96 protein-coding genes, 1 other RNA gene and 1 pseudogene (2 of these 98 cut by a window edge) are annotated in these 114,659 nt (G+C 73.5%); 54 read left to right on the top strand and 44 right to left on the bottom strand.

Going from position 1 to position 114,659, the window contains the following annotated elements:
* A protein-coding gene (locus tag ACZ6W9_RS26290) for an AfsR/SARP family transcriptional regulator (RefSeq protein ID WP_470120150.1) crosses the window boundary here: on the bottom strand, nt 1-1,853 show its 5' portion. It extends 1,633 nt beyond the left edge of the window; the window shows 1,853 of its 3,486 coding nt (coding positions 1-1,853); it begins with the start codon at nt 1,851-1,853; the stop codon falls past the left edge of the window.
* Nucleotides 1,854-1,973: 120 nt separating this feature from the next.
* On the opposite strand from ACZ6W9_RS26290, the gene ACZ6W9_RS26285 reads away from it, so the two are divergent.
* From ACZ6W9_RS26285 to ACZ6W9_RS26240, 10 genes are all read left to right on the top strand, one after another.
* Nucleotides 1,974-2,540: a YbhB/YbcL family Raf kinase inhibitor-like protein gene (locus tag ACZ6W9_RS26285; protein ID WP_389960368.1), complete on the top strand. Its 567-nt coding sequence runs from the start codon at nt 1,974-1,976 to the stop codon at nt 2,538-2,540.
* 183 nt (nt 2,541-2,723) lie between these two features.
* Complete coding sequence (locus tag ACZ6W9_RS26280) at nt 2,724-4,238, top strand: hypothetical protein (protein ID WP_389960366.1); 1,515 nt, start codon at nt 2,724-2,726, stop codon at nt 4,236-4,238.
* A 72-nt stretch (nt 4,239-4,310) separates the two neighbouring features.
* On the top strand, nt 4,311-6,701 hold the full coding sequence (locus ACZ6W9_RS26275) for a SulP family inorganic anion transporter (RefSeq protein ID WP_470120148.1): 2,391 nt from the start codon (nt 4,311-4,313) through the stop codon (nt 6,699-6,701).
* A gap of 140 nt (nt 6,702-6,841) precedes the next feature.
* A complete protein-coding gene (locus tag ACZ6W9_RS26270) occupies nt 6,842-7,834 on the top strand; it encodes an NAD-dependent epimerase/dehydratase family protein (RefSeq protein ID WP_470120146.1) in 993 nt (330 codons plus the stop codon).
* A gap of 8 nt (nt 7,835-7,842) precedes the next feature.
* Nucleotides 7,843-8,271 carry a VOC family protein gene (locus tag ACZ6W9_RS26265; protein WP_389960360.1) on the top strand — a complete coding sequence of 143 codons (429 nt, stop codon included), beginning with the start codon at nt 7,843-7,845 and terminating at the stop codon, nt 8,269-8,271.
* Nucleotides 8,272-8,312: 41 nt separating this feature from the next.
* Entirely contained in the window at nt 8,313-8,456 is a 144-nt protein-coding gene (locus ACZ6W9_RS26260; protein ID WP_470120144.1) for a hypothetical protein, read from the top strand.
* Between the two features lie 192 nt (nt 8,457-8,648).
* The gene (locus ACZ6W9_RS26255) at nt 8,649-9,551 is read left to right on the top strand and encodes an aminoglycoside phosphotransferase family protein (protein ID WP_470120142.1); all 903 of its coding nucleotides are present in this window, start codon (nt 8,649-8,651) and stop codon (nt 9,549-9,551) included.
* A 224-nt stretch (nt 9,552-9,775) separates the two neighbouring features.
* Entirely contained in the window at nt 9,776-10,240 is a 465-nt protein-coding gene (locus tag ACZ6W9_RS26250; RefSeq protein ID WP_470120140.1) for a hypothetical protein, read from the top strand.
* Nucleotides 10,241-10,609: 369 nt separating this feature from the next.
* A complete protein-coding gene (locus tag ACZ6W9_RS26245; RefSeq protein ID WP_389960352.1) occupies nt 10,610-11,887 on the top strand; it encodes a cytochrome P450 family protein in 1,278 nt (425 codons plus the stop codon).
* Between the two features lie 14 nt (nt 11,888-11,901).
* A complete protein-coding gene (locus ACZ6W9_RS26240) occupies nt 11,902-12,861 on the top strand; it encodes a DUF2332 domain-containing protein (RefSeq protein WP_470120138.1) in 960 nt (319 codons plus the stop codon).
* A 22-nt stretch (nt 12,862-12,883) separates the two neighbouring features.
* Here ACZ6W9_RS26240 and lepB read toward each other — a convergent pair whose 3' ends face one another.
* The 3 genes from lepB to ACZ6W9_RS26225 all read right to left on the bottom strand — a co-directional run bounded on the left by lepB (nt 12,884) and on the right by ACZ6W9_RS26225 (nt 14,751).
* Nucleotides 12,884-13,384, bottom strand: coding sequence for a signal peptidase I (gene lepB / locus ACZ6W9_RS26235; protein WP_470120136.1), 501 nt, complete (start codon nt 13,382-13,384; stop codon nt 12,884-12,886).
* A 54-nt stretch (nt 13,385-13,438) separates the two neighbouring features.
* Nucleotides 13,439-13,960, bottom strand: coding sequence for a pyridoxamine 5'-phosphate oxidase family protein (locus ACZ6W9_RS26230; protein WP_389960347.1), 522 nt, complete (start codon nt 13,958-13,960; stop codon nt 13,439-13,441).
* Between the two features lie 107 nt (nt 13,961-14,067).
* Nucleotides 14,068-14,751, bottom strand: coding sequence for a DUF899 domain-containing protein (locus ACZ6W9_RS26225; protein WP_470120134.1), 684 nt, complete (start codon nt 14,749-14,751; stop codon nt 14,068-14,070).
* A 99-nt stretch (nt 14,752-14,850) separates the two neighbouring features.
* Here ACZ6W9_RS26225 and ACZ6W9_RS26220 point away from each other — a divergent pair, with 99 nt between their 5' ends.
* The 4 genes from ACZ6W9_RS26220 to ACZ6W9_RS26205 all read left to right on the top strand — a co-directional run bounded on the left by ACZ6W9_RS26220 (nt 14,851) and on the right by ACZ6W9_RS26205 (nt 17,415).
* Nucleotides 14,851-15,306 carry a winged helix-turn-helix transcriptional regulator gene (locus ACZ6W9_RS26220; RefSeq protein ID WP_389960343.1) on the top strand — a complete coding sequence of 152 codons (456 nt, stop codon included), beginning with the start codon at nt 14,851-14,853 and terminating at the stop codon, nt 15,304-15,306.
* Between the two features lie 167 nt (nt 15,307-15,473).
* Complete coding sequence (locus ACZ6W9_RS26215; RefSeq protein ID WP_470120131.1) at nt 15,474-15,926, top strand: ASCH domain-containing protein; 453 nt, start codon at nt 15,474-15,476, stop codon at nt 15,924-15,926.
* Nucleotides 15,926-16,606 carry a nucleotidyltransferase domain-containing protein gene (locus tag ACZ6W9_RS26210; protein ID WP_389960339.1) on the top strand — a complete coding sequence of 227 codons (681 nt, stop codon included), beginning with the start codon at nt 15,926-15,928 and terminating at the stop codon, nt 16,604-16,606. Before ACZ6W9_RS26215 ends, ACZ6W9_RS26210 begins: the two co-directional genes overlap by 1 nt.
* Complete coding sequence (locus tag ACZ6W9_RS26205) at nt 16,603-17,415, top strand: nucleotidyltransferase domain-containing protein (RefSeq protein WP_389960336.1); 813 nt, start codon at nt 16,603-16,605, stop codon at nt 17,413-17,415. The genes ACZ6W9_RS26210 and ACZ6W9_RS26205 overlap by 4 nt, the downstream gene beginning before the upstream one ends.
* Here the strand turns inward: ACZ6W9_RS26205 and ACZ6W9_RS26200 are convergent.
* Entirely contained in the window at nt 17,386-17,742 is a 357-nt protein-coding gene (locus ACZ6W9_RS26200) for a hypothetical protein (protein ID WP_389960334.1), read from the bottom strand. The genes ACZ6W9_RS26205 and ACZ6W9_RS26200 overlap by 30 nt on opposite strands.
* Before the next feature lie 261 nt (nt 17,743-18,003).
* Between ACZ6W9_RS26200 and ACZ6W9_RS26195 the strand changes: the two genes are divergently transcribed.
* A complete protein-coding gene (locus ACZ6W9_RS26195) occupies nt 18,004-18,717 on the top strand; it encodes an HAD family hydrolase (protein ID WP_389960332.1) in 714 nt (237 codons plus the stop codon).
* A gap of 173 nt (nt 18,718-18,890) precedes the next feature.
* Here ACZ6W9_RS26195 and ACZ6W9_RS26190 read toward each other — a convergent pair whose 3' ends face one another.
* Nucleotides 18,891-19,361 carry a MarR family winged helix-turn-helix transcriptional regulator gene (locus tag ACZ6W9_RS26190; RefSeq protein WP_389960330.1) on the bottom strand — a complete coding sequence of 157 codons (471 nt, stop codon included), beginning with the start codon at nt 19,359-19,361 and terminating at the stop codon, nt 18,891-18,893.
* Between the two features lie 75 nt (nt 19,362-19,436).
* On the opposite strand from ACZ6W9_RS26190, the gene ACZ6W9_RS26185 reads away from it, so the two are divergent.
* From ACZ6W9_RS26185 to ACZ6W9_RS26165, 5 genes are all read left to right on the top strand, one after another.
* Nucleotides 19,437-21,530: an MMPL family transporter gene (locus ACZ6W9_RS26185; protein ID WP_470120128.1), complete on the top strand. Its 2,094-nt coding sequence runs from the start codon at nt 19,437-19,439 to the stop codon at nt 21,528-21,530.
* 207 nt (nt 21,531-21,737) lie between these two features.
* Nucleotides 21,738-22,664, top strand: coding sequence for an RpnC/YadD family protein (locus tag ACZ6W9_RS26180; protein ID WP_470120126.1), 927 nt, complete (start codon nt 21,738-21,740; stop codon nt 22,662-22,664).
* 105 nt (nt 22,665-22,769) lie between these two features.
* Complete coding sequence (locus ACZ6W9_RS26175) at nt 22,770-23,564, top strand: MOSC domain-containing protein (RefSeq protein ID WP_389965879.1); 795 nt, start codon at nt 22,770-22,772, stop codon at nt 23,562-23,564.
* Nucleotides 23,565-23,748: 184 nt separating this feature from the next.
* Nucleotides 23,749-24,108: a DoxX family protein gene (locus ACZ6W9_RS26170; RefSeq protein WP_389965876.1), complete on the top strand. Its 360-nt coding sequence runs from the start codon at nt 23,749-23,751 to the stop codon at nt 24,106-24,108.
* A gap of 58 nt (nt 24,109-24,166) precedes the next feature.
* Nucleotides 24,167-24,733 carry a TetR family transcriptional regulator gene (locus ACZ6W9_RS26165; protein ID WP_389965873.1) on the top strand — a complete coding sequence of 189 codons (567 nt, stop codon included), beginning with the start codon at nt 24,167-24,169 and terminating at the stop codon, nt 24,731-24,733.
* On the opposite strand, the gene ACZ6W9_RS26160 is transcribed toward ACZ6W9_RS26165, so the two are convergent.
* Complete coding sequence (locus tag ACZ6W9_RS26160) at nt 24,688-25,527, bottom strand: CPBP family glutamic-type intramembrane protease (protein WP_389965870.1); 840 nt, start codon at nt 25,525-25,527, stop codon at nt 24,688-24,690. The genes ACZ6W9_RS26165 and ACZ6W9_RS26160 overlap by 46 nt on opposite strands.
* Before the next feature lie 122 nt (nt 25,528-25,649).
* Here ACZ6W9_RS26160 and ACZ6W9_RS26155 point away from each other — a divergent pair, with 122 nt between their 5' ends.
* Nucleotides 25,650-26,840, top strand: coding sequence for a sensor histidine kinase (locus tag ACZ6W9_RS26155; RefSeq protein WP_389965867.1), 1,191 nt, complete (start codon nt 25,650-25,652; stop codon nt 26,838-26,840).
* Entirely contained in the window at nt 26,837-27,484 is a 648-nt protein-coding gene (locus tag ACZ6W9_RS26150; protein WP_389965864.1) for a response regulator, read from the top strand. Before ACZ6W9_RS26155 ends, ACZ6W9_RS26150 begins: the two co-directional genes overlap by 4 nt.
* Before the next feature lie 47 nt (nt 27,485-27,531).
* Here the strand turns inward: ACZ6W9_RS26150 and ACZ6W9_RS26145 are convergent, their stop codons facing one another.
* Nucleotides 27,532-27,924 (bottom strand): DUF2809 domain-containing protein, encoded by a 393-nt coding sequence (locus tag ACZ6W9_RS26145; protein WP_470120122.1) that lies wholly within the window; start codon nt 27,922-27,924, stop codon nt 27,532-27,534.
* Between the two features lie 787 nt (nt 27,925-28,711).
* On the opposite strand from ACZ6W9_RS26145, the gene ACZ6W9_RS26140 reads away from it, so the two are divergent.
* The gene (locus tag ACZ6W9_RS26140; RefSeq protein WP_389965859.1) at nt 28,712-29,143 is read left to right on the top strand and encodes a hypothetical protein; all 432 of its coding nucleotides are present in this window, start codon (nt 28,712-28,714) and stop codon (nt 29,141-29,143) included.
* A gap of 198 nt (nt 29,144-29,341) precedes the next feature.
* Here ACZ6W9_RS26140 and ACZ6W9_RS26135 read toward each other — a convergent pair whose 3' ends face one another.
* The 10 genes from ACZ6W9_RS26135 to ACZ6W9_RS26090 form a co-directional block, all read right to left on the bottom strand.
* Complete coding sequence (locus ACZ6W9_RS26135; RefSeq protein WP_470120120.1) at nt 29,342-31,846, bottom strand: S8 family serine peptidase; 2,505 nt, start codon at nt 31,844-31,846, stop codon at nt 29,342-29,344.
* 1 nt (nt 31,847) lies between these two features.
* Nucleotides 31,848-33,071, bottom strand: coding sequence for a hypothetical protein (locus ACZ6W9_RS26130; RefSeq protein ID WP_389965853.1), 1,224 nt, complete (start codon nt 33,069-33,071; stop codon nt 31,848-31,850).
* Nucleotides 33,072-33,081: 10 nt separating this feature from the next.
* Entirely contained in the window at nt 33,082-34,275 is a 1,194-nt protein-coding gene (locus tag ACZ6W9_RS26125) for a S8/S53 family peptidase (RefSeq protein ID WP_470120118.1), read from the bottom strand.
* Between the two features lie 14 nt (nt 34,276-34,289).
* A complete protein-coding gene (locus ACZ6W9_RS26120) occupies nt 34,290-36,707 on the bottom strand; it encodes a hypothetical protein (protein WP_470120116.1) in 2,418 nt (805 codons plus the stop codon).
* Nucleotides 36,708-36,759: 52 nt separating this feature from the next.
* Nucleotides 36,760-36,906, bottom strand: a complete 147-nt coding sequence (locus tag ACZ6W9_RS26115) for a hypothetical protein (protein ID WP_389965844.1) — start codon at nt 36,904-36,906, stop codon at nt 36,760-36,762.
* A 72-nt stretch (nt 36,907-36,978) separates the two neighbouring features.
* Nucleotides 36,979-39,882, bottom strand: a complete 2,904-nt coding sequence (locus ACZ6W9_RS26110) for an AAA family ATPase (protein ID WP_470120114.1) — start codon at nt 39,880-39,882, stop codon at nt 36,979-36,981.
* Between the two features lie 190 nt (nt 39,883-40,072).
* Nucleotides 40,073-40,468: RNase P RNA component class A (rnpB, locus tag ACZ6W9_RS26105), an RNA gene on the bottom strand.
* A gap of 323 nt (nt 40,469-40,791) precedes the next feature.
* The gene (locus ACZ6W9_RS26100) at nt 40,792-42,171 is read right to left on the bottom strand and encodes a bifunctional RNase H/acid phosphatase (protein WP_470120112.1); all 1,380 of its coding nucleotides are present in this window, start codon (nt 42,169-42,171) and stop codon (nt 40,792-40,794) included.
* The gene (locus ACZ6W9_RS26095; protein WP_362944927.1) at nt 42,168-42,908 is read right to left on the bottom strand and encodes a zinc ribbon domain-containing protein; all 741 of its coding nucleotides are present in this window, start codon (nt 42,906-42,908) and stop codon (nt 42,168-42,170) included. The genes ACZ6W9_RS26100 and ACZ6W9_RS26095 overlap by 4 nt, the downstream gene beginning before the upstream one ends.
* The gene (locus ACZ6W9_RS26090; RefSeq protein ID WP_470120110.1) at nt 42,905-43,741 is read right to left on the bottom strand and encodes a Nif3-like dinuclear metal center hexameric protein; all 837 of its coding nucleotides are present in this window, start codon (nt 43,739-43,741) and stop codon (nt 42,905-42,907) included. Before ACZ6W9_RS26090 ends, ACZ6W9_RS26095 begins: the two co-directional genes overlap by 4 nt.
* Nucleotides 43,742-43,999: 258 nt before the next feature.
* On the opposite strand from ACZ6W9_RS26090, the gene ACZ6W9_RS26085 reads away from it, so the two are divergent.
* The gene (locus ACZ6W9_RS26085; protein ID WP_470120108.1) at nt 44,000-45,439 is read left to right on the top strand and encodes a flavin-containing monooxygenase; all 1,440 of its coding nucleotides are present in this window, start codon (nt 44,000-44,002) and stop codon (nt 45,437-45,439) included.
* 184 nt (nt 45,440-45,623) lie between these two features.
* Nucleotides 45,624-46,661 (top strand): dipeptidase, encoded by a 1,038-nt coding sequence (locus ACZ6W9_RS26080; protein ID WP_389965743.1) that lies wholly within the window; start codon nt 45,624-45,626, stop codon nt 46,659-46,661.
* A 118-nt stretch (nt 46,662-46,779) separates the two neighbouring features.
* Here the strand turns inward: ACZ6W9_RS26080 and ACZ6W9_RS26075 are convergent, their stop codons facing one another.
* Nucleotides 46,780-48,285 (bottom strand): AMP-binding protein, encoded by a 1,506-nt coding sequence (locus tag ACZ6W9_RS26075; RefSeq protein WP_389965739.1) that lies wholly within the window; start codon nt 48,283-48,285, stop codon nt 46,780-46,782.
* 149 nt (nt 48,286-48,434) lie between these two features.
* Between ACZ6W9_RS26075 and ACZ6W9_RS26070 the strand changes: the two genes are divergently transcribed.
* On the top strand, nt 48,435-49,037 hold the full coding sequence (locus ACZ6W9_RS26070; RefSeq protein ID WP_470120107.1) for a TetR/AcrR family transcriptional regulator: 603 nt from the start codon (nt 48,435-48,437) through the stop codon (nt 49,035-49,037).
* Nucleotides 49,038-49,209: 172 nt separating this feature from the next.
* Here ACZ6W9_RS26070 and ACZ6W9_RS26065 read toward each other — a convergent pair.
* Nucleotides 49,210-50,061 (bottom strand): annotated as a pseudogene (locus ACZ6W9_RS26065) (DMT family transporter); the annotation flags it as partial.
* 397 nt (nt 50,062-50,458) lie between these two features.
* Here ACZ6W9_RS26065 and ACZ6W9_RS26060 point away from each other — a divergent pair.
* Entirely contained in the window at nt 50,459-51,256 is a 798-nt protein-coding gene (locus ACZ6W9_RS26060) for an SDR family NAD(P)-dependent oxidoreductase (RefSeq protein ID WP_389965733.1), read from the top strand.
* A gap of 177 nt (nt 51,257-51,433) precedes the next feature.
* On the opposite strand, the gene ACZ6W9_RS26055 is transcribed toward ACZ6W9_RS26060, so the two are convergent.
* Together ACZ6W9_RS26055 and ACZ6W9_RS26050 are read right to left on the bottom strand one after the other, a co-directional pair.
* Nucleotides 51,434-53,119 (bottom strand): glycoside hydrolase family 43 protein, encoded by a 1,686-nt coding sequence (locus tag ACZ6W9_RS26055; protein ID WP_470120104.1) that lies wholly within the window; start codon nt 53,117-53,119, stop codon nt 51,434-51,436.
* A complete protein-coding gene (locus ACZ6W9_RS26050; protein ID WP_389965727.1) occupies nt 53,116-54,489 on the bottom strand; it encodes a glycoside hydrolase family 5 protein in 1,374 nt (457 codons plus the stop codon). Before ACZ6W9_RS26050 ends, ACZ6W9_RS26055 begins: the two co-directional genes overlap by 4 nt.
* A 201-nt stretch (nt 54,490-54,690) precedes the next feature.
* Between ACZ6W9_RS26050 and ACZ6W9_RS26045 the strand changes: the two genes are divergently transcribed.
* Nucleotides 54,691-55,713: a LacI family DNA-binding transcriptional regulator gene (locus ACZ6W9_RS26045; RefSeq protein ID WP_389965724.1), complete on the top strand. Its 1,023-nt coding sequence runs from the start codon at nt 54,691-54,693 to the stop codon at nt 55,711-55,713.
* Between the two features lie 135 nt (nt 55,714-55,848).
* Here ACZ6W9_RS26045 and ACZ6W9_RS26040 read toward each other — a convergent pair whose 3' ends face one another.
* The 3 genes from ACZ6W9_RS26040 to ACZ6W9_RS26030 are packed head-to-tail and all read right to left on the bottom strand — an operon-like array spanning nt 55,849 to nt 58,991.
* A complete protein-coding gene (locus ACZ6W9_RS26040) occupies nt 55,849-56,700 on the bottom strand; it encodes a carbohydrate ABC transporter permease (protein WP_389965721.1) in 852 nt (283 codons plus the stop codon).
* On the bottom strand, nt 56,697-57,710 hold the full coding sequence (locus ACZ6W9_RS26035) for a carbohydrate ABC transporter permease (protein ID WP_389965718.1): 1,014 nt from the start codon (nt 57,708-57,710) through the stop codon (nt 56,697-56,699). The genes ACZ6W9_RS26040 and ACZ6W9_RS26035 overlap by 4 nt, the downstream gene beginning before the upstream one ends.
* Nucleotides 57,711-58,991 carry an extracellular solute-binding protein gene (locus tag ACZ6W9_RS26030; RefSeq protein WP_470120101.1) on the bottom strand — a complete coding sequence of 427 codons (1,281 nt, stop codon included), beginning with the start codon at nt 58,989-58,991 and terminating at the stop codon, nt 57,711-57,713. It lies immediately after the preceding gene.
* 614 nt (nt 58,992-59,605) lie between these two features.
* Between ACZ6W9_RS26030 and ACZ6W9_RS26025 the strand changes: the two genes are divergently transcribed.
* Nucleotides 59,606-60,058: an iron chaperone gene (locus tag ACZ6W9_RS26025; protein WP_389965712.1), complete on the top strand. Its 453-nt coding sequence runs from the start codon at nt 59,606-59,608 to the stop codon at nt 60,056-60,058.
* Between the two features lie 169 nt (nt 60,059-60,227).
* On the opposite strand, the gene ACZ6W9_RS26020 is transcribed toward ACZ6W9_RS26025, so the two are convergent.
* Nucleotides 60,228-61,964: a hypothetical protein gene (locus ACZ6W9_RS26020; RefSeq protein WP_470120099.1), complete on the bottom strand. Its 1,737-nt coding sequence runs from the start codon at nt 61,962-61,964 to the stop codon at nt 60,228-60,230.
* A 62-nt stretch (nt 61,965-62,026) separates the two neighbouring features.
* On the opposite strand from ACZ6W9_RS26020, the gene ACZ6W9_RS26015 reads away from it, so the two are divergent.
* Complete coding sequence (locus tag ACZ6W9_RS26015) at nt 62,027-62,599, top strand: pyridoxamine 5'-phosphate oxidase family protein (RefSeq protein WP_389965706.1); 573 nt, start codon at nt 62,027-62,029, stop codon at nt 62,597-62,599.
* A gap of 118 nt (nt 62,600-62,717) precedes the next feature.
* On the opposite strand, the gene ACZ6W9_RS26010 is transcribed toward ACZ6W9_RS26015, so the two are convergent.
* From ACZ6W9_RS26010 to ACZ6W9_RS25960, 11 genes are all read right to left on the bottom strand, one after another.
* Complete coding sequence (locus tag ACZ6W9_RS26010; RefSeq protein WP_389965703.1) at nt 62,718-63,989, bottom strand: MFS transporter; 1,272 nt, start codon at nt 63,987-63,989, stop codon at nt 62,718-62,720.
* 202 nt (nt 63,990-64,191) lie between these two features.
* On the bottom strand, nt 64,192-65,859 hold the full coding sequence (locus tag ACZ6W9_RS26005; RefSeq protein WP_389965700.1) for a right-handed parallel beta-helix repeat-containing protein: 1,668 nt from the start codon (nt 65,857-65,859) through the stop codon (nt 64,192-64,194).
* Between the two features lie 164 nt (nt 65,860-66,023).
* Nucleotides 66,024-69,113: an amino acid adenylation domain-containing protein gene (locus tag ACZ6W9_RS26000; RefSeq protein ID WP_389965697.1), complete on the bottom strand. Its 3,090-nt coding sequence runs from the start codon at nt 69,111-69,113 to the stop codon at nt 66,024-66,026.
* Entirely contained in the window at nt 69,110-71,194 is a 2,085-nt protein-coding gene (locus ACZ6W9_RS25995) for a non-ribosomal peptide synthetase (protein ID WP_470120095.1), read from the bottom strand. The genes ACZ6W9_RS26000 and ACZ6W9_RS25995 overlap by 4 nt, the downstream gene beginning before the upstream one ends.
* Before the next feature lie 71 nt (nt 71,195-71,265).
* Nucleotides 71,266-72,762: a condensation domain-containing protein gene (locus tag ACZ6W9_RS25990; RefSeq protein ID WP_470120093.1), complete on the bottom strand. Its 1,497-nt coding sequence runs from the start codon at nt 72,760-72,762 to the stop codon at nt 71,266-71,268.
* On the bottom strand, nt 72,759-74,372 hold the full coding sequence (locus ACZ6W9_RS25985; protein ID WP_470120091.1) for a condensation domain-containing protein: 1,614 nt from the start codon (nt 74,370-74,372) through the stop codon (nt 72,759-72,761). Before ACZ6W9_RS25985 ends, ACZ6W9_RS25990 begins: the two co-directional genes overlap by 4 nt.
* Nucleotides 74,369-76,162 carry a condensation domain-containing protein gene (locus tag ACZ6W9_RS25980; RefSeq protein WP_389965684.1) on the bottom strand — a complete coding sequence of 598 codons (1,794 nt, stop codon included), beginning with the start codon at nt 76,160-76,162 and terminating at the stop codon, nt 74,369-74,371. The genes ACZ6W9_RS25985 and ACZ6W9_RS25980 overlap by 4 nt, the downstream gene beginning before the upstream one ends.
* Nucleotides 76,159-77,703, bottom strand: coding sequence for a class I adenylate-forming enzyme family protein (locus ACZ6W9_RS25975; RefSeq protein ID WP_470120088.1), 1,545 nt, complete (start codon nt 77,701-77,703; stop codon nt 76,159-76,161). Before ACZ6W9_RS25975 ends, ACZ6W9_RS25980 begins: the two co-directional genes overlap by 4 nt.
* The gene (locus ACZ6W9_RS25970; RefSeq protein WP_389965678.1) at nt 77,700-78,047 is read right to left on the bottom strand and encodes an acyl carrier protein; all 348 of its coding nucleotides are present in this window, start codon (nt 78,045-78,047) and stop codon (nt 77,700-77,702) included. The genes ACZ6W9_RS25975 and ACZ6W9_RS25970 overlap by 4 nt, the downstream gene beginning before the upstream one ends.
* Complete coding sequence (locus tag ACZ6W9_RS25965; RefSeq protein ID WP_389965675.1) at nt 78,044-78,223, bottom strand: MbtH family protein; 180 nt, start codon at nt 78,221-78,223, stop codon at nt 78,044-78,046. Before ACZ6W9_RS25965 ends, ACZ6W9_RS25970 begins: the two co-directional genes overlap by 4 nt.
* Entirely contained in the window at nt 78,220-84,213 is a 5,994-nt protein-coding gene (locus ACZ6W9_RS25960) for a non-ribosomal peptide synthetase/MFS transporter (protein ID WP_470120085.1), read from the bottom strand. Before ACZ6W9_RS25960 ends, ACZ6W9_RS25965 begins: the two co-directional genes overlap by 4 nt.
* Nucleotides 84,214-84,722: 509 nt before the next feature.
* Here ACZ6W9_RS25960 and ACZ6W9_RS25955 point away from each other — a divergent pair.
* From ACZ6W9_RS25955 to ACZ6W9_RS25930, 6 genes are all read left to right on the top strand, one after another.
* Nucleotides 84,723-85,667, top strand: coding sequence for a thiamine pyrophosphate-dependent dehydrogenase E1 component subunit alpha (locus ACZ6W9_RS25955; protein WP_470120083.1), 945 nt, complete (start codon nt 84,723-84,725; stop codon nt 85,665-85,667).
* Nucleotides 85,664-86,650, top strand: a complete 987-nt coding sequence (locus ACZ6W9_RS25950) for an alpha-ketoacid dehydrogenase subunit beta (RefSeq protein WP_389965666.1) — start codon at nt 85,664-85,666, stop codon at nt 86,648-86,650. Before ACZ6W9_RS25955 ends, ACZ6W9_RS25950 begins: the two co-directional genes overlap by 4 nt.
* Nucleotides 86,647-88,107 (top strand): 2-oxo acid dehydrogenase subunit E2, encoded by a 1,461-nt coding sequence (locus tag ACZ6W9_RS25945; RefSeq protein ID WP_470120081.1) that lies wholly within the window; start codon nt 86,647-86,649, stop codon nt 88,105-88,107. Before ACZ6W9_RS25950 ends, ACZ6W9_RS25945 begins: the two co-directional genes overlap by 4 nt.
* A 395-nt stretch (nt 88,108-88,502) precedes the next feature.
* The gene (locus ACZ6W9_RS25940) at nt 88,503-91,103 is read left to right on the top strand and encodes a chitinase C-terminal domain-containing protein (protein WP_470120079.1); all 2,601 of its coding nucleotides are present in this window, start codon (nt 88,503-88,505) and stop codon (nt 91,101-91,103) included.
* Between the two features lie 268 nt (nt 91,104-91,371).
* Nucleotides 91,372-91,983: a copper resistance CopC family protein gene (locus ACZ6W9_RS25935; protein ID WP_389965657.1), complete on the top strand. Its 612-nt coding sequence runs from the start codon at nt 91,372-91,374 to the stop codon at nt 91,981-91,983.
* A complete protein-coding gene (locus ACZ6W9_RS25930) occupies nt 91,980-93,047 on the top strand; it encodes a copper resistance D family protein (RefSeq protein ID WP_470120077.1) in 1,068 nt (355 codons plus the stop codon). The genes ACZ6W9_RS25935 and ACZ6W9_RS25930 overlap by 4 nt, the downstream gene beginning before the upstream one ends.
* A 45-nt stretch (nt 93,048-93,092) precedes the next feature.
* Here the strand turns inward: ACZ6W9_RS25930 and ACZ6W9_RS25925 are convergent, their stop codons facing one another.
* Together ACZ6W9_RS25925 and ACZ6W9_RS25920 are read right to left on the bottom strand one after the other, a co-directional pair.
* Complete coding sequence (locus ACZ6W9_RS25925) at nt 93,093-94,214, bottom strand: hypothetical protein (RefSeq protein ID WP_389965650.1); 1,122 nt, start codon at nt 94,212-94,214, stop codon at nt 93,093-93,095.
* Nucleotides 94,215-94,328: 114 nt separating this feature from the next.
* Nucleotides 94,329-94,802 (bottom strand): RrF2 family transcriptional regulator, encoded by a 474-nt coding sequence (locus ACZ6W9_RS25920; protein ID WP_389965647.1) that lies wholly within the window; start codon nt 94,800-94,802, stop codon nt 94,329-94,331.
* A 103-nt stretch (nt 94,803-94,905) separates the two neighbouring features.
* Here ACZ6W9_RS25920 and ACZ6W9_RS25915 point away from each other — a divergent pair, with 103 nt between their 5' ends.
* The 13 genes from ACZ6W9_RS25915 to ACZ6W9_RS25855 all read left to right on the top strand — a co-directional run bounded on the left by ACZ6W9_RS25915 (nt 94,906) and on the right by ACZ6W9_RS25855 (nt 106,073).
* On the top strand, nt 94,906-95,649 hold the full coding sequence (locus ACZ6W9_RS25915; RefSeq protein WP_470120186.1) for an SDR family oxidoreductase: 744 nt from the start codon (nt 94,906-94,908) through the stop codon (nt 95,647-95,649).
* Nucleotides 95,650-95,781: 132 nt separating this feature from the next.
* Entirely contained in the window at nt 95,782-98,529 is a 2,748-nt protein-coding gene (locus ACZ6W9_RS25910; RefSeq protein WP_470120075.1) for a CocE/NonD family hydrolase, read from the top strand.
* Nucleotides 98,526-99,488: an ABC transporter permease gene (locus ACZ6W9_RS25905; RefSeq protein ID WP_470120074.1), complete on the top strand. Its 963-nt coding sequence runs from the start codon at nt 98,526-98,528 to the stop codon at nt 99,486-99,488. The genes ACZ6W9_RS25910 and ACZ6W9_RS25905 overlap by 4 nt, the downstream gene beginning before the upstream one ends.
* A 345-nt stretch (nt 99,489-99,833) precedes the next feature.
* The gene (locus ACZ6W9_RS25900) at nt 99,834-100,541 is read left to right on the top strand and encodes a hypothetical protein (RefSeq protein ID WP_470120072.1); all 708 of its coding nucleotides are present in this window, start codon (nt 99,834-99,836) and stop codon (nt 100,539-100,541) included.
* Nucleotides 100,542-100,547: 6 nt separating this feature from the next.
* Nucleotides 100,548-101,714 carry an SRPBCC family protein gene (locus tag ACZ6W9_RS25895; protein ID WP_470120070.1) on the top strand — a complete coding sequence of 389 codons (1,167 nt, stop codon included), beginning with the start codon at nt 100,548-100,550 and terminating at the stop codon, nt 101,712-101,714.
* Nucleotides 101,715-101,848: 134 nt separating this feature from the next.
* The gene (gene gvpJ / locus ACZ6W9_RS25890; RefSeq protein ID WP_362935280.1) at nt 101,849-102,259 is read left to right on the top strand and encodes a gas vesicle protein GvpJ; all 411 of its coding nucleotides are present in this window, start codon (nt 101,849-101,851) and stop codon (nt 102,257-102,259) included.
* Nucleotide 102,260: 1 nt separating this feature from the next.
* Nucleotides 102,261-103,283 carry a GvpL/GvpF family gas vesicle protein gene (locus ACZ6W9_RS25885; RefSeq protein ID WP_470120068.1) on the top strand — a complete coding sequence of 341 codons (1,023 nt, stop codon included), beginning with the start codon at nt 102,261-102,263 and terminating at the stop codon, nt 103,281-103,283.
* A 4-nt stretch (nt 103,284-103,287) separates the two neighbouring features.
* Nucleotides 103,288-103,560, top strand: coding sequence for a gas vesicle protein GvpG (locus ACZ6W9_RS25880; RefSeq protein WP_389965628.1), 273 nt, complete (start codon nt 103,288-103,290; stop codon nt 103,558-103,560).
* A gap of 5 nt (nt 103,561-103,565) precedes the next feature.
* The gene (locus ACZ6W9_RS25875) at nt 103,566-104,048 is read left to right on the top strand and encodes a gas vesicle protein GvpO (RefSeq protein ID WP_470120066.1); all 483 of its coding nucleotides are present in this window, start codon (nt 103,566-103,568) and stop codon (nt 104,046-104,048) included.
* 13 nt (nt 104,049-104,061) lie between these two features.
* Nucleotides 104,062-104,553 (top strand): gas vesicle protein, encoded by a 492-nt coding sequence (locus tag ACZ6W9_RS25870; RefSeq protein WP_389965622.1) that lies wholly within the window; start codon nt 104,062-104,064, stop codon nt 104,551-104,553.
* A 107-nt stretch (nt 104,554-104,660) separates the two neighbouring features.
* Nucleotides 104,661-105,527: a GvpL/GvpF family gas vesicle protein gene (locus ACZ6W9_RS25865; protein WP_470120064.1), complete on the top strand. Its 867-nt coding sequence runs from the start codon at nt 104,661-104,663 to the stop codon at nt 105,525-105,527.
* A complete protein-coding gene (locus tag ACZ6W9_RS25860; protein ID WP_389965616.1) occupies nt 105,524-105,778 on the top strand; it encodes a gas vesicle protein in 255 nt (84 codons plus the stop codon). Before ACZ6W9_RS25865 ends, ACZ6W9_RS25860 begins: the two co-directional genes overlap by 4 nt.
* Nucleotides 105,765-106,073, top strand: coding sequence for a gas vesicle protein K (locus tag ACZ6W9_RS25855; protein ID WP_362935297.1), 309 nt, complete (start codon nt 105,765-105,767; stop codon nt 106,071-106,073). The genes ACZ6W9_RS25860 and ACZ6W9_RS25855 overlap by 14 nt, the downstream gene beginning before the upstream one ends.
* 109 nt (nt 106,074-106,182) lie before the next feature.
* On the opposite strand, the gene ACZ6W9_RS25850 is transcribed toward ACZ6W9_RS25855, so the two are convergent.
* A complete protein-coding gene (locus ACZ6W9_RS25850; protein WP_362935300.1) occupies nt 106,183-106,350 on the bottom strand; it encodes a hypothetical protein in 168 nt (55 codons plus the stop codon).
* 188 nt (nt 106,351-106,538) lie between these two features.
* Here ACZ6W9_RS25850 and ACZ6W9_RS25845 point away from each other — a divergent pair, with 188 nt between their 5' ends.
* Entirely contained in the window at nt 106,539-108,653 is a 2,115-nt protein-coding gene (locus ACZ6W9_RS25845; RefSeq protein ID WP_470120061.1) for an ATP-binding protein, read from the top strand.
* Between the two features lie 102 nt (nt 108,654-108,755).
* Here ACZ6W9_RS25845 and ACZ6W9_RS25840 read toward each other — a convergent pair whose 3' ends face one another.
* Nucleotides 108,756-109,745, bottom strand: coding sequence for a 4-epi-cubebol synthase (locus tag ACZ6W9_RS25840; RefSeq protein WP_389965609.1), 990 nt, complete (start codon nt 109,743-109,745; stop codon nt 108,756-108,758).
* Between the two features lie 55 nt (nt 109,746-109,800).
* A complete protein-coding gene (locus ACZ6W9_RS25835) occupies nt 109,801-110,211 on the bottom strand; it encodes an ankyrin repeat domain-containing protein (protein WP_470120059.1) in 411 nt (136 codons plus the stop codon).
* Between the two features lie 101 nt (nt 110,212-110,312).
* On the opposite strand from ACZ6W9_RS25835, the gene ACZ6W9_RS25830 reads away from it, so the two are divergent.
* Genes ACZ6W9_RS25830 through ACZ6W9_RS25820 form a run of 3 tightly spaced genes read left to right on the top strand, consistent with a single transcriptional unit; the run spans nt 110,313 to nt 112,382 of the window.
* Nucleotides 110,313-111,221, top strand: coding sequence for a proteasome assembly chaperone family protein (locus ACZ6W9_RS25830; protein ID WP_362935312.1), 909 nt, complete (start codon nt 110,313-110,315; stop codon nt 111,219-111,221).
* The gene (locus tag ACZ6W9_RS25825) at nt 111,214-111,336 is read left to right on the top strand and encodes a hypothetical protein (RefSeq protein WP_470120057.1); all 123 of its coding nucleotides are present in this window, start codon (nt 111,214-111,216) and stop codon (nt 111,334-111,336) included. The genes ACZ6W9_RS25830 and ACZ6W9_RS25825 overlap by 8 nt, the downstream gene beginning before the upstream one ends.
* On the top strand, nt 111,333-112,382 hold the full coding sequence (locus ACZ6W9_RS25820) for a Gfo/Idh/MocA family protein (RefSeq protein WP_389965599.1): 1,050 nt from the start codon (nt 111,333-111,335) through the stop codon (nt 112,380-112,382). The genes ACZ6W9_RS25825 and ACZ6W9_RS25820 overlap by 4 nt, the downstream gene beginning before the upstream one ends.
* Nucleotides 112,383-112,446: 64 nt before the next feature.
* On the opposite strand, the gene ACZ6W9_RS25815 is transcribed toward ACZ6W9_RS25820, so the two are convergent.
* Complete coding sequence (locus tag ACZ6W9_RS25815; protein WP_362935321.1) at nt 112,447-113,247, bottom strand: tyrosine-protein phosphatase; 801 nt, start codon at nt 113,245-113,247, stop codon at nt 112,447-112,449.
* Between the two features lie 119 nt (nt 113,248-113,366).
* Here ACZ6W9_RS25815 and ACZ6W9_RS25810 point away from each other — a divergent pair, with 119 nt between their 5' ends.
* A complete protein-coding gene (locus ACZ6W9_RS25810) occupies nt 113,367-113,762 on the top strand; it encodes a hypothetical protein (RefSeq protein ID WP_362935324.1) in 396 nt (131 codons plus the stop codon).
* A 203-nt stretch (nt 113,763-113,965) separates the two neighbouring features.
* On the opposite strand, the gene ACZ6W9_RS25805 is transcribed toward ACZ6W9_RS25810, so the two are convergent.
* Nucleotides 113,966-114,659: the final stretch of a tetratricopeptide repeat protein gene (locus ACZ6W9_RS25805; RefSeq protein ID WP_389965595.1), read on the bottom strand. Its footprint extends 1,919 nt past the window's final position; only the last 694 of its 2,613 coding nucleotides appear in the window; the start codon falls outside the window, past its right edge — the gene reads right to left on this strand; the stop codon is at nt 113,966-113,968.

Below are 114,659 nucleotides of genomic sequence, written 5' to 3'. Positions count from 1 at the left end.
CAGCTCCACTCGACCACCGCGCGGAGCGTACGGTGCCGCGGCAGCGCCGTACGGCTGCCGCCGGTCAGCAGGCGGAAGCGGTCGTCGAGCCGCTGGGCGATCTGCGCGGCGGACAGCACGCGCAGCCGGGCCGCCGCGAGCTCGATGGCGAGCGGCATGCCGTCGAGCTCGCGGCAGATCCGCACGATCGCGGCGGTCTCACGCTCGGGGCGGTAGCCGGGGCGGGCGGTCTCGGCGCGTTCGGCGAACAGGCGGACGGCCGGGTAGGCGAGGGCCTCACGGGGGTCCGCGCCGTCCGGCGGCAGGCCCAGCGACGGCACCGGCCAGGCCAGCTCGCCGGCGATGCCCAGCGGCTCGCGGCCGGTGGCGAGGATCCGCACCCCGGGGCAGGAGGCGAGCAGCCGTTCGGCGAGCGCCGCGGCCGCCTCGACCACGTGCTCGCAGTTGTCCAGGACGATCAGCAGCCGCCTCCCGGTCAGGGCCGCGACGAGCCGGGTGACCGGGTCGCGCCGGGCGGGCGCGGCGATCCCGGCGGGCGCGGAGGCGGGGACGGGTGCGGCGATCCCGGCGGAGACGGGGGCGTCGCGCAGCTCCAGCTCCGCGAGCGCCGAGAGCACGGCCTGCGGGACCTCCGACGGCTCGGCCACCGGGGCGAGCTCGACCAGCCACGCCCCGTCGGGCGCCCGGCCCGCCGCCTCCTCCGCCGTCCCGGTCGCCGTGGTCCCGGCCGCCGTCCCGGCCGTCGTCCCGGTCATCATCGCCTCGGCCGTCTCGATCGCCAGCCGGGTCTTGCCCGCGCCGCCGGGGCCCGTCAGGGTGACGAGGCGGTGGCGGGCGAGGAACCCGGCCGTGCGCGCCACGTCGCGTTCCCGGCCCACGAAGCTGGTGAGCCTGGCCCGCAGGTTGCCCCGCCGCGCGTCCCCGGCGGGCGCCGGATCCGCCGCGGACGCCGCGCCGGTGGACCGCGGCTCCCCGGCGACCGGCTCCCCCTGGGACGGTGGGATCTCCCGGCCTCGCGTCCCGGCCGGCGGGGAGCCGGCCCCGGCGGGCGGGGAGATCCGCGCCGGGCGGGGTTCCGCGTGCTTCTCGGCCCACTCCCCCCGCAGCATGGCCAGGTGCAGCCCGGCCAGGCCGGGTGAGGGGTCGGCTCCCAGTTCGCGGGCGAACGCCTCCCTGGCCGCCTCGTAGGCGGCCAGCGCCTCCACCCGACGGCCCGAGCCGTACAGGGCGCGCATGAGCTGGCCGTGGAACCGCTCGCGCAGCGGATGGGCGGTGATCAGGCCGGGCAGTTCGGCGACGGCCTCCGCCCGCCGCCCGAGCAGCAGGTCGGCCTCGACGCGGTCCTCGACGACGGCCAGGCGGAGCGCCTCCAGCCGGGCGGCCGCGGCGGCCGCTGAACCTGCGAAGCCCGTGGCGTCGTCGTCCGCCGGGTCCACCAGGTCCGCCAGGGCGGGACCGCGCCAGAGCCCGAGCGCGGCGCGCAGGACGTCCGCGGCCTCGGCCGGGGCACCCGCGGAGAGAGCCGCGCGGCCCTCGGCCGCCAGCCGGGCGAAGCGGTGGGCGTCCACCCGGTCGCGTTCGACGGCCAGCCGGTAGCCGGAGGCGGTCGCCTCGACGACCCCGCGTTCGGCGGCGAGCGCGGCGCGCAGCCGGGAGACCAGCGCCTGCAAGGCGTTGCCCGCCGCACCCGGCGGGCGGTCGTCCCAGATCCCGGTGATCAGGCGGCTCGCCGGGACCGTACGGCCCGCGTCGAGCAGCAGCAGGACGAGGAGCGCGCGCAGGCGACGGCCGGAGATCTCCACCGGCTCGTCCCCCCTGTGGACCTCCAGGGCCCCGAGGACGGCGAAGGTCATTTTCCCTTCCGCCCGCACCCCCTCCATGCTCTGATTCTGTCCGATTCCCGGGTGTTTCCGCGCCATGGAACCTCGCGATCCGGTCTGCGCATCTTCCAGTTCCGCGTAGCATCATCGGGCATGGGGCAGCCGCACACGTCTACGCGCCGCCCGCGGCGAGCCGTACCGACGGCACTCGCCGCGGCGCTCGTCGTCGTCTCCTCCGGCTGCGGGATGGTGGGCAGCATCGCGTCCGCCGATCGGCTCCAGCTGGAGCCGATCAGCGTCTCCAGTCCCCGCCTCCGGGACGGCGCGGTCCTGCCGTCCGGATACTCGTGCAAGGGATCGTCCGGCAACCCGCCGCTGCGCTGGTCACGGGTTCCGGACGGGACGAAGTCGGTCGCGATCGTGGCCGACAACAACGCGCGTGCCGGTGGTGAGGTGAACTGGGTGGTGTTCGACATCGATCCGCGCACCAACGAGGTCGCCGAGAAGAGCGTCCCGGTGGGCGCGGTGGAGGGAAGCACGACGAGCGGCAAGGTGGGCTACGCCCCGCCGTGCCGGCGCGGGCAGAGCTATCGTTTCACCGTCTACGCGCTCAACGGGAAGATCCACCTCGGCAAGGGGGCCCCACTCAGCAAGACGCTGAAGGCGATCGCGGAGAAGACGATCGCCTGGGGCAGGCTGACCGCGGGGCACATCCAGTGATGCGCCGAACACCGGAGGTATTGATGGTTACCGATTCTTCACGTTGGGTGTGACAACGCTCATAGTGGTCCGACACAATCAGAACCGATGTCCGTGCGCAGGTGATGCAAGGGGGCAGGTCGCGTCGATGGCCGCGCGACCTCACCGGCGCCGCTGGAAGGCCATGGCCTTGAGGGTGGTGCAATGACCGCGGTCGTAATAATCCTGGTCGCCGTCGTGCTCCTCGTGCTCGTTGTCGTGGCACTGGGCATGCGGTCGATGAGCCGCAGGGAGAGCGCGCTCCCTGCGGAGCGTCTTCGCGAGATGGCGGAGAAGGAGGCGCAGACACCGTCGGTGTCCATCGACGACTTCGCCTCACGCGAGCCGAAGATGACGCATTACTCCCCCGATCTGACGCCGTTCGACGAGCCCAAGCCGTCGCGCCCGCGGCCGTCCGGCGCGCGCGGCAAGCGCGGCATGAACGACTTCGGCGGGGCCGACGACTACGACGACGACTACTGGACGCGCCTGCAGGCCGACGTCGGCGGCTTCGGCGGTTCGCTGGAGAATCCGGCGGGTGCGGGCCGCGCCGCCTCCGGTGACCGGGCCTCCTCCGGCGCGGACCCGGACGCGACGACCGTCCAGGTGCCGCTGCCGCACCGCAAGCCCCAGCCCCAGCCCCGGGTCCCGGCCCCGGCCCCGGTCTCCGCCGAGTCCGCCGCCGCCTCGCTGCCCTCCGGCCTCTCCGACCTGACCGGGCCGGTCAAGCCCGAGCCCGCTCCGACGTCCGCCGCGCTGGCCGAGCAGAAGACGGTCACCTTCGCCGCACCCACCGCGGGTGCGGCGCCCGAGGGACGCCGGACCGGCTCCCGGCGCGGATCCGGCCGCTCCCGTACCGCCGGCAACGGCGGATCCGGCCGCCCCGACCCGCTGGACGACCCGCTGAACGGTCCCACCCCCCGGCGCGGCTCGCGCGGCGCCGCGGGTCAGCCGCCCGCCACCGGGCCGGTGCCCGCGGCGAGCCCGGCCGGAGACCAGCTCGCCGGACCGCTGCCGCCGATGCGCCCGATGGGGCCGACCACCAGCGGCGGCTTCCCCGTCATGTCCCCGAACCCGTCGGCCGGGTCCGCCCCGGACCCGCTGGCCGCGCCGCACGCCCCCGCGCCCCGTCCCGCCCCCGAGGCCCGGCCGGCCCCGGCTCAGGGTCCCGCCGCGGCGGGCACGTCCAAGGACGTCGCCGACAATCCCTGGGCGAGGGCCACCTCCCCGGTCTCCGGAGGCTGGCCCGCCGTGAACACCGCCGACATCCTCGACGACCCCGCCCCGTCGTACTCCTCGTACCAGTCACCGGTGTACGGCGCGCCGACCGCGGGTTCCTACGAGGTGAGTCCCGGCTGGGCCGCCATCGAGGACGACGCGCTGACCGGTCCGACCCCCGCGCTGTCGACCCCGACGGCCCCCTCCCGGAGCGTCTCCCCCGGCGACCGCGCCGCCGGCCCGCGGCAGGGCCCGGCGACCGGCGGCTACGGCTACGACGCCGTCCGCCCGGCGAGCCCGGAGTCGCCCGTCGCCTGGCCCGAGCCGGCCCCGGGCCAGTCCGTCACCAGAGACGGTTACGGCACCGGCCCGGTCGCGACCCCCGAGGGTCAGGGACGGCCGGGTTCCCGGCGGAGCCGACGGGCGGCCCAGCCGCCGGACCACCCCGACTATTACCGCTGATTTCCTCCCGGCTGCGTAAAGGCCTCGGGTAACCGCCCGACCGGCGGGGACCCGCGTCATAGGGTCTGTCCCATGGGGACGGACACGAAGAGTAACGAAACGATCGCACGGGGTGGCTTCTCCTCCGTGCTGCGGTACGACCTGCCCGCCTCCCTGGTGGTGTTCCTGGTGGCGGTGCCCCTTTCGCTGGGCATCGCCGTCGCCTCGGGGGCGCCGCTGGCGGCCGGGCTCATCGCGGGCGTCGTGGGCGGCGTGGTCGCCGGCCTTCTGGGAGGTTCGGTCGTCCAGGTCAGCGGCCCCGCCGCGGGCCTGTCACTGGTGGTCGCCGAGCTGGTCTCGACGTACGGCTGGCGCGCCACCTGCATGATCACCCTGTTCGCGGGCGCCCTGCAGCTTCTGCTGGGGGTGTTCCGGGTCGCCCGGGCCGCGCTGGCGGTCTCCCCCGCCGTGGTGCACGGCATGCTCGCCGGGGTGGGCGCGGTGATCGCCCTCTCCCAGCTGCACGTCGTGCTCGGCGGCAGCCCGCAGCGTTCCGCGATCGAGAACATCGCCGAGCTGCCCCGGCAGATCCTGGACATACACGATCACGCCGTCTACGCCGGTCTGATCACCATCGCGGTCCTGGTCGGCTGGGGCCGCCTGCCGCAGCGACTGCGGCTCGTCCCGGCGCCGCTGGCCGCCCTGGTCGTCGCCTCGGCGGCCGCCGCGGTGTCCGGGTGGGACGTCACCCGGGTCGACCTGTCGAAGAGCCTGGACACATGGGTCATGCCGGCCTGGCCGCGCGGCGACTGGCACGGGATCGTCGCCGCGGTGCTGCTCGTGGCGCTGCTGGCCGGGGTGGAGTCGCTGCTGTGCTCGGTGGCGACGGACAAGCTGCACGACGGCCCGCGCACCGACCTGGACCGGGAGCTCACCGCACAGGGCGTGGCCAACATGGTGACCGGCGCGCTGGGCGGGCTGCCGGTGGCCGGGGTCATCGTGCGCAGCAGCACCAACGCCCGTGCCGGAGCGCGCAGCCGCTGGTCCACGGTCATGCACGGCGTGTGGATCCTGGTGTTCGCGCTCTGCCTGGGCTGGACGATCACGCTGATCCCGATGGAGGCGCTGGCGGCCCTGCTGGTCTTCATCGGCGTCCAGATGGTCAACATGGGGCACCTGCGCAATCTTCGGGGGCACGGCGAGATCCCGGTGTACGTGACCACCATGCTGGGGGTCGTGCTCGTCGGCCTGGCCGAGGGCGTGTTGCTCGGGCTCGGGCTCGCCGCGCTGCTGGCGCTGCGCCGGCTGACCCGGGTCACCGTACGGGTCACCCCCGAGCCGGGCGGGCACTGGCACGTGTCGATCGCGGGGTCGCTGACCTTCCTCGGCGTCCCGCGGATCACCTCCGAGCTGCGCGCCATCCCGGCCGGGGTCCCGGTCGACCTGGACCTCAACATCGACTTCATGGACAACGCCGCGTTCGAGGCGGTCCACGCCTGGCGCACCGACCACGAGCGGGGCGGCGGGAGCGTGGACATCGACGAGATCCACGACGAGTGGTACGCGATGGCGGTCAGCGGCGCCCGGGTGCTCCCCGCCAAGCCCCCACCACCGGCCCCGGACCGCTGGTGGCTGCCCTGGGCCCACAGGCGGCGCGGCCGGTCGTCGGCGGCGGCGGCGGATCTCGCGGTCGCGTCCACGCGGGCGGCGGACGCCGTCGCCGGTGGTGCCGGTGGGGCCGCGGCCGATCCGGCGGCGGCGGGCGGCGCGGCCATGACAGGCGGGGACGGCTCGGGACAGCCTGACCTGCTGGCCGGAGCGCGGGAGTTCCACCGCCGCACGGCCCCGCTGATCCGCCCGTTCATGATGGGGATGGCCCGCAAGCAGGAGCCGTCGCACCTGTTCATCACCTGCGCCGACTCCCGAATCGTGCCGAACCTGATCACCGCGAGCGGGCCCGGTGACCTGTTCACCGTCCGCAACCTCGGCAACCTGGTTCCCCGCCGCGGCGCGCCGCCTCCGGACGACTCGGTGGCCGCGGCGATCGAGTACGCCACGGAGGCGCTCGGCGTCCGCACCATCACGGTGTGCGGGCATTCCGGCTGCGGCGCCATGGCCGCCCTGCTCGGCGGCGACGCCCCGGAGGGCATGCCGGCGCTCGGCCGCTGGCTACGGCACGGCCGCCACAGCCTGGCCCGGTTCGTCGCCGGAAGTGGCCGCGGGGGCGGCGCGTCGCCCGAGGCGCCCGGGGACGACGGGGTTCCCGGTTCCGGGAGCGCCGGGTCCCCGGGCTGCGACGGCGGCCCGCTGGACCGTCTCTGCCGGGCCAACGTGCTCCAGCAGCTCGACAACCTGCGCTCCTACCCCGCGGTGGACCGGCTCGTCCGGGAGGACCGTCTGGAGCTGGTGGGCCTCTACTTCGACATCGGCACGGCGCAGGTCCACGTCCTGGAGCGTCCGCCGCTCGCGGCCAGCCCACTGTGAGCCGCCGGTCCGCTGCGAGCCGCCGGTCCTCCATGGGCCGCCGATCCGCGGTGAACCGCCGATCTGCTGTGAGCGGATAGTTTGCGCCAAGGGTGAAAGGCCATGCCACATCGTCGACGGTGGGCGAACAATGTTCGGTCATGAGAACTCTGGTAATCGGCGGCTCGGTCTTCCTGGGCCGGGCGATCGTCGAAGAGGCGCTGCGGCGCGGACATGAGGTCACCACGTTCAACCGGGGCAGGAACGGTGTCGACGTACCCGGCGTCGAAGCGGTCAGGGGTGACCGGGAGGTCACCTCCGACCTGGAACGGCTCGCCGAGGGCCGGGAGTGGGACATCGTCGTCGACGTCTGCGGGTTCGTCCCCCGCGTCGTCGGCGAGTCGGTGCGCGTCCTCAACGGCCACGCGGCCACCTACGCGTTCATCTCCAGCATCTCGGCCTGCGCCTCCTGGCCGGGACAGGCCAGTGACGAGAGCTCGCCCCGGTTCGAGTGCGCACCGGACGCCGGGCGGGACGACGGCGACTACGGCGTCCTCAAGGCGGGCTGCGAGCGCGCCGTCGAGCAGGGCTTCGACGGCAACTCCCTGATCATCGAGCCCGGCCTCATCATCGGCCCGCACGAGAACGTCGGCCGCCTCCCGTGGTGGCTCACCCGGATCGACCGCGGTGGCCGGGTGCTCGCACCGGGCGACCCCGAGATGGCGATGCAGCTCATCGACGCCCGCGACATCGCCGCGTTCACCCTCGACCAGGCCGGGGCCGGGACGAACGACCGCTTCTTCGTCAGCGGCGTGCGGGGCAACACCACCTACCGCGGTCTGCTGGAGGAGTGCCGCTCGGTGACGGGCTCGGACGCGGAGCTGGTCTGGGTGGACGACGGGTTCCTGCTCGGCCGGGACGTCGCCCCGTGGACCGAGCTGCCGGTCTGGGCACCGCGCGACGAGGAGTTCGCCGGGGTCTGGCTGCCGTCGTCGGAGAAGGCCCTCGCCGCCGGGCTGCGCTGCCGTCCGGTCGCCGAGACCGTCCGCGACACCTGGGCCTGGCTCCGCGAGATCCCCGTGGAGGAGCGCTCCTTCCGCGGCCACGGCATCGACCCGGAGAAGGAGGCCAAGATCCTCGCCGAGTGGGCATAGGGAGGTCCATGAAAATCCAGATCAGCTTCGACGCGAACGATCCGTCCACGCTCGCCGCCTTCTGGGCGGCGGCCATGGGGTACGTGCTCCAGCCGCCGCCCGAGGGGTTCGGCAGCTGGGACGCCTGGGCCGACGCGCAGGGCATCCCCGAGGAGGGGCGGCTCGACTGGGCCGCCGCGGTGGACCCGGCCGGGAACGGTCCCCGGTTCTACTTCCAGCGCGTGCCGGAGGGGAAGACGGCCAAGAATCGGGTGCACCTGGACATCAGCGTGGACGGCCCGTCCGGGCTGCCGATCGAGGAGCGCCGCAAGCTGGTGGACGCCGAGGTCGCCCGGTTCACCGGGCTAGGGGCGGAATGGGTGCGGGACTACGCGGAGAACGGCGAGTACTGGGTGCTGATGAGAGACCCGGAGGGCAACGAGTTCTGTCTGCAGTAGGACTCCCGCCGTGACGGGATCGACGGGTGGGGAGGCCGGTGATGGCGGACTGGCGCGTGGCGCGCGAGGAGATGGTCGCCCGGGTGCGCGGGCGCGGCGGGATCGGCGAGGAGGTCGCCGGGGCGCTGCGCGCGGTGCCCCGGCACCTCTTCCTGCCGGGGGTGCCCCCGGAGACGGGCTGGTGATCCGCAAGCGTCACACCACGTTCGTCCTGTCCTGGCCCGCCGCCCGCGGGTGGACCTGACGAGGCGACGCCGCTGTGCGGGTGATCCGCAGTCGGAGGCTGTGAACGACAGATGGCGGATGCAGTTCGGGGCGGCCCTCTTCGTGAACACCCCGGAGCCGCTCCGCCCGCCGCCTCGCTACTGTGACGTCGCATGACCGGCACCGAGATCGAGATCACCGCAGACCTGGTCCGCGACCTGCTGCAGGAGCAACATCCGGACCTCGCGGGGCTGACCGTCCGCGAGGTGGCGGGCGGCTGGGGCAATCACATGTGGCGCCTCGGAGACGAGCTGGCCGTACGCATGCAGCGCATGGACCCAACCCCCGAGCTCCAGCTCAAGGAGCGGCGGTGGCTACCTGTGCTGGCTCCGCGTCTGCCGCTGCCGGTGCCGACCCCGGTGCGGTTCGGCGAGCCGTCCGAGCGCTTCCCCAAGCACTGGACCGTGATGACATGGGTTCCCGGCGAGCCGCTGGATCATGGCTCGATCAGCCGCGGCGCCCACGCGGCCGACACGCTGGCGGGTTTCCTCCAGGCACTCCATGTGGAGGCGCCCGCCGAGGCCCCGGCCGGTTCGGGCTTCGGCGCTCACCCCAGGGGGTGCACGGACGGCTTCGAGCGGTTCCTGCAGGCCATCGACCCCGGCACCGTCGGCGATTTCCGCGCCGTCCGGGCCGTCTGGGCCGATGCCGTCGCGGCCCCCGAGTGGGAGGGCCCGCCGGTGTGGGTGCACGGCGACCTCCATCCCGCGAACGTCGTCGTCTCGGACGGGACGCTCTCGGGTGTGATCGACTTCGGTGCCTTGTTCGCCGGCGATCCCGCATGGGACCTCGCCGCCGCGTGGGTGCTGCTCCCCACGGGGACGGCCGCACGGTTCTTCGACGCGTACGCGCACGCGGACGAGGCGACGATCCGGCGCGCCCGCGGACTGGCCGCCATGAAGAGCCTCTTCCTGATGCTCATGGGGCAGAACGGGGATCGAGGCCTTCCCGGCGGTAAGCCGAACTGGGGACCTGCGGGCCGCGCGGCACTTGATCGTGTTCTGAAGGGCGTTTGACGCGGTGCGTGTTCAACGAGTCGGGCGAGCGTCGGACAACCACCTCGAGCCGTCCTGGGAGACAGCCGGGAAATCTGGAATGTGCCCCGCCGCCCACGGGTGAACCGCCTGGCCCGGCCGGGGTGGAGCACGTCAGGCGGTTGCAAGGAGCGGCAAGCCGACTGCAAGCCGTCCCGGATATCTCTTGGTCCATCAGAAATCCGGTTTTTTCAGGAGATGGACCCATGCATCGCACCGCCCGCCTGCTGCTCGGCCTCACGACGGCCGCCGCCCTCGGGCTCGGCCTGCCCGCCACGACGGCCTCCGCCGCGACCACCTCGGCCGCCTCGACGGCGTCGTCGGTCGCGAGGGCCGCCGAGACCTGGTCGTGGGGCCCCACCGCCTCCTCCGACCGCGGGGGCTGGGCCGGCGGCGTCGTCAGGAGCTCCGGCACCGGCCTGCGCATTCACGGTGACCTCCACGACGCCGCAGGTGCGCGCACCTGCTCGTGGCTGAAGATCAAGTGGCTCTCCGACCACGGCCGGTGGCACACGAAGACGTTCCGGAACTGCTCCCGGTCGCGGGTCCTCTCCTTCCGGGTGAACGCCGGCTACATGCTCACCTCCTCCGCCAAGGTCTGCCGCGGCACGTCCACCAGGATCACCGGCCGCTGCTCCGGCTGGGAGGGCGTCTGGTCCCAGGGCGGCTGACCGGTGCGGCGGCCGTACATGCGGCGGCCGTACCGATGACCGGCGGGTGACCGGCGGCACGGCCTGCCGATGGCCGGCGGGTGACCGGTGGGCCGGCCGTACCGATGGCCGGCGGGTGGCCGTACCGATGACCGGTGCCGCGGCGCGCGAGGAGGGGAGCGCGCCGCGGCACACGGGGGACCGGCACACGGGGGACCGGCACACAGGGGCCGGGCATACGGGGGCCGGGCATACAGGGACCGGTACACGGGAAAACGGACATCACGTCACCCGGGAAACGGACACGCGCCGCGCACTCCGGGGGCATGCCGTACGCGCCGGACGGGAACCCTGGGAGCAGAAGAGCATCCCGGTCCCGAGGAGGACGACATGAGCGCTCCGGCCGATCCCCGCACCGCCGAGACGGCCTCCGATACGGTCGACCTCTTCGATCCCGAACTGCTCGCCGACCCCTTCGGCGGGTACGCGCGGATGCGTGAGGAGGCCCCCCTGGTGCGGGTCCTCCTCCCCGGGTCCGCCTCGCCGATCTGGCTCGTCACCCGCTACGAGGACGTCAAGCGGATGCTGAGCGACCAGCGGTTCGTCAACGACCCGGCGCACGTCCCGGGCATGGACGTGGGCGACATCCGCGAGCAGATCATCCAGGCGCGCGGCATCCCGCCGGAGTACGCGAAGTACATCCTCGGCAGCATCCTGGACGCCGACGGCGCCGACCACATGCGGCTGCGCCGGCTCGTCTCCCGCGCCTTCACCGCCCGCAGGGTCGCCGGGCTGCGGCCGCGCGTCGAGGAGATCACCGACAACCTGCTGGACGGCCTGCCCGCCGCGGCCGAGGACGGCGTCGTGGACCTGCTGGAACGGTTCACCTACCCGTTGCCGATCACCGTGATCTGCGAGCTGGTGGGCATCCCCGAGGAGGACCGCCCGCGATGGCGTTCGTGGGGACGGGCCCTGGTGTCGACCGAGCCCGGCGCCCTGACGGATCCGCTGCGGGAGATGGTCGCGCACATCCAGGAGCTGATCGTCCGGCGCCGCGCCGAACCCGCGGACGACCTGCTCACCGGGCTGATCCGCGCCCACGACGAGGACGGCGACCGGCTGAGCGACGTCGAGATGGTGACGATGGTGCTGACCATCGTCCTCGCCGGTCACGAGACCACCGCCCACCTGATCGGCAACGGCGTCGCCGCCCTGCTCACCCATCCCGGCCAGCTCGCCCTGCTCCGCGACGACCCGGAGCTGATGCCGCGCGCCGTGCACGAGCTGATGCGCCGGTACGGCCCGGTCCAGATGACGCGGATGCGCTACGCGACCGAGGACGTGACGATCGGGGGCATGCCGGTACGGCGGGGCGAGGCGGTGACGGCCTCACTGGTCTCGGCCGACCACGATCCGCGCGAGTTCCCCGACCCCGACCGGCTGGACGTCACCCGCGAGCCGGACGGCCGCCGGGAGAACCACGTCGGGTTCGGGCACGGCCTGCACTACTGCCTGGGTGCGGCCCTGGCCCGGCAGGAAGGCGAGGTGGCGCTGGGCGCGCTGCTGCGCCGCTTCCCCGATCTGGCCCTGGCCGTCGATCCGGCGGACCTGGAGCGCCAGCCGCTGCCGGGGTCGTGGCGGCTGGCCCGCCTCCCGGTGCGGCTCTGACCCTCCCCCGCGGGATGGACACGGCCGAGCGGTACCGGCGGTTCGCCGAGCAGGAGGTCCGGGGGCGCTCCCCGGCGTACGAGGACCTCGCCCGGGGCGTCGCCTCCGACGCGCTGCTGCCGGCGCTGATCGACGGCCTGCCGCCCGCCAAGCGGCAGCCGAACCTGCTGCTGGCCTCGGTCCGCTTCCTCGGCGGGCCGTCCGCCGGTTTCCCCGCCTTCCGTGAGTGGACCGTACGGCACTGGCCCGAGGTGCGCGAGACGATGCTGACGCGCCGGACGCAGACCAACGAGGCCGGACGGTGCGCGAGCCTGCTGCCGGTGCTCGCCGGCCTGCCCGGCCCGCTGGCCCTGGTGGAGGTGGGCGCCTCGGCCGGGCTCTGTCTCCTCCTGGACCGCTACCGCTACCGCTACGACGACCGGCCCGTCCTCGGCCCGGCGGACGGTCCGGTCGAGCTGCCGTGCCGGGCGAACGGGAGGGCGCCGGTGCCCGCGCGGATGCCGGAGGTGGTGTGGCGGGCGGGTCTCGACCTGGAACCGCTGGATGTACGTGACGCGGAGACGGCGCGCTGGCTGGAGTGCCTGGTCTGGCCCGGCCAGGACGACCGGCTGGCCCGGCTGCGCGGCGCCGTACGGCTGGCCGCGGAGGACCCGCCGCGCCTGCTTCGGGGGAACGCCGCCGGAGCGCTCGGCGACCTGGTCGCGGAGGCTCCCCGCGACGCCACGGTGGTCGTCTTCCACAGCGCGCTCATGCCGTACCTGGAGCCGGACGAGCGCGACCGGTTCGTGGAGACGGTGCGGAGCCTGCCGGTGCGCTGGGTCTCCAACGAGGGCTCGTCCCGGCTGCCGTCGGTGCTCGCCCGGCTCCCGCGCGGACTGCCCGCGAACCGGCTGACCTTCCTGCCCGCCCTGGACGGCGAACCCCTCGCCCTGGCCGGCCCGCACGGCGAGTGGCTCGACTGGCTCACCCCCTGACCGTCCGCCGGCCCGGGCGGGGTTATTCGGCGACGCCGACGACGTCGGCCACCGGGACCGTGGCCTGGCCGATCCCGTCCTTGATGAAGTGGCTGCGCGAGTCGAGGGAGACGTGGCGGTTGTCCCCCTGCACCCAGAGCCCGCCCGCCGGGACGGTCACCGGGCCGAAGGCGACACGCGAGGCCGGGGATTCCTTGAGGTAAGGCTCCTCCAGCGGACGGCCGTTCACCGTCATTCGCCCGCCGCCGTCGCAGCACGCCACCGTGGCCCCCGGGACCCCGATCACCCGCGAGACGCGGACGCCGCCGCCCCATGACGCGGGAGCGGTGAAGAAGACGACGTCGCCCTGCCTCGGGGTGTAGTCCCGGTCGATCCGGACCGCTGTGACGACATCGCCCACCCGGAACGTGGGTTCCATGGACTCACTGCTGACGCTGTACCTCTTTCTCCCGATCAGCCCGCATCCGGCGAGCAACGAAAGGACCAGCGCCACGGACAGCCCGCGCGACACACGACGTCTCACCGCAGCATTATGCTCAGCGATCTTCGGCTCCGGCGACCCGGAGCGGATCACGGTTCAACCGAACCGCCAGCGCGTCGCCGTCAGGCCGTCCGCGCCGTAGCCGAAAGCACGAACGGGAACGATCCGGTAGAAGCCATACTCGGGTGAGCCCGGCAGGTTCTCCTCGTGGACCGAGCCGTCCCGCACGGTGAGCTCCCACCCGTACTTCGCCGTGAAGGCGGCCGCCACCCGCTGGAGCTCGGCCTCGTCCGATGACCGGGCGGCGTCGCCCTCGATCACGAGATCGAGGTCCTCGCCGGCGACGGTGAGGACGCAGCGGGGGTCGCCGGCGAGGTTTCTGCCTTTCCGGGATGTGGGACGGGTGGCGATCCAGGGCGCGCCGTCGGCCCAGACCGGCATCACCGGCATGGCGTGCGGCCGACCGTCGGGCCGCACCGTCGAGAGCCACCCTTTCGGTGCGGTCTCCAGGCAGGAACGCGCCTGCTCCCACGGTTTCACCGTCGCCGCGTCCGTGTCGAACGGCGTCGCGTCCTTCTCGCCGAACAGCGGCTCGGCGGTGGGCGCCATTGCTATCATCACATGCCTCCTCGTACGGATATCTCAGGAAATTTCATCTCTTAATTGGGCGTGCGGGACGGTTCACCCGATGGGACGCCGTCCGGACGTCGCCGTAGCGGGGACGCTCAGATCTCCGGCCCGCCGCCCTCGCCGTACTCGTCGTGCAGGCGCCACCACCCGTAGGGCTCGGTCCGTGGGCGGCCCTCCGGGGAGTCCTCCCAGGTCTCCCGGCGGCCGAACGGCGTCAGGTCGAGGAGGGTCCAGACGCTGCCGAGACGCTCGACCCCCCGCGCCGTGGTGAAGTAGGTGCGGTAGACCTCGTCGCCGTCGCGCAGGAAGACGTTCAGTGCGAACCCGTCACCGGCGTCCATGTCGTCGTTGAAATCGTTGCCCAGCGAGGAGACCCACGGGATCGTCCAGCCCATCCGCTCCCGGAACGGGAGGATCTCCGCCAGCGGGCCGCGGGACGCCAGCACCATCGAGGTGTCGCGGGCGCGCAGGTGGGCGAGATGCCCGAGGTTGTCGACGAACATCGAGCATCCCGAGCAGTACTCTCCGGCGCCGTGCCACATGAAGCTGTACACGATGAGCTGGCGGCGCCCGCCGAACAGGTCGGGCAGGCCCAGCGGCCCGGCGGGGCCCTCGAACACGTAGTCCTTGTCCACCCTGACCGCGGGCAGCCGACGCCGTTCGGCGGCCAGCGCGTCCGCCGCCCGAGTGTGCTCCTTCTCCTTGGCCGTCAGGGCAGCCAAGGAGGCCCGCCACTCCTCAGCGGACACGGCCGGGGGTCGGTTCACGACGCTCTCCATTCCTCGGATTCCTCATTGATAGTTCCCTCAGGAAACTCACAGGGAGGACCTTAGCGAGGTTAGTTCCCTGAGGGAACCCTCTGGAGCTAAACTGGCGTCATGCAACGGACCAGGTTCGGCGACATGGCATGCTCGATCGCCCGCACACTCGATGTCATAGGTGAGCCCTGGTCTCCCCTGATCCTGCGGGACGTCTATGTGGGCATCACCCGCTTCGACCAGATCCAGCAGGACCTCGGCATCTCCCGCAAGGTGCTCGCGGAGCGCCTGAGGTGGCTCGTCGAGAACGACATCCTGGAACGCCGGGAGTACTCCCGGCACCCCCCGCGACACGAGTACACCCTCACCGACAAGGGTCTGGAACTGTGCGACCTGCTGCTGGTGATGACCCGCTGGGGCGACCGCTGGACGGCGGGCGAGGCCGGTCCGCCCGTCCTGCACCGGCACCGCGGATGCGGCGAGGTCAGCCGGGTCGAACTGCGCTGCTCGACATGCGAACAGCCGATGCACGCCACCGACATAGACGTCCTCCCCGGCCCCGGGGCGGCCCTCTGACCTCACCGCACACGTCCGCGGGCCCTCGCGTCGCGGCCGGCCGGCGCGAACCGGCCGACCTTCCTGTCCGCCCTGGACGGCGAACCCCTCGCCCTGGCCGGCCCGCACGGCGAATGGCTCGACTGGCTCACCCCTGACGGTCCGCCGGATCGTTAGGGTGGTCCCTCATGACATCCGATTCCGGCGGGTCGCCGGACACCGCCGGCCTGCCGGAGGCCGAGTTCGCCTTCCCCGGCCCCCTGCGGGACGCGCTCGTCGCGGCGATCCTCGACGGCCGTAAGACCGCCACCACCTCCCTCGCCGTCGAATACGAGCGGGCGGGCGAGCCGCTGCCCGAGGTCAGCGGCCGGTCGGCGGTGGTGGACTCCGCCGGCCGTCCGGTGGCCGTCATCGAGGTGACGAGCGTGCGCGTCGTACCGCTGGGCGAGGTGGACGACGCCCACGCGGCGGACGAGGGCGAGGGCCACACGACGGCCGAACAGTGGCGCGCGGCCCACGAGGAGTTCTGGCACGGCCCGGAGATGCGCTCGGCGCTGGGCGACGCCGCCTTCACCGTGGACGACGCCACCCCGGTGGTCCTGGAGCGCTTCCGCGTCGTCGCCGATCTCCGTACCGCCTGATGGTCCGCTCGGATCGGGAGGCTTGCCCGGTCAGCGTCCCGGACCACCTGGTGCTGTCGGTGGTGACCGGTTCCCGCGCCTACGGCCTCGCGACCGAGGACTCCGACGTGGACCGGCGCGGGGTCTTCGCCGCGCCCGCCCCGCTGTTCTGGCGGCTGGACAAGCCGCCGACCCACATCGAGGGGCCGCTGCCCGAGCAGTTCTCCTGGGAGGTCGAGCGGTTCTGCGTCCTGGCGCTGGAGGCCAACCCGACGGTCCTGGAGTGCCTGTGGTCGCCGATCGTCGAGCGGCTCACCCCGGCGGGCGAGGAACTGCTGGCGATCCGCCGCGCCTTCCTGTCCCGGCGCGCCCACCGGACGTTCGCCGGGTACGCCCAGGCGCAGCTCCGCAGGCTCGACCCCGAACGGCCGAAGTGGAAGCAGGCCATGCACATGATCAGGCTGATGCTCAGCGGCCTCCACCTGGCCCGCGAGGGCGAGCCGCTGGTCCGGGTAGGCGCCCACCGCGACCGGCTGCTGGCGCTGCGGCGGGGCGAGATCCCCTGGCCGGAGGTGGAGCGCTGGCGGGCGGAGCTGGCCGCGGACCTCGACCGTCTCGGCGCCTCCGGCGCGCTGCCGGAGGCCCCCGACCGCCGGACCGTCGAGGACTACCTGGTGACCGTACGGAGGGCATCACTGTGACCGTCCATCTCCCGGCCTGGCTGGCCGAGGTCCCCGCCGAGCAGCCGCACACCCTGGCGTTCGCCACGGTCAGCGGCGCGCACCTGTACGGTTTCCCGTCCGTCGACTCCGACGTGGACCTGCGCGGCGTGCACCTGCTGCCGCTGGAGGACGTCGTCGGGCTGCGGGCCGCCGAGGAGACCGTCACCCGCTCGTGGACCCGTCACGGTGTGGAGGTGGACCTCGTCACCCACGACCTGGCCAAGTTCTGCCGGCTGCTGCTGCGCCGCAACGGCTACGTGCTGGAGCAGCTGCTGTCCCCGCTGGTGGTGACGACGTCCCCGGTGCACGAGGAGCTGGCCGCCGCCGCACCCGGCTGCCTGACCCGCCACCACGCCCACCACTACCTGGGTTTCGCCCGGACGCAGTGGCGCCTGTTCGAGCGGTCCGGGGAGCTCAAGCCACTGCTCTACACGTTCCGGGTGCTGCTCACCGGCATCCACCTGATGCGCACCGGAACGCTCGTCGCCGACCTCACCCGGCTGGACGGCGGCCCGCCGTACCTGGCGGAGCTGATGGCCGCCAAGCGGCACGCGGAGCACGGGGCGCCGCCCGCGGACGGCCCCGGCCGCGCGCGGCTGGAACGCGACGTCACCCGGCTGACCGCCGTCCTGGAGGAGGCCCGGGACGCCTCACACCTGCCGGAGACGCCGGATGCGGGCGATCTCCTCCACGACCTCGTCGTCCGCGCCCGCCTGGCGACGCGGGCCGGGAACGGGGCCGGGCCCACGGATCGGAGGTCAGCCCCGTCGGCTCCCTTCGCGACGTGAGCGCATCCATCCGAGGGAGGGGCGTGACCCGTTCCGGAGCCACCGGATCGCGAACCCGATCAGCCACAGCTGGACCGCCAGGGCCGGGACCGTCAGCAGCAGTCCGGTGGTGTACGCCTCCTCCATCGCGGGTGAACCACCGCAGTCCAGGACGCCGCCGCGCTCGTACTGCTCACACTGGACCTCGCGGATGACGGTCGTCACAACGAACCAGTCCGCGAGCGCCAACGCCGGCAGCGACATCACCGTGAGGAAGGCCGCGCGGTCCGCCCGGTCCTCCCCCGTCGTCCCCGTTCTGACCGGAACCGGCGCGAGCCGCCGTCCCATGTCCGGCTCCTGTCTGATGGGTTCCCGCTTCATGAGAGGGAAGCCAAGCAGGGGCTTGTGGTGGTCCCGGGGAGCGCGTGTGAAGGGTCCGCGCGGGTGTCCGCCGTCACCCGTCCGAGAGGGACGGTGGACACGGATCGGCCCCATGTGATCATGTAGGGCGGCGGGCCGTACGGCGTCACGCGCGACGCCCCGCCGAGCATCTCCGGTCGTGCGGCGGCGCACACACCTGGCGGACCGTCATGATCAGGAGGGTTCCGGGTGACGAGCGCACGGGTGCGGCCCCATGTCGCCCATGTTCTGGAGCGGACCCATGCCGTGCTGGTCCCCTTCGACGGCACGCTGTGCGACCTGGTCACCGAGGTGGACACCGCGGCGGTCGCCGAAAGGATCCGCGACGGCCTTTTCGCGGCGGGACACAGGATGACGCTCCTGACCTCCCTCCTGACCGATCCGCTCTGGATGCTGGCCTACGCACACGACGTCGGCCGGGATCACGGCGCCGCGGCCGAGGAGATCGTGCGGGAGGCCGAGACGGCGGCGGCCGTGACGGCGGCACCCACATCCGGGATTCACGAGGTGCTACGAGCGTGTCAGGCCGGCGGCAGACCCGTCGCCGTGGTGGGCGGCGCCTGCTCCGCCGCCATGGAGGCTCATCTGGAGACGCACGGCCTGCGCCCCCTGGTGGGGCCGGTCCTCGGACGCGAGCGGCTACGGATGACCGAGGACCTTCCGTACGTCGGCCTCGTACGGCAGGCGGTGAAGGCCATGGGGCTGCGACCTTCCACCTGCACACTGGTCAGCCGGTCTGTCGGGGGCATGCACACGGCCCGGGACGCCGGCCTCCGGGCGATCGGAGTGGTGAGTGAACACGGCCGCCGCAAGCAACTCGCCGCCGCGGGCGGCTTGGTCGTCTCCTCGCTGCCCCGGCTGGCCGATGCGCTTCTGGCCGTCCCCGTGGTGACCGCCCGCTGAGGTGGCCGTCGTGACAGGAACGGGCGCCGCTCCTCTCCGCACGAAGCCACGCGCGCTGGACGTCCATCCGTCCAGCGCGCGTGTTCTGAGGAGCCGGGTCGGGGCGCAACCATTCGGCCCGCGTGGCCGAAGATCTCGGCGTGAGACCTTCGGGAGGGAACCCGGCGGAGACGTCAGGGAGAGCCGGGTGCGCCGCGCAGCGCGTCGAGTTCCTCGTTCATGGCGTCGAGGAAGGCGGCCACGGTGCGCAGTTCCTCCGGGCTGAACCGTCGCAGGGTGTTGTCCGTGCTGCGGCCGAGCGGGCGGAAGAAGGCTCCGGCCAGCTCCTTGGCCGCGTCGAGGTAGTGCAGGTGGACCACGCGCCGGTCGTGCGCGTCACGGACCCGGCGGATGTGACCGGCCCGCTCCAGCCGGTCGAGGCACGCGGTGACCGCGCCGGAGGTGAGGTTCAGCTCCTCCCGCAGCCGGGTGGGGGTGATCGGCTCGGGGGCGTCGAAGATCTTGATGAGCGCCTGGACGTCGGTGTGGTGCAGCCCGTGCTCACCGGCGAACTCGTGGGCGATGCGGTTGAACTCCGCGGTCATCCTGCGCAGCCGTATCGCGAAGGCCAGCCGGTCGATGCCCCCCTCGCCGTCACCGTCCATGCCGCCATGCTACATTAACTCAATCATTGAATATCTTAATAATTGAGTCATATGGCATCACGGAGAGGCGACCCCATGGCACGGAAGCGAATCCGCTGGCTCATCCCGGCCCTGCTGGTACTGGTCTGGCTGGCCGTCGGCGGCGGGCTGGGGCCCTTCGCCGGCAAGCTCGCCGAGGTCTCCACCAACGACCAGGCCGCCTTCCTGCCCCAGAGCGCGGAGTCGACACGCGTGCTGGAGGTCCAGGAGAAGTTCCGCGAGGGTGACACGCAGCCGCTCATCGTGGTGTGGACCGCGGACGGCGGGGCCGTCACCTCCGAGCAGACCGCCACGGCGACGCGGAAGCTCGCCGCGCTGCGCGGCACGGAGGGCGTCACCGGAACGCCCTCCCCCGCCATCGGATCGGATGACGGCCGGGCGCTGCAGGGCGTGGTCCAGCTCAGCCCCGCCGTCGAGGACTCGCTCGGCGAGACCCTGGACCGGATCGGTTCGGCGGTGGCGGTCGACGGCCTGCGGGCCCAGCTCGCCGGACCGGCGGCCACCCGGGCCGACCTGTCCGACGCCTTCGCCGGGATCGACGGTCTGCTGCTCGGGGTGGCGCTGGTCACCGTACTGGTCATCCTGCTGGCGGTGTACCGGAGCGTGCTGCTGCCGTTCGTCATCATCATCGGCGCGGTGTTCGCCCTGGGACTGGCCTGTGCCGTGGTGTACTTCCTGGCCGACCACGACATCGTCCGGGTCGACGGTCAGGTGCAGGGCATCCTGTTCATCCTGGTCATCGGCGCGGCCACCGACTACGCGCTGCTGCTGACCTCCCGTTTCCGGGAGGAGCTGGCCGCGACCGGCGACCGCTTCGCCGCGGGCCGCGTCGCGCTGCGCCGTTCGTTCGAGCCGATCGTCGCCAGCGCCGCCACGGTGGCCCTGGCACTGCTCGCACTGCTGCTCAGCAGCCTGACCAACAACCGCGCACTCGGCCCGGTGGGCGCCATCGGCATCGCGTGCGCCGCGCTCAGCGCGCTCACCTTCCTGCCCGCCGTCCTCGTCCTGCTGGGCCGCGCCGCGCTGTGGCCGGCCAAGCCGCGCCCGGCCGACGCCGGGAACCGCGGCATCTGGGGCCGGGTGGCCTCCCTCGTCGCCCGCCATCCGCGCCGGCTGTGGATCGCGACCCTGCTGCCGCTCGTCGCCCTGGCCCTCTTCGCGCCGCAGCTCAACGCCCGGGGCGTCCCGCTGGACGAGACCTTCGTGAACGACGCGCCGTCGGTCGCGGCGCAGGCGACGCTGAGCGAGCACTTCCCCGGAGGTTCCGGGCAGCCCGCGGTCGTCGTCGTCCCCGCCGGGCGCGCCGCGGCCGTGGCGGAGAAGGCCCGCGGCGTCGAGGGCGTCTCCGGCGCCGAGCCGGTCTCGCAGAGCGGCCGGCCGGGCGGCGAGCCCAAGGTCGTCGACGGGCGCGCCCTGGTCGAGGCGACGCTGCGCGACGCGCCGGACGGCGACGCCGCCCAGGACACGGTGAAGCGGCTGCGCGCCGCGCTCGACACCGAGGACGGCGTCATGGTCGGCGGGTACAGCGCCCAGCAGTACGACACCACGGAGACCGCGCGGAGCGACACGCTGCTCATCGTCCCGGTCGTCCTGGTGATCATCCTGCTCATCCTGATCTTCCTGCTGCGTTCGCTGGTGGCGCCGGTGCTCCTGGTGGTCACCGTGGCGCTGAACTTCCTGGCCACCCTCGGCGTCTCCACGCTGATCTTCACGCACCTGCTCGGGTTCACCGGCAGCGACGCGTCGGTGCCGCTGTACGGCTTCGTCTTCCTGGTCGCGCTGGGCGTGGACTACAACATCTTCCTCATGTCCAGGGTGCGCGAGGAGACCGCGCGCCACGGGGCCCGGGAAGGCGTGCTGCGCGGCCTGGTCACCACCGGCGGGGTGATCACCTCGGCGGGCGTCGTGCTCGCCGCCACCTTCGCCGCGCTGGTGGTGATCCCGCTGGCGTTCCTGGCGCAGCTCGCGTTCATCGTCGCCTTCGGCGTGCTGCTCGACACACTGGTGGTGCGGTCCCTGCTGGTCCCGGCGCTGGTGCGCGACCTGGGCCCGCGCGCCTGGTGGCCCGGCCGCCTGAGCCGCTCCGAGGTACGGCCTGCGTCCCCGGAACCGGTGGGGGCACCGCGGTGACCCCCTGATCCGGCCACCGGCGGTTTCCATCCACCGGACGCGTGGACGGAGACCGCCGGGCCGGCCGCGACCCCGCCGCCGAGACCCGCGTGATCACCGGACCACCTGCCGCCACGGTGGGAGTGCGGCGAAGGAGAACAACTTCATCCTCGTCCTGTTCGATGAAAAGCCGTCACGTAAAGTGGTGTTCACGTTACGGTAAGCGACATGCCGTCTCCTGCTCACGACGCTCTCATCGAGCTCTTCCGTGACCACCCCCGACTGGCCGTGGAGGTCCTGCGCGACCTCCTCGGCCAGGACCTGCCCGACACACCGCTGACCCGCACGGAGAACTTCACCTTCAACACCCGCCCCTCCGACGACATCGAACCCGACCTCGTCGTCGTCCTGGGACCACCGCCCAGCCCCGCGCACGTCATCATCGTCGAGATCCAGAAGGACACCTCCAAAGACCCCCGCCAGCTGGCCCGCTACGCCGCCCACGCCTGGCTGATGCTCAAATGCGACGCCACCGTCCTGGTCGTCTGCCCCGACACCCGCACCGCCCAGCACTACTCCCGGCCCATCGACTCCGGACTGACCGGCTACCGCCCGCACCCCCGGGTGCTCGGGCCCGGCGCCATCCCGGCCATCACCGACCCCCGGCAGGCCGCCGCCCACCCAGAACTGGCGGCCCTGGCGGTCATGGCCCACGGCCACGACCGCAAAGTCGTCGAGGCCTTCGCCACCGGACTCGCCGAACTCCCCGCCGAACACGCTCCGCAGTACTATGAATACGCTTACGACATGTCCGCGCCCGAGGCGCGGCGTCTCCTGGAGGAGATCATGAAGTCTGCCACCTGGCCCGTCTACAGCCCCTTCGCCCGCGAGCACTACGGCCGCGGCCGGGAGGACGGCAAAGCAGAGGGCAAGGCGGAAGGCAAGGCGGAAGGCAAAACTGAAGGCAGGGCCGAGGAGGCCGCCAGGCTGGTCCTGCTGGTGCTGAACGCCCGCGGCCTCGACGTCCCCGACGACATCCGCACCCGGATCGCCTCCTGCACCGACCTCGCCCTCCTGGAGACCTGGGCGGCCCGCGCGGCGACCGCCCGGACCACCCACGACCTGTTCCACGAGACGAGCGAAGAGAACCACTGACGAAAACCCGCCCACGAGCCGAACGGGGGCCCGGCGCCCCCGCTTCGGACACCTCGTGGGCACGCTCCCATACCCCGAGAGAGCGCTTTCTTCTATTCTTGGCCAATGGAGCTAGCGGAGATCCGCACCTACCCCCTCAAGTCCGCCAAAGGCATCTCCCGCCCATCCGCCCGGGTCCTTCCCTGGGGCCTGGAGGGCGACCGCCGCTGGGGCGTGGTGGACCCGTCGGGAGAGCTGATCTGGGTGGGCGAGTACCCCCGGCTCCTCTCGGTTTCGGCCGTCGAGACCCCCGAAGGCGGTCTCCACCTGTCGGCGGAGGGCTTGGGCGAGATCAAGGTTCCCCCCGCCACCGGTGACACGATCCCGCTGGACTGCTCCACCCTCGATCGGGCCGTACTCGCCCACGCCGACGCCCACGAGTGGTTCACCCGCCTGCTCGGCAAGCCCGCCCGTCTCGTCTGGCTGGACGATCCTGGACGCCGGACCATCACCGAGAAGCAGGGCGGCCTCTGGGACGGCCCCCTCCATCTCGTCTCCAGGAACTCGCTCCGGCTCCTGGACGACTGGATCACCGAAGGCGCCGCGGAACGCCAGGAGCAACCCCCCGGCCCCCTCGACATCGCCCGCTTCCGGCCCAACGTCGTCATCGACGGCGAGGAACCCTTCGCGGAGGACGCCTGGACGTCGGTCCGCATCGGGGAGGTCGACTTCCGCGTGTCGGTGGCGTGCGACCGCTGCGCCACCACCATCTGGGACCCGGCCACCCAGGAGCGCGGCAAGGAACCCCTGAGAACCCTGGCCAAGCATCGCCGCTGGGACGGGAACACCTGGTTCGGCATCCGCCTGGTGCCCAGGAACCTCGGCGAGCTGAGGGTCGGCGACGAGGTCCGGCCGGGCTAGTCCTCAGCTCTGGATTCAGGACGATCGGCCCCATCTCGGGGCAGGTCAGCGGAACCCCCGTCTCATCGAGGCGACGACCCCGCCGGCCGTGATGAGACGAATCGGCTCTCCAGCGGCGGAAGGCCGGCCGGTGACCGTACCATACCGTATGGTACGGTCAGGTGATCCCGATTCGAGGAGAGACATGTCCGCATTGCCCGACCCCGTCTGGCCGGTGGTCCTCCTGGCGCTCATTCAGGCCGGGGACGCCGTCATGTGCATCAAACCCGTCCCGTTCATCGCCCGGTGCCTTGAGGACGTGAACTGGCCGCGGCGTCACTGGTGGATGCTGCCGCCGCTGAAGTTCGCCGCGGCCGCCGGCCTGATCCTCGGCATCCGGCTGCCGTATCTCGGCGCCGTCACCTGCGCCGCCCTCGTGCTCTACTTCGTCGTCGCCATCGGAATGCACATCGCGGCCCGGGACTTCGGCCGCAACCTCCTCCTCAACGCCGTCGGCATGCTGCTGATCTGCGTCGCCGTCGGCGTCTACGGCTTCCTGGCATGACGCTCGCGAGCGTCCTGACGAGCGCAGGCCGTTCCATACCCTGTGGTACGTTCGCCGGATGAGCACGGCACGGGCCCGGTGGCTGGACGAGGGCCTGAAGGTCCTCGCGGAGGAAGGCGCGGCAGGGATCCGGATCGACCGGATCGCCGCCCGGCTCAACCTGTCGAAGGGGTCGTTCCACCATCACTTCGACGGCGCCGACGGGTACAAGAAAGCGCTTCTCGCCCACTTCGAGCGCCTTTCGATCGAAGCGCTGGAGAACGCCATCTCCGAGGTGGGCGAATCGGCCGGTCCCCGAGCCGTCCTCACCCGACTGACGAATCTCGTCGGCTCCGACGGCGCGGGGCTCTACCGGCCCGAGGTCGAGACCGCACTGCGGGCGTGGGCGACCTGGGACGCCGACGTGCGGGCCGTGCAGACCCGCCTCGACGAGGCACGGCTGGCCGCGCTCCAGCGGGTGTGGCGACCGGCCGCCGCCGGTGACGAGGAGGCCCGGACCGCGGCCCTCCTGCCCTACCTCCTCGCCGTCGGCGCAACCCTCGTCTTTCCTCCCGTCGGCCCCGACCGCCTTCGCGACCTCTACGAGCTCCTCCTGCCCCTCGTCCCCGAGGGACCCGCCGTGTGAGCGTCACCACGGTCTCCGTGCCGGTCGCCTCCGCCTCGTCGGCGGCCGGCCAGGATGAGCAGGCCGGTGGCGGAGAGCGTGGCGATCATGATGACGATTTGCACACTGTAGGTGATGTCCCGGGTGGGCAGCAGCATGTTGGCGATGTGGGAGCCGGTGTGCACACCGACCGCCGCCCACAGCGCCCCGGTACGGGCTCGCGCGGCCGCGCAGGCGAAGCCGAGCGCGGCCGCCTGGCCCACGTAGAGCAGTCGCTCGACGGGGGTGTCGGCCGCGCTCTGGGAGATCAGGTGCATCGCGCCGAAGCCGATCGACACCACGGCCAGCACCACCGGCGGGATCAACCGGCCGGACAGGGTGTCGAACAGGTGCCCCCGCCACAGCAGCTCCTCGGGAAAAGCCTGGCTGAGCAGGGCGAACGCGATCGCCAGCGGCAGGTACGGCAATCCGGCCGTGACCATCTCCCAGGGCTGCCAGGCGGCGACGCCGACCGCCACCGAAAGGGCGTTCGCCGCGGCCATCCCGGCCATACCCGCCAGTGCGCCCAGCAGCAGGTGCAACGGGGCCCGCCGGGATCCCGTCAGGCCGACGCCCCGCCACGGCTGGCGGCCGAGGCGGCGGATGAGGTAGACCAGCCCGAGCGAGGCCAGCGTGATGCCGATCATGCCGAGGGGCCGGTAGAGGACGTTGTCGCGTTCGAGGAGCAGCGTCACGGGGGCGGTTCCGATGATCACCTGCGCGAGCATGGCGACGGCGGTGATCAGGACGGCCCAGACGGGATGGGTGACTCTCATGAACCGCCACGCTAGGGAGCGGGCCGTCGTGCGGCATCGGCCCGCGGGAGGAACCGACCATGACGTTCGTCATGGATCTTTGGGGGGATCACACCGGCGGCGCGAGAAACTAGGGTCGTGTCGTGCCGCGTCGTCGGATGCCCCGTGTCCCCGGGCCGCCTTCCCCGGTCCAGCCGCGTGACGCCGGTCCACCGCCGCTGCTGAGCGTCGTGTTCTGGGTGGTGCTCGCCGCCACCGCGCTCACCTACGCCGTGCACGCCGGAACGTCCGGCCTCCCGATCGCGCGGATCGCGGTGTTCGGCGCCAACGTGGCGCTGGTGGGCGCGCTGTGGCTCGTGCTGCCGTGGCGGCGCATCCGGGGATGGCGGGGGCCGGCGGCCGTGGTGTTCCTGGTGGCGACGTTCACGCTGGGGCCGGCCGGCTCCGATGAGATCCACCAGTTGCTCCCGCTCATCTCCATCGCCAACCTGGCGTTCGTCTACGGCATGCGGACGGCCGCCGTGATCGTCGGCTGCCTGTGCTGCGGCCTGTTCCTCTCGGTCGTGAAGGTGTACGGGCGCGGGATCCTGGACGCCGTCGCGCAGACCGTACCCCTCGTCGTGTTCGCCACCTTCGTGCTGGGCATGATGTCGGCCGTGCTGGAGGCGCGGCGCAGGCGTGAGGAGGCGCAGCGGCTGCTGGCCCGGATCAGGGAGCTGACGGTCGCCCGGGAACGGGCGCGGATGGGCGCGGAGATGCACGACTCCGTCGGCCACCACCTGACGGTGATCAAAATGGGCCTGGAGAACGCGGAACGGTTCCGGCACCGGCGTCCCGACGCCGCCTGGGACGAGGTGAGCCAGGCGAAGGACCTCACGCGCCAGGCGCTCGCCGACGCCCGCCGCTGGGTCCGGGCGCTGCGCCCGCTCGCGCTCGACGGGCACGTCGGCAGCGCGGCGCTGCAACAGCTGGCGGCCTCGTTCGACGGCACGGGGCTCAAGGTCTCCTTCGAGGTCACCGGTGAGGAGGTGCCGATGGAGCCCGACGTGGAACTCGTGCTCTACCGGATGCTGCAGGAGGGTCTGGCCAACGCCGTCCGGCACTCCGGCGCCCGCCGGGTGAGGGGCGGCCTGGCCTTCCTCGGTGACCGGGTCGTGCTGACGGTCACCGACGACGGCGGTGGACGCCCCCGCGACGCGCACGGCGGGTTCGGCCTGCGCTCGCTCGCCGAACGCGCCCGGGCCGTGGGCGGCACCCTGGTCGCGGGCGACCGCCCCGGCGGCGGTTTCGAGATGCGCGCGGAGCTGCCCGTCCGCCCGGGAGCGGCGGTGTGAGCGCCGTCAGGGTCCTGCTGGCCGACGACCAGGAGCTCATCCGCCAGGGGCTGCGCAAGATACTGGAGATCGAGGAGGGCATCGAGGTCGTGGGCGAGGCCGCCGACGGCGAGGAGGCCCTGCGAGCCGCCGGACGGTGCCGTCCGGACGTGGCGCTGGTGGACGCCCGGATGCCGAGGATGAACGGCGTCGAGCTCATCACCCTGCTGTCGGTCCGGTATCCGGCGGTGGCCTCGGTCGTGCTCAGCACGTTCGACGAGGACGACTACATCTTCGGCGCGTTGCGGGCCGGCGCCGTCGGCTACCTGCTCAAGGACTGCACTCCGGCGGAACTGGTCGACGCCATCCGGCGGGCCGGCCGGGGCGAGACGGTGCTGGCCTCCCCGGTGGCCGCCCGGCTGGTCGCCGAGCTTCGCCGCTCCACCACACCGGCGCTACCCGACCAGGAGAGGCTGTCGGTCAGGGAGGCGCAGGTGGCCCGGCTGATCTCGACCGGGGCCACGAACCGGCAGATCGCCGACCGGCTGCTCATCACCGAGGGAACGGTGAAGAACCACGTCACGAACCTGCTCCGCAAATACGGCCTCCGCGACCGCACGCGGCTCGCCCTGCACCTGCAGCGGACCCACCGGCCCTCACCGTGACGTCCGGATCCGTACCGTCAGCGTCCGGGTGGGGCGGCGTCCGAGAGTCAGCCGGCCCGATCGCCGGATCGGACCGATCGACGTTCCCAGGCCAGGGCCACGACCAAACCGATGGCATAGGCGACCAGGTCCCATGGGTCAGGGAACGCGCCGACCAGGACACCGCCGACGCCCGGCGGGGTCACGCCGGCCATTTGGTAGAACTCGACGGCGATGGCGATCGCGGCCGCGGCCAAGATGCGGCGTGCGGCAGTGGTGCGCCACAGCAGCCCCAGGAACGCGTAGACCAGCATGGTGGCGCCGACGTCGCTCACGTAACCGCGGACGAACGGTTGTCCCGGCCCTCGGTAGAAGAGGGCGAACGCGCCGACGGCGAGGGCGAGGGCGCCCAGAAGGACCATGGCGCTGCGCATGAGATCGACGTCTTCTCCGAATCTCAACGATCAGGACGAACTGATCATAGGGCCCGTCCCTTACTGCGGCATGCCGGTTGCACCAGGTCGGCCCCCGCCGAGTGCCGTCCTTCCGCTCATCGGCGGTTCGGGGAACCGGATTCTGCTGGCCGGTTTCATGCTCCTCGTTCTGGGAGCGGTGTTCGCGTTGATTCCGGTGGTGACAGCGCCACGTCGCGCCGGCCCGGACATCTCCCGGCATCCGACCTGTGGAAGGCCGATCGCGGCGGTTCGACATGGCCTGGAAAACTCCAGCCCATCGGCATCAGCCGGGATCGTCTGGTAGAGATCACCTGACTCATGCGGAGGGAAGGCGGACGAATCGGCCATCGGGCCGGGTTCTGATTCTGTATGCCCTCCGCCTGCGGCCCGGAGCCCCGCGCTGCGACCGGCCTGCGAGAAGGCTTCCGTTCACCGTCATCGCCCGCCGGGGTTTTCCGAGCACGTATGCCCGCGAAGTGTCCTCGGCCAGGTTTTCGCCGGCACACCACCTCTGCGGCCTTCCGGTTTCCAGCCGATGTCGTCGCCGACGCTCCCGGGCGTGAGGGTCAGGAGCGGCACCGGGAAGCAGGCACGGGAAAGAGGCACGCCCTCGTGAACCACGCCCTCACCGAGAACAGACAGGCCAGGTTCATCGATAAGGGCCGGACATGACTCGCCCGCCTCGAATGCGCACGGATTCTCACTCGGGCTTGTCCGGATACGGTGACCGAGCCAGAATCAGTTTATCCTTCAACTACTTAGCTGGAGGGACACTGCACGGATGAGGAGAGGCATGAAGCGCACCATCTCCACTCTCGCCGTCGTCACCGGCGTCCTCGGCGCCACGCTCACCGGCACCGGTCCCGCGTCCGCGACCACCTCCGAAGTCGACTGCTCCGCGGGCGGGTACACCCGGGTTCTGAACAGCTACGTTCCCACCAACATCCAGCGACCGGCGATCGACGGTCGTAGCTACAACATCGGCGGACCATCGGCGTACTCGTACGAGATCTGCCTCGACATCCCGGACACCTCGACGTTCGCGATCGAGATACGGATCTGGTCCAACGGATCCATGCGGGTTGTCACGGACGACCGGCCCGGGGACAAGGTCTTCCGCTACTCGATCGACGCCAACAGCTTCTGGCAGGTCTACGGCACGCTGACCGGACCTGACAGCACCTACATCTACTACACCTGGTACGAGAAGCAGATCCCGGCCTGACCGCGACCCCGCGGGCTCTGCGCGCGGGCTTGGATCACATGGCCAGAGCAGCAGGGATGCGATGGCGACCAGGCGCCCGCGGGAAGTCGTGCGCACAGGGCGACCCCCGGGCGGGGCCCGGGGGTCGCGCTGAGCAGCTCAGAGCAGCTCTGAGCAGCTCTGAGCAGCGGAGCGGCTGAGCAACTGAGCGGCGGAGGGTCAGCTCGCCGCGGGCCGGCAGGCGCGGTCGCCGACGAACAGGTCGTCGACGGCCCACCAACCGGACAGCTGCCCCCGGTAGTGGAGACGGACCTTGACGTCGGCCTGCCCGTTGGCGGCGGCCAGCGGGACGACGTGGACGGCCGGGCCGGGGGCGCCGGGGAAGCCCTTGGCCGACCAGACGGTCTTCCAGGTGCGTCCCCCGTCCACGCTGAGGTCCACGCCGGTCGTGGAGTTGACCGCGGGTTTCAGGTCGTGGGCGAACTCGAGGGTGGCCGTGGTCCGGCCGGTCAGGTTGTAGGAGGGGCTGGTCAGGTAGGTGTCCTGGAGATGGCCCTTGCCGGAGTGCAGGGAGTCGACGATGGCGAAGCCGCCCTTGCCGCCGGTGTGGTTGCCCCGCTTGCCTGCGTCGGTGAAGACCCAGCCGGGCTGGTAGGCGTAGTTGGGGATGCGGGGATCGACGTCGGTGACGGTCCAGCCCTTGGGCTTGGCGGTGCCGTCGAACGGCTGGGTGCTGCCGTCGCGGACCACCTTGTAGCCTCGGGCGACGCAGGCCAGGGAGACGGTCAGGCCGACGTCGAGCCGCCCGCCCGTCTCGCCCATGGTGACCTGGCGGACGGCCGGGTCGTAGCCGGGTTCGGTGGAGCGGATGGTGACGGTGTAGGCCAGCGACGGGAGCAGGGGCAGCCGGTAGGCGCCGGTACCGGGGTCGGACTCGGCGCTCCAGGTGTGGCCCTTGCCGTCATCGGCGGTGACCTTCGCGGCGAGCCCGCGGCCGAGGCCGGATCCGTCGGTGACGGTGCCGGTCAGGTCGATCCGGGCGGTCGGCGGTAGCGCGATGTCCCGGGTGGCGGAGTCGTCTTTGCTCAGCGTGACGGTCGCGGTCGTGGTCTGGTAGCCGAACGCCTCGGCTTTGACCTGGTACTCGCCCGCGATGAGCGCGTAGTCGTAGGCTCCTTCGGCGCCGAGGGTGGAGGTGCGGGTCAGCGGGCCGGTGACGGTGACGGTGGCGCCCTGGACCGGCTTTCCGGTGGCGGCGTCGGTGACGGTGCCCGCCAGCGTGGCGGTGCCGTTCGTGCCGGCGTCGACCAGGGCCAGGGCGTCCAGGCGGCCCTCACCGTAGACGGCGTTGTCGGCCGCCGTGCCGCCGCAGGTGGTGTCGTCGGTGTCGATGGCCGACAGGTCCAGCAGCAGGCGGGTGCCCTCGACGTCGCGGGCGTACTCGGGGCGGGCCGACCACAGCAGCGCGACCGCTCCGGCGACGTGCGGCGCCGCCATCGAGGTCCCGTCGTAGAAGGCGTAGCCGCCGCCGGGGATCGACGAGCGGATGCTCACGCCGGGGGCCGAGATGTTCGGCTTGATCTCGCCGTCCTGGCCTGGGCCGCGGCTGGAGAAGCTCGCGATCTTGTTGTCGGCGTCGTACGCGCCGACCGCGTAGTTGATGATGCGGCCTCCGGGCGTCCCGGAGGTCTGGCAGCCGGGGCCGTCGTTGCCGTTGGACCAGATGCCCATGATGCCGGAGGCCGCCCAGGCGAGCTGGATGTCCTCCATGAACGGCTGGGTGGTCAGCGGCGAACCCCAGGAGTTGTTGACGATGTGCGGCCGCTTGGACACATCCGGGTGGGACCCGGACCGGTCGGTGGGTGCGAGCATCCACTGCGAGGTCGCGACGAGGGCCCGCTCCGAGCAGGTGTCGCTGGAGCAGCCCTTGCCGGCGATCCAGCGCACACCCGGGGCGACGCCGATGCGGTTGCCCTGGCCGTCGTCGCCCGCCATGGTGCCCATGGTGTGGGTGCCGTGGGAGTTCATGTCGCAGGGCGCGCCGCTCCCGCACTCGCTGAGCGGGTCGAACCAGTTGTAGTCGTGGGTGAAGGTGCCGTCGCCGTTGTCGCCCCGGTAGCTCCCGACCAGCGCGGGGTGGTCGTACTGCACGCCGGAGTCGATGTTGGCGATGACGATGTCCTCGCCGCGGCGGCCGGTCCGCTCCCACACGTCATCGGCGTTGATGTTGGTCAAGCCCCAGGTGAGACCCGTCGCGGCGACGGCCCCGGAGGGCTTGCTCCGGATCGGCTCGGGGACGGTGTACGTCGCGGGCGCGCGGATCTCCTCGACGCCGGGCAACTTCGCGATCTTCTTGGCGAGCGCCTCGGAGGCGTTCTCCACGTAGACGGCGTTGGTGACCCAGAACGCCTCGGACTTCACGCCCTCGGCCTTCAGCAGCCTGCGCAGCGGCTCCTGGGCGCGGCCGGCGTTGGTGTGCAGGCGGTCGACGACGTCCTGACCGCGGGCGGTACGGCTCTTGGCCTTCGCCGCGGGCGCGAGGTCGGCCCTGCCCGACATGCGCACCCAGAGGTCCGTGGTGGCGTGCTCGGCGAAGCTCGCCAGCACGGCCGGGGTGATCACCGGCTCGTCCGCGGCGGCCCGCGCCGGGGTGGCGCCGGTCAGGACGACGCCCAGCATGCTCAGGGCGCACGCCATCGCGGGCGCCGTACGGGGGAATCTCACGTCACTTGCTCCCGCAGCTCAGGTGGGCGATCAGGCGGCGGGACAGCATCTGCGGGTAACCGATCTCGGAGGGTTCCGTCCGATAGGAGGAGCCCGTCAGCCACACGTCGTCGGGGCCGCTGCCGTCCACGTCGAAGAAGACGAATCCGTACGCCTCCGGCTGCTCGCCCTGAGGCTTGGCCTCCTGCCAGGCGGCGCCGTCCCAATGTCGCAGGTGGAACACGCCCTTGCTGCTGTCGTTGGTGATGGCCCACAGCTTGCCGGGGGCGGGCGCGTACAGGTTGCGGATCTCGCTGCCGTAGGGGCCCGTCGGCGGCGGGGTCATCGTGGTCCAGCTCCGCCCGTCCCAGTGGAGCAGGAGCGGCTCCGGGTTGCTCTGGCTGCCGGAGATGCCCGCCGCCCAGACATCGCCGGGGCCGGACGCGGTGACCGCGTACAGCATCCCTTCCGGGCCGGTGTCGGGCAGCGCGGTGCCGGTCCAGGACTTGCCGTCGTAGTGCAGGACCAGCGGCTGGTACTTGCCGGTCTGCTCGTTTCTGCGGTACCCGGCGGACCAGACGTCGGTGGCCGACACCGCCTTCACCGACTGCAGGCTCGCCCAGGCTTCGCGGGCGGCGGGGTGGTCGGCCGCCGTCCACTCCGTGCCGTCCCAGCGCTGGATGAGCGCGCCGCCCTCCGTACCCTCGGTACGGCCCACCGCCCACGCCTGGGCGGAGTCCACCGTGGCGACGTCCGACAGCCACGACGGGCCGGTCTCGGGGTTGTTCGGCACCGCGGCCGGGGTGAGCGTCCAGCGCCCGCGGTCGAGGCGGGCCAGCACACCGGTGCCGTCCGGCTGGTAGGCGCCGTGCAGATTGACGAGTGACCAGCCGCCGGTGGCGTCGAACGAGCCGCTTCCCACCTGGAAGCGGTTCACGGTCCGCGCGGGCACGGGGATCTGCGGGCCGTTCTCGGCCAGGGAGCGGCCGTTCCAGCGCAGCGACCGGGCGCCCCCGTCGAGTTGCTCGGAGAAGCGCACGTCGCCGCGGGCGACCACGTCGACGTCGACGACGCCCTGGCTCGCGGGAGCGTCGAGCATCTTCCAGGTGGGCACGCAGGGCGCCGGCGCCCCGGCGCCGGCCGGGGTGGTGGTGATCGCGGTGAGGGCCGTGCCGAACAGGGCGGTCAGGCCGGCCGCGACGGTGGCGCGCCGCAACCGCCGGAGCGGGGATCGTGGTGTTCGCATCAGGGGTCTCCTAGAAGGCGCCGGTGCCGTTGGGGGTGCCCATGCCGCTGGGCCCGTCGTAGCCGCGCACCGCGGTGCAGATGCCGCCGCCGCCGCAGGCGCCGTTGCTTCCCGCGGTGACGTCGTTCAGGTACCGGGAGGCGGCGTAGAGCCGTTTGCCGGCCGGGATGGCCGAGTCCGTGCCGGCCAGGCCGTACACGCCGGCGATGAACGCCGCCGCGACGGGGGTGCCCGCGGCGGTGCCCCACCCGCCCAGGTGGGAGCTGTAGACCTGGACCGGGGTGTCGGCGGAGGCCACCGCCGAGACGTCGGCCACGGTGCGCCGGGTCCCGCAGGCTCCGCGCGGCTGCCAGGCCGGGCGGAGCTCGTACATCGAGCAGCCGGAGGCGGTGTCGCGCCAGACGGACTCGTTCCACCCGCGGGCGGTGGCCGGGTCCCGGTAGAGCTGGGTGCCGCCGGCGGCGATCACCGACGGATAGGCCGCTGGGACGGTCTGGCGTCCGCCGCTGTTGAAGCCCATGCCCGAGGGGGCGACGACGGCGGTGCGGGCGTGGTCGAAGTGAGCGGCCTGCGCGCCCTGGCCCTCGTGCTCGGCCACGCCCCACATGGGCACGACCGCGGTGGCTCCCTGGGCGGCGGCCTGGTCCACGGCCGCCGCCATGCTGGCCAGGGACTCGTCGTCGGCCTGCACCAGCAGGAGCTTGCAGTTGGGGCAGGCGGCCGCGGCGACTTCCAGCCCGATGGTGCTGTGCAGCGACCAGGCGGGGCTCGGGGCCGGCGGGGTGTCGCCTCCGCGCTGGTTGACCTTCCTGAAGCAGGGGAAGTCGGCGTCGCACGGAGGCATGCCGTTGACCTTGCGGTACTCGGCCAGTTCGTCCTCGGCCGCGACGTTGTCGTACGGGGACACGATGGCCACGGTCTGGCCGCCGCCCAGCCAGTCCGCGGGGAGCCGGTAGGCCTCCTGCAGGTCCTTGGCGGTCAGCGGCCCGCCGCCGGTGGTGTCGGCGCCGTTCGGCAGCGGGCGGTCGCCGCCGATGGCGGCGCGCAGCAGGCACGTCGCCTGCCCGGGGTCCTCGGGGCAGGCGGCGTTCGCGGCCGGCGGCGCGGCGGCGGAGGCGGCCGGGGCGAACGAGGTCAGCGGGGTCAGCGCGGTGAGCAGCATCGCCACCACTCCGCCGAGCGTCGTCATCCGATGGATGCGCATGTCATGTCTCCCGGTCAGCCGGCGAGCCGGTAGGCGCGGATGTTGGTCTGGGTGACGGTGCCGCCGTCGGCGGCCTGCGCCGTGACCCGCAGCGACACCCAGCGGACCGGCTCGGAGTAGTCCGGGTGCGTGATCGGCGCGGTGAACGTGCCGCCGGGCCCGGCGGTGGCGGCCTTCGGCTCCGACCAGGTCGTGCCGTCGTCGTAGGACACCTCGACCGTGGCCTTCACGCGGGTGGGCGGGGCCTGGTGCTCCTGGTGTGAGACCCGGAAGCCGACGTCGAACGCCTGTCCGGCCTTGGCCCGGGAGTCAAGGTCGAGCGCCAGGTTCCAGTGCACGAACAACAGCGGCAGGAAGGAGCAGCCCCGCGTGGGGTCGGCGCACTGGAGGGTTTCGGGCGGCGCGGCGGCCGCGTCGCCGGGGCCGGAGCGGAACGTCCACTCGGTCCGGCTCTGCGACTGGGCGTTCGCCTGGCTGGCGAAGTTCCACACCAGGCGGTAGTCCGCCGGGCGGGGCAGCAGCGGCAGCGTCACCGGTGCGGGCAGGTAGGGCGAGTAGCCGCCGGTGCCCAGGTCGAAGGCGGGCTTGCCGTCCCGATGGAACGTCAGCCGTGACGCGGCGTACTGCTCCTCCGCCGAGTGCAGCGGCTCGGAGTCGGCGAATCCCGTCAGGTAGACCGTGCCGAGGGAGCCCTGCCGGCAGGCCAGGCAGACCTGCAGCAGCGGTTCGTCCACCCGCATGTCCGGGGTTCCGCCCATCCCGGGGCGGGCCTCCTGCACGTAGGTGGCGCCCGCCGACGGTGTCCTGGGGCCGAGGTTCCACACCTCGCGGACCTCCTGGCCCGGACGCAGCTTGCGGCGCACGCCGTAAACGCGCTCCATGGTGTCGGTGCCCACGGCGTGCTGCCAGTAGACCTGGTCGGGCCTGGTGCTGTAGACGTAGTCGACGCGCTCTCCGGTGGCCGGCAGGTTGCCGTGGCCGGCGTCGGACCACCCCCACGGCAGGAACACGTACGACAGCCGGTTGAGCGGGCCCGGCGAGACGTGGTCGGACGCGGTGTTGTACAGCGTCGACCGCACCGCGGCCAGCTCCGACTTCTTGACGGCCTGCGTCATCGTGGCCGGGACGGCGTCGCCGTAGGGGAAGACCAGTTTGTAGGTCGCGCCCATCTGCGGGCCGGAGTCGGCGTTCTCGGCCAGCATGGTGAAGCCCGCGAAGTTGAAGTGTCCCCGCTTGACCGGCTTGGTCGGGGTGACGTACAGGTCGGGGCTGCCGGTGACCGGGTCGGAGATGGTCTTCCACAGGAAGCCCGCCACCATCCCGGACGGGCTGACGCCCGTCTGGTCGCCCGCGACGCTGGTGCGCAGGAACGCCAGCGAGTCGGACCGGATCAGCGGCGCCTGCGGCGGTGTGGCCAGAACCGGCCGATACGGCACCGCGCTCCGGGCGTCCAGCACCACGCTGGTGTCGGAGGTGACCCGCACCTCGGGTTTGATCACAAGTGCGGTCTTCGCCGTGAGGTCGGTCCCCGGGGCGGTGAGCACGGTGGCCATGATGCTGTAGGTGCCTTCGGGCACCATGAACGACTTCTTGTCCTCGCCGGGGAAGGCGAAGCCGAAGGTGGCCAGGGCCCCGTCGTCGACGTTCTGCACCGCGCCGATCATCGTGCCGGGAGTGCCGTCGCGGTCGATCGAGTCGACGGTCAGCATGTGGTAGCGCAGGCCCCCGCCGGGGGCCTTGGCGGCGGACGCGTCGGCGGCCAGCGGCGAGGGCGGAGGTTCGGGCGCGCCCTCGGGGACGGCGAGCTCGATCCGCTCGACGCCGGGCAGCGTGCCGACGGCGGCGCCCTTCGCGTCGCGCCAGGTCTCGGCCAGCAGTCTGCCCAGCGCGGCGGCGTCCTTCTTGGTGACCGTCGCGGTGGCCGCGCCGTCGTCGGCGGCGGTGACGCTGGTGGCGGGCAGGTCCTCGGCCTGGGCGCGGCCGGCCCGCACGGTGACGGGGAGGGTCGCGCTGCGTTCGTCGTCCAGCTTGGCCCGCACGAGGTAACCGATGTTGAACAGGCGCATGTCGATGGTCTTGCCGAGGTACGGCACCGCCTCGGACGGCACGACGTAGGTGTCGCCGCGGAGGGTGAACTGCGAGAACGTGCCGCCGGCCGGGGAGCCGCCGGGGAGCCTGCTGACCTGCTGGCCGCCGTGCTCATCGATCTCGACCTGGAAGCGGTCGCCGGTCAGCAGCGTCACCGTGGAGGTGCTCGCCTTGCCGGGCGGGGTCGTGGGGCCTGCGGGGTTCACGGGGTTCACGGTGATCGCGGCGGGGTCGCGCGGCGGGGCGGCCGCGGCGGGGCCGGCGAGACCGGCTCCCGCCAGCGCCAGCGCCAGCGCCAGGCCGGTCGTGGCCAGGCGCGCGAGGCCCGACCTGTGCATCGTCATCTCTGTTCCGCTTTCTGCCCGCGCCGGTACGGCAGGCGGACGACGTGGTGGTTCACAGCGGCTCGTGCGCGCCGTCGGGCGGGGGCTCGTCGAGGAGGTGCTGCTGCCCCCCGGCGGTGTCCGGCTCGGTATCGGGTGACGTGTCCGGCACCGTGCCCGACGCTGTGTCCGGCTCGATGTCCGGCTGATCGTTGCGCATGGAGATCAGGATCGAGCGGACCCACCTACATCGCGAGTCGGCAAATCACCCAATTAATGGGGAAAAGACGTTCTATGTCGGTGTCTGGTCCAGCAGTCCCTCGGCGGCGGCCACGGTGACCAGCGCGGTGCGCGTGGTGACCGACAGCTTGCGCATGGCGGCGCTGAGGTGGCGTTCCACCGTGCGCGGCGACAGCGTCAGGATCTCGGCGATGCGCTTGTTGGTCCACCCGCGCGCCGCCAGGGCGACGATCTCCACCTCGCGCGGGGAGAGGCGGTCGCCGTAGCCCCTGCGCCCGCCGCGCCACGGGCGGGCCACCTCGACTCCCTGCTCGCGCAGCAGGTGGGCCACCCGGTCCGCGTCCCAGCGTGCGCCCAGCTCCGTCAGCAGCCGCTGGCTCTGCTCCAGCACGGTCAGGCCCCGCTCGCGCTCTCCCGCCTGGAGCAGGCGGCGCCCCTGGCGTTCGGTGGCGAGCAGCCGGTCATAGGGGCGTGGCAGCTCCGCCCACGCCGCCGCGGCCCGGCCGAACAGGCCGGCCGCCGCTCGCGGGTCGGCGGTGACCATGGCACGGCAGGTCAGGACGGCCGCCGCGGCGGCGGGGGCGTTACGGCCGGACACCCCGGCGGCGAAGGCCGCCACCAGGCCGTCACGCTCTCCCGCCCGCCCGGCGGCCAGCAGGGTGTCCAGATGGACCGGCAGGACCTCCGTGGCCCACAGCCACACGTCCTTTCCGGCGATCATGTCCATCACCGGCTCGGTGATCTCCAGCGCGGCCTCCGGCTCGCCGCGCGAGAGCAGGATCCGCGCCAGCGCGGCGTCGGGGAAGATGAACGGATCGGCGTGTCCGCGTGGGAGGCTGGCGGCCAGGACCTCGCGCAGCCGACGCTCGGCCCGCTGCGGGACGCCGCGTGCCAGGTCCAGCAAGCCCTGGATCATGCGCGCCTCCAGGAGGGTCGCCTCGTCGGCCGCCTCCGAGCCGGCCAGTTCGGCGGCCACGTCGTCCAGTCCCTCCCACCGCCCGTCGTGCCAGGCCAGGTGCGCCCGCGCCAGCCTCAGGGCGCCCTCGATCCGGCGATACCCCACTCGCTCCACCAGCGCCGCCGCCGAGTCCAGGTAGGCGCGGGCGTCGTCGTGCCTGCCCCACAGCGTGCAGAACTGGCCCGCCATCAGGCGCCCGCGGGCGATCTCCTGACGTTCCAGCCGGCCCGCCCCGTCGGCGGGGAGGCTGCGCGCCACCCGCCAGCCGTCCTCCTCGCCGAGGCTGAGCAGCGCGGCGACCTGGTTGCTGAGGAAGGCGGCCCGCTCGACCGGCCCGCTGATCAGTGGGAAGAGCTCCTCCGCCCGGCCGGCCCAGGCCAGGTGCCGCGTGCGGGGCCAGGCGCGGATCATCGGGTTCGCCAGCAACAGCATGGCCTGGACGGCGAGCTCGGGCCGGTCCTCCAGATCCGGCATGGCGGCCTCCAGGCCCACCATCGCGGCCTCGAACTCACCCAGGTGGAAGCGGAGCCGGCCCAGCCGCAGCCCGATCTCTCCCCTGGCCCGGGCCGGCAGTCCGGGGTGGGCGAGGGTCTCCTCCAGCGCGGTGCGGACCCGCTCCCCCAATCCCAGCAGGGGCTCGGCGGTGACGGAGACGGCAACACCGAGCCGCCGCGCCAGGCGGACCCGGCGCTCCACCGGATGGTCGGCGGTGGTCAGCAGGTCCAGCATCATGGCGACCGTGGTGTGGCCGTCACCCGCCTCCAGGGCGAGCTCGGCCGCCGCCTCGGCGTAGCGGCACCACTCCTCGACGTCGCCGGACTCCCGGAAGTGGCGGCACAGCCGTACCACGGGCGGATGCTCGCCCTCGCGCAGGGCCAGGGCCGCGCGGTGGTGCAGCCTGCGGCTGGAGGGGATCGGGGTGGCCTCGGCGACCGCGCGCGAGGCCAGCACGTGGCGGAAGGCGAACGTTCCGCGCCCGGCCTCGCGCAGCAGGCCCGAGGCGAGCGCGCCGGTCAGGCCGTCGCGGGCGGCGGGTTCGCCGAGGCCGGCGACCGCCGCGATGAGCGCCTCGTCGGCGGGCGCCTCCAGCACCGCGGCGGCCTCCAGCACGGCGCGGGTGTCCGGAGCGAGGCGGGCGACGCGTTCCAGGACGGAGTCGCGCATCGTGGGCGGGACGCGCAGCTCCTCGGTGATGCGGCGGCGCCAGCCGCTCTCGGACCGGAAGATGTCACGCCGGGCGCGCAGCAGGCGCACGGTCTCCTCCAGCGCGAGCGGGATGCCGCCGGTGTGCTCGTGCAGGAAGGCCGCGAAGCGATCGGACACGTCGGCGGTGGCGAACATCGACTCCACCAGTGCGCGGGCCTGCGGCACGTCCAGCGGCTCCAGCGAGATGCGCTCCCAGGCCATGTTCCTGGGCGGCCGCGAGGTCAGGCGCAGCAGCGGTGAGCCCTCGCCGACGTCCAGTGGCCGGTATGTGACCACGATGGAGCGCTTGGCGTCCCGGGAGGCGGCCAGGGTGAGCAGCCAGTCGAGCGTGGCCGTGTCCGCCCAGTGCGCGTCCTCGACCACCAGTACGTCCACGCTGAGCGCGTCGATCAGCTCGCTGAGCGCGCGAAAGAGCCGGTGCCGGGTCTCCTGCGGGTCGGGCAGCGCCTCCAGCGCCGGCGGCAGCCACGGTGCCCACTCCGGGAACAGCGGGCGCAGCGCGCCGGCCAGTGGGCTCAGTTCCAGCTCGCCCAGGCGGTCGTGGAAGACGCGCAGCCCGTCGACGACCGCGCCGAGCGGGAAGGGTTCCTCCAGGGGAGGGCAGGCGGCCATGAGCACCACGCGCCCGCGCAGGGCGGGGGCGGCCAGGCACTCGTCCAGCAGGCGGGATTTGCCGATGCCCGCCTCGCCTTCGACGAGCACGAGAGCGGGCCGCGACAGCGCGGCGACCATCGTGGCCATGGCGTCGTCACGGCCGATGAGCGCCGGTGTGAGCGCGTCCGGTTGTGCCACTTGCGACACATCAGTCTCGTTCATTCTATAAAGGGGTGTATATCACGCTCCTGCTTCATCGGCGGGTTGAGGCGGGGGCGAGCTTCGGGCCCGGCCCCGGCGAGGTCGATGATCGGGTGGCCCGTGGCCCTTCGCGCACGCCACCGTGCCGGCCGTTCGTATCCCTGTCTCCAGGTCAGGGCGGGAAAGGCGGACGAGTCGGCCTGTAGGCCGGGTTTTGTCCTTCACTGACGTGAAGGGGCGACCATCCATCTAGGGCCGTCGTTGCCGGCGGCCTCAAGCGGTCTACCCGCGCGGCTCGGGCGGGCAGCCCTCGAACGTCGCGCGCGGAACGCTCCGGAGAGCGTCCCTTCTTGACCTTGCTCCAGGTGGGGTTTACCGAGCCGCCCACGTCACCGTGGGCGCTGGTGGTCTCTTACACCACCGTTTCACCCTTACCCCTCCCGCGAAGGAGGGGCGGTCTGTTTTCTGTGGCACTGTCCCGCGGGTCACCCCGGGTCGGCGTTACCGACCACCCTGCCCTGTGGAGCCCGGACCTTCCTCGGCGGGCCCGGAAGGGACCCGACGCGGCCGCCCGGCCGGCTCGTCCGCCGTACTCCAAGCTTATCGGCTCCCAACCGATCTCCAACCGGACGACAAGTCGTCTCCGGTCGAATGTGGAACGCGGGCGGCGCCGAGGAGGGAGCCGCCCACGCTCCGGACGGACGTGCGGCACGTCACGGCCCCCAGCCTGTACGGACGTCCGGAGCGCAGGCTTCAGCAGGCTTCAGGGACGGGCGGACGTCCGGCGCGCGGATCTCAGCGCGGACGGACGCCCACTCGGTGAACGTTCAGAGCGCGGGGCTTCAGCGCGGACGGACGCCCGCCCGGTGGGCGCCCGGAGAACGGACGTCCACGGACCGGAGGGCCTCAGCGGAGGTGGGAGGTGTCGTTGACCGCCTTCACCACCGCGGGCCCGTCGGCGTAGTACTCGATCAGGGACAGCGCGGCGAGGTCGAGATGCATGCGGTACAGCGCGGAGGGGGGAGCCTCCAGCGCGAGCCGCAGCAGCGTCTTGATCGGCGTGACGTGGGAGACGGCGAGGACCGTCCTGCCCTCGTAGCGCTCGACCAGCCTGTCCCCGGTCGCCCGGACCCGCCGCGCCGCCGTCTCGAAACTCTCCCCACCCGGCGGCGCGGCGGACGGATCCGCCAGCCACGCGGCGAGCTCGTCCGGCCAGCGACGCTGGATCTCGGTGAAGGTGTGGCCCTCCCAGTCGCCGAAGTCGACCTCCTTGAGCCCTTCCTCGACCTCGACCTCCAGCCCCAGCCTCGCCGCGACGATCTCGGCGGTGACGCGGGCTCGCTTGAGCGGCGAGCTGACGACGACCTGGATGCCGTACGGCGGGCGCGACAGCCTGGCGGCGGCGGCCTCGGCCTGGGCGATGCCGACGGAGGTGAGCTCGGGGTCGCCGACGCCGGAGAAGCGACGCTCGGCGGAGAACGGGGTCTCACCGTGCCGGAGCAGCAGCAGCGAGGTCGCCACGGTGGTGGGCGGACGCCAGCCGGTGCCGACGCCGGATCCGGTCGCCGCGGTCGTCTCGGGGTCCGTCCCGTTCGCCGGGCCGTACGGGGCCGGTGTCGCGGTCTCCTCCCCGCCGATGAGGTCCAGCAGGGAGTCCTGGATGGTGGTCGCGGCCCGGTGACCGGCCGGGCCGGGCTCGCGGACCCCCGCCGCGGGCCCACCGGAGACGACCGGGCCGGAAGCCCGGGAAGCGGCTTCACGGGAGACGGTCTCGCGGAACCCGGCGGCAGGCCCACCGGAGGCGGCCGGACCGGTCGGCGGGCCGGAGGCGGACGAAGCAGCGGCCGCCTCGCCGGCGAGGCGCCAGGGGCGGCCCTTGGCCGCGGCGTCCATCGCCTCGTTCGCCAGCCGGTCGGCGTCCTTGTTCTTCTCCCGGGGGATCCACCGCCAGGTGACCCGCAGCCGCCGAGCCAGCCCGGCGGCCTCGGAGGCGAGCGGCCGCAGCCCCTCGTTCTTGATCTTCCAGCGGCCGGCCATCTGCTCGATGACCAGTTTGGAGTCCATCCGGACCTCGACGGCCGCGCCGTCGCCAGCGATGGCCAGGAGGGACCGCAGGCCGGCGATCAGCCCGCGGTACTCGGCGACGTTGTTGGTCTGGGTTCCGATCGCCTCGGCGGTCTCGGCCAGCACCTGACCGTCCGAGGCGTCCTTGACGACGGCGCCGTACCCGGCGGGCCCCGGGTTGCCCCGGGAGCCGCCGTCGGCCTCGATGACGAAGGAGGTCACAGGCCCGATTCCGCGGTGCGGACCAGGATGCGGCGGCACTCCTCGCAGCGGATCACCTCGTCGTGGGAGGTGGCCTTGATGCGGTTGATCTCCGCGATGGACAGGCTCGTGCGGCAGCCGAGGCAGCGGGCGCCCTGGAGCATGGCGGCGCCCACCCCGAACTGCTCGCGCAGCTTCTCGTAGAGGGAGAGCAGGTCGGCGGGGATCTCGGTGGCGACGTCGCCGCGCTTGCCCTTGACCTCGCCGTTCTCCTTGTCGATCTCGGCGAAGGCGGCGTCCCTGCGGTCCTCGGCGTCGGCGCGGAGCCCGGCGAGCCGGTCCCGCTCGGCGGAGAGCTTGGTGACCTGCTCGTCGGCCGCCTCGCGGCGCTCCATGATCTCCAGGACGACCTCCTCCAGGTCGCTCTGGCGGCGGTGCAGGGAGGCGATCTCGGACTGGAGGCTCGCGAGGTCCTTCGGAGAGGTCACCTGGCCGGAGTCGAGGCGCTTCTGGTCGCGGTCGGCGCGGACGCGGACCGAGTCGACGTCGGACTCGGCCTTGGTCTGCTCGCGGGCGAGGTCGCCCGCCTCGGTCTCGGCGGCGATGACCTGCGTGGCGAGCCGGGCCACGCGGGCCGACAGGTCGTCGATCTCGGCCAGCTCGGGCAGGGTGCGGCGGCGATGGGCCAGCCGGTCGATGACGGAGTCGAGTTCGGCCAGGTCGAGTAGGCGCTTCTGCGCCGCCGGGGCTGCTTTCACTTCAGATCCTCGCACTCTGCTGTTGTCGTCCAGGCGTCCGTGACCGTCTCGGATACGCGCGTCTCCACAGTATTCCCCTTCGCGGCCAGTCCGGATGCCAGGCGGCGCGCCGCGTCGGCGAGCCAGGGCCACTCGGTCGCCCAGTGGGCGGCGTCGATCAGCGCCGGCCCCCCGGGCTCCTCGGTGAACTCGCTGGCCGGGTGGTGGCGCAGGTCGGCGGTGAGGAACACGTCCACCCCGGCGGCGCGGGCCGCGCCGAGGAGGGAGTCGCCGGAGCCGCCGCTCACCGCGACGCGCCGTACCTCGCGGTCGGGGTCTCCGGTGATCCGCAGGCCGCCGGCGGTGGCGGGCAGGCCCCGCGCCGCCTGCCGGGCGAACTCGCGCAAGGTGACGGGGGCGGGCGGCGATCCGACGCGGCCGAGGCCGCGGCGTGGGTCGTCGGCGGCGGGGACGAGGGGGGTGAGCGGGCCGGTGAGGCCGACGGCGCGGGCCAGCGCGTCGGAGACGCCGGGGTCGGCGACGTCGGCGTTGGTGTGCGCGGCGAACAGGGCGATGTCGTTTCTGATCAGTGTGTGGACCAGGCGGCCCTTGAAGGTGGTGGCAGCCACGCTGGTGGTGCCGCGCAGGTAGAGGGGGTGGTGGGTGACGATCAGGTCGGCGTTCCAGGCTCGGGCCTCCTCGGCCACGACCGGCACCGGGTCCACGGCGAACAGGATCCGCCGCACCGGCGCGGCGGGGTCTCCGCAGACGAGCCCGACCGCGTCCCAGGACTCGGCCCAGCGGGGGTCGTAGGTCGATTCGAGCTCGGTGACGACGTCAGCAAGGGTAGGCACGTGCGCAGACTACCGGCCGGCCCGGCGGCCGGTACGGACGGCGTTCCCGGCGTTCTCCGACCACCACGGCTCCCTCACGGAGGGCCGGCCGGCGCGAAGACCCTGCCGGTGGGGCGCGCCCTCGTCGCGGGCCGGAGCCGGCCCCTCCGCGCGGTCTTTACTTCGCCGCCCGGTCTGCAGGACGCTGATCTCCGGCGGAGCGCACGGCCCGCCGGGGTCTCCCGGCGGGCGGGCACGGGCATCCGGGAGGGCGGGCGCATGGGGCCGACTGTCGCGATCATCGGGGCCGGGTTCGCCGGCCTGTGCATGGCCATCCGGCTGAAGGAGGCCGGGATCGGTTCGTTCACGGTCTTCGAGCGGGGGCCGGGCATCGGAGGCACCTGGCGGGACAACACCTACCCGGGGGCGGGGTGCGACATCCCCTCGCACCTGTACTCCTTCTCCTTCGAGAGGTATTCGAGCTGGACCCGCCGCTATCCCGGGCAGCCGGAGATCCTCTCCTACCTGGAGATGTGCGCCGACAGGTACGGCGTGCGGCCGCACGTCCGGCTGGACACCGAGGTCACGGCCGCCGTCTACGACGAGTCGCTGGGCCGCTGGCGGGTGCGGACCGATGCCGGGGAGGAGCTGTTCGACGTGGTGGTGTCGGCGGTGGGGCAGCTCAGCCGTCCCCACCTGCCGGACATCCCCGGCATGGAGGACTTCCGGGGCGTCTCCTTCCACTCGGCCCGCTGGGACCACTCGGCGGACCTGACCGGGCGGCGGGTCGCGGTGATCGGGAGCGGGTCGTCGGCGGCGCAGCTCATCCCGCCGGTGGCCGAGGCCGCGGCCCACCTGGACGTCTTCCAGCGCACCCCCAACTGGGTGCTCCCCAAGCCCGGCGGCGTCTTCGGTCCCGTCGCCCGGACGGCCCTGCGCCGGGTGCCGTTCCTGCAGCGCGGGTACCGGGAGTGGTTCTACCGGTACACCGAGGGCACCCTCTATCCCGCCCTGTCCGGCGGGTGGAGCGCCGGGATGGTGCGCGAGCGGGCCCTGGCCCACCTGCGGGCACAGGTGCCGGACCCGGCGCTGCGGGCGAGGCTGACCCCGGACTACCCGGTCGGCTGCCGGCGGATCGTCATCGACAGCGGGTTCTATCCCGCGCTGACGCGGCCGGACGTGGACGTCGTCACCGAGCCGATCGTCCGCGTCACGCCGGGCGGCGTGGAGACGACCAGCGGGCTCCGCGAGGCCGATGCGATCGTCTACGCGACCGGTTTCGACGCCACCGGCTTCCTGTCGCCCGTCGAGGTGGTGGGCCGCGGCGGGCGCCGCCTGGCCGAGGAGTGGAAGGACGGCGCCGAGGCGTACCTCGGGATCGCGGTACCGCGCTTCCCGAACCTGTTCCTGCTGTACGGTCCCAACACCAACCTGGGCCACACCTCGATCGTCTTCATGATCGAGTGTCAGGTCGGGTACGTCATGGGCTGCCTGCCGTACCTGGTGGAGCGGGGGCCGATGGAGGTGGATCCCGCGGCGATGGACGCCTGGCGGCGGCGTCTCGCGGAGGCCATGGGCTCGACGGTGTGGCAGGCGGGCTGCACGAGCTGGTACAAGGACGCGGCGGGCCGGATCACCACGAACTGGCCGGGCCCGACCACCCTCTATCGGCGGCTCACCAGGGCGCCCCGGCCGTCGGCGTTCCGCTTCGCCCGCTGACGGCCGTACGCCTACTGACGGCCGTACGGCCGCGGCACGGGCGGCGGGCCGCCCCGTACGCGATGGGCCGGTGGCCGTGCGTGGCGGGTCGCTGGGCCGTGCGTGGCGGGCCGTGCGGCGCGGAGGGCCGGTTGCCGGTAACGTCGCGGGGGCCGAACCGCCACCCGCGAAGAAGGGCCCGCCCGTGTCCGTTGACCTCCACCGTGCCGCCGTGGTCGCCGACACCCACAACGACCTGCTGATGGCCGTCACCGCCCGGCCGCCGAAGCGGTGGGCGGCGTTCTTCCGCGAGCGCTGGCTGCCCCAGCTCCGCGAGGGCGGGGTGAACGTGCAGGTGCTGCCGGTGTTCGTGGACGACGGGTTCCGGCCCGAAGGCGCGCTCCGGCAGACGCTGCGCATGATCGAGTGCGCGCACGTCATCGCCGAGGGCAACGCCGACGCGGTACGGCTGTGCGCCGACGGCGCACAGATCGACGCCGCGCTCGCCGAGGACCGGATCGCCCTGGTGCTGGCGCTGGAGAGCGCCCCCGGCCTGGACGCGAACGTCGAGCTGCTGTCCACCGTGCACCGGCTGGGCGTGCGGGTCGCCTCGATCGCGCACGTGGGCCGTACGGCGCTGGCCGACGGCAGCGGCGAGGACGCCACCGGCGGCCGGCTCACCGCGGCCGGGGTGGAGGCCGTCCGGGAGATGGAGCGGCTGGGCATGATCTTCGACATCTCGCACCTGAGCGCCTCCGGGGTCGCGCACGTGCTGGAGCTGGCCACCCGGCCGGTGATGGCGACCCACTCCGCGGCGCGGGCGCTGCGCGACCACCACCGCAACCTCACCGACGAACAGATCCGCGGCGTGGCCGCGACGGGCGGCGTGGTGTGCGTCAACTTCCTGGCGGCCTTCCTGGCGGAGGACGCGGCCGACCACACGATGGACCGGCTGGTGGACCACATCGAGCACGTGGTGAGCGTCGGCGGGCTCGACCACGTGGGCCTGGGCCCCGACTTCATGCGTGAGGTCATGACCGACCTCACTCCCCCGTGCTGTGAGGGGTTCAGCTACAGCGGCGTGGACGCCTGGGCGGCCGTCCCGGGGCTGGCCGGGCCGAGCGGCCTGCCGCTGGTCACCGACGCGCTGCTCAAGCACGGGTTCTCCGACGAGGAGGTCGTCAAGATCGTCGGCGGTAACGTCCTGCGGCTGTTCCGCGAGGAGCTGGGCCGCCCGGCCTGATCACGGGAGTTCCCGGGCTCGGGCCGGGCCGGTCCGGAAGGCGGCCCGCCCGGCCCCGAGACGGTTCCGTGCTCTCAGGACCCGGCTCGGGCAGGACCCCGCTCGGACAGGACCCCGCTCAGGCGGGGCCCGCCGCGGCTCCGGGGGCGCGGTCCGTCAGGTAGTCCTCGCGCAGCCGGGAACGGGAGAGCTTGCCGGTGGGGGTGCGCGGCAGCTCGTCGCGGAACTCGATGATCCGGGGGTGCTTGAACCGGGCCAGGCGCGGGCCGAGGTGGTCCAGCAGCTCCTGCGGGGTGGGCCGGGCGCCCGGCGCGGGCTGGACGAGCGCGGCGACGCGGTGGCCCCACTCCTCGTCGGGCACGCCGATCACCGCGACGTCGGCGACCGCCGGGTGCTCCAGCAGCGCGGCCTCGACCTCCGCCGGGTAGATGTTCACCCCGCCGGAGACGATCAGGTCGGTACGGCGGTCGCACAGGAACAGGTACCCGTCCTTGTCCAGGAACCCGATGTCGCCGGGCGCGTACCACTCGCCGCGCATGCCGGCGGCGGTCTTGGCCGGGTCCTTGCGGTAGGTGAAGCGGCTAAGACCCGACTTGACGTACACCATGCCGGGCTCTCCCGGCGGCAGCTCCTCGCCCTCGGGGCCGAGGATCCTCGCCTCGAACCCGGGGACGGGACGGCCGACCGTGCCGGGGCGCTCCAGCCACTCGTGCGGCTTGACGGCGAAGGCGATGGCCGCCTCGGTGGAGCCGTAGTACTCGTACAGGACCGGACCCCACCAGTCCATGACGGCCTTCTTCACCGCCGGCGGGCAGGCCGCGCCGGTGTGCATCACCTGCCGCAGCGACGACAGGTCGTAGGAGCGGCGGACCTCCTCGGGCAGCCGCAGCATCCGGTGGAACATCGTCGGCACCATCATGGAGTTGGTCACCCGGTGGCGGTCCACCAGCTCCAGCACCCCGGCCGGGTCGAAGCCGGGGGCGATCACGAGGGTGTGGCCAAGGTGCAGGGCGAACATGGTGTGCGCGCACGGCGCGGAGTGGTACATCGGCGAGGTCACCAGGTGGATCCCGTCGCCCGGCCGCAGGTCGCAGACCTCGCCGAGGAACCAGGTGACGGCCGGGACGGCGGCCTCCGGCTCGGCGCCGGACAGCCGCCGCTGGACGCCCTTGGGGAAGCCGGTGGTGCCGGAGGTGTACCACATGACCGATCCGGCGGTCCGGTCCCCGGGGTCGGTCGCCGGCTGCCCGGCGGCCAGGCCGGCGGCGGTGAGCGCCCCGGCCACGGGGCGGTCCGGTCCGGCGACCACGACCCGGGCGTCGCAGTCGGCGAGGATGTAGGCGATCTCCGCGTCCGTCAGGTGCCAGTTGACCGGCACGTAGTACAGGCCGATCTGGCCGGTGGCCATCAGCATGACCACCTGGTCCAGGCCGTTGGGCAGCACCCCGGCGACCACGTCGCCCCGGGTGAGCCCGCGGGCGCGCAGGCCGTGCGAGACCCGGTTCACCAGGGCGAGCAGCTCGCCGTACGAGGTGGTCGTGCCGTCGGCGTCGATCACCGCGCGGCGTCCCGGGTCGGCGTGTGCGATCCGGTAGAAGCCGGGGAGAGCGGTGATGTCGGGCATGGGTCCTCCCGGTGCCGTCGGCCGACGGGACGCGAACGGGACCGCGGAGTACGGCGGGCTCCCCTTTTCATCCCTTTTGTAGTAGAGATGCGCGCGGCGGTGTCCGGCGAAACCGGAAAGGCGGGACGGGGAGCGGCTAGGGTTCCGATGTGGCACGGGGATTCGGGCGTCTGCAGCGTGACGACCTGCTCCGCGCGGCCTGCGGCGTGATCGCCGCACGGGGGTTCGGGCGCACGCGCACGACCGACATCGCGCGGGCCGCGGGGGTCAGCCAGGCGCTGCTGTTCTATCACTTCGAGACGAGGGAGAAGATGCTCGCGCATGCCCTCGCCTACGCGGCCGAGCGTGACCTGGCGGCCCTGGAGAGACTGGAGGCGTCGGGCGGCTCCCCGCCGGAGCGGCTGCGCGCCCTGCTCGCCCTCTACTCCCCCGGCGGGCGTCCCACCTCGTGGACGCTGTGGATCGACGCCCGCGCCGAGTCGGTGCGCGACGCCGACCTGGAGGCGATCTGCCGGGAGACCGGCCTGCGCTGGCGGCGGGCGCTGCGCTCCGTCGTCGACGAGGGGGTCGGGACCGGCGCCTTCGCCTGCGCCGACCCCGAGGGCGCGGTCTGGCGGATCATCGCGCTCGTCGACGGCCTGGCCGTCCAGGCGACCGCGCACCGGCGGCTGCTGACCCGGGCCCGGCTGGCAGAGCTCGTCCGCGCGTCCGCCGAGCTGGAGCTGGGTCTGCCGCGTGGCGCGTTGTCCTGAGCCGACCGCCGGGCCACCAGCGGCCTCCGGGCGACCGCCGCCCGCCGGGCCACCACCGCCCGCCCGGCGACCGCCGTGCGCCGCGTGACCTCCTCCCGCCGGACGGTGGGCTCCCGCCGGGCGACCGGCGTCCACCGGGCCGCCACCGGCCGCCGGGCAGCACGACCATGAGCATGGCCAGGGCGATGAGCCCGCCGCCGACGAGGAAGGTGCCGGTGAGCGGCTCACCGTACGCCGCGACGGCCAGGGCGGTGACCCAGAGTGGCTGGGCCGACAGGATCACCGCGGCGGGCACCGGCGGCACGTGGAGCTGCCCGAAGGAGCGGGCCAGGAAGCCGAGGGCGCAGGCGACGACCGACAGGTGACCCAGGACCGCCCAGTCGGCCGGGGTGGCGGGCAGCGTGAGGCCGCCGGGCACGGCGAGGACGCCGGTCATGAGCGCGATGGTGCCGAGCTGGATCACCGCGATCGGGTAGGCGTCGCGGCGGGCGCCGTCGTAGCCGCCCAGCACCAGCGTGTGCGCCGCGTACAGCACCGCCGACAGCAGCGTTACGGCCAGCGCGGGCAGTGACACGTCGCCGCCCTCGGCCTCCTTCAGCAGCGTGAAGGCCGCCATCGCGGTCGTCGCGAGCGCCACCGCGACCCAGGTGCGGCCGGAGATCCGGGCGCCGGTCAGGATCAGCCCGAGGAGCGGGGTGATCACCACGTAGGAGCCGACGGCGAAGCCCGAGACCGAGGAGGGGAGGTCGCTCAGGGCGACCGCCTGGGCGGTCTGGCCGACGCCGAACACCAGGCCGAGCAGGGCTCCGGTCAGCCACGTCCGCTCCGACAGTCCCCGCAGGCAGCGGGGGCGGATCGCGACCAGGACGAGCGTGGCGATGCCGTACCGCTCGGTGAGCAGGTCGGCCACGGGCACGCGGGCGATGAGGTCCTTCATCAGCGGAAAGGCCGAGCCCCAGGCCGCGCTGACGAACAACAGGAGGACGGTTCCCAGGAGGGGACGGGGGGCGGACGCCGCTGTCATACCCGGAAGGATTGCATCACGTTCGGCGACGTTGACGTCACCGAATGAATCGGAGTGGTCCTAATACGCCTCTGAGGAAGTCCGTTCCACCGGCGTGTGACACCTCACACCCCAGACAGCGGTTTTCGAGGCTTACAAGCGTTCCGTCCGGTTTCGGGACGGGGCACCGGGAGACCACTTGCGGGTGTTCCATCCAGTCCCCGGGACGGGGGCATCGGGAGGGCACTTGCGGATGTTCCGCCCGGTTCCCGAGTGGTGACACCGGGAGACCGCTTACGGGTGTCCCGTCCGGTTGCCGGGTAGGGGCGCCGGGAGACGCCGGGAGGCCGCCCGCGGGTGTTCCGCCGGTCACCGGGTAGGGGCCACCGGACGGCACAGGAGACGCGGGAGGCTGCTGATGAAGACGGCGATCGTGACCGGGGGCGCCTCGGGCATCGGCCTGGCCCTCGCCCGCGAGCTGCGCGGGCACGGCGTCCACGTGGTGGTCGCGGACTCCGACGGCGACGGAGCCGGGCGCGCCGCCGCCGAGCTCGGCTGCGCCGGGGCGGCGCTGGACGTCACCGACGCGGACGCGGTCCGGGAGCTGGTGGCGAAGGTCCGGGCCGACCACGGCCGGCTGGACTTCATGTTCAACAACGCCGGGATCGCGGTCGGCGGCGCCGCCGAGGAGTTCGGCCTGGAGCACTGGAACCGGGTGATCGACGTGAACCTGCGCGGGGTGGTCCACGGCGTCCACGCCGCCTACCCGGTCATGATCGAGCAGGGGTTCGGCCGCATCGTCAACACCGCGTCCGTGGCGGGGGTGTTCCCCGCCCCGTTGATGCTGCCCTACACCACGGCCAAGCACGGGGTGGTCGGGCTGTCGCTCGCGCTGCGCGCCGAGGCGGCGGCGCACGGGGTGAGGGTGCACGCGGTCTGCCCGGGTTTCGTCGACACCCCGCTGTTCGACCGCGTCAACCCGGGTCTGCCGCAGACCGCGGTCAGCGCGAACGCCCGGCGCTCGGCGGAGCTGGCGGCGCCCTTCCTCTACCCGGCGGAGACGCTGGCCCGCGACGTCATGCGGGGCGTCGCCCGCGACCGGGCGCTCATCGTGGTCCCGGCGTCGGGCCGGGCGGCCTGGCTCCTGACCCGGCTCTCGCCCGCGCTCGCGGTCCGGGCGGCCTCACTGGGAGTCCGCCGCCTGCTCCGCGGCTGACGACCGGACGGTCCGCCCGACGGCCCGGCACCGGGCCGGGCCCCTTGGATCGCTCCTGGCCCGGGTCCGGGGTCCACGGGTTCAAGACACCGCGGGGTCACGGCCCCACGGGCTCACGGCCCCACGGGTCCACGGGCCCACGGCCCCACGGGTTCATGAACTCACGGGCTCACGGGCTCACGGGCTCACGGGCTCACCCAGGGGGAAATACTCGAACCAGTCGAAGTCCGCCGGACTCCGGGCCGCCTCCGGGCCGCCCGCGGCGTACATGCCGATGTAGGCGCCGGTGAAGCCGCCCGCGACGGTCGTGCTGAGCACGCGCCCGTCCACCGCGGCCCCGAGGGGCAGCCACCGCCCGGGGGTCGTGGCGTAGCGCATCCGGTACTCCTGGCCTCTCGCCTCCACCCCGAGGAACAGCCTGCCGCCGGGCACCGGGGCCGTGGCGAGCACCTCGTCGGCGCCGGCGTGCCGGCGAACCACCTCCAGGCCGCGCGCCGACAGGACGTAGCGGATGTGGAAGTCGTCGTTCTGCACCAGCACCAGGCCCGCGCACCCGTCCCCCGCCGGGGTGAAGTCGAGGGCGGTGTGCGCGGCGAAGTCGCGGTGGCACTGCCTGCGCGCCACCAGGCTCGGCGCGGCCCGCTCGGCGAGGGTCCGCGGGCCCGGCCGCAGCCTCAGGTGGCCGGGCCGCTCGGTCAGGCTCCAGTACGGCTCGCGCGGGGTGCGCAGGTGGTTCCAGCACGGCGCGAGCCGTTCCGCGTCGAAGTTGTCGCATACGGGTTCGGCGGGCCAGCGGTGCTCGGACAGGCCCGGCGCGGCCGCCTCTGGCCGGACCTGCTCGGCGAGCGGCCAGCCGTCCTCCCAGCGCACCCGGGTCAGGAAGGTCTCCCGGCCCAGGTTGTAGTGGTATCCGCCGTAGGGGCGCATCGCCAGCAGCACCATCCACCACTCGCCGGCGGCGGTCCGCACGAGGTCGCCGTGGCCGGTCCCGACGATCGGGTGGTCGAGGCCCAGGTGGCGGTGGGTGAGGACCGGGTTGCGGGGGTTGCCGTGGTACGGCCCGGCGACGTCGTCCGAGCGGGCGACGGTCACGGCGTGGTCGTGCGCGGTGCCGCCCTCGGCGATCAGCAGGTGGTAGCGGCCGTCGACCTTGTAGAGGTGCGGGCCCTCGGCCCAGACGGCGTCCTTGAGCGCGCCGTCCCACAGCACGGTCTCCTCGCCGGTGAGGGTCATCGTGCCGAGGTCGAGCCGGCGCAGGAAGATCTCCGTGTGGCCGAGGTCGTTCGTGGGGCGGGTCGCGGTGACCCAGGCGGTCCCGTCGTCGTCGAAGAACAGCGACGGGTCGAAGGCGCGGGGCAGGTCCAGCGGGTACGGCTCGCTCCACGGGCCCGCCGGGTCGGTCGCGGTGACCACGAAGTTCTCCAGGCCGGCCTCCGGCCGCCCGTCGACCAGCGTGGTGATCATGTAGAAGACGCCCTCGTGGTGCCGGAGCGTCGGGGCGTAGATCCCGCCGCTGGGCTTGGTCCCGTCGAGCGGGAGCTGGGAGGGACGGTCCAGGACGTGGCCCAGCGGCCGCCAGTGCACCAGGTCGAGGCTGTGGAAGATCGGCACGCCGGGGAACCACTCGAAGCTCGACGTGACCAGGTAGTAGTCGTCGCCGACCCGGCAGATCGAGGGGTCGGGGTGGAAGCCGGGGAGGATCGGGTTGGTGAACGCCCTCGCCGCGCCCGCCGCGCCGAGAACGCCCGCCGTACCCGCACCGCCCGCCGTACCCGTCGCGCCCGGACCGCCGGCCGTGCCCACCGGGTTCACCGTGCCGGAGACGTCCGCCGTGCCCGTCGTCTCCGGGACGCCCGCCGTCACCGGGCCGCCAGGTTGCCGGCGAGGAGTTCGAGCAGGGGCTCGCGGCGGACGCAGGCCGTCAGGGCGAAGGAGTCGGCCAGCGCGATCAGCTGCTCGTCGGACAGGCCGCGGAACAGCGAGGCGTACTCCGGCAGCATGGCCTGGGCGATGAGGATGTGCCGGATGAGGTCGTCGGCCTGGTACCGGGCGCCCCACGGGTAGGGGTCCCAGCCGGGGAACTCGGTCTCCAGGAGCCGGTGCAGCGGCGCGAGGACGTCCGCGGACTCCTCCATGGTGGAGCCCCACCGGTCGGCGCCGAGCCGCGACTTCTTCGCGATGAACGGCCCGAAGCGCTCCATGTAGGGGCCCGCGGCGTACACCAGCCCCTGGAGCCCGACGTCCTTGTAGGTCCACAGGGACCAGCCCGCCTCGTGGGCGTCGTAGATGTCGAGCTGGTCGCGGAGGATCTGGTAGCGCTGCCCGTCCACGCCGGGGTCGCCGGTGTAGACGGGGCCGAACTCCCCCACCCACAGCGGTGTGCCCGTCTGGCGCTGGAAGGCGGTGCGCCGCTCGAAGGTCAGCTCCAGCTGCTCGCGGTCCACCCACTCGCCCCGGGTGTGACCGGGGTACGGCCCGCCGTGCGCGAACCCGGCCAGGGCGTAGTCGTGGCAGACGAAGACGGTGTTCTCGTAGACCTCGCGGAAGACGGAGAAGTCGGTGGAGTAGGTGTTGCCGTCGAGGAACAGCACGTGGCCGGGGTCGGCCGCGCGGACCGCCTTGACCAGGCGGTCGTAGAACGGCCCGACGACCGTGCCGGTGGGGTCGGCGGGCTCGTTGACCGGGTTGTAGCCGGCCACCCACCGGTGGTCGCGGTAGCGGTCGGCGATCGCCTCCCACAGGTGCACCACCCGGTCCTGGAAGTGCCGGTGCCGCCAGAACGAGGCGACGTGGGTGGGGTTGTCGGAGTGCCAGTGCTGGTTCTGCGCCCCGGGCAGCGCGTGCAGGTCGATGACGCTGTAGATGCCGTGCTCGCCGAGCAGGCCGACGACGCGGTCGAGGTGCCGGAAACCCCGTTCGACGATCTCCATGGGGCGGTCGTCGGACTCCAGGTGACGGTAGTTCACCGGGATGCGCACGCAGTTGACGCCGAGGGAGGCCAGCAGCGCCGCGTCGCCGGGGCCGAAGAAGGAGGTCAGCAGCCGGTCGAAGAACAGCTCGGCCCGGTCCTCACCCAGCACCTCGCCCACCGAGCGCCGCATCTCCGACTCGGTGGAGGGGTAGCCGGTGATGAAGTTCTCCATGTTCAGCCAGCCCCCGAGGCCGACGCCGCGCAGCCGTACCGCGGCGCCCTCCGGGTCGACGAGCCGGGATCCGGAGACACGCAGGGTCATGGATTCTCCTTGTGCGACGATCGCCGTCCGCCGAGCGGGCGCCGAAAGCGGTTCTTTGAAACTTTCATCAGGAAATTGAACTTTTCAGAGCCGAGCGATACGCGGAACGCGCATATCACTCGAATGATCCGTTCGGATGGAATGACCGGCATGCCGCGCCGGGCGGGCGGAGAGCCGAAAGTTTCGGCTACACTCCTGGGCATGCCAGCGAAGAGGCGGGTGACGATCGCCCTCATCGCCGAGGAGGCGGGGGTTTCCGTCCCCACGGTGTCCAAGGTCATCAACGGGCGTCCGGAGGTCGCCGCCGAGACCCGGCGGCGGGTCGAGCGGTTGCTGCACAAGCACGGCTACCGGCGGCGCGTCAGCCAGAGCGACGGGCCGGTCGGGCTGATCGACCTGGTCTTCTCGGAGATAGAGAGCCCGTGGGCGATGGAGATAGTGCGCGGCGCCGAGACGGCCGCCCGCGAGGCCGACGCCGGCATCGTGGTGTCCGTGCTGCACACGCACGCAGGCCCCGGCCGCGACTGGCTGGAGCGCATCGCGGCCCGCCGTACCGACGGCGTGGTCGTCGTCGCCTCGAAGCTGTCCGCCACGCTGCAGGGGCAGCTCAACGCCCGCGCGATGCCGTTCGCCGTCGTCGACCCGGAGGGCGAGCCCGCGCCGGGCGTCACCTCGGTCGGCGCGACCAACTGGAACGGTGGGCTGGCCGCCACCCGGCACCTGCTGGAGATGGGGCACCGCAGGATCGGGATGATCGGCGGACCGGCCGACATGCTGTGCAGCCGGGCCAGGATCGACGGCTACCGCGCGGCGCTGGAGACCGCGGGCGTGACCGTCGCGCCGGAGCTGATCTGCCACGGCGACTTCCTGGTCGACTCCGGTCGCGACCACGGCCACGCGCTGCTCTCCCTGGACGACCCGCCCACCGCCATCTTCGCCGGCAGCGACATGCAGGCGTTCGGGGTGTTCGAGGCCGCCCGGCGGCGCGGCCTGCTCGTCCCGGACGACCTCAGCGTCGTCGGCTTCGACGACCTGCCGCTGGCGCGCTCGGCCTGGCCGCCGCTGACCACCGTCCGCCAGCCCCTGCAGGACATGGCGGCCACGGCCACCAGGATGGTCCTGGGCATGGGGCGGGGCGAGCCGGCGCAGGCCCGGCGCGTCGAGCTGGCCACCGACCTCGTCGTCCGGGAGAGCACCGCGCCGCCCCGGGCCGCGCGGGGCTGAGGCGTCCGAGGGGACACCGTACCCCTGGGCCGGCGGGGCCGCGCCGTACTCCGGCCCCGTCCGCCCCGGGGCGCCCGCCGGGGTGCCGTGTCCCGGGGCGCCCGCGGGGGCGCCGCGTCCCAGATCCACCGGCCGTCAGCCCTTCATCGCGCCGGCGGTCAGGCCGCTGACGAGCCGGCGCTCGGCCAGGGCGTAGAACGCCAGCGCCGGCACCATCGCGACGGTGACGTAGGCGAGGACGCGCGCCCACTCGGTGGCGTACTGCCCCTGGAACTGCTGGACGCCGAGGGGGAGGGTCCACCAGGAGGGGTCGTTGAAGACGACCAGGGGGAGCATGAAGTTGTTCCAGCTCCCCACGACCGCGAGCACCGAGACGGTCGCCAGCGCCGGGCGGGCCATCGGCAGCAGGATCTTCCAGAAGAAGCCGAACGCGCCGCACCCGTCGAGCGTCGCCGCCTCCTCGATCTCCCCCGGGATGCTCCGGAAGAAGCCCCGCAGGATGATGATCGTCATCGGCAGGCCGAAGGCGGCCTGCGGCAGCACGACCCCCAGCGGGTTGTCCAGCAGGCCGGCGGCCCGCAGCAGGACGAACAGCGGGAGGATCGCCACCGCGAACGGGAACATCAGCCCGACCGTGAAGAGCGTGAAGAACAGCTCCCGCCCCCGGAAGGCGAAGCGGGCGAAGACGAAGGCGGCCAGCGCGGACACGCCGACGACGACGAGCGTCGTGGCCGCCGCGATGAGGACGCTGTTGCCGAGCTGTCGCCAGAACGTCGGGGCGGTCAGCACGTCGGCGTAGTTGGTGAACACCCACGGCGACGGCAGGCCGACCGGGTTGGTGGACAGCTGGACGGTGTCCTTGAACCCGCCGAGCAGGCCGAAGAGGATCGGCACGATGACGAACGCCCCGACCGTCACGGCGATGACGTGCAGCCCCAGGGACCGCGGCCGGACTCCGGCGCGGGAGGGGGCACTCCGCCGGTTCAACGCTGGCTCCGCATGGCGGTGAGGGCTCCCTCGGTGTCGCGGCGCATGACGTACCGCTGGTAGAAGAGTGCGAAGACGAGGCTGATCGCGAACATCACGACGCTGATCGCGTTGGCGTAGCCGACCTGGTAGCGCTTGAAGCCGAACTGGAACATCGTGACGGCCATGGTCTCGGAGGAGTGGGCCGGCCCTCCGCCGGTGAGGACCCAGACCAGGTCGAACAGCTGGATCGCCCCGATGACGGACAGGAAGACGCTGATCCGGATCGTCGGGCCGAGCAGCGGCAGCGTGACGTACCGGAACACCTGCCAGCTCCCCGCGCCGTCGATCTGCGCCGCCTCGGTCACCTCGTGCGGGATGCCCTGACGGCCGGTCAGGTAGAGGATCATGTGGAAGCCGAAGTACTTCCAGGTCATCACCAGGAAGAGGGACGGCATGACGGTGGACGGGTCGGAGAGCCAGTCCGACTCCAGCCCCACCGTCCCCAGCACGAGGTTCGCCAGGCCGCCGTCCGGGGACAGGATCATCGAGAACAGCACCCCGGTGATCACCTCGGAGAGGATGTACGGGGCGAAGAAGATCATCCGGTAGACGGCCCGGCCGCGCATGCGCTGGTTGAGCAGCATGGCGACGCCGAGGGCGAACGGGAGCTGGACCACCAGCGACAGGACGATCAGCACCACGCCGCGCCACAGGTCGCCGAGGAAGACCTCGTCGCCGAACATCCGCTCGAAGTTGGCCGTCCCGATGAAGTCGTCCGGGAGGCCGCGCAGGCCGTTCCACTTGAAGACGCTGGTGTAGATCGCCACGAGGATCGGGGCCAGGACCAGCAGGCCGAACAGCAGCAGGGCCGGGAGCAGGAACGCCGCTATCGTCAGCCTGCCCCGGAACCGGTGCCCGCGCGGCGGCCGGGGCGCCGGTGCCCCGGCCGCCGTGTCGGCGGCCGGGGACGGCGCCCGCCGCTCCCCCGTGGGGGGCGCGAGCCGGGAGGTGCCTTCCGCAGCCCTCATCTACTCGGACTTCGCCGTCTCGGTGATGGCCTGCGCGACCTGCTCGGGCGTCTTCTTGCCCACGATCAGCTCGGCGACGCTGTCGTTGACCTCCTGCCCGACCGCCGGGGGGTAGGCCTGGTCGAGGTAGAGCTGGAAGCCGCTCGCCGTCGACAGCGCCTTGGCCACCGTCGCCAGGTTCGGGTCCTTGACGGCGTCCTCGGTGCCCTTCAGCACCGGCAGGACCGCCCCGGACGCCACCACGTCGCGGTGGTTCTTCTCCTCGGAGATGAACTTCAGGAAGTCGAGCGCCTCGGCGGGGGCGTCCGCGCCGACGGCGTACCCGCCGCCGCCGCCGAAGGCGTCCGTCACCTTGCCCGTCCCGCCCTCGACGGCCGGGAAGGGGAAGAAACCGAGGTCGTCGCCGATGCCCTTGCCCGCCTCCTTCTCCACCGACGGCGCCCACTGGCCCATCAGCTCCATCGCCGCCTTGCCGTTGCCGACGAGCGCGGCCTGGCCGTCGGGGGTGTTGTAGGCGGCGCCGAGGAAGCCCTTCTGGAACGGGTCGAGGTCGGCGAGCTCCTTCAGGCGCCGCCCGGCCTCCACGAAGGGGGGCTTGGTGAAGTCGTGGTCGGTCGCCGCCTGCTGCAGGGCCTGCAGGCCGCCGATCCGCATGGCGAGGTAGGCCCAGTAGTAGTGGCCGGGCCACTTCTCCTTGCCGGCCAGGGCGATCGGGGTGATGCCGGCCGCCTTGAGCTTCTTGACGGCGTCGATGTAGGCCGACCAGGTGGCCGGCGGCTCGGTGACGCCCGCCTTGGCGAACAGCGCCTTGTTGTACCAGAAGCCGACCATGCCGATGTCGGCCGGGATCGCGTAGGTCTTCCCGTCGACCTGGTACGGCTGCAGCGAGGCCGGGGTGAACGAGCCGCTCCAGGCCGCGCTGTCATCGGTCAGGTCCTTGACCAGCCCGGCGTCCACCTGCTGCTTCAGGACGCCGCCGCCCCAGGTGGTGAAGAGGTCGGGCGTCTTGCCCGACTGGTTCAGCGTCGTCATCCGGGCCTTGAATGCCTCGTTCTCGATGGGGAGGTTCTTGATGACGACGTTCGGGTGCTGCTTCTGGTACTCGGTGGCCATGCGTGCGAGGAAGGACTTCAGCGGTTCGGTGGTCCCGATGTTCCACCACTCGACCGTGACCTTCCCTCCGCTCCCTCCACTCCCGGAGGCGGCCTTCGGCTCCTCGCCGCCGCATCCTCCGAGGAGGAGCGTGGCTGCGACCAGGGCCGCCGCGCTTCGCCGTCCCAACGACATCACAGTGGTTCCCTTCCTCATCTCTCGGGGGTCGTGCGGGGGCTCAGGCCCTGGCCGACGTCGGGCGGACGCGCCCGGCTCCGCCGCCGCACCACTGTTGCTGAAAGTTTCGACAGATACCCGATATTTTCTGGGTGGCGCCGACGTTACATCGGCGTGACGGCCGGATCAACGGTCGTTGTAGAGACGTTATGGGGCGGTCTCCGCACCTCCGGGGGGTGGATTCGCGGCGCCGTACGGTGTCCCAGCTCAGGGCGTCCCATGGCGGCGCCCCGGGAGGACGGCCCCGGCGGCGGGGTCCGAAAATCCCGGGAGGGGCATGAAAGTTTCAAAGGCCGGCCCGCGGTCCCGCCTCCGCCAGGCCGCGGTCACGCCGGGCCGACGCGGGGCTCCGGCGCTTCGGCCCCGTACCCGTCACGCCGCCGCCGCGGACGTGGACATAGACGTGGACGTGGACGTGGACGTGGTCACGGAGCCGCTACCGACCCGCTATCCGTGGCCACCACGGAGGCGGCCGGCGCCCCCGCTGCGGAATGCTGTGACCACGGCGATCGGACAAGCAGGAGATTCTTGACGATCGCCCACCCATACCGACAGGAGTGATGACGATGGCCGGCGACGAGAGCGGCACCTACGAGGGATTCACGGCCGAGGAGCGCGCCGCGATGAAGGACCACGCCCAGGAGCGGAAGAAGGCGGCGCGCCGCGCCTCGCGGGAGGAGAAGGCGGCGGAGGCGGAGCGGGACGTCCTCGCGAAGATCGCCGAGATGGAGGACACCGACCGGATCATGGCCGAGCGCGTCCACGCCGTCATCAGGGCCACCGGCCCGGAGCTCGAACCGAGGCTCTGGTACGGCATGCCCGCATACGCGCTGGACGGCAAGGTCGTCTGCCACTTCCAGAACGCGGGGAAGTTCAAGACGCGCTACGCGACGCTCGGGTTCAGCGACGTGGCGAAGCTGGACGAGGGCGCGATGTGGCCTGTCGCCTTCGCCCTGACCGAGGTGACGCCCGAGGTGGAGGAGCGGATCGCCGCGCTGGTGAAGCAGGCGGTGAGCTGAGGTCCGCCCCCGGCGGGAGACCGAGTGCGCCGATCGGCTCGCCCGATCCGGGCGGGCGGGGCGGTCCGGGCGCTCTGGGCGGTCCGGGCGGGCGGGGCGGTCCGGGCGAGCGGGGCGGTCCGGGCTTTTTCCGGCCCTCAGCCGCCGTGACGGGCGTACGGCGGGGCGGCTACCGGACGGCCGCGGGCGCGAGGCCGAGGCCGGCGAGCGCGGCCTGCCCGGCGGCGGCGTGCCCGCCCCCGGCGAGCACCAGCGTGCGCGCCGCCTGGTGGCGGCAGCCGGCCGCGTCGAACGCCGCCGCGACGGCGAGTTGCCGGGGCAGGTCGCCGTCGAGCAGCGCCTCCGCCCGGTCCACCTGGGCGGAGGCGACGGGGTTGCCGGTGACCACGGCCCGGGCGGAGGCGATCCGGTCCCGGGCGTCCGGGTGCCCGGCGAGCACTGCCGCCTCCGCCCTGAGCGCCGTATACCAGTGAAGCCAGATCCAGGAGACCCACTTCCACACCTCGTCCGGCTCCGGCGCGATCCGTTCCAGCGCCGCGTCCGCGTCCCCGTGGTGAAGCAGGACCGTGGCGTCGAAGACCGCGCCGTAGCCCCAGCGGTGCTCCGGCCCGGTGCCCGCCTCGTCGACGATCCCGAGCCAGGTCCTCCGGGCGCCGTGGTCGCCGCGCAGGCCGTGGACCATCGCGACCGACGCGGCGGCGGGGCCGAGGGAGAACGACCGTCCCCGGCCGCTTCGCTCCCAGGCGTCGAGGAGCCGCGCGCCGCCGGCGAGCACCTCGGCGGCGTCGCCGGTGAACGCGTCGGCGACCAGGAGCCATGACATGGCGTGATGACCCGCCTCGGCCAGCAGTGGGTGATCGGCGAGCCGCCTGCCCCACCGGCGGGCCCCCCGTAGATCGCCGACGCCGAGGGCGGTTCCGGCGGCCATGGCCAGGGCGTCGACCAGCTCGTGCGTTCCGGCGGGTGAGGGCGGCGCGGACGCCAGGACGTCGATCCGGCGCCGGGCGGCGGCCGCGGCGGCGAAGGGCTCTCCGGCCCAGCTCCGGGCGCCGGAGAGCGCGTCGAGCGCGGCGGACTCCGCCACCGGGTCGCCCGCGTGCCGGGCGAGCTCGACCGCTCGCTCGGCGAACCCGACCGTCTGCCACGCGGTGTTGCCGGTGTCCCCCTGGACCGCGCCGAACGCGTCGGCGACCACCGCCGCCTCGGCCAGCGCGACGGCCGCCTCGGCGGCCGGGGCGTCGCCTGCCAGCTCCCGCGCCTCCTCGAGGAGGGCGGCAGCCTCCTCCGCCGAGGGAACCCGCGTGAACAGGCTGGAGAAGCGGTACGCGACGGTGGCGGCGGCGGCCAGGTCGCGGCCCGCGCCGGTGGTGTCACCGGCCCGGCGGGTGGCCTCCGCGGCGGCGCGGTGCAGGCGGAACATGTCGTCGCCGAGCCCGCGGCATCCGGCCACCGCTGCGGCGCGCCGCAGCGCCGTGGCCGCCTCTGCGTCGCCGGGGGCGGCGGGGACGTCGGGGGCAGGGGCGTCGGCGGGGACGAGGGCGGCGGTCCCGGCGGTCCCGGCGGCGAGCCGGGCCGCCTGTTCCAGCCGCTGCTGGGCCTCGCCGAGCAGGTTGCGGGCGAAGGCCAGATCGGCCAGGGACAGGGCGAGCCGATGGGCGTCCGCGCGCCGTTCCGGCTGCCCGGAGGCCCAGGCGAGGGCGGCCCGCATGTCCTCGGCCACGGCGTCGAAACCGGCGCGCCGGTCCGCGCCGCCGGCTCCCGCGAGGGCGTCCGCCCCGGCCAGGCACCAGCCCAGGTGCCGGGACCGGACGTCCGTCAGCTCGCCGGCGCCGGTGAGCCGCTCCACCCCGTACTGGCGGATGGTCTCCAGCGCCTGGTACCGGGTGCCACCGGTCGAGGCTGTCACCACGTCGATCGGCCCGGCGGAGCGTTCCGGGCCGATCGTGACCCGCGACGACAGGAGTGACCATGGCCGGCTCTCTCATCCGGATGACCGGTACGGCATCGCACGCCGCACCCGGGCCGCATCCGGCGCCCGGCCCGGCTACGGCCGGTGAGACCGCGCACGACGCGCACGACCGTCGTCCGGCGGACACCGGACCCCGCTCCCGCTCCCGGCGCCGCCGCGACACCGAGCACCGGCTCACCCACGACGTCGACGTCTGGGTGGCCAGCGCCTCGGCCGACGGCGCTCCGTACCTGGTGCCGCTGTCCTTCGACTGGGACGGGGAGGCGCTGCTGGCGGCCACCCCGGCGGACAGCCCGACCGGCAGGAACCTGGCCGCCACCCGGTCCGTCCGGCTGGGGCTCGGCCTCACCCGCGACGTGTCCGTGATCGACGGCGAGGTCGAGGTCCTGGAGATCGGCGAGCTGCCGCGGGAGCGGGGCGACCGGTTCGCCGAACGCACCGGGTTCGACCCGCGCGTGTCGGCCACGCCGTACCGCTGGTTCCGCATCACCCCGCGCCGCGTCCAGGCGTGGCGCGAGGTGGACGAGCTGCCCGGCCGCGAGCTGATGCGCGACGGTCGCTGGCTGGCCTGACGCCCCGGCGGGCGAGCGGGCGGACCGGGGAGCGAGGCCGGCCGGGGCGGAGCGGTTCGGGGCGGAGCGGTTCAAGACAGCGGAGGTCCGGGCGGAGCGGTTCGGAGGGCGGCGAGGATCAGGGGACGGAGCGGATCTTCCCGACCAGGACCGCGCCGAGGAGCGTCAGCGCCGCGGAGGCCAGGTAGAGGGCCGGGTAGCCGCCGGCGCCCGCCACGATCGGGCCGGCGATGACCGGCCCGAGGACCTGCGGGCCCGAGTTGGCGATGTTGATGACGCCGAGGTCCCTGGCCCGCCCGTCGGCGGCGGGCAGCACCTGGGTGACCAGGGCGTTGTCGACCGACAGGAAGACGCCGAAGCCGACTCCGAGGATCACCGCGGCGACCAGGGCCGCCTGCCAGGTCGGGCGGAACGCGAGCAGGACCGCCGGGACCGCGCTGATCAGGCCGGAGACCACGACCAGGAGCCGGCGGCGGCCGAGCCGGTCGGAGACGACGCCCGAGACGATGGTGGTGACGACCACGGCGGCGGTGTAGATGAGGATCAGCACGAGCAGGCCGTCCTCGGACTTCTCGCCCGGGAAGATCCGCTCGTAGCCGACCGCGTCGGCGAGGAAGTACAGCAGGTAGAGCGTGGCGATCGCGTTGCCGAGCTGCATCAGGAAGCGGGTCAGCCAGGCCCAGAAGAAGTCGGGGTGGGTGCGGGGGCTGATCCGGAAGCTCCTCAGGAAGGCCCGCGCGTCGAACCGGGGCGCGGCGGCCAGCGGAGGGTCGGCGGTGGTGAGCACGAAGGGCAGCACCCCGAGGGGGACCAGTGCGGCGATCAACAGATAACCGGACCCGACGGTGGTGGCCACGGCGGTGACGAGCACCACCCCCAGCACCACGCCCAGCGCCTGCGGCATGCCGACCCAGCCCGACACCTCGCCCCGCTGGCGCACCGGCACGTGGTCGGGCACCCCGGCGCTGAGCGCCGCCTGCATCGCGTTGAGCCCGGCCTGGGCCAGGCACCAGCAGATCATCACGCCGGCGACGGTGTCCTGCCCGGCCAGCAGCGCCAGCGCCGCGGCCCCGGCCAGCGCGCCGGCCAGCGTCCAGGGGTGCCGGCGGCCGAACCGGCCGGCCGTGCGGTCGGACAGCGCCCCGGCGACCGGGTTGGACAGCATCGCCACCGCGGCCCCCGCACCGGTGACCAGCGCCAGCGCCGTCTCCTTGCCGTCCGGTGCGATCCGCGCCATCTGCAGGGGCAGCAGCATCTGGAGCGGCCCGGAGTAGCCGATCCAGAGGGCGAGGTTGGCCAGCGAGATGCCGGTGATCCACCACGGCCCGACCCTGCGCACCGGCTCGGCGAGCGCGGCCGGGACCTCCGGGACGGGTTGGACAGCGCTCATACGGCTCGCACCTCGCGATCACGACCGGGCACCCGACAACATGAGGGGTGCTCGGATGTTACGCCCCTCTCATCCCGTGCGACAGCCCCCGCCGCGAGATCACGGAGGGCGGGACCGGAGGGCGGCGGAGACCCGGGCCGGGGCGGAGACGGACGGCTCCGGAACCGTTCGGGCGAGGCCGCCGGGCGAACGGGCCGGGAGGTCAGGCGGGCCGGGAGGCGTCGCGGTTGCGGGCCCACTCCCCGCCCTCGGGGCCGGTGTCGAAACGGACCGCGGCGACCGCGTTGCCCTCCATGTCGTTGTCCACCACCCGGCCGTACACGCATCCGCCGGCGCCGGTGATCCACAGGCCGTGGGTCTGGGTCCCCGGCCGCTCACCGTCCCAGATCCGGTTGGCGCGGAGGGTGTAGTCGCGGGCCTCGGCGTTCAGCGTGATGCCCGCCCGGATCTCCGGGGCCTCCGGCAGCCGGTACGGCGTGCCCGCCATGGGCGGCTCGTCCCGCCACGCCGAGGCCGTGCCGGGACGCCAGGGGGCCAGCGTCAGCTCGGTGGCGGTGTTGCCCGTCACGACCGCCGTCACGGCCGCCGTGCCGTCGCCGGCCGTGAGGGTCTTGCCGAGGTGACCGCCGGGCTCCCAGCGGGCCGAGGCGTCGGTCATGGCCGTGGCCGTGTAGGTGACGGACGGGCCTCCTCCCTCCGCCGCCGGGGCCCGCCGCGCGCCGTTGTCGTGGATCCGGTTACCGAGGACGGTGGCGTCGACGATGGGACTGTCGATCCGGATACCGTCGAGGGCGTTGCCCCAGATGTCGTTGCCGTCGAGGACCATCCCGACCGAGGCCGACCCGGCGGTGGAGGCGGAGGCGAAGGGCGAGGTGCCCGGGGTGTTGTACTCGCGGTAGCCGTAGCGGCCGTTGCGGCTGATCCGGTTGCCGGTGACGGTGTAGCGGCCGGGGGTGTTGCCGACGCTGACGCCGTCGCGGACGTTGGCGTCGATGACGCATCCGGTGAGGATCCCGCCCCGGCCGGGGACGCCGGTGGTGCCCAGGCCCGAGATGTCGAACCCGGCCTCGTGGTTGCCGATCATGACGCAGGCGGCGACCACGAGTCCCTCGGCGCCCCAGTCGGAGATGCCGTAGCGGTTGTCCTCGGTGTGGCAGTTGGTGATGCGGATGCCGCGCGGCGGGGTCCACGCCGCGTTCTGCAGCTCCAGGAAGATGCCGTTGGTGCCGTTGCCGACGGCGGTGCAGCCGCTGATGGTCAGCCGTTCCACCCCGCCCCAGCCGCCGATCCCGATGCCCAGTCCCGCGCCGCCGATCTGCGTGCCGGTGTCCAGCCGCCCGCAGCGCAGCGCGATGACGCCCTGCACCACCGTGTCCTGTAGGAAGTCGCAGCCCAGCCCGGAGGCGGCGGTGTCGTGGATGTACAGGTCGCGGAAGCGGCCGCGGAGCACGTACTGCAGGCCCAGCCCCTTGGCCAGCACGTCGTACGGGTCCGCGCTCACGCCGGAGCCGTCGATCTCGAAGTCGGCGAAGGTGCAGTCGGCGAGGTGGTTGCCGGGACCCGCGCCGTGCTGGAGCTCGGTGAAGAAGGCCAACGGAACCGCGGTGCCCGGATTGCCGGGGTTGGACAGCGTGAAGCGGGTCGCGCCCGCGCCGGCGCCGACGAGGGACACCCCGCTGCGCCACACGGTGCCGGCGTCCCTGATCGAGTACACGCCGGGCGGGCAGTGGATGGTGCGCGCCCGGCCGTCGGCCGCGCAGGCCGCCCCGACCCGGTCGACCAGCGCGGCCAGCGCCGGCTGGTCGTTGGTGACGCCGTCGCCCGTCAGCCCGTACTCACGGGCGTTGTAGACACCGTCGGGACCGTTCACCGGCGCGCCCCCTCTCACCGAACCGGACGGTGCGCGCCTCTTCGGTGACGCCCGTCCCGTGATCCGGCCGGACACGCCGGATCACGGGCTCAATTCCCCCTTCCGGAAAGGAGTAAGCGCAGGTCATCGGCCATTTATCTGCCCCGCCCCGACACCGGGGACGGTCAGGGCTCCTCGGCCCCGGCGAGCAGGGCCTCGGCCTCCTCATCGCTCAGCGCGGTCAGCTCCTCGATCAGCAGCCGTTCCGCCTCCTCGGCCAGGGCCGCCACCGTGCTCGCGGCGAAGATCGTCTTGATCGGCACCTCGACGCCGGTGGCCCGCCTGATCCGGGCGGCCACCCGGGTGGCCAGCAGCGAGTGGCCGCCGAGGTCGAAGAAGTCGTCGAAGACGCCGACCGGGCCCGTGCCGAGCAGCTCCTCCCAGATCGAGGCCACCAGCCGCTCGCCGTCGGTCCGCGGGAGGACCCGCGCCGCCGCCGGGGCGGCCTGCGGCTCGGGGAGCGCGGCCCGATCCACCTTGCCGCCCGGGGTGAGCGGCAGGGCGTCGAGCCGTACCCAGGCCGTCGGGACGAGCTGGCGCGGGAGCGCCCGCTCCAGGCGGGCGCGGAGGTCCGCCGGGTCGGCGTTGCCGGTGACGTAGGCGACGAGCTCCCCGCCCCGCGCGGTGACGAACGCCTGCCCCACGCCGGGGCAGGCCAGCAGGCGGCTCTCCACCTCGCCCGGCTCGATCCGGAAGCCCCGCACCTTCAGCTGGCCGTCCAGCCGCCCGAGGAACTCCAGCCGCCCGTCCAGGCGGCGGCGCACCCGGTCGCCGGTGCGGTAGCGGCGTGCCCCGGGCCGTCCACCGGGATCGGGCACGAAGGCGGCGGCGGTGAGGGCGGGCCGGCCCAGGTAGCCGCGCGCCACCCCGGCCCCGCCGACGACCAGTTCCCCGGCCGCCCCGGAGGGCAGCGGCTCTCCCCCGTCGCCGAGCACGTACGCCGTGGTCGCGCCGATCGGGCGGCCGATCGGCGGGCGGCCCGTCGCGGCATCCGCCCCGAGGTCGCAGGCGGTGGCGATCACCGTCGCCTCGGTCGGGCCGTAGGTGTTGACGAGCCGTACGGCGTCGCCGAACCGGTCACGCCAGCGCGCCACGGCCGCCGCCGAGACCTGCTCGCCGCCCAGGATCACCAGCCGCAGCGCGGCCGGCCAGGCGATCTCCGCGAGGTCCTCGGTCAGCGAGTGCCAGTAGGCGGTCGGCAGGTCCAGTACGGTGACCCGGCCGCCCTCGGGGGAGGCCAGCACGTCGGGCAGGGTCGCCGCGCCGTCGGGCAGGAGCAGCAGCGTGGCCCCGGCGGCCAGGGCCGGGAAGACCTCCTCGACGTGCGCGTCGAAGCTGAGCGAGGCGAACTGGACGACGCGGTCGGCGGGGGTGAGCCCGTAGTCCGCGCGCATCCACCGCACCCGCGCGGCGAGGGCGCCGTGCTCGACCAGCACGCCCTTGGGCACGCCGGTGGAGCCGGAGGTGGTGATGACGTAGGCGGCGTCCCCGGGCGTCACCCCCGCCGGAGGGCCGGCCGTCCCGGGGCCCGCCGGTGACGGGTCGACGGCGGTGAGACCCACGGGCGCGGCGCGCCGGGTGACCACGTGGGTGGCCGAGGCGTCCGCCAGCGCGAAGGCCAGCCGCTCGTCCGGCACGTCGGGGTCGAACGGGAGATAGGCGGCTCCGGCCCGCCACACGGCGAGCAGCGCGGCGACGGCCTCCGGTGAGCGGGGCAGGCAGACGCCGACGACGTCACCCGGCCGCACCCCGCCGTCGCGGAGTGCGGCGGCGAGCGCGTCGGCGCGGGCCAGCAGCTCGCCGTAGGTGACCCGCTCGCCGCCGCAGACCACCGCGACGGCGCCGGGCGTCCGCCGCGCGGTCTCGGCGATCATCTCCGGCACCGTCCGCGGACCGTCCCCTTCGGGGAGGGCCGGGCCGGCGTCGGGGAGGCTCAGTTCGGCCTCGTCGTCGTCCGTCCAGATCCGCAGCGCGGAGACCGGGGTGCCCGGCCCGGCGGCGGCCGACTCCAGCAGCCGCGTGAACCGCCCGGCGAGGCGGCCGATCTCCTCGGCCCCGAACAGCCCGGTGTCGTAGAAGAAGGCCACGGAGAGCCCGCCGGAGCCGTCGTCGCTCCGCCACGCCTCGACCATCAGGTCGGTCTTGACGCGCTGCAGCCCGACGTCGACGTGGGACACCTCCAGGCCGCCGAACGACCGGCGCGGGCCGTTGTCCTGGCTGTGCAGGATGAGCATCGTGCGCAGCAGCGTTTCCGCCGGGTGGCTGAGCTTCTCGAACGGCACGGCGGGGTTGCCCAGCGCGCCCAGGACGTCGCCGCGGACCCGGCCGACGAGATCGGCGAACGCGGGGTCCCCGCTCAGGTCGCCGCGGAGCAGCACCGTCTGGGCGACGTACCCCACCATCGGCTCCAGCTCGACCCGTTCCCGTCCGGCGACGACGCTGCCGACCAGGACGTCCCGCTGCCCGCTGTGCCTGGACAGCAGGACCTGGTAGGCCGCGGTCAGCACGGTGAACAGGGTGGTGCGCGCTGCCCTGGCCAGCTCCTCCAGCGCGCGGACCGTCGCGGGCGCGACCGCGACGCGGTGCAGCCTCCCCTCCCCGGTCGCGCCGCCGTCGCGGCGGAACGGCAGCTCGGTCACGGGCGGGCCGGCCAGCCGTTCCAGCCAGTACGGCTCGGCCCGCCCGGCCCGGCGGCGCTGCCAGCGCCCGTAGTCGCCGGCCTGGACCGGCAGCGGGCGCAGGGACGGCTCTGCGCCGCGGACCCGCGCCGTGTAGCACTCGGCGAGGTCGTCGAGGACGACGTTCAGCGACCACCCGTCGGCGACGATGTGGTGCATCGTGACGCACAGCAGGTGCTCACCGCCGGTTACGCGGATCACCGCGGCCCGCACCGGCGGCCCGGCCGCGAGGTCGAACGGCGTGTCGATCCACTCCGCCGCCAGGCGGTGTGCCTCCCCGTCGTCCACCGGGCCGACCCACTCGACGGGCGGCGGGGCGGGTTCGAGGACGGCCCACGGCACGCCGTCCTCCTCGGCGAACCGGGTGCGCAGGCTCTCGTGCCTGGTCAGCACGTCGGTGAGCGCCCGGGTGAGGGCGTCCTCGTCGAGCGGGCCGCGCAGGCGGCGCGCCAGGTACATGGTGTAGGCGGCGTTTCCCGGATCGAAACGCTGCAGGAGCCAGAGCCGCTCCTGCGCCGGGGACAGCGGGGCCCTCATGCGCCCGGGGCCATCTCGTCGAGGACGGCGGCCAGCTCGTCGGCGTCGAGGCCGTCGAGCTCGTCGCGCAGCGCGGCGATCTCGGACAGGTCGAGGTCGTCGTCGAGGCGTTCCAGCTCACCGGCGAGCCCGGCGATCGTGGGGTTCTCGAAGAACGCCACGATCGGCACGGCGGCGCCGTAGCGGGCCTGGACGCGGGCGATGATCTGGGCCGCGGTCAGCGAGTGCCCGCCGAGGTCGAAGAAGTCGTCGTCCACGCCGACGGGCTCGCCGAGACCCAGCACCTCGGCCCACATCGAGGCCAGCTCGTCCTCCACGGCCGTTCCCGGGGCCCGGTAGGCGGTGATCCTGGCGGGCGCGGCCTCCGGCGGCGGCAGCGCCGCGCGGTCGAGCTTGCCGTTGGGGGTTAGCGGCAGCGCCGGGAGCGTCACGAGGCAGGCGGGGACCATGTACTCCGGCAGGCTCCGGCGGAGCCGCTCACGCAGCCCCGGCCACAGGTCCGCGCCCGCGGGCGGCGTCGCGCCCCCGGACGGCGCCGGCCCCCCGGGGGGCTCGCCCGCCACCGTGCCGGGGCCCGCCGGGGGCTCGTCCCCCGCGGGGACCACGTAGGCCACCAGCCGGGGCGAGCCGTCGGGTCCGGTCCACACGCCCGCCGCGGCCTGCCGTACCTCCGGGGCGGCGCGCAGCGCGGTCTCGATCTCCCCCAGCTCGATCCGGAAGCCGCGGATCTTGACCTGCTGGTCGGCCCGGCCGAGGTACTCCAGGCGCCCCCCGGGGCCGAGGCGGACGAGGTCGCCGGTGGCGTACATGCGCGCCCCGGGCCGGCCGGACCAGGGGTCGGGCAGGAAGCGGTCCGCGGTCCTGGCGGGCATGCCGTGGTAGCCGCGCGTCACGCCCGTCCCGCCGATGTGCAGCTCGCCGACCTCGCCGCCGGGCACCGGCAGCCCGGTGTCGTCCAGGACGTACAGCGACGTCTCGGCGATCGCCTCCCCCAGGTCGATCGGGGCCGGGGAGGGCAGGACCCCTCCGGCGGCGGACCACACGGTGGTCTCCGTGGGGCCGTAGACGTTCCACAGGCGGGCGCCGCCGGCCAGCAGTTCGTCGGCCAGGTCGCGGGGCAGGGCCTCGCCGCCGCACAGCCGGGTCCGCACGGCCTCCGGGACGCCGCCGGCCTCCAGCAGGATCCGCCACGTCGCGGGGGTGGCCTGCATGACCGTGACCCCCTCGGCGAGGGCCAGTTCCCGCAGCGCCCGGCCGTCGGACGCCTCGCGGGCGTCCGCCAGCACCACCCGGGCTCCGACGGACAGCGGCAGCAGCAGCTCCAGCACCGAGATGTCGAACGACAGGGTGGTGACGGCCAGCCACCGGTCGGCCGGGGTGAGGCCGAGCAGACCGGCGAACGAGACGAGCAGGTTCGTCACCGCCTCACGCGGGACCGCCACGCCCTTGGGACGTCCGGTGGAGCCGGAGGTGTAGATCAGGTAGGCCAGCGCGCCCGGCGGCGCGGGATCGTCCCCGGCGGGAGCCGCCGTGGCCGGGGCGGCGCCGTCTCCTCCGGCCGGGAAGCAGGGGGTTAGGACGTCGCCGTACCCCGAGGCGTCGCCGTACGCCAGGACGTCGCCGTACGCCGGGGCCTCGCCGTACGCCGGATCCGCGCCGGGTGCGCCGGGGACGGCGGCGCGGCGGGCGTCCGCCGGGGCGGCGCCGTCCCACCCGAGCCGCAGCACCCGGGACACGCCGCGCAGCAGGTCGCCGTCCACCCCGTCCTGGGTCAGCACCAGGTCGATCCCGGCGTCCTCGCGCACCATCCGGAGCCGGTCGGCGGGGAAGGCCGGGTCGAGCGGGACGTACGCGCCGCCGGCCGCCCAGACCGCCAGGAGCGCGACCACCATCCCGGGGGTGCGCTCCATGCACAGCCCGACGAGGGACTCCGGGCCGACGCCGTACCCGCGCAGCACCGCCGCCAGGTCGTCCACCCGCCGGCACAGCTCGCGGTAGGTCAGCTCGCCCCCGCTCCCGGTGACCGCCACCGCCTCGGGGGCCGCCTCCAGCCGGCGCCGGACCAGCCCCGGCAGGGTCACCGGTTCCGTTCCCGTCTGCGCCGCCGGTCGTGCCGTCGGTCGTACGGTCGTCGTTGTCATCGCCGTCGTCGTCACGGTCGGATGCCTTTCAGGTCGGACAGCCGGAGTCCGGGGTCGGCCCCGGCGCGCTCCACCAGTTCGGTGAAGGCCCCGGCCAGCCGCCGCGCGGTCCCGGCGGAGAAGACGTCGCTGTTGTAGTCGAGGACACCGCCCAGTCCCTCGGGCGCGCGCCAGGCGTCCACCGACACCTCGGCCTTGGTACGGCCCGCCGCCGGGACCGGGTAGACCTCGGCCTCGAGGTCGGCCATGGAGGTCCGCAGCAGGTCGTCCTTGGGCAGGTTGTGCAGGTTGAACATCACCTGGAAGAGCGGCGGGCGGCTCAGGTCGCGGGGCAGGCGCAGCGCGCCGAGGATCCGCTCGAAGGGCACCTCGGCGTGCTGCATGCCGGTGAACACCGCCCTGCGGGTCCGGCCGAGCAACTCCTCGAAGGTCGGGTCGCCCGACAGGTCGGCACGCAACACCATGGTCGTGGCGAAGTAGCCGATCAGCGGCTGCAGCTCGGTCCGGCTCCGCCCGGCGACCGGCACCCCGACGCACAGGTCCTCCTGCCCGGCGGCCAGCCCGAGGACCGCCTGGTAGGCGGAGAGCAGGGCCATGAACAGGGTGCAGCGCCGCTTCCTGGCGGTCTCCTCCAGCCGGGAGACCACCTCGTCGGGTACGGCCAGCTCCACCCGCCCGCCCCGGCCGGTCCAGCGCGGAGGGCGGGGACGGTCCGCGGGCAGGTCGAGGACGGGCACGCCGGCGAGCGTCCGCGTCCAGTGGGCCAGGTGGGCGCCGTCGTCGTGCCCGGCCCGGCGCCGCTCCTCGGCCGCGACCTCGGTGTACCGCACGGGCAGCTCGGCCAGGACCGGCTCGCGTCCCTCACGGTACGCGGCGTAGCACTCGGCGAGCTCCCGCATGAGGACGTCCAGCGACCATCCGTCCACCACGATGTGGTGCAGGACGATGCAGAGCACGAACTCCCCGGCGGCCAGGCGCAGCAGCGCCACCCGCAGCGGCGGGTCGTTCTCCAGGTCGAAGGGCCGGTTGACGAACTCCACGACGGCGGGCGCGGGGTCGCCGGTGACGTCGGCGCGTTCCACGGTGACGGGCGCGGCGGGCACGATGACCTGCACGGGGCGGTCCCCGGCCAGGCGGAAGCGGGCACGCAGCACGTCGTGCCGCTCGGTCACCCGGGTGAAGGCGGCGGCGAGCCCCTCGGCGTCCACCGGGCCGCGCAGCGTCACGCACCAGGGGGTGTGGTAGGCGGTGTCGGCCGGGTCGAAGCGGCTGAGGAACCACAGCCGCTCCTGCCCGAACGACAGCGGCCACTCCTCCGTCCCGGCTGTCCCTGCGTCGCTCCCGGAACCGGTCCCCGACGTGTCCGCCGTGTCCGCCGTGCCCGCGACGTCGCCGGCCGTCCCTGAGCCGGCGGCCCGCTCACGGGCGCGGGCGAGCAGTGCGCGGCGCTCCCCCGGCGGCAGCGCGGCCAGGCGGCCGAGCAGCGCGGCCCGCCGGTCGGCGCTCATCGGACGCCTCCCCCGGCGGCCACGTCCTCGGCGGCCCCGACGGCGCGCGCGGCCGCCACGGACACGGCCTCCGTGGGCACGGCCACCGCGGGAACGGTCTCCACGCGCGCGGCCTCCACGGGCACGGCCTCCTTGGGCTCCATGGGATCCGTCCCCGCGTCCCCGCCCGCCGCTCCGGGCGTTCCCGGACCGCTCCCGTGGGGCCGGGTGACCGGGGTGATCCCGCACAGTTCCGCGACCGCGCCGAGCGGCACCTCCCCGGCCACACTGCTCACCAGCAGGGTCTCCATCCCCAGCAGCAGCTCGTGGGCGGTGGAACGGGGCAGGCGGGCGGTGTCCACCAGCAGGTGGAGGCCGCAGGTGTGGGTGGCGGGGGTGGTGGAGAAGAACACCGTCGCGTCCACCTCGGGCCACGCGCCGACGAGGAACGTCCGGGTCCGCCCGGTGAGCGCGGCGATCGCGGCGGGATCGCCGGGCGGCTCGACACGGGGCAGGTTGGGCCAGTGGCCGACGGACCGCGCGTCGTTGAAGTAGGCCGACAGGTCCACGGTCCCGCCGCGTTCCCGGCCGACCTCCTCGCGCAGCGCCATCATCGCGAACGGGTCGTAGTGCGCGTTGCGGTAGGCGGTCAGCGCCCGCCCGTGCCCGGTCCGCGCCGCGTCGGCGAAGGTCCCGCCGGACAGGTCGAGGACGAACAGCCCGTCCTGTACGGCGGTGCCCGCCATCGCGCCGGTCCTGGGGTCGTGCCGGTTGGCGACGATGAGCTGCATGGCCACCCGGCGGTGCCCGGTCAGCGCGGAAAGCAGCACGGCGCTCGCGGTGGTCAGCACGCTGGCGGTGCTGACCGACCAGCGTTCCGCCAGCGTCTCGGCCGCCGCGGCGACGGCGGCCGACTCCATGCCGATCCGGACGAACCGCGGCTCCTCCGGGGTGACGCCGGGGAAGTCGAACAGGGTGAGGGGCGTCGTCTCCAGCTCCGCCCGCCAGTGCCGCAACGCCCTGGCCCCGCGTGCGGCGCCGGCCCCCTCGCGTTCGAATCCGGCCTGGTCGAGCGGCTGCCAGGCGGGGGCGGGCAGTTCCCGCCCGGCGAGCAGCGCCTTCCAGTCTGCGGCGAGGATGTCCAGCGTCCAGGCGTCCACCGCGAGGTGGGACAGGGCGAAGGCGATCGCCCGGGGCCGCCCGTCACCGGTCACGACGACGCAGCGCAGCGGCGGCTCGGCGGCGTAGTCGAACCCGGTGGAGGCCAGTCCGGCGGCGATCTCCGCGGCCACGGCGAGCGGCCTGGCCTGCCCGGCCTCGGCCACCCCGACCGCCAGCCGGCCCTGCCGGGCCACCCGCTGCACGGGCCCTTCGGGCGTCTGCGCGCAGGTCGTGCGGAGCGTCTCGTGCCGCTCGACGAGCCCGCGCAGCGCGGCGAGGACCGCGTCGAGGTCGTGCCGGCCGGGGACGGGCAGCGTCCAGGGCATGTTGAAGTACGGGTCGCCGTCGTCCAGCCACCGGGTCAGCCGCCAGAACGCCTGCTGGCCCCAGGTGAGCGGGGCCTCCCCGCCGCGTGCGCCGGCGAACTCGACCGTCACGGACGCCCGCCGGGCGGCGGGGTCGCCCGTCACCGGGACCCGGCGATCTCACCGGTCACGCCGGCGACGGTCGGGGTGTCGATGAACAGCTCGAAGGACAGCTCTACGCCGAACCGGTCGCGGACCCGGGCGATGATCTGCGTGATGGTCAGTGAGTGGCCGCCGAGGTCGAACAGGTCGTCGTCCGGCTCGATCTCGTCCACGTCCAGCAGCTCGCGCCAGATCGCGGTGACCTCGGCGATGATCTCGGCGTCGGCGCCCGTGCCGGCATCCGGGCCGACGTCCGTGCCGCTCCCGGAGCCGGCGACGCCGGAGCCCGCGGCGAGGCCTGTGCCGGCCTCCGGGGCCGCGTCCGCCGGGGCCGCGACGGCGGGACCCTGCGCACGGGGCGGCAGCGGCAGCTCGCCGAGCGGGGCGTCGGGCCGGGCCGCGGCGCCGCGCAGCAGCGCGACGAGGTCGGCGGCGACGCTCTCGCATCCGGCCCGGCCGATGGCCCGGGGGTTGAACAGCAGCCGCGCCTCCGGCCCCTCGGGGGCGTCCACCACCTGCAGGTGCAGGGTGTTGCGGACCGCGCCGTTGAACATCGCCCAGTCCACCGAGGCGTCCAGTCCGTCGAAGGCGGGGGCCGGGCCGGTGCGGCGGCGGTAGCTGACCGAGACGGGGGTGAGGGCGCTGCGCGGGCTGATCCCGCCCAGGGCGCGGGCCAGCGGCACCTCGCGGTGCCGGTAGACGGTCCGCAGCTCCTCACGCGTCCTCCGGGCGAACTCGGCGAACGTGCCGCTCTTCCAGACGGCCTCGGCGGACGCGCCGCTCTCGCGGGGGGACCCGGTGAACGCGCCGCCCTCGCCGGCGGATCCGGCGGGCGAGCCGCTCTCACCGGTGGACCCGGCGGACGTGCCGTGCGGCGCGGACACCACGGGAAGCTCGTTGACGAACGGCCCCACGTGGTCGCGGGTCTCCTCCGTCCGGGTGGACAGGTCCGCGGCGACCGCGACCCGCTCGTTGCCGTAGGCGTGCAGCAGCACGTGAAGGGCGGCCATCAGGGCCTCGAAGCGGGTGACGCCCAGCCGTTCGGCGACCGCGGCGAGCCCGGAGCCGAGCGCGGCGGCGTCGAGTCCGGCCGTCTCGCCGGGGGCGGCGCGCAGCGACGGGGCCGTCAGGCCGGGCAGCAGGATCTCCCGGTCGTCGTGCCACCGTTCCCGCCAGAACTCCGCGGCCGCGGCGATCCCCGCGTCCACCCGGTCCTGCTCGGCGCGGGCGGCCTCGCCGTACGGCACGGCCAGGGGCGCGAGGGCGCGCCCGCCGTAGGCGGCGGCCAGGTCGGCCAGCACGACGTCCTTGGACATGCCGTCGAAGACGGCGTGGTGGACGACGAGCAGCAGCAGGTGCCGTCCGGGTGCGAGGCGGGCCAGGGTGAACCGGGCCGGCGGGCCGGTCTCCAGGTCGAAGGGCCGGGCGATCTCGGCCTCGACCAGCTCCGCCGCGGCGGCCTCGACGGCCCCGGCCTCGTCATCGGCGGGGCCGCCGTTCACACCGCCGTCCGCGTCGCCGGTCAGGTCCGTGAAGCGGACCTGCGGGGGCGTCCGGCCGGGGAGCAGGCGCAGCAGCCCGTCCCGCTCGGTCATCGCCGCGGCCAGCACGGGGTGACGGACGGCGACCGCGGCGCAGGCGGCGAGCATCGCGTCCACGTCCAGCGGGCCGTCCAGCCGGACGGCGAGGGGCATGGCGTAGACCCGGCCGCCCGCGCCCGCGCGCTCGGTGACCCACATGCCGTGCTGTGCCAGGGACGCCCGGTCCCACTCGTCGACCAGGGATGCCGTCATGTCGTCGTGCCTTCCGTGCGAGCGGTCGCGGCGGCGTCGAACAGCCCCCGCAACTCCCTTTTGATGACTTTTCCTGACTGGTTCCTGGGCAGGGTGTCGACGACGAGCACCCGTTCGGGGATCTCGTGTCCGGCCAGGCGTTCCGTCAGGAAGGCGCGCAGCCCGCTGCCGGTGACCCCGCCGGAGCGCGGGACGACGGCCGCGGCGATCGCGGTGCCGAGCACCGGGTGCGGCAGGCCGACCACCGCGGCCTCCGCGACGTCCGGGTGCTCGTAGAGAGCCGCCTCCACCTGGAGGGTCGAGACCTTGAACGCGCCCGACTTGACCACGTCGCTCTCCCGGTCCAGGAGGTGGAGGTAGCCGTCGGCGTCGAGGCGGCCGAGGTCGCCCATCCGGACCCAGCCGTCGCGGAACGCCTCGGCGTCGGCCCGCTCGTCGCGGTAGTAGGAGCGGGGCGCGGTGGGCGAGCGCATCCAGACCTCGCCGGCTTCCCCCGGCGGCAGCGGCTCGCCGTCCGGGCCGGCGATCCGCAGCGAGCCGCCGAACGCGGGCCTGCCCAGCGCCCCGGGCCGGGACGGGTCGTAGATCATGATGGTCTGGGCGGGCGCGGCCTCGGTGGAGGTGTAGTAGTTCGTGATCGTGGCGTTGGGGAACGCCTCCGCCAGCCGCGCCGCGACCGCCGGGGGCAGGGCCGAGGCGGCCGACCCCAGCAGCACGACGCTCGACAGGTCGCGGCGGGTGTGCAGGCCGGCGTTGAGCAGCTCGATCGCCATCGCCGGGACGACGAACACGGTGCCGACCCGGTGGGTCTCGATCAGCCGGGTGAACCGGCCCGGGGTGAACCGGCCGAGGGTGAGCACCGCCGGGCGGGCGTCGAGGGCGTTGAGCAGCATGGTCTGCCCGGCGTTGGTGCCGATCGGGAAGGCGTGCAGCAGGTGGCGCGAGTGCCCGAACCTGCGGCGGTTGGGCCGGGTCTCGCAGCCGTGGGCCAGGTTGGCGTGGCTGGCGGCCACGCCCTTGGGCACGCCGGTCGTGCCGGAGGTGTAGAGGATCTGGGCGAGGTCCCCCGGCCCGACCCGCACGTCCACCGGCCCGGCCGCGTCCCCCTCCAGTTCCGCGGGCCGCAGGACGGAATGGTCGCCCGGCGGCGGGGGGAGGTCGCGGCCGGCCACGACGGCCGAGGCGGCGCAGTGCCCGAGCATGTGCCGGACCTCGGCGGGCGCGAGGCGCTCCGACAGCGGCACGGCGACGGCCCCGGCCCGCTGGACCGCGCAGTAGGCGACGGCGAAGTCCACCCAGTCCCAGCCGCCGAACAGCAGCCCGACCCGGTCGCCGTGCCGTATCCCCCGGTCGAGGAGGCCGTGCGCCACGGCGTCCGCGCGGCGGTCCCAGTCGGCGAACGTCATCGACCCGCCGCCCTCGACGACCAGCGCCTCCCGGTCCGGGTCCTGGGCCGCGCGCAGGCGCAGCATCTCCGGCACCGTCCTCGGGACGGGTACGGCCGGCGCGCCCGCCCCGCCCGTCGCGCCCGCCGTCCTCACCGCGTCCCCTCGGCCACGTGGGCGGCCAGCAGCGGGAAGCTGTCGAGGTAGGCGGCGCCGCCGTCGAGGTCGAGGACGACGTCGAACTCCTCCTCCACCGCGTCGATGAGGCGCAGCAGCGCGAGCGAGGTGACGCCGAGCGCGGACAGGGGGACGCCGGGGGACGACGTGCCGGTGGCGAGGATCTCCGCGGTCGTGACACGGCCGTCGCAGGCGTCGGAGATCATCTGGGCCAGCCGGGCCGCGAGACCGGCGTCCACGGGGCCGACATCCGTGAGGCCGGCGTCCGCCGGGCTCCCGGCGTACCCGGTGGAGTCCTCCGCGACGGTGTCCCGGGCGGTCATGCCCGCGACCGCCGGAGGCTGAGCGGGCGCATGTCCGTCCACACCCGGTCGATGTGGGCGAGGCAGTCCTCCCTCGGCCCCTCGAACCCCTCGGCCCGCCAGCCGTCGGGCAGTTCCCGGCCCGCGGGCCAGACGGAGTACTGCTCCTCATCGTTCAGCACCACGAGGAAACTCATGCGATGACCTCTTCTTCCTTCTTCTCCGTCTTGTCGGTGTCCGTCACGCTCCGCGCGGTGTCCGTCCCGGCGTCCTCCGCGGCGACCGTCGCGGCGTTCGCGGTGTCCCCCCGGGTCTCCCGCTCCGCGTCCGGCGCGGAACCCTTACCGGGGTCCGTGCGGGAGGCCGTGCGGGGGTCCTTCCCCGCGGGGTCCCCGGCGCCGCTTCCGACGGCGTCTCCGGCGACGTTTCCGGCGGCACCGGTACGGCTCCGCACCGCCTCGAACCCGACCAGGTCGTCGGGGAGCGCGTCCGGCACGTCGGTGTCGAACCGCGCCAGCACCGGCACCCGCATCGCGATCAGCGCGACGGCCGCGATGGCCAGGCCGAAGCAGGTGTACATGAACCCGATGCCGCGGCCCGCCCCGGTGCCGATCAGCGCGCCGACGGTGCCCGCCAGCGGCCCGCCGGGCGCCAGCAGCGGCTCGAACACCTGCCCGCCGTACGGCGCGACCAGGCCGAAGCCGATGGGCAGCGTGGACCAGGCGACGAGGGTGTTGAGCGCGATGACCCTGCCGTGGAACCGCTGCGGCACCTTGACCTGGATGATCGTGGCGTAGACGCCGTTGAGCAGGGTCAGGCAGATCGACATGCCGAACGCGCCGGCCGCGATCAGCGGCAGGCTCGCCTGCAGACCGGTGAGCACGCAGAACACCGACAGGGCGAGCGTGGCCAGCAGCACGCCGCGCAGCCGCCGGCGGCGCGGGCCGCCCCAGGCGGTCATCGCGAACCCGCCGAGGAAGACGCCGAGGCCGCCGAAGAACGAGACCCGGCCGACGTCGTCGAGCCCGGCGAACGACAGCACCAGCGGGGAGATCATCAGGAACAGCGGCGACAGGAAGACGTTGAGCGCCGCGAAGAACAGCAGCATGCCGCGGAAGCCGGGGTTGCCCCACGAGTGGCGGACACCGTTCATCATCTCGGCCATGACGCTCTCGCGGCGGCGCCACGGCATTCCCGCGGGGAATCGTACGAACAGCAGGACACCCGTGGCGACCGCGTAGCTGACGACGTCGATGACGAGGATGCCGCCGAGCCCGATGGTCGCCATCAGGCCGGTCGCGATCAGCGGCACGACGAGCTGGGCGGTGCCGGTGGCCATCTGCACGACGCCGTTGGCGTGGCCGAGGAACCGCTTGGGGACGAGCTGCGGGATCGCCGAGCCGTACGCGAAGCGCTGGAAGGTCAGCGCGACCGACAGGCAGACCAGCAGCGGGTAGATGTGCTCGGGGGCCAGCGTGCCGGTCCATGCCAGAACACCCAGGATGAGCTGGGTCCCGCCGGCGGCGATGTCCCCGGCGAGCATGACCTTCCGTCGGTCGTAGCGGTCGACGATGGCGCCGGCGAGCGGCGCCACCAGCATGCCGGGCACCAGCCCCAGCACCGCGAACAGTGCGAACTTCGTCAGCGAGCCGGTGGTGAGGTAGATCCAGATCGGGATGGCGAACTCGGTCAGCGCCGACCCGGTGATCGACACGAGCTGCCCGACTGCGACCAGCAGGAACCGCCGCATGCTCGGCCGCGGCGACCCCTGTGACCGCGACGTGGCTCCGGCGTCGCCGGAACCCTCGCCGTGGACGAGGCGCAGCGCGGGCCTGCGGTCCCCCGGGCCCCGCCCGGCGTCCGCGTTCCTCCCGGGCCCCCGCCCGGTCCCCGGGGGCGCGCCGGCCTCTCCGGTGGACCCGTCCCGCCCGTCCGGTCCGCCGGGTTCACCGGGTTCACCGGGTTCACCGGGTTCACCGGCGTCCGCGTACCCGGTCTCCTCCGCCGGGGCGTCCGGTCCGCGGAAGCCCTGCAGCCACCAGGTGGACTCCTCCGTACGGCGCAGCGCCGCGGTCCGCCCCTCGGCCATGGCCCGGTGGGTGCCGGTGAGGATGTCGGCCAGCTCCACGGCCCGGTACTTGACGAAGAAGTGCCCGGCCTCGTCGAGCACCACGCACGCGGCGGTGTCCGACAGCCGCAGCCACTCCAGGTAGCGCTCCTGGTAGAACTCGGCGGCCGGGTCCCGCTCTCCCACGACCGAGATGACCGGAGCCGCCAGCGGCTCGCGTTCCTCCTCGAACAGGCGGGTGAAGTAGCGCTCGGCCGTCCGGGTGCCCTTGCGGCGGTTGGCGATGATCAGTTTGAGCTGGTCGCGGTCGAACTCCTCGACGTCCAGGCCGGCCGCGGCGAGCGCGTTGATCCGGCCCTGGTCGGAGGTCAGCCGGTCCATGAGGTCGCCGAACCAGTCCAGGCCGCGGCCCGGCTTGGCGAAGGGGAACACCCCGCCCAGGTAGATCGCCTCGATGGGGCGGCCGGCCTCCTGAAGGAGGCGGGCGGTCTCGGCGACGAGCATGACGCCGAGACCGCAGTGGCCGTAGAGCACCAGCGGGCCGTCGATCCCGGCGAGGATCTCCTCGGCGCATCCGCGCGCCACCTCGTCGAGGGGCCGGGCCTCCTCGCCCAGCTCGTGGCCGGGCACCGCGACCGAGTACAGCGCCCAGTCGCCGGGCAGCGCGTCGGCCAGCGGCTGGTAGATCACCGCGCTGCCGCCGCCGAACGGCACGCACACCAGCGTCGCGGTCGCGGCGCGAGCGGGGGTGAGCCGGTGCAGCAGGCCGCGGGGACCCTCGTCGCCGCTCTCCAGCAGGCGGGCCAGATCGGCGACCGTGCGGTGCTTGAACAGCTCCAGCACGGTGAGCGGGCGGCCGGGGACCTCCTTGCGCAGCCGGGCGACGACCCGCATCGCGAGCAGGGAGTGGCCGCCCAGGTCGAAGAAGTCGTCGAGCGCGCCGACCCTTTCCAGCTCCAGGACGTCCGCCCAGATCGCGGCGACCGTCTCCTCCGCCGGGGTGCGGGGCGGGACGAACCCGGTGGCCGGGGCGTCGGCCCCGGGGTCGGGGAGCCGCGACCGGTCCACCTTGCCGTGGGACTTCAGCGGCAGCTCGTCCAGCCACACGTAGCGGGCCGGGATCATGGGGTCGGGGAGCCGGTCGGCCAGCCACGCGCGCAGCTCCGCCGCCCCGGCGGGCGCGGCTTCGGCGGGCACGACCCCCGCGGCTCCGGCGGACGCGGACCCGGCTCCGGCGGTCCCTGCGGGCAGGGCGTCCCCGGAAGCGCCGGCGACTCCGGTGGCCCCGGCGGCTCCTGTGCCCTCCGCGACCAGGTAGGCGACCAGCCGTTCGCCGCGCAGCTCCACGACCGCGTGCGCCACGCCCGGGAAGCGGGCGAGCACCGCCTCCACCTCCGACAGCTCCACCCGGTAGCCGCGGATCTTCACCTGGAGGTCGCGGCGGCCGAGGAATTCCAGGTCGCCGGTGGGCAGCCAGCGGCCGAGGTCTCCGGTCCGGTACATCCGGGCGCCGGGGCCGCCGTCGGGGTCGGGCAGGAACCGGTCGGCGGTCAGGCCGGGTCGTCCCAGGTAGCCGCGGGCCAGCCGGTCACCGCCGAGGTGGATCTCGCCGGGGACGCCGACCGGGACCGGCCGCAGGTTCGCGTCCAGCACCCGGACGCGGGCGCCGGGGAGCGGCGAGCCGATCGGCAGCGCCGTACCGGAGCCGATGTCCGTTTCCGGACCGGCGGACGTGTCCGATCCCGCGACCGTCCCACGCCCGGCGGAGGCCCCCGGCGCGGCGGCGCGGGCCGGTTCGACGGCGTAGGTGGTGACGCCGACGGTCGCCTCGGTGGGGCCGTAGTGGTTGACCACCCGGCACCGTCCGGCCGCCGCCAGCTCCGCGGCCCAGGCGCGCGGCGCGGCCTCTCCGCCCAGGATCAGCAGCTCGGAGGGGAGCAGCTCGTCCAGGGGCGTGTCGGCCATCAGCGCCGCCAGGTGGGACGGGGTGATCTTCAGGTGGCCGACGCGGTGCTCGCGGAGGTAGGCGGCCAGCTCGGGCCCGGCCGTACGGGACGGGACCAGGTGGAGGGTGCCGCCGCTCATCAGGCACAGGTAGAAGACGGTCACGCCGAAGTCGAAGGCGAGCGACTGCAGCAGCGCGAACGTCCCGCCCGGCCCCACCTCCAGCCGCTCCCGCGCGCCGGCGAGGTAGACGGCGACCTGGCGGTGCTGCACGGCCACGCCCTTGGGCCGTCCGGTGGTGCCGGAGGTGTAGATGACGTAGGCCAGGTCATCCGGGGTGACGCCGCTGTCCACCGGCCCGGGGGCTGGTCCGCCGGGATCCGCCGGATCGACCGCCGGCAGGTCGCCGGGCAGGCGGTCACGCAGCTCAGGAACGGTGACGACCGCCCGCGCGCCGGCGTCGGACAGCACGTAGGCGAGCCGTTCGGCGGGGTGCTCGGGGTCCAGCGGGAGGTAGGCGGCGCCGGACTTCAGCACGCCGAGCACCGCGACCGCGAGGTCGGCCGACTGCTCCAGGCAGATCGCGACCCGGTCGTCCGGGCCCACGCCGAGCCGCCGCAGAGAATGGGCCAGGTGGCCGGCGCGCCGTTCCAGCTCGGCGTAGGTGAGCGAGTCGTCCCCCGCCACGACGGCGACGGCTTCCGGGGTGCGTACGGCCTGCGCGGAGACGGCCTCGTGCAGCAGGTCGTCGCCGGCGGGCCTGGCGGGGGCCGAGCCGCCGAACAGCTCGATCCTGCGGAGCTCGTCCGGCGGGAGCAGCTCCAGCTCGGAGATCGGCGTGTCCGGATCGGCCGCGACGGAGCGCAGCAGGGTCTCGAAGCAGGCGGCCATCCGCTCGATCGTGTCGGGGCGGAACAGCGCGGTGCTGTAGGTGAGGTTGCCGCGCAGCCCCTCGGGCGTCTCGAACAGGTACAGCGCCAGGTCGAAGCGGCTGGCCGAGGTCTCGACCGGGTGGGCGGACATGGTCAGCCCGGGGGTGCGCAGCGGCGCCGACCGGTAGTTCTGCAGTGCGAACATCACCTGGAAGACCGGCGAGCGGCTGACGTCCCTCTCCACGGCCAGTTCGGTGACCAGCCGGTCGAACGGCAGCTCCTGGTGGGCGTAGGCGTCGAGCGCGGTGTCCCTGACCCGGTCGAGGAGCTCGGCGAAGGTGGGGGCGCCCGACAGGTCGGCGCGCATCGGCAGCGAGTTGACGAACACGCCGACCACGCGCTCCAGCTCCGGCAGGTTCCGTCCGGAGACCGGGGAGCCGACCGCGAAGTCCTCCTGCCCGGCGTAGCGGCCGAGCAGTACCTGGAAGGCGGCCAGCAGCGTCATGTACGGCGTGGCCCCGCGCGCCCGGCCGGCCTCGGTGACCGCCCGGCTGAGCTCGGGGTCCAGCGCGATGCCGTGGACGGCGCCCTCCCAGCGCTGCTCGGCGGGCCGGGGCAGGTCGGCGGGCAGTTCCAGCGGCGGCAGTCCGGTCAGCTTCTCCCGCCAGTAGCCGATCTCGCGGTCGTAGTCCCGGCCCGCCAGCCAGCAGGCGTAGTCGCCGTACTGCAGCGGCACCGGGGCGAGATCGCCCTCGCCGCCCCGGCGGGCGTCGTGCAGGGCGAGCAGCTCCTCCATGACGATGTCGCAGGACCAGCCGTCGGTGACGGCGTGGTGCATGGTGAGCAGCAGCACGTGGTCGTCCGGGGCGATCCTGACCAGCAGCGCCCGCAGCAGCGGACCCCGGGCGAGGTCGAAGGGCCGCGCCGTCTCCCGGTCCACCGCGGCGAGGTCGTCGGTGACGGTCAGCTCCACCGCGGGCGTCTCGTCGATCACGACGCCGGGCCCGCCGTCCTCGGTGGTGACCAGCCGGGTGCGCAGGCTCTCGTGCCGGGCGGCCACGTCGGTGAGCGCCCCGGCGAGGGCGTCCTCGTCGATCCCGCCCTCCAGCCGGGCCGCGAACGCCACGGTGTAGGCGGCGGTGCCCGGGGCGTACTGCTCCAGGAACCACAGTCGCTCCTGGGCGGGGGACAGCGGCGGCACGGTGCCCGGCGGGCGTGGCGGGACGGCGGTGGTGACGGCCCGGCCGCCCAGCCGCCGGGCCAGCAGCGCCTGTTTGGCCGGCGAGAGACTGGCGTTCGTCACCTGAGGACCTCCGTGCTCAAGGGGGGAGGGGAACGGTGCGGGTTCCCCGGCGTCGGAGTGGGAGAAGCCGCCCTCGGGGGCGGTTTCCATGACGGGCTGCCGGACCGGGTGGCCCGGTCCGGGGACGTGTTCCGATGAGGGTGCGGTACGGCTGTCCCCCGGCGCCTCGGGGTGCGGGCGCCCGGCGGTACGGGTGCCGGTCCGGGCACTTCGCGGGCCGATGGGGCCGCGATTTGTGGGAGCGTTCCCACGGAGGAGGCTAGGGATCGGCCGCGAATGTCGTCAAGGTTTCAGGGTTGTTTTCAAACTGTCAGGAGTACGGAATACCAGTTGTTAGGGGCTTTTCCGCAGTTAAGGGCGATTTATCCCGCGACACCCTTTCGACTGGACCCCTTTCCTGATTGACATGGACCGGGCCGACTTCTACGCTCCGCTGGGAGCGCTCCCATGCCGATGTGCCATTTCGCGGCCGAGCGTGTCGTCCGGTCGCCGACGCCAGGAGCGCCCACGTGACTGTCATCGTCCCCGCGCCCATGGGCACCACGCCCCCGGGCGCACGGAGAACACCACCACCGCCGGAGCAGGAGGACCTGGAACTCCTCCTGTTGATCCGGCACTTCGAGCTCACCCTCCTCAGGCTGTTCGAGGCGGGCGAGCTGAGCGGCACCACCCACACCTGCCTTGGTCAGGAGTACATCCCGGTCGCGCTGTCGCGGTTGCTGCGCGAGGACGACTTCGTGCTCAGCAACCACCGGGGGCACGGTCATTTCCTGGCCCGGTACGCCGAGCCGTACGGGCTGCTGGCGGAGATCATGGGCCGTGAGGGGGCACTGTGCGCGGGCGTCGGCGGCAGCCAGCACGTCTACCACCGGCGTTTCCTCTCGACGGGGGTCCAGGGTGAGAGTCTGCCGGTGGCGGCCGGCGTGGCGCTCGCCCTCAAGGGCTCCGGCGCGCTGGCGTGCGCCTACATCGGCGACGGCACCTGGGGGGAGGGCGCGGTCTACGAGGCCCTCAACACGGCCCAGCTGTGGCGGGTCCCGCTTCTGGTGGTGGTGGAGCACAACGGGATCGCCCAGTCCACCCCGACGGCCGCGCAGATGGCGGGCACGATCGCCGGCCGCGCCGCCGCCTTCGACGTGCTGCACCACCGTGTGACGTCCCTGGAGGTCGGCGAGATCCGCACCGAGCTGACGCCGCTGGTCGCCATGGTCCGCCGGGACTCGCGGCCGCTGGTGGTGGAGTTCGCCACCCACCGGATCGGCCCGCACAGCAAGGGCGACGACACCCGCACCCCCGAGGAGATCGCCCTGGCCGCCTCCCACGACTGGTACGACCGCTACGCCCGGCTGTTCCCCGAGTCCTTCGAGCGGGCCGACCGCGAGCGGCGCGAACTGGTCGAGCGGATCGCGGCCGAGGTCACCGCCCGGCCGCCGTCGGTCTGGGAGCGGCCGTGACCCGCGTCTCCGAACACCTCAACCACGCCCTGCACGATCTGATGGCGGCCGATCCGGAGGTGCATCTGCTCGGTGAGGACGTCTGCGACCCCTACGGCGGCGCCTTCAAGGTCACCCGGGGTTTGTCGGCCCGGTTCGGGGAGCGGGTGCGCTCCACCCCGCTGAGCGAGGGCGCGATCGCCGGGATCGGCGCGGGGCTGGCCCTGGCCGGGCGCAAGGCGATCGTGGAGATCATGTTCGCCGACTTCGTCGCACTGGCCTTCGACCAGATCGCCAACTTCGCCGCCAAGTCCACGACCATGTACGGCCGGCCGGTACCGATCCCGCTGGTCGTGCGCTGCCCCTCGGGCGGCAACCGCGGCTACGGCCCCACCCACAGCCAAAGCCCGCAGAAACACTTCATCGGCGTCCCGGGCCTGTCACTGTTCGAGATGACCCCCTTCCACGACGCCGGCGCGCTGTTGACCCGGATGTTCGCCCTCGGACGGCCCTGCCTGTTGTTCGAGGACAAGGTCCTCTACACCCGGCGGATGTACGAGGGCGGCGTGGTGGACGAGCTGTTCCGCTACGAGGTCGACGGGGACGTCGCCCGGGTCCGCCTGGACGGCGTGAGCGAACCCGACTGTGCGATCATCGCCCACGGCGGCATGGTCCACCGGGCGCTGGAGGCCATGCGCGTCCTGCTGCTGGAGGACGACATCGCCTGCGAACTGGTGGTGCCCGCCCGCCTCCACCCCCTGCCGCACCTGCCCGGCCTGGAGCGCGCCCGGCACGTGTGCGTCGTGGAGGACGGCAGCGAGGGCGGCACCTGGGGCGCCGAGGTCGCCCGGGTGCTGCACCCCCTGCTGTGGTCCACCCTGCGAGCGCCGATCACCCTGCTCAACGCGGCCGACAGCGTCATCCCGGCCGCACCCCACCTGGAGCGCGAGATCCTCCTCCAGCCCGCCCGCATCCGGGACACGATCGCAGAGGCCCTGTCATGACCGAGGTCCGGGTACCGAAGCTGAACAACAACGACACCGCCTACCTGCTGGTGGAGTGGACCGCCGCAGACGGCCAGGCGGTGCGCGACGGCGACCCGCTGGTCGTGCTGGAGACCTCCAAGGCCGCCGAGGAACTGACCGCCGAGGCCGACGGCACCCTGCTGCGCCTTCTGGCCGAAGGCGCCGAGTGCGCGCCCGGCCAGGTGATCGCCCGCCTCCTCGGCGAGGGAGAGGAGCCGGGGTCCCCGGCCGGAGCGGGGTCCTCCGGCCGGGGGCTCCCCCCGGCGGACCCCGCCGCGACCGGGCGGCCGGGGACGGACGGCGTCCACGTGAACGGCGTCCACACCGGCGGCATCCCTGTCGACGGCGTCCGCGCCGGCGGCGACGCGCGAGACGACCCGTCGCGGCCGGACGGCCCGGGTGTCCCGGAGGGGATCGTGATCACCGAGCCCGCCCGGCGGTTCATGGCGGAGCACGGCATCCCCGGCGAGCGGGTGCTGGCCCTGGGCAGGAAGCTGGTCCGGCGGACCGACCTGGAACCCCTGGTCGCGCCGCCCGGGTCCGCGGAGGGCGCGACGCCGGCCGCGCCCGCTCCCGGGCCGGGTGGGACCGGGCCTGGAACGACCGGACGAGGCGAGACCGGATCGGGTGGAACCGGGACCGCCGAAGCCGGGCCGTCCGGAACCGCGGCGGCCGGAACCGGTTCGCCCGACGCCCGGACGGCCGGTACCGGGCAGGACGAGGCCGGGCTCGTCGAGCTCTCACGGAACCAGCGGCGGATCGCCGAGGTCGTCGAGCGGTCGCACCGGGAGATCCCCGCCGCGTTCACCGCGGTGCGGATCGACGTGACGGAGGCGCTGGCCCACGCCCGCCGGGAGACCCGGCGGGTGCGCGCCCTCGTCGGGCTGCCCGAGCTGCTCGTTCAGGCGACCGGCCGGCTGCTCGACCGCTTCCCCCTCTTCTTCGCCGCGCCCGTCGACGGCCTCCGCGCCCGCCCGGCCCCCTCCGCGGAGGTCGGCGTGACCGTGGACGTCGGCAAGGGGATGTTCGTGCCGGTGGTGCGGGACGCGGGGCGGCGCCCGCTCGGCGAGATCGCCCGCGACCTCACCCGGTTCCGCGAGACCGCGCTGAACGGCGCGTTCCGCGAGCGGGACCTGTCCGGCGGCAACATCACGGTCACCCTGCACACCGACGCCGCCGTCGTGGCGGCCACGCCCATCGTGTTCCCCGGACAGATCTGCGCGCTGTCGCTCACCGCTCCGCGCCCGGAGGTGGTGGCGGAGCGCGGCGGGGGCTTCGCCGTACGGAAGGTGATCACCCTGGGGCTGGCCTACGACCACCGGTTCGTCAACGGCCGCGACTCGGCCGAGTTCCTCGGCGCGCTCCGGACCGCCCTGGAGGCCCCGGAGCCGCAGGAGTCCCCGGAGTCCCCGCAGGACGGCGGCCCGGCCGCCTGACCGCCGCACCGGCCCCGGGTCCCACCCGGGGCCGGCCTCCCCCGCCGCGCCGGCCCGGATCTCCCGGCGGCCCCGGCCTCCATGGCCCCGGATCCCGCCGCACCGGTCTCCCCCGCCGCGCCGGACCTCGCGGCCCCGCGCCCGCCCTGTCGGCCCCGGATTCCGCCGCGCAAGATTCGCGCCTTCCCGTGGCCCGGGGACCCCGCGATATCCGCCTCCATCTCCCCGGCGACCCGGGCGACCACGCGCCCCGAAGAACACAACGGGAGAATTATAAGTAAAGTTTCCTAAAAGAGAGCATTGACGACGCAGGTCGGAAGACATAGCTTCCGGTCAATGACCCGTGGGGGGCGGGATCGCAGCGGTATGTCCTCACCCCGGAGGTGGCTCTCCCGATGTCCTCACGTCTGCGCACCGGCCTCGCCGCGGCCGGCGCGTCACTCGCCCTGATCGCCTGCGCGCTGGCCGGCACGGCCGGCGCCGCCGTCAACGACGAGGCCTGCCGTCCGGACGGCCTCTACACCACCCCCGGCCTCGCCGTCCCCTTCTGCCAGGTCTACGACGAGGCGGGCCGGGAGAAGATGGGCGCCGACCATCCCCGCCGCGTCATCGGCTACTTCACCGGCTGGCGGACCGGCAAGAACGGCCAGCCCGCGTACCTCGCCAAGGACATCCCCTGGGGCAAGGTCACCCACATCAACTACGCCTTCGCGCACGTCGGCCCGGACAACAGGATCTCGGTCGGCGCCGACGGCCCGGACAACGCGGCCACCGGCATGGAGTGGCCCGGGATCGACACGCCCGACCCCGGCCTGCCGTACAAGGGGCACTTCAACCTGCTGAACAAGTACAAGAAGGCCCACCCGGAGGCCAAGACGCTCATCAGCGTCGGCGGCTGGGCGGAGAGCGGCGGCTACATCGACGACGGCGGCGTCCGCCGGGCCTCCGGCGGCTTCTACACGATGACCACCAACGCCGACGGGTCGGCCAACACCGCCGGCATCGACGCCTTCGCCGACTCGGCGGTGGCGTTCGTCAGGAAGTACGGCTTCAACGGCGTGGACGTCGACTACGAGTACCCCACGTCGATGAAGGACGCGGGACACCCGCTGGACTGGCAGATCGCCAACGCCCGGCGGCCGTCGCTGATGCGGAACTACGCGCTGCTGATGAAGACCCTGCGCGACAGGCTCAACGCCGCCGCGGCCGCCGACGGCAGGTACTACATGCTGACCGTGGCCGCCCCGTCGTCCGGCTACCTGCTGCGCGGCATGGAGACCTTCCAGGTCACCCAGTACCTGGACTACGTCAACATCATGTCCTACGACCTGCACGGCGCGTGGAACGAGTTCGTCGGCCCCAACGCCGCCCTCTACGACGACGGCAAGGACGCCGAACTCGCCCGCTGGGGCGTCTACACCACCGCGGCCTACGGCGGGATCGGCTACCTCAACACCGACTGGGCCTACCACTACTTCCGCGGCGCGATGCAGGCCGGCCGGATCAACATCGGCCTGCCGTACTACACCCGCGGCTGGCGCAACGTCACCGGCGGCACGAACGGCCTGTGGGGCACCGCCAAGAGCACCGGCGCGTGCCCGACCGGACTGACCTCCTGCGGCGACGGCGCGCGCGGCATCGACAACCTCTGGCACGACGAGGAGAATGGCGCCGAGGTCGGCGGGGGCGGCAACCCGCTCTGGCACGCCAGGAACCTCGCCGAGGGCCGCGCCGGATCGTACGGCCCGGCCTACGGCCTCGACCCGGCCGGCGACCCCGAGGACCGGCTGACCGGGACCTACACCCGCAACTACGACCCCACCCTGGTCGCGCCGTGGCTGTGGAACGCCGGCAAGAAGGTGTTCCTGTCCACCGAGGACGAGCAGTCCGTCGCCGCCAAGGCCGCCTACGTCAGGGACAAGGGCATCGGCGGCGTGATGATCTGGGAGCTGGCCGGCGACTACGCGTGGGACGCGGCCAAGGGCGAGTGGTTCATGGGCGACACGCTCACCACCAAGCTGTACGACACGCTCAGGACCGCCGCGCCGTACGGCGCCACCCGCGCCAAGGTGAACGTGCCCGCCGAGAAGCTCGACGTGCAGGTGGAGCTGGGCGGGTTCCCGGTCGGCGACAGCAACTACCCGATCACCGGCAAGCTGAAGATCACCAACAAGTCGTCGACGACCATCCCCGGCGGCGCCGAGTTCCAGTGGGACTACGCCAGCTCGGCTCCCGGGACCGCCAAGGACCAGTCGGGTTACGGCCTCACCGTGATCAGCAGGGAGCACACCGCGGGCGACAACGTCGGCGGGCTGAAGGGCGACTTCAACCGGGTCTCGTTCAAGCTGCGGGCCTCCGAGTCGCTCGCCCCCGGCGCGTCGCTCACCATGGACTACGTCTACTACCTGCCCGCCCCGGCCCCGGCGAACTTCACCGTGAGCTTCGGCGGCAGGACGTACGGCCTGACCGCGGACAACGCCCGCGGCGGCGTGGTCGTCAACCCGACGCCGACGTCCGGCCCGACCGGCGGCCCCGGCGGCGACTGCGCCGCTCTCGCGTGGTCGGCCACCCAGGTCTACAACGGCGGAGCCCGGGTCTCGCACAACGGCCGGCAGTGGGAGGCCCGGTGGTGGACCCAGAACAACGAGCCGGGCGCCGGTGACGTCTGGAAGGACCTGGGCGCCTGCTCGGGGCCCACCTCCACGCCGACCGCCACCTCCTCCCCGAGGCCCACCGTCACCCCGACCGTCACCCCGACCGCGACGCCCACGGCGACCCCCACGACCACGCCGACGGCGACACCGACCGCGACGCCGACCGCGACCCCCACGGTGACGCCGACCGGCGCCTACCCGGCGTGGAAGGCCGGCACGGCCTACACGCCCGGCGTCCGGGTCACCCACGCGGGCGTCGGCTACGAGTGCCGCCAGGCGCACACCGCCGTGGCGGGGTGGGAACCGCCGAACGTCCCCGCCCTCTGGCTGCGCCTGCCTTAGCCCCCGGTCCGTGGGTCCCCGTCGCGGCGGGGACCCACGGACCGTCCCTGGAGAGAGCCGCGGCCGGCGGGCCGCGGCTCTTCCCGTGCCGGCGGGAGGTCCGGCGGCCCGGGGACCGGACGAGACGCTCCGGAGACCTGGTGAGACGCTTCAGAGTCCGGGCGAGGCGCTCTGGAGCCCGCCCCCTACGGGGAAGCCCCGAGGCGCACCGGGCGCGATCAGTGGCACCATGGCGGGGTCAGGAAAACCCAGTGGAAGGTCATGATCGTTGAGGCGGCTCCTCACGGTCCTGCTGCTCGCGTGCGCCGCGCTCCTCGGCGCGGTCGCCCCCGCACAGGCCCACAACATCCTGATCGGCAGCGATCCGAAGGACGGCGCCCGGCTCTCCGCCGCGCCCGGACGGATCACGCTGACGTTCGACCAGCCGGCGCGGCAGGGCTTCGCGCGGATCAGCGTGACCGGACCCGGCGGGACCCGCTGGGAGGACGGCACGACGGCCGTGAACGGCGCGAAGGTCAGCGTGGCCCTCAAGCCGCTGGGCGCGGCCGGTGAGTACGCCGTGGGCTACCGCGTCCTGTCCTCCGACGGCCACCCGGTGTCCGGGAAGCTCACCTTCACCCTGACCGCCGCGGGGCCGGGCGCCGCCGCCCCATCGCAGGCGGCCTCCCCCGAGTCCGCCGCCTCACCGCAGGCGGCCTCTCCCGACCCGGTGGGATCCCCCGCGCTCGGGTCGGCCGAACTGAGCGCGCAGGCCGCCGAGGCCGCGCAGAACGGCGGCGCCGGGATGGCGGTGCTGTGGATCGCCGCGGCCCTCGTCCTGCTGGGCGGGGCGACCGTGGTGGCGATGCGCCGTACCGGCGGGCGGGAGGAGCGGCGATGACCACGTCCGCAGAGACCTCGGAGACCTCGGGGGCCTCCGGCGCCGGGGAGCGCGACCCGCGGGCGCGTACGGCCCTGCGACTGGTCACCGGCGGGCTCGTGTCGGGAGCCGTGCTCGCCGTGCTGACCGCGACGGCGCTGACCGCCGAGGAGTCCGTACCGGGCATCCCGCTGCCCGGACCGGTGGTGGAGTACGGCCTGCCGGCGCTGCGGGTGCTGCTGGACCTCGCGGCGGTGGCGGTGGTCGGGCTGAGCGTGCTGCCCCGGCTGCTCGGCTTCGACGACGAGGAGCGGACCGAGCCGGTGCTGCGCCGCGCCCGTCCGGCCGCGGTGACGTTCGCCTGGGCGTGGGCGGTGCTGGCGCTGGTCGTCATCGTCTTCCAGACCGCCCAGCTCAACCCGGGGACCGTACCCACCCCGCAGATGATCGCCGAGTACGTCGGGGAGGTCGGCGCGGGTCAGGGGATGCTGTTCAGCGCCGCCTGCGCGCTCGCCTACGCCGGGATCGGGCTGCTGGCGGTCCGGTTCGGCGAGAAGGTCCCCGCCGAGCTGCGGATCGTGATCGCCTTCTTCGGGCTGCTGCCGATCCCGGTCACCGGTCACGCCGTCGACTCGGTCTGGCACGACCCCATCATGATCTCGATGGAGTTGCACGTGATGGGGGCGGCCGCGTGGACCGGCGGGCTGGCCGTCATCGTCGCGCTGGTCGCCGCCGACCGCGAGCTGCTGGCCCGGACGCTGCCGAAGTTCTCCCGGCTGGCGACCGTGGCCCTGGCGCTGGTGACCGTCTCCGGACTGGTGAACGGCCTGGCCTCGATGGCGCTGACCCGCGGCGTCGAGCTGCCGGACGCGATCCTCACCAGCCACTACGGCCTGCTGGTGGTGGCCAAGACGGCGTGCGTGGCGTTGCTGATCCCGTTCGCCGCCCACATCAGGTTCCGCCTGCTGCCGCGGATCGCCGCGCGGCGGCGGACGGCGGTCGTCGCCTGGACGGCGGCCGAGATCACCGTGATGGGCCTGGCCTACGGCGCCGCGGTGGCGCTGACCACGGCTTCCATGTCCTAGGTTCCGTTCTGCGGATCCTCGCCGTGGCGAGGATCCGCAGAACGGCTAGACGACCTGCGTCCGGCGTTTCCGGGCGAACCACTCGATGCTCAGCCACAGGGCGGCGAGCAGGACACCGCCGGCCAGCATGCTCATCGGGGGCACCAGGGGCGGGGAGGTGAACAGCGCGTTCTGCACCCGCAGCGCCTGGTCGACCACGACGGTGACGCCGAACGCGCCGACCACCGCCCGGACCACGGGGATGCGGATGAGGAACGCCAGATCGACGGCGACCGCCCCGGCGATCAGGAAGACCGGCACCGCCGAGCGGGGGAAGTCGGCGATCGCCAGCAGCGGCCAGATCAGGGTGCGGTAGGCGACGTAGGCGGCGGCAACCGAGGTCGCGGCGAACATCCGGCCGATCATCGCGCGGGCGAGCACGAGCACGATCATGGCGGCGACCGCCGCGTAGAGCGGGTACACCGCGTCGGGCACGGGCAGCGTGAAGTGGACCATCATCTCCCGGTCCACCGGGCGGCCCATCTGGTCGGCGGCGAACTGCAGCAGGATGGGCTCGGCCTCGGGGCTGCCGCGGTCCCAGGCGGCCAGGCCGAACACGCCGTACTCCTGGTGCTGTGCCGGGAACCAGACGTTCTCGAAGAGGAAGACGAACAGCGCGCCGAGGACGGCCGTCCTGGCCCGTCCGGCGGGCGCGCCCATGGCCCAGCCGCGGATCACACCGCAGATCATGAAGAGCGTGCCGACGTAGAGCAGCATGTGCGACGGGCTCCACGAGGTGATGTCGAGCCCGTTGACGCGGTGGTTGATCAGGTCCAGCGGCACCGCGAGGAGGAAGACGCCGGTGCCCCAGCCGATGAGGCGCTGGGCCGGGCGGTCCACGCCGTAGCCGGTGTAGAGGTGGACGACCGTCAGCGCGAGGGCGATGGCCGTGCCGACGCTGTTGAGCAGGTGCGGCGGCGCCAGGTCGTCCCGGAGCCACTTGAAGTGCCAGGAGACGTCCCAGGAAGCACCGAGGACCTTGAAGGAGAAGGCCACCAGCCACCCGGTGTACAGAACCCTGAAAAGGTCGTCCGGGGTCTCGCGACCCGCCGGCCCCCGGGTCCACAGGGGCAGCGCCCACTCCAGGAGCGGAGTGGCCTTTCTTCTGAGGCTCTCGACTGACTTCACGCGTCGAAATGATGCCCGTGCCCGGCATGGCTCCGCAATCGGGGACATCCCTTAGTCACCCCTGCGAAACCCAATCGGGCTGTGACATGGCCCACATTCTCGTCGGCGGGTCCGCTACGGCGTCCCGGTCAGGCGCAGGCGGGTGCGGGAAGGAGCCGACGGGGGCAGCGTGGCGACGATGTCGGCGAGCGAGGTCGCGGCGAGACTGTCCCGCCAGGCCCGGTGGGCTTCGGCCATCTTCACGGCGAGGACGCAGGGGGTCCGGCAGTCCTCGGCGGGCAGCGCCCCCCGTCCCTGCCGGCGGATCTCCCGGCACTCGTACGGCGAGGACGCGCCGTCGACCGCCTCGACGACATGCAGGAGCGTGATCTCGGAAGCGGGCCTGGCCAGCCGGAACCCGCCGCGCGGGCCGGTCGTCGCGACCAGCACGCCGGCCTTGACCAGCGCCTGCAACTGCTTGGCGAGATAGGCCGCGGGCAGGTCGAAGTACTGGGCGAGCTGCGCTGCCGACGCGGTGTCACCCGCCTTGAGCTGGGCCAGCGACGCGGCGCAGTGCAACAGCCATTCCGTGCTCCCGGGCAGCTTCATGACCCCGATCCTATCGGAGACATTGCGGATCCATTTAGTCCGAGATAGCGTTCGCAGCAGAGAAGAGACGGACGGGACAGAAGGAGAGACCATCATGCCGACCATGCGCGTCGCCATCGCCGGAGCGACCGGGAACATCGGGGCCCTCACCGCCGCCGCACTGGAACGGGACGGGCACCACGTCGTGCGCGTCAGCCGCTCACTCGGCGTGGACCTGACCACCGGCGAGGGCCTGGACGCCGCCCTGGCCGGCGTCGACGCCGTCGTGGACGCCACGAACAGCACCGCGACCGACCGGGACGAGGCGGTGGCGTACTTCGGCGCCGCCACCCGGAACCTGCTCGCCGCCGAGGAGCGGGCCGGCGTCCGCCACCACGTGCTGCTCTCGATAGCCGGGCTCGACCGCGTCGAAGGCAACGCGCACTACGCCGGCAAGCGCGAGCAGGAGCGCCTCGTGGCCGAGGGCCGGGTGCCGTGGACGATCGTTCCGGCCACCCAGTTCCACGACTTCGCCGCGATGGTGACGAGCTGGACCGAGCATGACGGCGTCGCCACCGTCGCGCCGCTGCTCATCCAGCCGATCGCACCCGAGGACGTGGCCGACGTCCTCGCCGAGATCGCCACGGGCACGCCGCAGGGACGTCACCCCGACGTCGCCGGTCCCGACCCGCAGGACCTGGTGGACATGGCCCGGCGCACCAACGACGCGCGCGGCCGCACGGTCAGGCTCGTGCCGACGTGGTCGTCGCTGTTCGGCCCGGACATGGCGGGTGACGTGCTGCTGCCCCGCGAGGGCGCCCGCATCGCGCCCACCACCTTCGACGAGTGGCTCGCGAAGCAGCGTTGACCGCCGCTCCCGCCCCGCCGCCCTCCGCCGCTCTTCACCCGGACCGCGGCGGGTGGGACCACCACGGCCTCCGGCGGGGCTCCCCGGACGGCGTCTCAGCGGGCTCTCAGCAGGCGTCGGTAAGCTCACGGAATGCAACGAAGGACGGTCACCTGGATCGCGGTGGCGGTCGTACTGGTCATCAGCACCGCCTGGCTGCTGTGGCCGTCCGCGCCGCCGGTACGGGCCCAGGACCGGTGGATCACGGTGACCGACGGCCCCCGGGACGACCAGCGCGTCAGGCTCGACACCGCTTTCTTCCCACCCGCGGGCGGCGGGCGGGCGCCCGCGGTGCTGCTGGCCCACGGCTTCGGCGGCAGCAAGCAGAGCGTCCGGGAGGAGGCCGAACGGCTGGCCGGGGAGGGCTACGCCGTACTGACCTGGTCGGCCCGCGGCTTCGGCCGCTCCGGCGGGCAGATCGCGCTCAACTCCCCCGACTACGAGGTCAAGGACGTCCGCCAGCTCGTCGACTGGCTGGCGCGGCAGCCGCAGGTCCTGCTCGACGCCGCGGGCGACCCGCGCGTCGGCGTCGCGGGCGGGTCCTACGGCGGGGCGATCGCCCTGATGTCCGCCGCCCACGACCCCCGGATCGACGCTATCGTCCCGCAGATCACCTGGTACGACCTGGCCGACGCGCTGTTCCCGGACGCGGGCGGCGGCGGGCCGGAGAACGGCGTGTTCAAGCGGATGTGGGCCGGGCTGTTCTTCAGCCGGAGCGGCCCGGAGCCGCTGTCCGGCCCGGACGCCCTCGGTTCCCGGCGCGGCGGGAACGGCGCGGACTCCCCGGACGGCACCGGCTCCACGGACGGCGCGGAGTCCGCGGACGGCACCGGGGATCCGGGCGGTTCCGAGGAGTCCGGCGGCCCGGGTGGTTCCGGCGACCCCGCCGGGGCGGCCCCCGCCGTCCCGCCCACCGCGCAGGACGTCCGGTGCGGCCGGTTCCTGCCGGAGATCTGTGACATGTACCAGCGGGTCGCCGAGACCGGCCGGGCGACGCCGGAGGCGGTCGGCATCCTGCGCCGCTCCAGCCCGGTCTCCGTCCCCGGGAGGATCAGGATCCCGACGCTGCTGCTCCAGGGACTGAGCGACTCGCTGTTCCCGCTCGGCCAGGCCGACGCCAACGCCAGGGCCATCGCCGCCACGGGCGCGCCGGTCGGCGTCGCCTGGTTCGACGGCGGCCACGACGGCGGCGACGGCGAGGCCGACTGGCTGCACGAGCGGACCCTCGGCTGGTTCGACCGCCATCTGAAGCGGACGCCCGGTGCGGGCGAGCCGGGCGCCGCGTTCACCGTCACCCGCGACGGCGGCCGCGATCCGGGCACCCGCCGCCCGGTGCAGCTGCACGCCACCGCCGCCCGCTACCCCGGCCTGTCCGGCTCCGGGAGCACCACGGTGCCGTTGCGCGGCGCGGAGCAGCCCGTGGCCAACCCGCCGGGCGGCTCCCCCGCCTCGATCTCCACCATCCCCGGGTTCGGCGGGCTCGCCGGGCTCGCGGGCGGCGCGGCGGGGCTGGGCGTGTCCGCCGACATGCCCGGTCAGAGCGCCGTCTTCGACTCCGCGCCGCTCACCGCCCCGCTCCAGGTCACCGGCTCGGCCACCGTGAGGGTACGGGTCCGCCCGGCGCCCGGCGCGGAAGGGGGGAGGACCTCCTCCCCGGCGACCGGGGACGAGGCGGCCGGGGACAAGGCGTCCGACGACGAGGTGACGCTGTTCGCCAAGCTGTACGACGTCGCGGACGGGCAGGCGCCGGTGCTGCCCGCGGGGCTCGCCGCCCCCGTCCGGATCACCGTTCCGGCGGGCGGCGCCGGGGAGGCCACGGTGCGCCTGCCGGCCGTCGACCACCGCTTCGACGCCGGTCACCGGCTGCGCGTCGCGTTCACCACCACCGACCTCGGTTACAGCACCCCGGCCGCGCCGTCCGTGCACGTCGTCGGCCTGGTCTCGCAGTCGGTGACGGTGCCCGTCGCCACGGCCCTGCGGGCCCCCGCGACGGGCCCCGCCTGGTGGACCTGGGCGCTGCCGCTGGCCTCCCTCGTCGTCGCGGCGGTCCTGGTACTCACCGGACGGCGCCGCGGAGCCACCGGCCACGACCCGGACCTGAGCGACGTCCCGCTGCGGATCAGCGGCCTGACCAAGGCGTACGGCGACGGCGAGCGGGTCGTGGACGACCTGTCCTTCACCGTCGGGCAGGGCCAGGTGCTCGGCCTGCTCGGTCCGAACGGCGCGGGCAAGACCACCACCCTGCGGATGCTGATGGGCCTGATCCGCCCGGACGGCGGCGAGATCCGGATCTTCGGCCACCGGGTGTCGCCCGGCGCGCCGGTGCTGTCCCGGCTGGGCTCCTTCGTCGAGGGCCCGGGGTTCCTGCCGCACCTGACCGGCCGGGCCAATCTGGAGCTGTACTGGCGGGCCACCGGACGACCCGCCGGGGACGCGCACCTCACCGAGGCCCTGGAGATCGCCGGGCTCGGCGGCGCGCTGGACCGGGCGGTGCGCACCTACTCCCAGGGCATGCGGCAGCGCCTGGCCATCGCCCAGGCCATGCTCGGCCTGCCCGACCTGCTGGTCCTGGACGAGCCCACCAACGGCCTCGACCCGCCCCAGATCCGTGAGATGCGCGAGGTCCTGATCGCCTACGCCGCGCGGGGCCGTACGGTCATCGTCTCCAGCCATCTGCTGGCCGAGGTGGAGCAGACCTGCAGTCACGTGGTGGTCATGCGGCGCGGGCGGCTCGTCACGGCGGGGACGGTCGGCGACCTGCTGGCCGGTCGCGCTCCGGCCGGCGGCGCGGGCGCCCGTCTGGAGGACGTGTTCCTGGACCTGATCGGAGAGAAGGCATGACCCGGGGAGAGACCGTGAACGGCTCCGCGCCCGCTCCGGCGGGCCCGGACGGCGTGGGCGGCGCGGACGGCGTGGGCGGCGCGGACGGCTCCACCGCCGGGCCGCCGGCCGCGGACGGCTCCGCCCGCGGGTACGCGGCCCGGCGCACGCTGCCGCTGGCGGTGGAGGCCGTCCGTCAGCTCAGGCGGCGCCGCACGATGGTCATGTTCGGCCTGCTGCTCGCGCTGCCGTGGGTGCTGGTGGTGGCGTTCGAGCTCGGCGCGGGGTCCGGGCGGCGGGGAGCGGCGACACGCGTCTCCGACCTCGCGACCGAGGGCGGGCTGAACTTCGCGGCGTTCGCGCTGTCGGTGTCGGCGAGTTTCCTGCTGGCCGTCGCGGTGGCGCTGTTCTGCGGTGACACCGTGGCCGGGGAGGCGAACTGGTCCTCGCTGCGTTACCTGCTGGCCGCCCCCGTCCCGCGTGACCGGTTGCTGCGGCAGAAGCTGATCGTGGCGATGGGCTACTCGACGGCGGCGGTGGTCTGCCTGCCGGCGATGGCGCTGCTGGCCGGGACCCTCGCCTTCGGCTGGCACGACGTACGGGTGCCCGGCACCGGCGAGACCGTCGCGGCGGCGGACGTGCTGCCCCGGTTCGGGGTCGTGGTCGGCTACGTGCTGGTCAGCCAGCTCGTGGTGGCGGCGCTGGCCTTCCTGCTGTCGGTCTCGACGGACTCGCCGCTCGGCGCGGTCGGCGGGGCCGTCGGCCTGGTGATCGTGAGCACCATCCTGCAGGCGGTGGAGGCGCTCGGGGCGCTCCGGGAGTTCCTGCCGACGTTCTGGAGCACGGCGTGGATGGACGCCCTGGCCCCGCAGCCCGACTACGGCGGCATGGTCAAGGGGGTGGCCGTCTCGGTCTCCTACTCGTTGGTCCTGGTCGCCTTCGCCTTCCGCAGGTTCCGCCGCAAGGACGTGGTCTCCTAGGTCCTGCGGATCGTCGCGCCCGCCGCGACCACCCGGGTGCTTCCGTCCGCGGCGGAGATCCACGGAGCAGACCCCGGCGTTTCCCTGTCGTTTCATGACGTCCGACGCATTCGCCCGGTGCCCTCGGTGGCCGGGGCCGGAACACGGCCCCGGCCACCGCTTTTCTTATCGCCATTTATGTCCGCTTTTTACCCGTATATGTTTCTTTATCGCTTTTACGGGTATGCAAACGCTAATTCGGGAGCCGGAGGCTTCCGGCACGTTCAACGCGGCAGGCGACCGCTTCCGGCGGCGTCTTCCCTCCCGTCCGGCGGAGTCTTCCGGACGGTCGGATCCCATGACGGAGTGATCGACTGGGGAGTGGCGATCGTGAAGTGCGGACTGCAGGTGGCCCTCGGTGTCGCCGCGGGTTACTTTCTCGGACGGCATCACAAGTTGCGCGCCGCGCTCGCACTGGCGGCGGCGGGCGCGACAGGAAAGCTAGGGAAGCTGGGCGGCAAGGAAGGCCCCGGTGGCGACCTGCTCCAGCAGGGCCTGAAGCTGCTCGGTTCCTCCCCCGAGCTGGAGAAGATCACGAATGCCGTCCGCGGCGAGCTGCTCGAGGTGGGCAAGGCCGCGGCCAGGGCGGCGGCCAGCAGGCAGATCGACACCCTGACCTCGAAGCTCCACGATCGCGCCGAGTCGCTGCGGACCAGGGCGCAGGGAGCCGAGGAGGAGCCCGAGGAAGAGGAGGAAGAGGAGGAGCGCCCCAGGCGCCGCGCGGCCCGTGGCAAGGGCAGGACCGCCCGGGAGGAACCCGAGGCCGAGGAAGAGGACTACGAGGAGGAAGAGGAACCCGAGGAGGAGGAAGAGGAGGAGGAGCCCCCTCAGCGCCGCGCCACCGGCAAGGGCAGGCAGGCCGCCAGGACACGCTCCGCCCGGGAGGAGCCCGAGGAGGAGGAAGAAGAGGAAGAGGAGGAGGAACCGCCGCGAGCCAGGGCGGGCAGGCGCCGCGCCGTCCAGCGCGAGACGACGCCCGCGCGTGAGCGGCCGGTCCGCAGGGCGCGGGGGTGACGCCCCATGGCCGAGACCTCCAGGGGCGGCGGGCTGATCCGTGAGGTCGAGCGGGCACTGCCCGTCGACCAGCTCACCGACGAGCTCCGCAACCTCGCCGAAGCCCTCGGCGACCGGGTCCTCTCCTCTGTGACCGACAAGGTCGACGACCTGACCGGCCGGCTGACCGACTACCTGCAGAACAGCGACTCCGGTCTGCTCGGGTTGGCGGGCTCCGTCATCGGTTCGAAGCATCCAGTGGCCTCCGGGCTGAAAGGGGTCGCCAAGATGGCGGGAGGCGGTCTGCTCAAGAAGATCACCGGCGGCAAGGGCGGCGGTGGCAAGGGCAAGAAGCTCAAGGTCACCAACATCGTCGAGTCCATCGACATCGGCGCCCCGCGCCGGCTCGTCTACGACCAGTGGACCCAGTTCGCCGACTTCCCCACCTTCATGAAGAAGGTCGAGAACGTCAACCAGGAGGAGGACAACAAGACCCAGTGGAAGGCGCAGATCTTCCTCTCCCATCGCACCTGGAAGTCGACCATCATCGACCAGGTGCCGGACCAGCGGATCGTCTGGCGGTCCGAAGGTGCGAAGGGCTACGTCGACGGCTGCGTGACCTTCCACGCGATCACCCCCGACATGACCCGGGTCCTGCTCGTCCTGGAGTACAACCCCAAGGGTCTCTTCGAGTACACGGGCAACCTCTGGCGGGCCCAGGGCCGGCGGGTGCGCCTGGAGTTCAAGCACTTCAGACGGCACGTCATGATGCAGACCGTCCTCAAGCCCGACGAGCTGGAGGGCTGGCGCGGCGAGATCCGCGACGGCGAGGTCGTCAAGGACCAGGAGACCGCGCTGCGCGAGGAGGAAGAGGAGCGCGAGCGCGCCGAGGCCGCCGGCGAGGAGGAGCCCGAGGAGCGCGAGGGCGCCGAGGAGGAGGAAGAAGAGGAAGAGCCCGAAGAGGAAGAGGGCGAGGAAGGCGAGGAAGAGGGCGAGGAGGAGCCCGAAGAGGAGGAGGAGGAAGAGGAGGAGCCGCGGACCGCACGCGGACGGCGGCGTGCCGCGCCGCGCCGCGAGCCGGCCGCGCGGGGCCGCCGGGCCGAACCGGAGCCGGAGGAGGACGAGGAGGAGGAAGAAGAAGAGGAGCCTCCCGCCCGCCGGCCCCGCCGCAGGGCCGCCGCCCGGAACGCCTGACCGGGGAGGGCCGGAGCGCCTGGCCGGAAGGCCCGCGACGCATGACCGGAGATTCCCGGAACACGTGACCGGCAAGGCCCCGGGACACGTGCCCCGGGAGACGGAGAGCGAACACGGAATCGGGGGAAGACCAAATGACCATCGTGCAGCCTTCGTCGGGTGGAGGGGGTGGCCGCGGAGGGTCCTCGTCGGGCCTGGCCGACGTCATCGACACGATCCTCGACAAGGGCCTCGTGATCGACGCCTTCGTCAGGGTCTCGCTCGTCGGCATCGAGATCCTCACGATCGACGCGCGCATCGTCATCGCCAGCGTCGACACCTACCTCCGCTTCGCGGAGGCCACCAACCGGCTGGACCTGTCGCAGACCGGCGGCAAGGGGCTGCCGGAGGTCCTGGAAGGCACCACGCAGGGCATCAGCAAGTCGAAGACCAAGGGGATCGCCCAGGGAGCCATCGAGGCCGCCGGGGAGAAGCTACGCGACTTCGTCTCCGAGTCCGAGTCCGAGCGTCGGCCGGCGTCCCGCCGCCGGAGGGAGGAGTACTGACATGCCGGGCAGCACCGGAAAGACGGCGACCACCGGATCGGAGCAGGCCGCGCGGAAACCCGCGCGGAGGACGACCGGCAAGGCGGCGGGCGAGGCCGACGGGAAGACGACCGCGAAACCGGCCCGCAAGACGACCGGCAGGACGGCGGGCGAGGCCGACGGGAAGACCGCCGCGAAACCGGCCCGCAAGACGACCGGTAAGGGGGCCGGCAGGACGGCGGGGAAGACGACCGGCAAGGCCGCGCCCTCCCGGTCGGGCGGAGCCGCCCGGCGCGGGCGCACCGGCTACGCCTACGTCTACGGCGTCGTCCCGGCGGACGTCGAGACCGAGCCCGGGACGCTCGGCGTGGACGACGGGGAGGTCACGCTGGTACGGCACGGCGAGATCGCCGCCCTGGTGAGCGACATCGTCCTGGACCGCCCGCTCGGCAGGCCCGACGACCTGCTGGCCCACGAGCAGCTGCTGGACGCGACCGCCGCCGAGGTGCCCGTGCTGCCGTTCCGCTTCGGAGCGGTGATGACCGGGCCCAAGGAGGTGGTGGAGGAGCTGCTGGCCCCGCACCACGACGAGTTCCTCGCCGCGCTGGAGGAGCTCGAAGGGCGCGCCGAGTACGTCATCAAGGGCCGCTACGTCGAACCGGTGATCATCAGGGAGGTTCTCGACGAGAACCCCGAGGCCGAGCGGCTGCGCCAGGAGGTCCGCGGGCAGCCCGAGGAGGCGACCTGGGACGCGCGGATCCGGCTCGGGCAGATGATCGGCGAGGCGGTGGCGGCCAAACGCGACGCCGACACCCAGGAGCTCGTCGACGCCGTCGCGCCGCTGTGCGTCGCGGTCTCGGTGCGGGAGCCGACCCACGAGCAGGACGCCGCGTACGTGGCCGTCCTGGTGGACGAGGAGCGGCAGGAGGAGTTCGACGAGGCGCTGGACGACCTCGGCGACCGCTGGGCCGGCCGGATCGGCCTGCGGCTGCTCGGTCCGCTGGCGCCGTACGACTTCGTGGCGGCGCCGCAACCTGAGGAGTGACGTCGTGGACCTGCTGTTCGATCTGACCGTCGGCCTGCCGCTGCTGCCGCTCCGCGCGCTCGTCAAGATCGCCGAAGTGATCCAGGACCAGGCCGAGATGGAGCTGCACCATCCGGCCGCGGTCCGGCGGCAACTGGAGGACCTGGAGGAGGCCAGGCGCTCCGGGGAGATCTCCGAGGAGGAGGAGAGACAGGCCATGACGGAGATCCTTGAGCGGATGGTGACCCAGCCCGACCTGCCTCGCGCCGCGCCATACGGCGGCGGGGAAGAGGAGTGATCGGCGTGCCCGCCAGGCGGAAGGCCCGCACCGGGGACGACGGGGCCGGCGCCCCGGGTGGCTACGAGGACGAGCCGCTGAAGAAGGGGCGTGGCCGGGGCGGCGTCGTCGAGGACGACCTGCCCGAGGACGAGGAGGGGTTCGACGACGAGGAGTTCGACGAGGAGCAGGGTTTCGAGGAGGAACGGGACGAGCCGGTCGGCGGGTCCCGGCGCGCCCGGCGGCGCCCGCGCGGCCTGACCGCGGCCGGCGCCGGCCGTACCGGGCTGGAGCAGATCGGCGACCTGACCGGACGGGAGGCGGAGGGCGTCACGTTCGTGCAGCCCGATCAGGACGGCTGGAAGGTCGGGATCGAGGTCGTCGAGGACCGTCGCGTCCCCTCCTCCGGCGACATCCTGGCGCTCTACGAGATCCAGCTCGACGCCGACGGCGACCTCCTCTCCTACCGCAGGACGCGGCGCTACAAGCGCGGCAAGGGCGACGAGTAGCGGGGGTGGCGAAGTGAGCGATCCGACGCGGTACGGCTCCGCCTCCCCGGGCTACGGGGGCAGGCCGCCCGCCCGGCGCGAGTCCACCACCAACCTCGGCGACATCCTGGAGCGGGTGCTCGACCGGGGCGTGGTGATCGTCGGCGACATCCGGGTGAACCTGCTGGACATAGAGCTGCTGACGGTCAAGCTGCGGCTGCTGATCGCCTCGGTGGACACCGCCAGGGAGCTGGGCATCGACTGGTGGGAGCACGACCCGTGGCTCAGCAGGCCCGACCACGACCTGGCCGAGGAGAACCGCCGCCTGCGCAGGCGGCTCGCCGAGGCGGAGAACGACTTTGAATACCGGGACTACCCGCGCGACCTCCGCGAGGGCCGCGAGCGCCGGGAGGAGTTCGAGGAGCACCGGAGCCGGCAGGAGCTGGGCGGCGAGCAGGAGGAGCGCCGCCCCCTCCAGGCCCGGGGCCGGTCCGGCGGCGGGCGCCCCCGCGAGGCAGGGAAATGATGAAGCCGGACCCGGCGGAGGCGGGCACGGGACGGCCGGGCACGGAGCGGCCGGGAGCGGGACGGTCGGGCTCGGGGCGGCCGGGGAGCGAACCGAAGGAGTGAGACATGCCGGACACCGGCACGTATGTCTATGCGATCGTCCGGGACGCGGACGCCCCCGGTCCCGCCGGTCTGAACGGTCTGAACGGTCTGAGCGACCTGACCGGCGTGGCCGGAACGCCCGTGCGGACGGTGGCGGACGCCGGCCTGGTCGCGTACGTGAGCACCGTGCCGCTGGACCGGTTCGGTGAGGAGCCGCTGCGCCGCTCCCTGGAGGACCTCGACTGGGTGGGCGAGACGGCCCGCGCCCACCACCGCGTCGTGGAGGCGGTGGCCGGGACGGCCCCGACGGCGCCGGTCAGGCTCGTGACGGTCTACGGCGGCGACGAGCAGGTCCGCGAGCTGCTGCGCGAGCGGCGGGAGGACTTCGTCGCGCTGCTGTCGCAGGTCGCCGGACGCAGCGAGTGGGGGGTGAAGGCGTACGCGCGGCGCGAGGCCGCCCCGCCCTCCGGAGAGGAGACCACCGGCTCCGACGGTTCAGACGGATCCTCCGGGGCCTCCGGGGCCTCCGGGGCCTCCGGGACCGACAGCCCGGGGACCGCCTACCTGAAACGCCGCCGGGCGAGCCTGCGCGGCCGGGAGGACGCGTGGCGGACCGCGGCCGACCAGGCAGAGCACGTCCACGCCGCACTGGCGGCCGTCTCCGTCGCGAGCCGGCGGCACCGGGCCCAGGACCCGAGCCTGTCCGGCCGCGAGGAGGCGATGGTGCTCAACGGCGCCTACCTCGTCGACGACGACCGCGGCGGCGAGTTCGCCGCCGTCGTCGACTCGCTGCGGGGGCAGGGGGCCGACATCGAGCTGACCGGCCCCTGGGCTCCCTACTCGTTCACCGCCCTCGACCTCGGCACGGCGGACGCCGGAGGCGTGCGATGACCCACGAGGGGCCCCGGGGCGCGGCGCTGGCCGCCGAGGGGCGTCTGCCCCCGGAGCGTGTGGCGCTCGTGGACCTGCTGGACCGGCTGCTGGCGGGTGGCGTCACCGTCAACGGCGACGTCGTGCTGTCCATCGCCGACATCGACCTGGTGCAGATCTCCCTGCGCCTGCTGATCATGTCCGTCCGCGAGTCGGGGCCGGCGGAGCAGGGGGCCCGGCACCGACGGGAGGTCTGGCGTGGACCGCCGTGAGCCGTCCGGGGAGCACTCGGCCCCCCGTCGTATCAGGACCGACCCCGAGCACGTCGAGCGTGACCTGAGCTGCCTGGTGCTCACCGTCGTCGAGCTGGTGCGCCAGCTCGTGGAACGGCAGTGCGTGCGGCGGATGGACCACGGCGACCTGACCGGCGAGCAGGTCGAGGCGCTCGGGCTGACGCTGATGCGGCTGGACGAGGCGATGGACGACCTGTGCGACCGATTCGGCCTGGAGCGGTCGGACCTCAACCTCGACCTCGGGCCGCTGGGCACCCTGCTCCCCCGCGACTGACGGGCCGCGGGGAGGACCGGCCGGGATGGACACGTCCACCGGACCGGACCCACCGGGCCACAGTCGGCACGGTCGGGCCACAGTCGGCACGATCGGCCCCTGGCCGCCGTCAGCCCCAGTGGGGCGGGCGCTCCTCCAGCAGGCGGGCGTCGTCGTCGGATCGCCGCCAGTCGCCCCAGCCGACGTCCGTGTCGTCGGAGGTCTGGTCGGGCAGGATGGGCGGGCCGTCATCGGACAGGTCGACGGGCCGCAGGTCGTCGGGCTCGTGCGTGCTCACCCGTCCATGCTAGTCAGGAACGGCCCCGTTTCGGCGTGAACCTCCGGGTGAGCCGCCGGCGCGCGGCGGCGGGAGCACCGGCGGGACGGTCGCCGGATGATCCGCGAGCGAGGACAGCCCGAGGTCCCGGCGGGTACGATGCCAGGGCAGGTGTGATCTCCCCCTGGCACTACCCCCGTGAGGCGGCCATGGCAACGCCATCTGGATGGCGGCGAGACGGCAATCTTCCCAACGAGCTGACCAGCTTCGTGGGGCGCACGAGGCTGCTGGCCACGCTTCGGCAGCGCCTCGGCCGGCACCGCCTGGTCACCGTGACGGGCATCGGCGGCGTCGGCAAGTCGCGTACGGCGCTGCGCATCGCGCACCTGATGCGCAGCCAGTTCAAGGACGGCGTCTGGTTCGCCGACCTGGCCCGGCTGCAGGACTCCGGGATGGTCCGGCACACGATCACCGCGGCCCTCGGAATCGCCGACCAGTCGTCCCGCTCCGCCGACGAGACCCTGATCGAGTGGCTCGGCGACCGCGAGATCCTGCTGATCATCGACACCTGCGAGCACCTGGTCGACGCCTGCGCCGAGCTGTTCGAGGATCTGCTGAGCAACGCCGGGGGCCTGACCATCCTGGCGACCAGCCGCCAGTCGCTGAACGCCCGGGGCGAGCACACGATCGCCATCCCGCCGCTGGCCGTACCCGGTGACACGCCCGGTGAGGACATCTTCACCAACGAGGCCGTGCAGCTGTTCGCCGCCCGGGCGAGCGCCGTGGTGCCCAATTTCGTGCTCGACGAGCACAACATCGGCCCGGTCGCCGAGCTGTGCCGCCGCCTCGACGGCATCCCGCTCGCCATCGAGCTGGCCGCGGTCCGGATGCGGGCGCTGTCGGTGGAGCAGATCCTCGGTCTGCTGGCCGACCGGTTCAGCCTGCTCGCCGGGGCCAGCCGTACGGCGCTGCCCCGGCACCAGACGCTGCGCGCCGCGATCGGCTGGAGCCACGAGCTGTGCGAGCCCGCCGAGCGGCTGCTGTGGGCCAGGCTGTCGGTCTTCGCCGGCGACTTCGAGCTCGACGCCGCCCGCTACGTCTGCTCCGGCGAGAACCTGCCCGCCGAGGACGTCATGGACCTCATCTCCAGCCTGGTGGAGAAGTCGATCCTGCTGAGCGACGGCACCCCGTCGGGGCACCGCTACCGGCTGATCGACACGCTGCGCCAGTACGGCGAGGAGTGGCTGGAGAAGCTGGGCGAGACCGACCACGTCCGCAGGAAACACCGCGACTACTACCTCCAGCTCGCCAGGCGGAGCGAGGACGCCTGGTCCGGCGCCCGCCAGGTGTACTGGTACGTCCGGATGCGCCACGAGCACGACAACATCAGGGTCGCCCTGGACTACTGCCTGCGCGACCCCGCGGAGGTCCAGGAGGGGCTGAAGCTGCTGTCGTCCCTGTGGTTCATGTGGGTGGCCTGCGGCCTGGCCCGCGAGGGCCGCCTCTACCTGGAGAAGACCCTGGAGCTGGCGCCGCAGCCGACCCCGGAGCGGTGCAAGGCCCTGTGGGTGCTGTCCTACATCAACAGCGCGCAGGGCAACATCACGGGGGCCGTGGAGGCGGCCGAGAAGTGCAGCTCCGACGCGGTCCGGGTGGGCGACTCCGGAGCCGTCATCCTCGCCACCAAGATGCTCGGCACCGCGGCCTTCCTCCAGGGTGACCTGCAGAAGGCCAGCGCGCTGCTGGGCGTGGCGATCGAGTTCCACAAGAGCGGCCGGGAGCTCAATCCGGGCCTGCTGCCCTCGATCGTCGAGCTGTCGATGGTGCTGCTCATGCAGAACGACCCGGCGGAGGCCGAGACGCTGCTGCGCGACTGCATCGCGGTCTGCACCCAGCGCGGCGAGCTGTGGCTGCGCTCCTACGCGATCTACGCCCTGGCCAGCGTCTGCCAGGGGATGGGCCGCCTGTCCGAGGCCATGGACAGCGCCCGCGAGTCACTGCGGCTCAAGCGCTACTTCCACGACGTGCTGGGCATCGGCCTGGCGATCGAGGTGGTCGCCAGGCAGGCCCTGGACGCCGGGCAGCCGGGGCTGTCGGCGCTGCTGATGGGCGGCGGGCAGGCCAACTGGCGCACCTTCGGCATGCCGCGGATGAGCTCGCCGTTCTTCAACTCCGAGCACGACCGGTGCGTCAAGGAGTGCAAGCGGGTCCTCGGCGAGGAGGAGTTCGAGGAGGCCTTCGCCCAGGGCAGGAAGCTCAACCTGGACGAGCTGATCGAGCTGGCCCTCGGCGGCGACTCCGACGACCCCGCCGCCCAGCGGTGACGACCCGCGGCGGCCGGCGCAGGACGCGGCCCGGCCGCCCGGGGGCGACCCGCGGCGGCCGGCCGGAGGCGCGGCCCGGTCGGCCGTGACGATCCGCGGCGGTCAGCCGGAGGCGCGGCCGGCCGCCCGTTCCCAGGCGCCGGTGTAGCGGGAGCTGGTCAGCGAGTAGTCGATGCTCCCGCTGACCCAGAACTCCAGGCCGCTCAGGTAGGCGAGCACCGCCTCGGAGCCGAGTCCCTCCATCCCCGGGCGGGCGGCCACCATGGCGGCGATGGCCCGGTCCCGCATCCCGCCGATCAGGTCCATCGCCCGCTGCCGGGAGCAGCGGCGGCGCCGGGCGAGGACGGTCACCAGGTTGTTGCGGGCGTTGACGCCCTCGTTCTCCTTGGCGTAGGAGATGAGGTCGTTGTCCCAGACGACGACGTCGTTGGCGTGTCCGGTGACCGCGCGCACGAGGGGGTGGCGCCATTCGCCGGGGGCGAGGCGGCGGCCGCTGGCGATGTCGATGAGCGCGAACACGGTGAGCATCGCCCCGGTCCGCCGCCGCATGAAGACGTAGTCGGCGAAGGAGGGCACCACCCGGTCCTCGCGGTTGGCGGCCTCCCACACCTGCGCGGACAGGTAGTCCCTCGTGGCCGCGCACCAGCGGTCCAGCTGGTCGGCGTCGCCCGAGGCGGCGATCCTCTCCCTGATCTCCAGCAGCGACCTGGCGAACGCGTCGCCGGGCCGGCCGGCCGTCTCCGGCTCGTCGAGGACCGCGAGGAAGCGGGGCAGCGCGCGGGCGATCTCCGCGGCCCGCCGGTCCGACTCGCAGAAGACGTCGTCGAAGGCGAAGAGCCACACGCACCAGTCGGTCACCAGGCGGAGCGCGTCATGGTCGGCGTAGGGGTAGGTGCGGGCGCAGAGCCAGCCGTATCCGGCCTGCCGGTAACGTTCCATCATCTCGTCGTCGAGCATCCCGGAGTCTGCGAGCCACTCCAGGGTCTCCTTGTCGACCTGATCGGCATACGGGCTGACCTGGCCGGGGAAGGGGCAGGGAAGTGGGGGGATGCGAAGCGTCCGGAATGCCCGTCGGGCCGTCGTAGTCTCCACCCGTCAAGAATGGACGAACTCCGAACGTTTTCCTATACATCCGTAAATACCAACTTCAGGTTTTCGGTTGGTTCTGAAACCATTTCATATATTCGTCGCCTCCGAACATCCGCGCCGTGTCCGCCGCCGACGGGGTGCCCGCGTACGGGTCGGCGCCGGCCGCGAGGAGCGCCCGCACCACCTCGGACTCCTTCTTGAAGACGGCCCCGGCCGGCGGCGTCTGCCCGCGGTCGTTGGGCCCGCCGGGATCGGCCCCCAGCTCGGCCGGCGCCCGAACGGTCGCGGCGTGGCCGTGGTAGGCGGCGAGCATCAGCAGGGTGTCGCCCCGGTCGTTGGTCAGATCGACCGGCCCCCGGCCCCCGGCCTCGACGTAGGCCCGGAGCAGGTCGGTCTCCCCCGCTCTGGCCAGGCCGAACAGGCGGGTGGCGAACTCCTCCAGCTCGGGGTCAGGCCGCATGCGCTCCATTCTGCCCCGGTAGGGTGCCCACTGATCACCGTGACCGGCGGAATTCACCGGACGCCTCACGGGTTCACCTCAAGAGACGACTGACGAAAGGCTGGAACACGGTGTCAGACCCGACGGATCTCTACCGGCTCAGCGATGACATCCCTGAGCTGACCGATCCGGTGCTGCTCTACCACTTCGACGGTTTCGTGGACGCCGGCGCCGCGGGGCGCCTCGCCGTCGGCCATCTGCTCGCCGAGCTGGAGCACCGGGTCATCGCGACGTTCGATGTGGACCGCCTGCTCGACTACCGCTCCCGGCGGCCGGTGATGACGTTCGACACCGACCGGTGGTCCGACGTGGAGAGCTCCGAGCTCGTCCTGCGACTGGTCCACGACACCACCGGCACGCCGTTCCTGCTGCTGACCGGCCCCGAGCCCGACTTCCAGTGGGAGCTGTTCGTCGCGGCCGTCGGGACGCTGGTCACCCGGCTGGGCGTGGGCACGCTGGTGACCGCGCACGGCATCCCGATGGCGGCGCCGCACACCCGCCCGCTGGGCGTGACGAGCCACGCCACCCGCCCCGAGCTGGTCTCCGGCCGGACCAGCGTCTTCGGCGAGGTGCGGGTGCCGGGCAGCGTCGCCGCGCTGATCGAGTTCCGGCTGGGCGCCGAGGGGCACGACGCCCTGGGGCACGCGGTGCACGTCCCGCACTACCTCGCCCAGGCGGAGTATCCCGCGTCCGCGGTGACCGCCCTGGAGGCGATCACCGGCAGCACCGGCCTGGTGTTCCCGCTGGAGGGCCTGCGCGAGGCCGCCGCCAAGACCGACGTCGAGATCGCCGAGCAGATCGAGGCGTCCACCGAGCTGTCCACCGCCATCAGCGGCCTGGAGCAGCAGTACGACGCCTTCGCCGCCGGTTCCGAACGCGGCAACCTGATCGCCGAGCCGTCCGAGATGCCCACCGGCGACGAGCTCGCCGCCCAGTTCGAGGCGTTCCTCGCCGAGCGGGACGAGCGGCACGGTGACTGACGCGGCGGCTGACGCGGCGACCGCCACGACGGCCGGCACCACGACCACCACGACGGCCGGCACCACGACCACCACGGCGACCGGCGCGACGGCCGACCCGGAGACGGGCCGGTGACCGGCGCGACGGCCGGCCTGCGCGTCGGGCTGGTCGGCTACGGCGTGGCCGGGGCGTTCTTCCACGCCCCCCTGATCGCCGCGACGCCGGGCCTGCGCCTGTCCGCGGTGGTGACCGGGAACCCGGAGCGGGCCGCCGAGGTGCGCCGCAGGTACGGCGCGCGGGCGGTGGGCGACGCCGCGGAGCTGTGGGAGGAGAGCGACCTGGTGGTGGTCGCCTCCCCCAACCGCACCCACGTGCCGCTGGCGCGGGCCGCGCTGGAGGCGGGCCTGCCGGTGGTGGTGGACAAGCCGCTGGCCGGGACCGCGGCGGAGGCCCGCGACCTGGCGCGGCTGGCGCGCGAGCGCGGCCTGATGCTGACGGTCTTCCAGAACCGCCGCTGGGACGGCGACTTCCTGACCGTCGAGCGGCTGGTCTCCTCCGGGGAACTCGGTGAGGTCACCCGGCTGGAGTCCCGGTTCGAGCGCTGGCGTCCCGTCCCCAAGGGCGGCTGGCGCGAAGCCGGCGGCGCCGAGGAGCTCGGCGGCCTGCTGTACGACCTGGGCAGCCACCTGGTGGACCAGGCCCTGCGGCTCCTCGGCCCGGCCGTCGAGGTCTACGCCGAGTCCGAGGTGCGCCGTCCGGGCGTCGCCTCCGACGACGACACCTTCGTCGCCCTCACCCACGCGGGTGGCGCCCGCTCCCACCTGTGGGTCAGCTCGGTCGCGCCGATGCCCGGCCCCCGTTTCCGTGTTCTGGGCTCCCGGGCGGGATACGTCAAGCACGGCCTGGACGTGCAGGAGGAACGCCTGCGGGCGGGCGCGGACCCGGGCTCCCCCGGCTTCGGCGAGGAGCCGGAGGAGCGCTGGGGCGCCCTGGGCGCCGATGCCGGCCACCGCCCGGTACGCACCGAGCCGGGCGCCTACCTCGACTTCTACCGGGGCGTGGTGGCGTGTCTGCGCGAGGGCGCCCCTCCCCCGGTGGAACCGGAGGAGGTGGCCGGGGTGCTCGCCGTTCTGGAGGCCGCCCGGCGGTCGGCGACCGAGCACCGCGTCGTCCCGCTCTGAGCCCTCCAGGGACCGTCCGGCGGCCGAGCACCGCGTCCGTCCCGTTCCGAGCCCTCCGGAGAAGTCAGTCGCGCAGGCGCGAGCGCAGGGTCTCGGAGTCGCGGCCGGTCCATCCCTTGGACTCCAGCCACGCCATCGGGCCGCCGAAGCGGTCGTCCAGGACGTGCAGGAACTGCCGGAGATACTCCGGCCGGGGGCGGTGGTCGTCGGCCGGGCGGGAGTCGAGGTCGTCGCGGTAGGTGGCGCTGGAGCGCAGGCGGGCCATGATGCCCTCCAGGCGGTCACCGGTGGCGACGTAGTCGGCGACGATCGCCTCCCGGGTCGCCCCGGCGACCTCCAGGGCCAGGGCGCAGACGACGCCGGTGCGGTCCTTGCCCGCCGCGCAGTGCACGACGGCGGCGCCGTCGTCGTGGGCCATGGCCCGCAGGGCGGCCACCACGGCGTCGGGCCGGTCGCGCAGGTAGCCGTAGTAGAAACCGGTCACCCGCAGCTCGGCGAGGTCCTCCTCCCCGCGCTCCTGCCAGGGCAGCACCCGCGCGCCGTCGATCGCCGTGTCGGCGTCGACGTCGGTGTTCCCGCCGCTCTCGGCGAACAGCGTGTGGTGGTGGATGTTCACCTCGGGGACGGCCGTGAGCGGTCCGGGCCCCTCCAGCGACACCTCGGCGACCGAGCGCAGGTCCACGACGTGGCGTAGCTTCAGCTCGCCGACCAGCAGCTCGACATCGCGCCCGGTCAGTCCCTGCAGGTTGTCGGACCGGTAGACCCGGCCGAATCGTGTGGTCCCGCCGTCCACCGTCGCGAGCCCGCCGAGGTCGCGAACGTTGACGGCACCTTCAAGATCGATCCATCGCGTCAGTTCGTTCATCATTGGGAGCCTATACGGCGGAATATGTCCGCGCAGGGAACAACCAGTGCCTCTTGTCGTAAATGTCGGACCGTATCCCCGGAGTCCAGACCGAAGGGCACGGCCAATATGTTGATCGGGTGCTTTCCGTATCCCTCGACACCGTCCGTGTCTTCCTTCATGTACTGGCCGCCACCGTCTGGGTCGGCGGGCAGCTCACCCTCGCCTTCCTCGTCCCCTCGCTCCGCACGGCGGGCGAGGGGGTCACCGGAACCGCGGCCCGCGCGTTCAACAGGGTCGCCTGGCCGGCGTTCGCCGTCCTGGTCGCGACCGGCGTCTGGAACATGCTCGCCGTCGACGGCGGCGACCCGGCCTACAAGACCACCCTGCACGTGAAGCTGGCGGTCGTGGTGATCTCCGGTGTGACGGCGTTCCTGCACGCCCGCGCCCGCGGCCGGGGCGCGATGGCCGCCTTCGGGGCGCTCAGCGGCCTGTCCGCGCTGGCCGCGCTGTTCCTCGGTGTGCTGCTGGGCTGACATCCATAGGAGCATCCCGCCCCCCACGCGCCATCGGGGCCGGCCCTTCTGCGCCATCGGGACCGGCCCTTCTGCGCCATCGGGACCGGCCCTTCGGCATCACGGGATCCGGCCCCTCGGGGTGACGGAGGGCCGGCCCGCCTCCCGTGCGGTGACGGACGGGAGGCGCCCGGACGCGACGCACCCGGACGTGACGGCCCGCCTCACCTCTCCTCCGCCTTCTCACCCTCCCCTTCGGGCTCCTCCGCGCGGCGCAGCAGTTCGAGGGTGCGCGCCGTCCCCGACCGGTTGCCGAGGCCGCGATAGACGTCCAGGGCGCGGCGGAGCCGGGTGATCGCCTCCGGACGGTCCCCCGCCTCCAGGTGCGCCTCGCCGAGGTACCGCAGGCTCCTGGCCAGCCACCAGCGGTCGCCCAGCTCCTCGAAGTCGTGGATCGCCCGCCGGAACGCCTCCTGCGCCTCCCCGGTACGGCCCAGCCGGCCCAGCGCCCGGCCGGCCGACAGCTCCGACCGCGCCACGCCCCAGGAGTCGCCGAGCGCGGCCAGCATGTCCGTGGCCCGCCGTACGAAGGTCAGCTCGCGCAGGCCGTCGGCCGGGTTGCCCACCTCGCCGGCCGCGCGCAGGCACCTGGCCTCCTCCCACAGCTCGTCCCTCAGCCGGAAGATCTCCGCCGCCCGCTCCAGACTGAAACCGGCCCGCGCGAAGTCCTTCTCGGCGGCCCGGATCTCCCCGCGGGCGTGCAGCGCCCGCGCGGTCGCACCGAGCACCTCGCCGTAGACCCGCAGCGTCTGGGCCTCGGAGTAGCGGTTGCCGTCGTGCTTGAAGACCGCCAGCGCCTCCTCCAGCAGAGCCCCCGCCTCCTCCGGGCGACGCTGTGCCAGCCGGAGCTCGGCGAGG

It is taken from the genome of Streptosporangium sp. NPDC053982, assembly GCF_055585205.1.
This window is presented reverse-complemented; position numbering and strand designations above follow the sequence as displayed.

Bases quoted from the DNA above. Each gene is read 5' to 3' on its own strand.
- ACZ6W9_RS25865 (WP_470120064.1), top strand. From the start codon at position 104,661: ATGCCGGACACCGGCACGTATGTCTATGCGATCGTCCGGGACGCGGAC.
- gvpJ (WP_362935280.1), top strand. From the start codon at position 101,849: ATGACCATCGTGCAGCCTTCGTCGGGTGGAGGGGGTGGCCGCGGAGGG.
- ACZ6W9_RS26255 (WP_470120142.1), top strand. From the start codon at position 8,649: ATGACCGGCACCGAGATCGAGATCACCGCAGACCTGGTCCGCGACCTG.
- ACZ6W9_RS26060 (WP_389965733.1), top strand. From the start codon at position 50,459: ATGAAGACGGCGATCGTGACCGGGGGCGCCTCGGGCATCGGCCTGGCC.
- ACZ6W9_RS25945 (WP_470120081.1), top strand. From the start codon at position 86,647: ATGACCGAGGTCCGGGTACCGAAGCTGAACAACAACGACACCGCCTAC.
- ACZ6W9_RS26120 (WP_470120116.1), bottom strand. From the start codon at position 36,707: ATGACGATGCACAGGTCGGGCCTCGCGCGCCTGGCCACGACCGGCCTG.
- ACZ6W9_RS25940 (WP_470120079.1), top strand. From the start codon at position 88,503: ATGTCCTCACGTCTGCGCACCGGCCTCGCCGCGGCCGGCGCGTCACTC.
- ACZ6W9_RS25905 (WP_470120074.1), top strand. From the start codon at position 98,526: ATGACCCGGGGAGAGACCGTGAACGGCTCCGCGCCCGCTCCGGCGGGC.
- ACZ6W9_RS25915 (WP_470120186.1), top strand. From the start codon at position 94,906: ATGCGCGTCGCCATCGCCGGAGCGACCGGGAACATCGGGGCCCTCACC.
- ACZ6W9_RS26165 (WP_389965873.1), top strand. From the start codon at position 24,167: ATGAGCACGGCACGGGCCCGGTGGCTGGACGAGGGCCTGAAGGTCCTC.
- ACZ6W9_RS25895 (WP_470120070.1), top strand. From the start codon at position 100,548: ATGGCCGAGACCTCCAGGGGCGGCGGGCTGATCCGTGAGGTCGAGCGG.
- ACZ6W9_RS26260 (WP_470120144.1), top strand. From the start codon at position 8,313: ATGGCGGACTGGCGCGTGGCGCGCGAGGAGATGGTCGCCCGGGTGCGC.
- ACZ6W9_RS26075 (WP_389965739.1), bottom strand. From the start codon at position 48,285: ATGCCCGACATCACCGCTCTCCCCGGCTTCTACCGGATCGCACACGCC.
- ACZ6W9_RS26210 (WP_389960339.1), top strand. From the start codon at position 15,926: ATGGTCCGCTCGGATCGGGAGGCTTGCCCGGTCAGCGTCCCGGACCAC.
- ACZ6W9_RS26285 (WP_389960368.1), top strand. From the start codon at position 1,974: ATGGGGCAGCCGCACACGTCTACGCGCCGCCCGCGGCGAGCCGTACCG.
- ACZ6W9_RS26215 (WP_470120131.1), top strand. From the start codon at position 15,474: ATGACATCCGATTCCGGCGGGTCGCCGGACACCGCCGGCCTGCCGGAG.
- ACZ6W9_RS26035 (WP_389965718.1), bottom strand. From the start codon at position 57,710: ATGAGGGCTGCGGAAGGCACCTCCCGGCTCGCGCCCCCCACGGGGGAG.
- ACZ6W9_RS26200 (WP_389960334.1), bottom strand. From the start codon at position 17,742: ATGGGACGGCGGCTCGCGCCGGTTCCGGTCAGAACGGGGACGACGGGG.
- ACZ6W9_RS26220 (WP_389960343.1), top strand. From the start codon at position 14,851: ATGCAACGGACCAGGTTCGGCGACATGGCATGCTCGATCGCCCGCACA.
- ACZ6W9_RS25930 (WP_470120077.1), top strand. From the start codon at position 91,980: ATGACCACGTCCGCAGAGACCTCGGAGACCTCGGGGGCCTCCGGCGCC.
- ACZ6W9_RS26025 (WP_389965712.1), top strand. From the start codon at position 59,606: ATGGCCGGCGACGAGAGCGGCACCTACGAGGGATTCACGGCCGAGGAG.
- ACZ6W9_RS26270 (WP_470120146.1), top strand. From the start codon at position 6,842: ATGAGAACTCTGGTAATCGGCGGCTCGGTCTTCCTGGGCCGGGCGATC.
- ACZ6W9_RS25965 (WP_389965675.1), bottom strand. From the start codon at position 78,223: ATGAGTTTCCTCGTGGTGCTGAACGATGAGGAGCAGTACTCCGTCTGG.
- ACZ6W9_RS25970 (WP_389965678.1), bottom strand. From the start codon at position 78,047: ATGACCGCCCGGGACACCGTCGCGGAGGACTCCACCGGGTACGCCGGG.
- ACZ6W9_RS25815 (WP_362935321.1), bottom strand. From the start codon at position 113,247: ATGAACGAACTGACGCGATGGATCGATCTTGAAGGTGCCGTCAACGTT.
- ACZ6W9_RS26010 (WP_389965703.1), bottom strand. From the start codon at position 63,989: ATGAGCGCTGTCCAACCCGTCCCGGAGGTCCCGGCCGCGCTCGCCGAG.
- ACZ6W9_RS26275 (WP_470120148.1), top strand. From the start codon at position 4,311: ATGGGGACGGACACGAAGAGTAACGAAACGATCGCACGGGGTGGCTTC.
- ACZ6W9_RS26115 (WP_389965844.1), bottom strand. From the start codon at position 36,906: ATGCGCAACGATCAGCCGGACATCGAGCCGGACACAGCGTCGGGCACG.
- ACZ6W9_RS26230 (WP_389960347.1), bottom strand. From the start codon at position 13,960: ATGATAGCAATGGCGCCCACCGCCGAGCCGCTGTTCGGCGAGAAGGAC.
- ACZ6W9_RS25910 (WP_470120075.1), top strand. From the start codon at position 95,782: ATGCAACGAAGGACGGTCACCTGGATCGCGGTGGCGGTCGTACTGGTC.
- ACZ6W9_RS26050 (WP_389965727.1), bottom strand. From the start codon at position 54,489: ATGACCCTGCGTGTCTCCGGATCCCGGCTCGTCGACCCGGAGGGCGCC.
- ACZ6W9_RS26175 (WP_389965879.1), top strand. From the start codon at position 22,770: ATGGAGCTAGCGGAGATCCGCACCTACCCCCTCAAGTCCGCCAAAGGC.
- ACZ6W9_RS26245 (WP_389960352.1), top strand. From the start codon at position 10,610: ATGAGCGCTCCGGCCGATCCCCGCACCGCCGAGACGGCCTCCGATACG.
- ACZ6W9_RS26225 (WP_470120134.1), bottom strand. From the start codon at position 14,751: ATGGAGAGCGTCGTGAACCGACCCCCGGCCGTGTCCGCTGAGGAGTGG.
- ACZ6W9_RS26160 (WP_389965870.1), bottom strand. From the start codon at position 25,527: ATGAGAGTCACCCATCCCGTCTGGGCCGTCCTGATCACCGCCGTCGCC.
- ACZ6W9_RS25990 (WP_470120093.1), bottom strand. From the start codon at position 72,762: ATGAGCGCCGACCGGCGGGCCGCGCTGCTCGGCCGCCTGGCCGCGCTG.
- ACZ6W9_RS26170 (WP_389965876.1), top strand. From the start codon at position 23,749: ATGTCCGCATTGCCCGACCCCGTCTGGCCGGTGGTCCTCCTGGCGCTC.
- ACZ6W9_RS26130 (WP_389965853.1), bottom strand. From the start codon at position 33,071: ATGCGAACACCACGATCCCCGCTCCGGCGGTTGCGGCGCGCCACCGTC.
- ACZ6W9_RS25980 (WP_389965684.1), bottom strand. From the start codon at position 76,162: ATGACGGCATCCCTGGTCGACGAGTGGGACCGGGCGTCCCTGGCACAG.
- ACZ6W9_RS25845 (WP_470120061.1), top strand. From the start codon at position 106,539: ATGGCAACGCCATCTGGATGGCGGCGAGACGGCAATCTTCCCAACGAG.
- ACZ6W9_RS26250 (WP_470120140.1), top strand. From the start codon at position 9,776: ATGCATCGCACCGCCCGCCTGCTGCTCGGCCTCACGACGGCCGCCGCC.
- ACZ6W9_RS26240 (WP_470120138.1), top strand. From the start codon at position 11,902: ATGGACACGGCCGAGCGGTACCGGCGGTTCGCCGAGCAGGAGGTCCGG.
- ACZ6W9_RS26190 (WP_389960330.1), bottom strand. From the start codon at position 19,361: ATGGACGGTGACGGCGAGGGGGGCATCGACCGGCTGGCCTTCGCGATA.
- ACZ6W9_RS26125 (WP_470120118.1), bottom strand. From the start codon at position 34,275: ATGCGCATCCATCGGATGACGACGCTCGGCGGAGTGGTGGCGATGCTG.
- ACZ6W9_RS26045 (WP_389965724.1), top strand. From the start codon at position 54,691: ATGCCAGCGAAGAGGCGGGTGACGATCGCCCTCATCGCCGAGGAGGCG.
- ACZ6W9_RS26265 (WP_389960360.1), top strand. From the start codon at position 7,843: ATGAAAATCCAGATCAGCTTCGACGCGAACGATCCGTCCACGCTCGCC.
- ACZ6W9_RS26015 (WP_389965706.1), top strand. From the start codon at position 62,027: ATGGCCGGCTCTCTCATCCGGATGACCGGTACGGCATCGCACGCCGCA.
- ACZ6W9_RS25920 (WP_389965647.1), bottom strand. From the start codon at position 94,802: ATGAAGCTGCCCGGGAGCACGGAATGGCTGTTGCACTGCGCCGCGTCG.
- ACZ6W9_RS25835 (WP_470120059.1), bottom strand. From the start codon at position 110,211: ATGGAGCGCATGCGGCCTGACCCCGAGCTGGAGGAGTTCGCCACCCGC.
- ACZ6W9_RS25885 (WP_470120068.1), top strand. From the start codon at position 102,261: ATGCCGGGCAGCACCGGAAAGACGGCGACCACCGGATCGGAGCAGGCC.
- ACZ6W9_RS25860 (WP_389965616.1), top strand. From the start codon at position 105,524: ATGACCCACGAGGGGCCCCGGGGCGCGGCGCTGGCCGCCGAGGGGCGT.
- ACZ6W9_RS26085 (WP_470120108.1), top strand. From the start codon at position 44,000: ATGGGGCCGACTGTCGCGATCATCGGGGCCGGGTTCGCCGGCCTGTGC.
- ACZ6W9_RS26280 (WP_389960366.1), top strand. From the start codon at position 2,724: ATGACCGCGGTCGTAATAATCCTGGTCGCCGTCGTGCTCCTCGTGCTC.
- ACZ6W9_RS26000 (WP_389965697.1), bottom strand. From the start codon at position 69,113: ATGAGGGCCCCGCTGTCCCCGGCGCAGGAGCGGCTCTGGCTCCTGCAG.
- ACZ6W9_RS26185 (WP_470120128.1), top strand. From the start codon at position 19,437: ATGGCACGGAAGCGAATCCGCTGGCTCATCCCGGCCCTGCTGGTACTG.
- ACZ6W9_RS26180 (WP_470120126.1), top strand. From the start codon at position 21,738: ATGCCGTCTCCTGCTCACGACGCTCTCATCGAGCTCTTCCGTGACCAC.
- ACZ6W9_RS26140 (WP_389965859.1), top strand. From the start codon at position 28,712: ATGAAGCGCACCATCTCCACTCTCGCCGTCGTCACCGGCGTCCTCGGC.